Below are 90,000 nucleotides of genomic sequence, written 5' to 3'. Positions count from 1 at the left end.
ACAATTATTCGTTCAAAAGCCGTCTATAAAGCTTCTAAAAGCTTTTATATCTTTCTTTCTCACGTTGTCGTTGCGTTCAGCAGCGACCTTTATAATATATCACATTCGAACGTTCTTCGTCAAGCATTTTTTTAAATATTTTTTTCGATGTCTTTCGACATCTTTCAAATGCTTGCCTCGGTCTCTCGAAGCGACGCTTTATAATTTATCACAGACGTATATAGCAAGTCAACAACTAAATCATAACCATTTTCAAGAAAATAATCGCGGCCAAGCCAGGCACTCCAAGCAACCCGACCGCAGATAACGTAACCGGGTTGACAGGCACATATACGTCAACCGCCATGCCAGTCGTATTCACGATATACAAAAGCACGAAGGCCGCCGTGCCATGAAGGAGGAAGTTCATGATTCCCCGCCAGGCCAACCGTTGACGCAGCAAGACGAACAGCAGCGCTGCCGCCGATACGATGAGTACGCCGATCATCATCCATTTCACTTTACGTCCACCCCTTCCCCAGCTTGAGTGCATGCAGTTCATTCCGTTTTGCTTTTTTGATGAGCATGGCCACACGCTTCTCGGCCGCTTCCAGCGTAAAGATCGCATAGTCGACCTCGTCATCGCCCACCGCATACTGGAATCGAGAATGGGCGCGTTCCCACTCCCGAAGCGCCTGTCTAATGTCATCCATTAACTGCTCATGCGCAATTGCCTCCGCCACTTCCTGCTTGTGGCCCCCGGAGAACCAACGCTTGATCGTCAGCCATCGCACGTTCCGTCCCTCCCCGCTCCTTGGTATAACTATGGTTATGGGAATCGGGACAAGACTAGAACCGAAAATGCTGACAAAAAGCCCCTGGCTGAATGCCAGGGGCCGGGATCGCTCATGCTATGTTATACTGCGCCGCAATGTCCAATGCATGACCTTACTGAATTTCCCGCCGTCCTTCCAATGCCTTGGACAGCGTCACTTCATCGGCATATTCCAGGTCGCCGCCAACCGGCAAGCCGTGGGCAATGCGCGTCACTCGGATACCGAAGGGCTTCACCAGACGGGATATGTACATCGCCGTCGCTTCCCCTTCGATATTCGGATTCGTCGCCAAGATCAATTCCTTCACCCGCTCATCGCTTAGCCGCTTCAACAATTCGGCCAGACGGATATCCTCCGGCCCAATCCCCTCCATCGGAGAGATTGCGCCCTGCAGCACATGATAATATCCCTGGAACTCCTTCGTCCGTTCCATGGCCACCAGATCCTTCGTCTCCTGCACGACGCAGATGACGGACGGATCCCGGGTCTTGTCCTGGCAGATCCTGCACGGATCCGAATCGGTTATATTGCAGCATACCGAGCAATATTGCAGATTGCGCTTCACGTTGACCAACGCTTTGGCGAAGTCGATGACATCATCTTCAGGCATGCGGATGACGTGGAACGCAAGGCGGGCAGCCGTCTTGGGCCCAATGCCCGGCAAGCGGGAAAATGCCTCGATCAACTTCGCGATCGGTTCTGGATAATACAAGGCTGCCTCTCCTTTTCAATGGCATAGGATGCAGACGCCGCTCTCGCGAACCGGCTATCCGCGCGACAGACTCCGCAATACCGAAATCTCCGCTCCTATAGAAAATCGTTCAAAAAAGGCCGGTTTTCAACGCCGAGAAGGCTTTAAAAACTCGATGCGGACTTTTGGAACGGCCTCTACAATAACAGAAGGGCATATACCGAATGGTATATGCCGAACATGTCGCCTTATTAGAACAAGCCAGGAATTTTCATGCCGCCTGTAAATTTGGCCATATCGTCATTCGCCATATCTTCTGCTTTGGTCAGCGCGTCATTGACAGCGGTAATCACGAGATCTTGAAGCATTTCGATATCTTCCGGATCAACGACTTCAGGCTTGATGACAATGCTGAGCACTTTTTTGTGGCCGTTCACTTCAACGGTGACGGCGCCGCCGCCGGAAGTCCCCGTCGTCTTCTTGTCAGCCAGTTGCTCCTGGGCCTTCAGCATTTGCTCTTGCATTCTCTTGACCTGTTTCATCATTTGATTCATATTGTTCATCGCTGTAATTTCTCCTTTTTTACATAGAATAATATAATTACTCTTTTATGACAACGAGGTCCTCCCCGAACATGTGGAGTGCCTCGTCAATCCAAGGTTCTTGCGCCGATTCTGCTTCGGAACCTTCCGGCTCCAGCCGGAACGCCGGCTCTTCCTTCTCTCCGGCCGACCGCTCCGCCGCCTCTTCCCAATCCTTCAGCATCATCGTATCGAGCTGATATGGCTTGCCGAACACTTCGGACAGGACGCGTTCAATCACCTGCTTGTTGTTGGGCTTCTCGGTCGTATCGCGGTGAATCGTGTTTTTGAAGGCGACCAGCACCCGATCTTCCAGTGCCGATACAGGCTCCCCATTGACAAGCCAAGCGTGAATCGTGACGCCGGCTTCCTTCACTCGCTGCAGCACCTGTCCCCAATTGGAGCGGATGCGGTTCGATTCGGAGGAATCCTTCGAGGCGGTATACCGTTCGAAATGAGGCGGCTGCTTCGCCATCCGCGACACCCGCGCAGGCGCTCTGGTAGCGGCCGGGGCACGTTCGGGTTGCCCCCCGTCTGAACGCCCGTCCGGCATTCTCCCCTTCGCCAATTCATTCAGCTTCGCTTCTAATGACGCAACTTGACGCTGCAATTGTTGCACGACGGAAGAAGATCCCACCGCATCGGAACGATCGGCCTGCCGTTCAGCCGCCTCCGGGTGGCTTGTCAGCGCTCCCGGTTGATTCTGCACCGCTAACTGCAGCAGGGCTACCTCGAATAACGTTTGCGGCTGCACCGCATATTTCATGTCCGTCTGATACCGGTTCAAGGTATCGATAATCCGGAATAAGCTCGCCGCTTCAAAGGCATCGGCCAGCTCCCGGAACGCTTCCACACGCGTCAGGCGATCCGTCATCCCTTGTCCGTCCGGCACCATCTTCAGCATCAACAGATCGCGGAAAAAGTAGAGCAGACTCTCCATGCATTTGTCCGCGCTCTTCCCATCCTGCATCATCGACTCCACCGTGGCGAGGACAGATCCCACATCTCCGGCTTGAACGGCACGGGCAATGTCCGCGAACTGTTCCTCCGGTATGCCCCCGGTAATGTCCAGCACTTGCCGGTAGTCAAGCCGGCCATCGGTGAAGGATGCCGCCTGATCCAGGAGGCTAATCGCATCGCGCATGCCGCCATCCGACAGCTTCGCGATATAGATTAGACTGTCCCGGTCTGCCTCAATTCCCTCATCCCTGCACACTTGCTCCAGACGGGATACCTGTTCCTCCAGCGTCACTCTGCGGAAATCAAACCGCTGGCACCGGGAGACGATGGTCGCCGGCAAGCGATGAGGTTCCGTCGTGGCCAGGATGAACATGACATGAGCGGGAGGCTCCTCCAGCGTCTTGAGCAGGGCGTTGAAGGCCTCCGTCGTCAGCATGTGAACCTCGTCAATGATATACACTTTGTGGCGGACTTCGGAAGGCGCGTATTTCACCTTTTCCCGAAGATCGCGAATTTCTTCCACGCCCCGGTTGGATGCGGCGTCGATCTCGACGACATCCATGACCGCGCCGGCGGTTATGCGCCGGCAGGCTTCGCATTCATTGCAGGGCTCCGGACCCGGACCCTGTTCGCAGTTGACCGCTTTGGCCATGATCTTCGCAGCAGTGGTCTTGCCGGTACCCCGGGGACCGCTGAAAAGGTAGGCATGCGAAAATCGCCGCTCACGCAGCGAGTTTTGCAATGTCTGAATAATATGCTGTTGTCCGACCATGTCACCGAATGACTGTGGCCGCCAAGCGCGATACAATGCAATATGTCCCATGCTGTAACCTCGAGAGCGTTTTTCTTATTATACTATATCACAAATTGTAAAAAAACAGCCATTCCCTCTCTTTGGCAAACAGGAAAACGGCTGTTCTTGACTCCTATTATGTTCGAAAGGACGGCGATTTATGGGGCCGGGAACGGAAAATAAAGGGTGAAAGTCGTGCCGTAGCCTTTGGTCGATACCCGTATGGAACCGCCCAAATCGTGAATAATCCGCTGGCAGACCGACAATCCTAGGCCTGTGCCGTTCGCCTTGGTCGTGAAGAACGGATCGAAAATTTTATCGATAATGTAGCAAGGGATGCCCGGACCCGAATCCTGAATGTCGATCAGAACCCGCTTGCTCTCGTCATCCCGTCTTGCCGTCACGTTCAACACGCCGCCTTCGCTCATCGCTTCGATTCCGTTTTTGGCAATATTAATGAAGACCTGCTTGAGCAGCTCGCGGTCGCCGATGACCAGGGGCAGCGGCTCGTCCGCCTTATAGTTCACCTGAACCGCATGAAGAACCGCCTCATTCTGAATGATAGGCAAAATCTCGCCCAGCACCTGGTGGAGATTCACCCGCTCTATCGTCAGATGCTTCGGCTTGCTCAGCAGCAAAAACTCGCCGACCAATTCGTTGATCCGGTTAATCTCGGTCAGCATAATATCGGTGTAATGCACTTCCTTGATCATGCCATGCTCATCGAGCTTTTTTTTGAACATCTGCAGGAAGCCCTTGATCGAGGTTAACGGATTCCGTATCTCATGAGCCGTTCCAGCCGCGATCTGGCCGATCATGGCCAGTCTGTCGCTCCGCTGTACCTGCTCTTCGAGCGACCGCAGATTGGACACATCCTTGAGCAGCACGTATGCGCCAACAATCCGATCCTGCTCATCCCGCAGCACATTCGAGTCCATCAGCAGCTCATAGCGATCCGAACCGTTGATCCAGGAGACGGCATGGTTATGGGTGACCACGCCTTCGAGAAGCGACCGCTGCACAAGATGGTACTCCGTCGGCATCTCTCCGAACAGATCATTGACCCGGCGATGCAGCACTTCGGACTTGGTCCATCCGAGAATCCGGCATGCCATGTCGCTAATATCCACCAGGCGGAACTGGACATCGAGCAGCAGGATGCCCAGGTTGACGTCCCGCAAAAAAGCACCCGCAAACTGCTGCAGCAAATTCAGCTTTCCTCGCTCCTGATCCTGGCCCTCTGTCGATCCGGCAGAGGAGAGGGTACACGCTTGCTGAGAACCAAGAGGCCGATTCAATTCCGTCATAGGCTCACCTCATCGTAATATTGCGCCCATCTCTACCGCTCCCTCTTGATGCTGGGAGATATGTATAGTATTCCGTACACGCAAAAAAAATCCTGCCTCGTTACTTTAATATTTGAGCATATCCTCATAAATGGGGAACAAAAAACACCGATTCTCTCGGTGTTGGACATTCGATATGGGAACCGTGCACCTGTTATTGATATTGTGATCCGAGCGGCACCTTCGCCTTACAGCTCAGGCCAGGCTTCCCTCCGGCACATGAAAAACCCTACTTATGGCTGCTTCCTTCCGGACCTGACCAGATTCATAGGTATTCATTGCGAAGGACCCAGCCGTCAACACCAAAGACGAATACCAAGCCTCACATCAACAAGACCTCTAACAGGAATTCAACCTCGCTATAGCGGATTGCGAGTTACAGGGCACCGCTACCTCCCCGTCTAGCACGGCATAACTTAGTATAGACGATCTGTGCCGAAAGTGCAACCGAAGTCAATTCTTTACAGCTTCACGGTCCTCCGCCGCTTCCTTCTCCATCTTGGCTTCGGCTTCTCTTAAGCCCCATAACAGCAGCGTGGCGGCGGCGCTTATGAAGCCGCACAGCGCATATGCGCCTATATGCGTATTGTCCAGCGGATACATGCCAAGGAAGGCGCAGGCGACCAGCACCATCCACGCAGTCCCGAATCCGATCCAGAACGGACTGAAGCTCAATCTGCGGCCGATGAACAGCAGATGGAGACAACCGAAGCCTATAATGATGCTGTATGCGACAAGCAGGCTCAGCCATGCCAGAGCCGGACTCACAACCGTCTGCTCCGGCCAGCCCCATGCCGGAAATGCTCCCTTTGCCAGGACAAGCATTCCATAGATGACGCCCCACACGACGAGCGCTCCCGCCATGGACAGCAGGCTATCGGCGGCAAGGCCGGAGAGCTTCCTCCGGTATATCGAATGGCTGCCCCGTTCCGCCTGTATCCAGGCTTGATAGCGCCGCTTCCCCCACACCTCTACAGCGGCGGCCAGCACCAGCATCGATCCGGCGGCAACAAGCAATGCGGGCGAGAGGTCGCCCCGAAGAAGCCGGATCAGATATCCGAAGCCGAAGCCGAACAGTTTTTCTGCCATTATTAGATGTCACTCCTGCCCGGGGCCGGGATATCCGCCTCGAAGTCGAGATTGACCGGGCCGGCAGGCAGGGATTGACCGAGCTCCGGCAGCATATCGGTAACCGGGACGGTCTCGTCGACCTCCTCGAAGCGCAATCCGTCTATCCAGATCTGTCCCGGTCCGCACAGCAACGCCCCGAAGGCAATCGCCTCCGCCTGCTCGGGCACGTCCAGCACGATCGTGTACAACGCCCATTCGGTCGTTCCCTGTATCGGACGGGTGGTCATGTTGTCGAAGGCAAGCACCTTCTCGTCCGGCCCGTCCACGCGCACCCACATCCCTGCATGCTGGATAACCCGCTCCGATTTCAAAAAACCATTAAGCCGGATTCTTCGTCCTCGATATTGTCCTGCATCGAACATCTGCATCAGCGTCCCGAAGCCGTCCGGCTTGGCCGAAGCATCTCCACGCAGCGTGCCTGAAGCCTTGCCCCGGTGCACCTGAACCCGATCGATGCCTGCCTTGTATTCATGCGGGTAGAGCCCGGTAATCATCCACCCTCGGGGCGCAGTCTGCGGAGCCCGCAACGGGTTAGACGGCTGCGCATCGTCATGAAATGCATCACTCACCATCGATCCCTCCTCCGTTCGATGAAATATCCGGAAGCCGCTCCGGTATTGGTGCGGCGTCATGCCGTAGGCGCGCTTGAACGCGCGCGTGAAGGAGTCCTGCCCGGCGAAGCGGTATTCCAGCGCGATATCCAGAATCCGTTTGTTCGTCCGGAGCAGATCGGCTGCGGCCCGGGCGAGACGCCGCTCCCGCAAATAGGAAGAGGCACTGTACCCCAACTGTCTCTGGAATACCCGATGCAGGTGAGATCGGGACACTGCCGTGTGGCGGGCTACATCATCAAAGTTCACATCATCGGTCAGATGCCGTTCAATATAGGCCACCGCGCGGCATATCCACCGCTCATGCTCTCTTCTCCCCATGCGGACACCTCCTTCCTTTGACACCCCGGCTCTCTTCTCTATCATATCCGGCCGGATAGGGTGCGGTTTTGACATTTTGTGCTCAACGGCGCGTCGGCACAAAAAAATAAACCCTCCCGCTGTCACCAGCAAGAGAGTCTATATTTAACGTATTACATGCCATATTTCTTCTTAAATTTATCCACACGACCGCCCGCATCAACAAACTTCTGTTTTCCTGTGAAGAACGGATGGCAAGCCGAGCACACCTCTACTTTCAGGTTTTCCTTAACCGAACCTGTTTCGAACGTATTACCGCATGCGCAAGTTACCGTAGTAATGTGGTATTTTGGTTGAATCGCTTCATTCATTCGAATTCACCTTCTTTCCGCCCTGAGCCCTTTGCGTTCCCAGAGTTATATAGAACAATAATGAATTATATCACGGCCCGCCCAACAGCGCAACCAAAAAGTAGCGTATCGGGAAGAGCCATAGCTTCTGTCCGTCTCATCGAAGCTGGTCCCGGAACTCTATTAGCTGACCGAAGTGCTCCGGGTACGGCGCGTCGGCGTCGGCGTGTTGCCGTTCGCGTCCAACGTAGCCAGGAATTCCGTGTTCGTCTTCGTATCACGCAGCTTTTTGAGGAACTGATCGATGAATTCCGGCGTTTCGTTCATATTTTTCCGGATCATCCACAGCTTGTCGAGCTCTTCCTTCGACAGCAGCATCTCCTCCCGGCGCGTGCCGGAGCGTCGGATATCGATCGCCGGGAAAATGCGCCGTTCCGCCAATTTGCGATCCAGGTGCAGCTCCATGTTTCCTGTGCCTTTGAATTCCTCGTAGATGATATCATCCATGCGCGACCCGGTCTCGACCAGTGCCGTCGCCAGAATGGTCAGGCTGCCGCCTTCCTCGATATTGCGCGCCGAACCGAAGAAGCGCTTCGGACGGTGGAAGGAAGCCGGGTCGATACCGCCCGACAGCGTCCGGCCCGATGGGGGAATAACCAGGTTATAGGCCCGCGCCAGCCGGGTGATGCTGTCCAGCAGGATAACGACGTCCTTCTTGTGCTCCACAAGGCGAAGGGCCCGCTCAAGCACCAACTCGGCCACCTTGATATGATTTTCCGGCACTTCATCGAATGTGGATGCCACGACTTCGCCCTTGACGGAACGCTGCATGTCGGTGACTTCTTCCGGGCGCTCGTCGATCAGCAGCACGAACAACTCAATTTCAGGATTGTTCTCCGAGATGCTGTTCGCGATTTCTTTTAAGAGCAACGTCTTCCCGGCCTTAGGCGGCGCGACGATCAAGCCGCGCTGTCCCAAGCCGACAGGAGCTATCAAATCCATAATCCGTGTTGAAATGCGGGATGGGGAAGTTTCGAGCACCAGCTTCTTCTGCGGGTAAAGAGGAGTTAATGCAGGAAAGTGCAGCCGTTGCGCGGCATCTTCTGGATTTTCGCCATTCACGGCATTAATCTGGAGCAGACCGAAATAGCGCTCGTTCTCTTTTGGAGGGCGGCACTTGCCTGAGACGACATCCCCCGTTCTCAGATCGAATCTACGAATTTGCGACTGCGAGATATAAATATCTTCCGCACTCGGCAAATAGTTAATCGGCCGAAGGAAGCCGAAGCCTTCCGGCAGAATGTCAAGAACGCCTTCCATGAACATGTAGCCGCCCTGCTCCGCTTGCGCGCGCAAAATCGCGAAAATCAGTTCTTTTTTCTTCAATTGACCATAGCCCGGAATCTGGAACTCCTTCGCCAGCTTGTATAATTCGGTCAATTTCTTCGTTTCCAAATCGGAAATTTGTAAATCCATGAATACAACTCCTATTCTGTTATGAAATGCGGACAATGTCGTATCAATAAGTCCATTTCCCTTTATTCAACGCGGGAATACAGCAGTTGCTCTTTTATCTGTGTCATGGTATTGATGGGCTGTTTCACCGGAAAGAAATCGTGGACGGAATGAAGATGAGAAGATGGTGAGCCAGAAGCAGCCAATTCTTCGTCATAGGTTGATATACTGTAGAAATAGAACTTATGTCTCTGTATGGATTGTGCCCATATCAATCTATTATTAACCTATCTTTACCCCAACAGAATCGATTTATTCCACCTGACGCCATACATCGGCGCCAAGATTTCGCAAATTGGACACGAGATGATCATACCCGCGGTCGATAAATTCGACTCCTGAAATCTCCGTGACATCGGTCTCTACCGTCAAGCCGGCAATAACGAGCGCAGCCCCGGCACGCAGATCGGACGCCCTCACCTTGGCCGCATTCAGCTGTGTTCCCTCGATGACGGCGGTTCGCCCTTCCACCCGTATTTTGGCCCCCATGCGGGCCAATTCCGGGACATGCTTGAAGCGGCTGCTGTACACGAGATCCGTCAGCATGCTGACCCCCTTGGCTTGCGTAAGCAAGCTGGTCATCGGGGATTGGAGATCCGTCGGAAATCCGGGATATACAAGCGCCTTCACATCGATGCTGTTGTATTCCGGCTGCCCGATCACGCGAAGCGACTCATCGCCTTCAATGACGCGCACGCCCATTTCCTCCAGCTTCGCCGTAAGGGCTTCCAGATGTTTAGGAATAACGTTATCAATCAAAATATCGCCGCAAGTGGCCGCAGCCGCAATCATATACGTTCCCGCCTGAATGCGGTCCGGAATAATCGAGTGCGTGCAGCCGCGCAGGCTGTCCACGCCTTCAATGCGGATCGTCTCCGTGCCCGCCCCCTTGATGCGGGCGCCCATCGCATTAAGCAGTGTGGCAACATCTATAATTTCAGGCTCTTTGGCCGCATTTTCTATAATCGTAGTGCCCTTGGCGCGCGAGGCCGCAAGCATAATATTAATAGTCGCCCCTACACTGACGACATCCAAATAGATCTTGGCGCCGCGAAGTTCCCGCGCGTAAATATGGACGGAGCCGTGATCGTTCGTCACCGTCGCGCCTAAAGCTTCAAAGCCTTTGATATGCTGATCGATCGGGCGAGGCTCGAAATTGCAGCCGCCCGGCATGCCGATGGTCGCTTCGCCGAACCGGCCCAGAAGCGCGCCCATCAAATAATAGGAGGCCCGCAGTTTTTTGACGGGTCCATTGTGCATCGGTACCGAAATCATCCGCGACGGATCGATGCGCAGACAGGAACCTTCCCAGCTAACCTGTCCGCCAAGCTCCGTCAAGATCTCCATATATGTGGCGACATCGCTCAGTTCGGGCAAATTATCCAGTACGACTTCCGTCTCCGCAAGGATTGCTGCAGGAATAAGCGCAACCGCGCTGTTTTTGGCACCGCTGATCTGAACGGAGCCTCGAAGCGGCCGACCGCCGCTAATCATTAACTTCTCCATGACAAGCCAGTTCCTCCCATGCGTTGCTGACAACCCCGATAGCCGGCGACATCCGGCCTTATATCGGCTCCCCATAATGCAAAAAGGGAAGAACACCGGCGAACCGGTGCTATTCCCGCATTCGTAAACGTAGTATTAACTATGGAATTGCGCTTGTTACGCTTGGTTGTTGCTGCCGAACAAGCGAATTTTGGCGCGAACGACTTCCACCATCGCTTTACGAGCCGGAGTCAAATATTTACGAGGATCGATCATGTCGGCATCCTTCGCCAATGCTTCGCGAATCGCAGCCGTACAAGCAACTTGATTCTCGGTGTTCACGTTGATTTTGCCTGCGCCTGCCGCGATTGCCTTGCGGATGGATTCGTCAGGCACTCCGGAACCGCCGTGAAGCACGACTGGCACAGGAATTTTGGAAGCTACTGCTTCAATGATATCGTAGTGAAGTTTTGGCTCGCCATTGTACATGCCGTGAGCCGTACCTACCGCAATCGCCAGCGCGTCTACGCCCGTTTCTTCGTAGAAACGGATCGCTTCTTCCGGCTTAGCCAGTTGGGCGGATGCTTCATCCACTTCCAGGTCGTCTTCGACCCCGCCGATAGTTCCCAATTCGCCCTCGACGGATACGCCCATCGCATGAGCCGCTTTAACGACTTCCTTGGTCAAGCGAATGTTGTCTTCATATGCATGATGGGATCCGTCGAACATGACGGAAGAGAATCCTGCACGGATACAAGCCATAGCGACTTCAAATGTGCTGCCGTGGTCAAGATGCAAAGCGATTGGCAAGCCGGATTTCTTCGCAGCCGCTTCGGCCATGGCAACCGTATATTCCATTCCCATGTAACGCAATGCCCCTTCGGATACACCGAAAATAATTGGCGCATTCTCTTCCATGGCTGCTTCCGTAATCGCTTGAGTGAATTCTAGGTTGTTAATGTTGAATTGGCCCACCGCAAATTTGCCCGCTTTTGCTTTTGGCAGGAATTCGTTCATCGAAACTAATGGCATGGTCTCCATCCTCCTAAGAAGTTGTCTTTGTCTGTATTTCTGTAATTAGCCGACATCCAGTACGGTGTTATTATATCACATTTGACCGTAAAAAAGTAAACAACCTCTTGACAAACCCTGCCGCTTCCGAGCCGCCATCCGACGGCCATTTCCTCGCTTCTTCCTTCATCTGCGCCCGCACAAAACAAAGAAGCCGGGTGTCAGCGCCCAGCATCGTCTAAACCTATGTCATTGCCTCGTCTATCGGGTCATGTCGTCATATTCGCCGGGTTCGCCGCCGAATGGTCCTGTTGCAGCGTCATGTTCACCGCCACTCTCATCTCGTCAATGTCGAACGGCTTCGTAAAATGCATGATCGCCCCGAGATCGGTCGCTTCCTTGATCATATCAAGCTCTCCGTAGGCTGTCATCATAATGACTTTCATCTGCGGCTCCATCTTCTTAATCTGCTTCAAAATTTCCAAGCCGTCCATGCCCGGAATCTTCATGTCCAGCAAGACAATATCCGGAGATTCCTCACGCACGATGTTCAATGCAACCTTCCCGTTGGAAGCTTGGTAGGTCGAGTATCCTTCACTGCTGAATACTTCCATCAGAAGAACCCGAATACCGTTTTGATCATCGACTATCAATACTTTCTTCTTCTCCAACTGGTACCCCTCCCATCGTGTAACACGAGCGAGTGCATCCGCTAAGACAGGCGTCGCCTCGTATGAACATGCTTTTTTTTCCAAAGCAAGAATAATGGTACTTATTCGCCTTGATATATTAAAATCCTGCTTGAAATACGGAAAAACATGAACTTCCCCTTATGAAGCGCAAAAAATAGGCGGAAATCCCCATAATGGGAGTTTCCGCCTGGATCATTATCCGCGGTGCGCCACGGCCGCCCGGACAAACTCCCGGAATAGCGGCTGCGGGCGGTTCGGACGGGAAGTGAATTCCGGATGGAATTGCACCGCCAGGAACCATGGATGATCGGCCAGTTCCACGATCTCGACCAGCCGCCCGTCAGGAGATGTGCCGCTGAACTTCAGACCGGCGCGCTCCATCGCTTCGCGGTATTCATTGTTGAATTCATAACGATGACGGTGGCGTTCATACACCAGCTCGTCCTGATAGCTTGCCATCGCAAGCGAATCTTCCTGAAGCTTGCACGGATACAGTCCCAGACGCATCGTTCCGCCCAGATCCTCGATATCCTTCTGTTCAGGCAGCAGGTCGATCACCGGATAATCGGTCGATGGATTAATCTCCGAACTGTTCGCTCCCGTCATGCCCAGCACGGAACGGGCATATTCGATAACCGCCACCTGCATGCCGAGGCAGATGCCGAAGAACGGAATCTTCTGCTCGCGCGCATAGCGGATCGCGGATACTTTGCCTTCAATGCCGCGGTCTCCGAAGCCGCCCGGCACCAGAATGCCGTGCACGCCCTCGAGGCGCTCCCGCGCATTGTCGTCGGTAATCTCCTCCGCGTTCACCCAGCGGATGTTCACTTCGGTATTCGCATCGAATCCCGCGTGCGCCAAGGCTTCGACGACAGACAGATACGCATCGTGCAAAGCGACATATTTGCCCACAATCGCAATCTCGACTTGTCCCTGGAGCTGCTTCACGCGATCGACGAGCTTAATCCATTCGGTCATATCCGGCTGCTTCGTCTCCAGCTTCAAATGGTTGACGACAATGTCGTCCATGCCTTGATCGCGAAGCATCAACGGCACTTCATACAAAGTGGAGGCGTCGCGGCATTCCACCACGGCATTGGCATCAATATCGCAGAAGAGCGCGATCTTGCGCTTCAAGTCCTCGGACAAGGCGTGCTCTGTCCGGCATACGAGCATGTTCGGCTGAATCCCGATGCTCCGCAGCTCCTTCACGCTATGCTGGGTCGGCTTCGTCTTCACTTCGCCGGCAGCCTTGATGTATGGAATCAGAGTGACATGGATGTACATGACGTTGTCGCGGCCGACATCGCTCTTAATCTGGCGAATGGCTTCCAGGAACGGAAGGCTCTCAATATCGCCGACCGTGCCGCCGATCTCGGTGATGACCACGTCGGAACCGGCTTCCTTGCCGGCGCGGAAGACGCGCTCCTTGATCTCGTTCGTAATATGCGGAATGACTTGAACGGTGCCGCCCAGATATTCGCCGCGGCGTTCTTTGGAGATGACCGAAGAATAAACCTTGCCGGTCGTAACATTGCTGTTCTTCGACAGATTGATGTCGATGAATCGCTCGTAGTGTCCGAGATCGAGGTCGGTCTCTGCTCCGTCATCGGTGACGAACACTTCGCCGTGCTGATACGGGCTCATCGTGCCCGGATCTACGTTAATATAGGGGTCGAACTTTTGGATTGTAACCTTCAGCCCCCGATTCTTCAGCAATCTTCCCAGGGACGCTGCCGTGATCCCTTTGCCTAGAGAAGATACAACGCCGCCCGTCACAAAAATATACTTTGCCACTGGTGAAACCCTCCTATGATCAAATGCATACAAGACATGTTCTCGGGAGGCTTTGACTCTTGAGTCAGGGTTCGAAGAAATCACATGGTGCCTGATATTATCGTAACCCAATTGCACGAGAAAAATTGATGAAAAAATGTCAATAAAAAATAAAAAAGTGACTCCCGTAGTGTCACGGGGCACTTTCATCTTTTAGCGTCAATCAACCTATTCAATTACAAACAAATCAAAAGCCCATATGCTAGTTTACTCTGTAGGACATGCCGTGTCAAGGGAACGTTTGCGGATTTTCCAGCCAATTGATCGGGGCCTCGCCACGATCCAGATTCCCCCAGCGCAAGGAGGGGATTTCCGCCCATTCCAGGGGCAGCGGCCCGGCTCCGGTCCACATCAAAAACCGTTTGCTTATCTTCCCGCCGAAGCGCCTCGGAGGAGATCGCCCGGGAAACATAAGCAAACGGTCCGTCACAGCCGCTGGCTCGGATTACGATTACCGATCGGCATCCTCGTCCATATCCGGCTCTTCCTCATCGTCAGGATTGTCTTCATCGATCTCTTCATCATCGATAATGACTTCCTCTTCTACTTCCGCATCCTCTTCTTCATCCACATACATGTCTTCCTCGTCTTCGCCGTCTTCGTCCACGAAGTCGAAGTCTTCCTCATTGTTGTAGCTGTCATCCTCTTCGACGAACATATCGTCATCTTCCAGATCATCGTCGTCGTCGTTAATGATGCGAGGACGCTTCGTGCCCATCGACTCTTCCGAGCGATCGACAGGATACCAGCGCTTCAAGCCCCAGAGATTGTTCCCTACGCACGCGAAGCGGCCATCAATGTTGATTTCCGTATATAACTGTGCAATGACATCATTAATTTGCTCTTCGCTGAGTCCGCGAAGCTTCGCAACTTCATTCATCAGATCACGGTAGTAGAAAGGCGTGTTGGCTGCTTTCAAGACGAGGAAAGCAATATCCACCATCGGCATTTCTTGCACTTTGTCGGGATCCAACTTCAATTCCAACGGGGTGCTCATAAGGACACATCCTCTCTCAAAGGTTCAAACGGATAACTACGATCATATCCAGTTTCACACCTAAGTAAAACCGATTTTCCATGAAAAAGCAAGTTTTCGCGGCGCGGACAAAAAAATGCCACATGTCTGTCTCCCTTCGCTTCCATTGAGAGAAAAAAGAAACGCGAAGGGCATCCCTTCGCGTTCGACTGTATCCGCACCACAGAGAGGTTTACACCTCGTCTACCGTGTGCAAAGCCCTTCGCCGGCTCTTCTTCATCCTATGTCCGCAGCCGCCTTTTGACACGGGAGAAGGCCTAACTTTCGCAAAAAAGGCAGCTACCCCAGTCCACCCTCCTCCCCTTGGCATACGATACCCCACAAGGAATTGTCGGGAGGGACTCGACATTGGATATGACGGCCTTATTGCACAGGTTGCTTCAAGATATGTCCTTCAGCGAACGGCCTCCAGCGAAGAAGTTGATTCGCTTCCATCGGCCGAAGCGGTTCGCCGCATTCAGCGAGGCGCTCCGCACGCTTCGCCGGGATCGGCTGGAGCTCCAGCATCTCCGCGAACTTCCGCTCATCCGCGCCTGGAGCTGCCCGGTTCCCGAATCGGTTGCACAGCTGCTGTCACGGTATCCGAACGAGTTCACGATAGAGGACGACGCGTTGATCGCGATTCAGGCCGCTTCCCACAGGCCGGTCTCCTGGGAACGGGGGATTCCGTGGGGCGTGCGGCAGATCAAGGCTCCGCAGGCATGGGGAATGACCACAGGCCACCGCGTGCACATTGGCGTAATCGACACCGGGGCCGATTACCGCCATCCCGATCTCCGCCAGTCGCTGATGCGGGGAGTCAACTTCGTTCACCGCGGCATGCCGCCGTATGATGACAACGGTCATGGGACCCATATTGCGGGCACGATAGCTGCGGCCAATCAAATGTACGGCATTATCGGCGTGGCTCCCCGCGCCTTAATCCATCCCGTGAAATCATTTGATGAGAATGGGGCCGCTTATGTGTCTGATATTATCAATGGTATTGAATGGTGCGTCCGCAACGGGATGCACATCATTAATATGAGCTTCGGCATGAAATCCCGCAGCAAGTCGCTGCTGCAAGCGGTGACCCAGGCCTATCAATCCGGGGTCACCGTCGTCGCTTCATCCGGGAACGACGCGAAGCGCAAATCCATCGACTACCCGGCCCGCTATCCCCAGACGATCTCGGTCGGAGCGACCGATCGCATGCGGCGGATTGCGCCGTTCAGCAACCGGGGGCAATTCGTCGATATTTACGCCCCCGGGGAGAAGATCGTCTCCTCCTGGATTAAGGGGAAGTATCACGAGATGAGCGGCACCTCGATGGCCACCTCGCATATCAGCGGCGCGATCGCGCTTCTGCTTGCCATGCGGCCGCGCTTGAAGCCGGGCGAGATCAAGGCCCTGCTCCGGCGGACAGCGAACCCGGTTCGCGGGCGCAAGACCCGCAACCTCCAAGCCAAGCCGCCGGGCGAGGTAGATGTGATGCGGCTGCTGAAGGAAGCCGAGCGGCTGTAGCGGTCGCCGGGGCGTATCCCGGCGCGGGCCGGAAGCGGCTGGGAATGGGCTGTGCGCATGAATCGTCCCCACCGGAATGATGGACGGCCAAGTGCGCCGCCCGATCCGCGCTCCCCGCGAACGGGCCCCAGGAGGGCTATTCCCGTTCCGGCGAGGCAGTAACGTCCGAGGCTGTGGAACGTTGGACTTCCGCTCTGCGCAATGCCGGGCCTCTGCTCTGCTGAGCACTGGACTTCCGCTCTGCGGGAATGCCGCAGCGTTCCTCGGAACCGGGTCACAGGCTCGGATCTCCATACAATGATGCAAAACTGCAGCTTTGTCCCCCGTTGCCGCGTCTTGCAAAAGAAAATCCGGCAAATATACAACAATCACCGGGGAATTTCTGCTCAAACCCGAATTTTGTCGGGAAAATGATGTACATTTGCAGGAATGATGCTCAAACAGGCCCCGATCCGAGGCAGAATCCTGCATTATACAGGCGGTTGGAAAACCCCTGTTTTTTGTGAAGGGGTGGAGAAGGTCCATTTTCCTCATCCAAACTTTGGCTCTTAGAGCGTTTTAAATCGATTTTTTTCTACCGGGAGAAGAGATCCACATCACAGGTGAAAAGTCCCATAGACTACTCAATGGCCTGATTTTACGGGATCCAACCGACCGCGTCGGATGCTGGGGACATCATCGCCTTCAGGAAGCATTATCGGCCTGCTGGAAGCATTATCCGGCCTGCTGGAAGCATCGTTGCCTCCTGGGGCTTGGACGTGCGGAGGAAATTGCTGCTATTTTACAGGAATTTCGGCTTAATGAGTCCACATCCCGAGGAATTGCTGCAAATCTGCATCATTTTAGGCCCTTTTGCTTCAAGCCGAAGCGAAACGGGTGAAATTCCTGTAATTTTGCAGGATTCCGTTTCTGGAAAAGTCGTCCATATCGAATTGCTGTATTTCTGCAGGATTTCGCTTACCGAATCGGCGTGTCTAGAGAAATCGTGGAGTTTTGCGGATTTCGCCTGCCGGATGGGCGTGTCCAGGGAAATGGTACAGTTTTCGTCCGGTAGAAATGTCCATTTTCCTGTTCAAAACTTCTTTCTCAACAGCCTGATTATAGCAGGAATTCGGCGTTCCACCACGGCGATGACCTGAATTCACTTCCTTTGCTTGGTGACGACCGTATTCGTCATATTATAGACGAGGGAGCGCCGTCCCTTGATGCCTCTTGATGATATGGGGAGCGGCTGCCCCCTTGGATTCACGCCCGCACCGCTTCCGCTTCCGTGACAGGCGCCGGCCAGTCCTCCAGCCTATAGGCCATGTCCCAGAACAGATATTCCAGCCGGCAGCTGGTCAGAAAATGCTCCTCCAGCTGCCGCTTCCGGGCGGCGGACAATGACTCCGCCCATCCATCAAGCAGTCCGCGAAGCTGCATCGTTATCCCGCTCTCCCGATCTCCATAAAAATGCATCCAATCATAGAACGGATGGGACGAATCCGGCTTCACTTCCTCGAGCAGCCTGCGGCCGATCTCGGTATACGTCCAAGGGCAGGGCAGCAGTGCCGCCACGATATCTTCCCGCGTTCCTCCATGGGCAACCGTCAGCATATGGTTGACATAGTGATTCGCCGACGGGGCCAGAGGGAAGCCTTGCAATTCTTCGTACGTCACCCCGGCGACGTCGCAAAAATTTTGATGCGGGTGCGTCTCGCTGTCCAGAATAAACGAGATTTGCTCGTTAAATAGAGCCATCGCGGCGCGGTGGTCGCATTTGGAGATCGCAATCCCGTATACCCGGATAAAAGCGTTCAAGTATTCAAAATCCTGCTTGACATAGTGAATGAGCTGTTCCTTCGCCAACGTCCCTTCCGCAATGCCCCGAACGAACGGGTGGGCAAAAATCGCCGCAAAAATCGGATCCGCCGTACGCCGGAGTTCTTCGGTAAAACAGGCCATACTCAGCACCTCCGCCTCATTTTCGATGAAATCCAACTGAAGGGCGCCCGGCGCAGCCATACGAAAAAGCCGCCCCGAAATGGAGCGGCTTCGTCAAGTCATCTTGAAAACAGAGCTTTAACTCGAACCTGTGAAGGCCGTCTCCACTTCCCTACGCCGGTATTAACCGGATCAGGTTCAAAGGGTCCAAGCGTCTCTTGTCTCAGCCGCCTTGCGCGGCTCCCCCAGCGGATTTCGTATAAAGTTCATTGTCACGTCTTACTTTAGCTTTGATTGCCAATCTTGTCAAACTATTCTTCCCGATTTACTGCCCGCTCGATGAAGCCCCTGCCGGACCAGCGATCCTGAACCGTTTATGTGACGCTAATCGGTTCGAGCTTCGCCCGCGGCCCGTTCCACAGTTCGATCCACTTCTTGATGGCGGATACCATGATGACGATGCCGAGCACCAGCATAATGATGGACAGCACGGCGTTCAATACGCTGTACCCGGAAGCGGACGGGTTCAGATACACGTTCTTGACCATCCAGTAACCGGCATAGTTAACCGTGACGAACAAGTAAGCGAGCGGAATGAGACAGGTCAGCATGTATCTCCGCTTATCCGCGATGTTCAGAATGACCGTCGCGCCGATGATGAGCCCAATCGATGCCATCAGCTGATTCGAGACGCCGAAGAGCGCCCAGACGGAGCCGATATCGCCCGAGTACAGCAGATATCCCCACATCAGACAGGCCAAGGCGCTGGCGAAGATGGAGCCGGGCACCCAATCGACCTGCTTCAGCGGCTTGTAGATGTCGCCGAAGAAATCTTGAATCAGATAGCGGGCCACCCGCGTGCCGGCGTCAATCGCCGTCAGAATGAAGACCGCCTCGAACATGATCACGAACTGGAAAAAGTAGGACGATAAGTGGCTGAACCACGGAATTTTGGTGAAAATGTACGTCATGCCGACGGCCAAGGTGACGGCTCCGCCGGTCCGCCCTTCGAGATCGAGGCCGATCTGCTGCGCCAGCTCCGGCAGATGCACGGTAGACATTCCGAGTGTCTTGAATACTTCCGGCGCCGAATTAATCGCGAAATAATCGGCCGGCTGGAGCGCCGCTGCCGCAATAAGCGCCATAATTCCTACCAGCGATTCGACAAGCATCGCCCCGAAGCCGACGACCTTGATGTCGCTCCAGCGGTTAATCATCTTCGGCGTCGTGCCCGATCCGACGAAGGCATGGAAGCCGGATATGGCCCCGCAGGCGATGGTGATCGAGATGAACGGCCAGACCGGGCCGGCCAGTATCGGGCCGCCTCCGTTCACGAATTCCGTGAAGGCCGGGAACGGGATCGCCGGGTTGATAATGAAGACGCCGACGATAAGCGCGATGAAGACGCCGATTTTCATGAAGCTGCTCAAGTAGTCCCGCGGCGCCAGGAGCAGCCAGACGGGCAGGGCCGCCGCGAAGAACGCGTAGACAGGCAGCAGGATGGCCAGCGTCTTCGTATCCAGCGTCAGCCAGTCGCCAAGGACGGTTCCTTGGATCTGGGGTCCAAGAAATACGCCGGCCATGAGCAGAATGAAGCCGATGGTGGACGCAAGCTTCAGATTCCCCGTCTTCTTATAGAACAAGCCGACGCCCATCGCGATCGGAATCGTAATCCCGACGGCGAAGGTGCCCCATGGGTTATGATCCAATGCGTGAAGCACGACCATCGAGAGCCCGGCCATCGTGATGGTAATGATGAAGAGCATCGCCAGGCCGGTGCAGAAGCCGGCTACCGGACCGAGCTCGTCCTTCGCGACCTCGGATAGCGACTTCCCTTGCTTGCGCATGGAAGCGAACAAGACGACCGCATCATGCACCGCCCCGCCGATGACTGCGCCGATGAGAAGCCACAGCAGGCCGGGCAAATAACCGAACTGCGCCGCTAATATCGGGCCGACGAGCGGCCCGGCCGCCGCGATCGCGGCAAAATGGTGCCCGAAGGTGACCCATTTGTTGGTAGGGACATAATCTTTGCCGTCATTCAGTTCATGGGCCGGGGTCGGCTTGGAATCGTCCAGCTTCAGCACTTTGGCCGCCATGAACGTTCCGTACAGCCGGTACGCGATCATCAGGATGCATATCGATCCGATTACAATCGTTACCGCATTCATGTGTACCACTCCCTGCAATCGTTTTGGAGTCATCATACAATATGAAAGCTTGCCTGCTTCGTTTTCATGACAGAATGCGATAGATGCCGACTCAACTGCAAAAAGGCCCCCTCGAAATGCAAGCGATTGCACCCCGGGTCCGAACCCGCCGCCACCGCCATCGGGACAACCCGATCCGGCATCGGCAGATTCAGGCCTCATGTCATCCCGAGCAGCTGCTTCAGTTCCTTCATATAGGTGCGGCTGACTGGAATTCGGGATCCGTCCTGCATCCGAAGATGGCAGGTCGAATGGAACCACGGCTGAATCTCCACGATGCGATCCAGGTGGACGAGGAACGCCCGGTGGACGCGGACGATGGAAGGATGATTCAGCTTCCGCTCCAATTGGGTCAGCGATTCGCCGACCTTGTATTTCCGCTCCGTCGTCGCGATGACCGTCTTCCCGTCTTCGAACCCGAGATAGACGATATCGTTGACATGCAGCACGATAATCCGCTCGTCAACCGTGATGGCGAGACGCTCCTGCCGCTCCCGCTCCCCCGGCCCGCCCCGGGGGGCGGAGGCTGCCGAAGCCGGATAGGCCTCCCGTTCGCGCAGGCGAAGCAGCTTGCGGATGGTCTGCTGCACCCGCTGCTCGTCGAACGGCTTCAATATATAGTCGGCGGCGTTCAGCTCGAACGCCTTCAGCGCAAATTCATCATATGCCGTAGCGAACACGACATCGGGCGGCGTCTCCAGCTCCCGGAGCCGGCACGCAATATCGAGGCCGCTCTCCTCCTGCAGCTCAATATCGAGGAAGACCACATCCGGCTGCGCCGCAGCGACCCCCGCCAAGGCGTCCTCCGCCGCGTCGGCTTCGCCGACGACCTCCACCTGTCTTGTCCTTCTCAGCAAATAAATCAGCTCATCTCTTGCTAACGGCTCGTCATCGACGACAAAGGCCTTCAGCATGACGCTCCCCTCCATTCATGGAACTGAATCGGCACGGCGATCATCACGGTCGTCCCCTGCCCAGGCGCGCTGTCTATCCGGAAAGACGCCTGCTTCCCGTATATCTCGGACATCCGCTGCCGGATATTGTACAGCGCCGTTCCGGTGCCTTCCGCCGAATCGACGGCCTGATTGCCAAGCGCTCCCTGGATCTCCTTCGCTATCCCTTGGCCGTTGTCCCGGGTCAGCAGAATCATCCGGTCGCCTTCCCGGTACGCTTGCAGGATCACGCTCCCGCAGGGCGGAGCCGCGCCGCGGGGGAAAGCATGACGCACGGCGTTCTCGACGAGAGGCTGGAGCGTGAACGGCGGCACGAGCACATCCTCCAGCTCCGGATCGATATCGGTCGAGACGGTATACTTATCCGGGAAGCGGGCCTGCTCCAGGGACAAATACGCTTCCACATGCTCCAACTCTTTGTGAAGCGGGATGAGCATCGTCCGCGCGCCCTGCAGATTGCTGCGGAAAAAGATGCTGAGCTGCTGCAGCAGATCGCGGGCCTTCTCCGGATCGGTCCGGCACAGCACCGAGATCGTGTTGAAGGCATTAAAGAGGAAGTGCGGATGAATCTGGGCCTGGAGCGCCTTGATCTCCGCATCGCGAAGCAGCTTGCTCTGCAGCTCCGCCTCGGCCAGCTCCAATTGGGTGGAAAAGAGCTTGCTCAGCCCTTCCCCCAGCTCCTGCTCCACCTGATCGAGCTGCGAGGAGCGGGCGAAATACAGCTTCAAGGTGCCCACGGTCCGGTGATGCGCCTGGAGCGGCAGCACGAGTGCAGCCTGCAGGACGCAATCCGGATTGAGGCAGTGGATCTCCTCCCGCGATCTCGCCATATGGATCCGCCCTTCCTTCAGCACCGTCTGCGTCAGTTGGGTCGATATCGGCTGAAGCGGCACATGATGATCGGAGCCGGCCCCGACATGGGCCAGGATCTGATGCTCATTCGTAATCGAGATGGCGTCGGCATTGGTCTCCTTCAAGATAATAAGGGCCGCCTCCCGGCAGGAATGGGCATTCAGGCCCTGGCGGAAATAAGGCAGCGTCTGATCCGCGATGTAGAGCGCCTGATGGGTCTGCAGGGCGCGAGTCCGCTCCTCCTCCTGGAATATCGACTGGATAATCAGCATGAAGAGCAGCGTGCCGAAGCCGTTCACGACAATCATGGGCACGCTGATCATTTTGACCAGCTCCAGCGCATGGACCCAGGGCTCGGCCGCCAGCAATATGATGCCCATCTGCGCGGCCTCCATCAATATGCCGATAAGGGCTGCATGCCAGGCGGCGTACCGGTTCTGGACGCGGAAGCGCTTACCGATCAGGCCGGTGACCATCCCGGCGAGTATCGTCGAGATGCCGCACGCGAAGGCGGTGTAGCCGCCGAGCGCCAGCCGATGAATGCCCGCGATCAGGCCGACGCCTGTCCCGACGAGAGGCCCGCCAAGCAGCCCGCCGATGGCCACGCCCATAATGCGCGTGTTGGCGAGCGCGCTGCCGCTATCGACGCCGGCGTTCCACGCCTGGGTCGAGATAAGGTTGTCATGAATCTGGACGGCGGTGTAATTGCTTACAATCCCGAATGCGCCGAAGACGACGATCAGCATCAGCTTCTCGGCAATGCCGTGCTCGTTCTGGATAATCTGCCGGAATGACTTCATCCGCGACAGCACAAACGCGATAATGAGCAATATACCGACCCGCTCCAGCATTAACGGAAGCAGGTGAACCATAGGCCTCACCTTCTCTTATGATGATTGTGCTTCTATTATACCTGAGAACCGGCAACAGACGACGGAGAAACATCCTTCCAGGCAAGCATAAAGCCGGCCCCGAAAAGCGGGAACCGGCTTAATAGCCTTGTATGATTGTCTCTTACATCCGTTCCGGTGCGGATACGCCGACGAGACGGAGCACATTGGCCAGCACGGTGCGCACTGCGCCCAGCAAGGCCAGGCGCGCCTGCGTCTGCTCCGCGTCCTCGGTAATGACGCGCTCGGCCTTGTAGTAGCTGTGGAAGAGAGACGCCAATTCATAGACATAGCGTATGAGGCGGTGCGGCGCATAATCGCGCGCGGCGACCGCGATCTCTTCCGGCAACTCGCCCATCTTGCGAAGCAGGTCGTACTCATGCTCCGCGGCCAGCTTCGCCAGCTGAATGTCCGCCAGCGGCTTCCGCGCGATTCCCTGCTCCTCCGCCTGCCGGAAGATGCTGCAAATCCGCGCGTGCGCATATTGCACATAGTAGACCGGATTCTCATTGGAGGTCGAGATCGCCAGATCCATATCGAAATCAAGATGCGAATCCATGGAGCGCATCGTGAAGAAATAGCGGATGGCGTCGACGCCGACCTCGTCCATCAGATCCTGCATCGTGACGGCCTTGCCCGTCCGCTTGGACATCTTCACCTTCTCGCCGTCCTGATAGAGGCTCACCATCTGGGCGATCAGCACGATAAGCTTGTCCGGATCATTGCCGAGCGCCTCCATGGCGGCCTTCATCCGCGGAATATAACCGTGGTGGTCCGCTCCCCAAATGTTGATGATCTTATCATAGCCCCGATTATATTTATCCATATGATAGGCCACATCCGGCGTCAGATACGTGTAGGAGCCGTCGTTTTTGATCAGCACGCGATCTTTGTCGTCGCCGAATTCGGTCGTGCGCAGCCATGTCGCGCCTTCATGCTCGTACACCTTGCCGCGCGCCTTCAATGCATCCAGCGCCTTGATTACTTCCCCGTTCTCATACAGCGAGGTCTCGCTGAACCAGACGTCGAAAGGCACGCCGAAACGGCCCAGATCGCGCTTGATCTTGTCCAGTTCCTTCTCCAGGCCATAGCTGCGGAAGAATGCCAGCCGCTCTTCATCCGGCAGGTTCAGCAGCCGATCGCCTTCCTTCTCGGCAAGTTCCTGCGCGAATCCCTTGATATCTTCCCCGTAATAGCCGTCCTCCGGCATCTCCGCTTCCTGTCCGAGCGCCTGCTTGTACCGGCATTCGATCGACTTCGCCAGATTATTGACCTGATTGCCCGCATCATTAATATAATACTCGCGCGTCATCTCATAGCCGGCGAAATCCAGCAGATTGCAGAGCGCGTCGCCGACGGCCGCTCCGCGGGCATGGCCCAGGTGAAGGCTCCCCGTCGGATTGGCGCTGACGAATTCCACTTGGATGCGCTGTCCGGCACCGATGCCGATCCGCCCGTAATCATCGCCCTGCCCGCTGACTTCGCGGATGACATCATAGAGATAGGACCGGTCCATCCGGAAGTTGATGAAGCCCGGACCCGCAATCTCCGCGCTCTGAATCGAAGCCGCCGCCAGATCCAGATGCTCCACGATAGCCTCCGCGATCTGGCGCGGATTGCGCTTGGCGATGCGGGTCAGCTGCATGGCCGCATTCGTCGCCAGATCGCCGTGCGACTTGTCCTTCGGCACCTCGATGACGAAGGCCGGAAGCTCCGATTGCTGCGCCAGCCCGGCCTTGACGACCGCTTGTTCAATCGCCGCTTTGACAGACTCGTTCACTTTTTCCATTACACTCATGCTCATGTAACCTGCTCCTCCTAATGGTTCAGCGGGCTTCTGCCCGTATCTGTAGTTGAAAATAACCGGCCCGCTCTTCTTCCATATATAGCGTATAGGACCATGACGCCGTCCAGGCGCGCAGCCTTCCGGCTTCATCCTTCTCGTATACGGGCGGCTTCCAGTCCGATGTCTCCGTAACGACGGAGAACCGCATGCCGCTTACCTGATAATAGCCAATGCCCCGCCCGTCCTTGACGAAGGACAGCTCCGAGTTCACGCCGCCCCGGCGCATCAGCTTGCCGCCATGCTCGCCGGCCTTGAAGGTGACAGACGTCGCCAGCGGGTCTCCCCCGGCCTGTACGGATGCCCCGGACCCCGCCGGATGTTCCATGTCGGAAGCCGATTCCTTGTACAGCAGATAGAAGCTGCTTCCTTTCCGGTACAGCTCGCCATCCGCATTGAGAACGGTAACCTCGCCATCCTGCCGGCTCTCTATGGCAATGCGGACGCGCTCGGCTCGTGTGTGGTCATTGCTCATCTGATTCAACCTCAATCCCTGATGTGCATCCTCATCATCTTATCACTTCATTATCCGGTATGCGTGCTTCTTTTGCAACATGGAATGAGACCGCAAGATCGAGTTGAAAATTATAATTTCACATGAGAAACCTTAACTTGAAAAGAGCGCGTTGAAGGCTCGCGGATTGAAGTATCGTTAAAATAACGACCAGCTTCTATTTGCGCAAGCAATGCAGGTGTAATACAGTTATAGTGTTTTGATTTTCTAAAAAAGGAGAGGAGTGGATTCTTTGAGAAGAGCGGCAACACCTTTTATTGTGCTTTCCATCATGGCAGGAGCTACTCTTTTTCTCCATGTTATCGGCAGCGATCAAATCATTAAGGAGATTGCTTTTTCCAGTATCATTCTTTATCTCTGCATTCTTATACTTGCCTTAAGGAAAAAGCACAGGAATAAACAACATGTAACGAGAATTCCAATTTTACTTGTCTTCATTTTAGGGATTAATTTTTTCATTTCCGTTTTCTCTGGGAATGAACGGTTTAAAGATATCGTTTTAGCGTGTTCATTTTTCGTCGTCGCCATAATTGTGATCAGGGATTTGACAAAGAAGACATGAGCCGATCCGGGCTGTTGCTTGACGTTGCCCTTCTGCTTCGGCGCCTGCACATAGAAGCCTCCCCATTCTCCGGGCAGCCCTTTTTGTATTCACGTTTGCACTTGATCTTTCTCTTGCTCGCTAAGTTTCCGGAGAATCCGTTCTATGACGACCATCTGCCAGTGCTTTCGAAGCATCTCGAACGGTAAGGAACCGCAGGCTCATTCCTGATTCACCTTTCGATCCGGGCGTTATATATAGACTACCTCGCCGAATCTCCCTAGAAGGAGATTTGGTTTTTCTTTTTATTGGTCGATATTCCTTTTGTTTCATAATCGGGCAGGCGGGTAAAACAATAATAGCTTCACCCGCAACTCAAAAACCTAAAAGGAGTGATTCAGAATGGCAAAAAACAACATGAGCCGTGAAGAAGCAGGACGGTTAGGTGGAGAGGCAACATCCCAAAGTCATGGCAAGGATTTCTATCAGGAGATTGGGCAAAAGGGCGGCGAAGCGACCTCCCGCTCCCATGACAAAGAGTTCTATCAGGAAATCGGGCGCAAAGGCGGCGAAGCGACCTCCCGTACTCACGACAAGGAGTTCTATCAGGAGATCGGCCAGAAGGGCGGCGAAGCCCGCGGCCATTCGGATAGCGATGATAATGGAACTAACCGCTCATACGGCAATGACGGCAAGATGAGCCGCGAGGAAGCGGGGCGCAAGGGCGGAGAGGCCCGTGCCCGGCAGCGGAATGACCGCTAGATGATGAAGAGATGCCGGTATCCGGAAGGAACGCCGGCTGAGATAAGGAAGATCAGAGGAGCTGCCTTCATGGCGGCTCCTCTCTTTGGGTTGTGTAAGCTCGATTTGCGCACCCTATATATATGGAAAACATATCGAAAAGGAATCAAATATATATTTTTCATATAGTCCGACCAGTGATACGATGGCATCAACACGATCTTCGAGGCTGCGGGGCCTGCGCCCCATTGCCCCGGCATCTTGGAGTTGGACTGACTTGACGGACGGCTGGACGCTTCCACACCGGAGAATGCGCCAGCCGTCTACTATCCCGACAGGAGGGTGATCTCGATGAACAACCGATTGATTGAAGCGGCCGGGCGCGGGCAGACGGATACCGTCATTGCGCTCCTCCGGGAAGGGGCGGACATCAATGCCACGGACGCTTCCGGCCGGACCGCGATTCTTGCTGCCGTGCACGGGCGGCATGCACGCACGGTCCGCGCGCTGATTGAACAGGGAGCCGACGTGAACAAGCAGGATCAGCGCCGTGACAACCCGCTTCTGCATGCAGGCGCGGAAGGGCTGTTCGACATTGTCCGCCTTCTGCTGGAGGCGGGCGCCGACACCCGCCTGACGAACCGGTTCGGCGGCACCGCGCTCATTCCGGCAGCCGAACGCGGCCATATCGCTGTCGTTGAAGAACTGCTGACCCATTCGGATATCGAGGTGAATCATATCAATAACCTGGGCTGGACCGCGCTGCTCGAAGCCATTATTCTGAGCGACGGCGGCACCGTCCACCAGCGCATCGTCAAGCTGCTGCTCGATCACGGAGCCGATCCCCTCATAGCGGATAAGGATGGCGTAACTCCATTGGAGCATGCCGCGGAGCGGGGCTATCGCGAGATCGAGAAGCTTCTTGCCGAAGCGATCGCCCGGGCCGGCGAGACTGAGCGGCCGTCACGATGACGGTCCTGCGCAGCCGAACTTCGGTTCTGCGTTTACACCAATACTATCACCGGGAAGGGAATGAATCACATGTATAGCGAATACTGGCTGACGCATGTCCGGTTAGAGACCGGCTACACGAAGGAAGATGGGCGCATTACGGGCACCTCGACATCGCTGTTCCATATCCGCGTCAAGGACGGGATGATGGAGGAGATTCGTCCTGCGGCCTCTCTTCCGGCCGACCCGCTCCCCCGGATCGACGCGCAGGGGCTGCTCCTGCTGCCGCCCTTCCGCGAGATGCATATCCATCTGGACAAAACCTATTACGGCGGGCCATGGAAAGCGGTGCGCCCGGTCTCGAGCATCTTCGAGCGAATCGAGGAGGAGCGCCGCCTGCTCGTGGAGCAAGCTCCCTACGTCAGAGAACGAGCAGCGCAAATTCTTGATCTGATTCTGCGCAACGGCTCCACTCATATCCGGGCTCACGTCAATATCGATCCGGTCTCCGAGCTTCATAATCTGGAGAAGTGTCTGGAGGTGCTGGAAGCTTACCGCGGCATGCTTACGTATGAGATCGTCGCCTTCACCCAGCACGGGCTGCTCCGCTCCAACGCGGCCGGGCTGCTCCGGCAGGCGGCTCGGAGCGGCGCAGGCCTCATCGGCTCGGTCGATCCGCATTCGGTGGACGGCAATAGGAAGGAATCGCTCGCTACGCTGATGGACATTGCCGTCGAGACGAATACGGGCATCGATATCCATGTTCACGACGGCGGGGAACCCGGCTTGGCCACCCTGCATCATCTGGCGGATCTGACCGAGGATGCCGGCTGGCAGGGCCGCGTCGCCGTGAGCCATTCCTTCGCCTTCGCCAGCGCCTCTGCGGAACAAGCCGCCGAGCTCGCCGACCGGTTCGCCGCGCTCGGCATCGCGGTCCATTCGACCGTGCCGATCGGGCGGCGCGTCATGCCCCTGCCCATGATGAAGGAACGGGGCGTGCCTGTCGGGCTCGGCACGGACAGCCTGACCGATCATTGGTCGCCGTTCGGGACGGGCGACATGCTGGAGAAGGCGGGACGGCTCGCGGAGCTGTACGGGTATTCGGATGAGCTGGGGCTGTCTCAGGCACTCGGATTCATTACCGGCGGAATTACCCCGCTGAGTCTGGACGGGCAGCAAGTCTGGCCGGCGCCGGGCCTTCCGGCCGGCGGCGTGCTCGTGCAAGCGAGCTGCTCCGCCGAAGCGGTGGCCCGCAAGAGCATTCGGCAAGCCGTGCTGCATGAGGGCCGGATCGTGGCGGGGTCGCTATGATCGGCCCGGACAGCCAAGAGCGGCAGGCGATGAATCACCAGGCGTTCATGGATCAGGCCGTCCGCCTCGCCTATGAGCATACGGTCCGCCGGGGAGGCAAGCCGTTCGGGGCGGTCCTCGTCCGTGAAGGCCAGGTCATCGCCACCGCCGTGAATGAAGTGCTGACGAGCCATGACCCCACCGATCATGCGGAAATGCGCGCCATCCGCGATGCCTGCCGGAAGCTCGGCACCCCCGATCTGTCCGAATGCGTGCTGTACGCCAGCGGCCAGCCGTGCCCGATGTGCCTGAGCGCGGCCTATCTGGCCAAGCTGCCCGTCATCTATCACGCGTACGGGCAGGCGGAAGCCGAGGGGGCCGGGCTGGGCACGAGCTGGCTGTATAAGCAGATCGCCCTGCCTGCGGAGGCGCGACAGCTCCGGATGGTCGCACAGCGGCCGGACGCCGGGGCGGACTCGCCGTATGCCGCCTGGATGCGCCGCCAGGCCGGCGGGAACGGCGGACATTAACAAGGGGGAGCCGATATGGATGTAAGGCAGCTTCGCTATTTCATCGCTATCGCGGAGGAACGGACGATTACGGCGGCGGCCCGGCGGCTTCACATCGCCCAGCCGCCGCTCAGCCAGCAGCTGAAGGCGCTGGAGCGGGAGCTGGGGGTGCAATTGATCACCCGCGGCCGCAAAGGGCTGGAGCTGACCGAGGCGGGCCAAGCCCTCTATCGGCACGCGGCAATGCTGCTCAAGCAATTGGAGGAAACGGAACAGATCGTGCGGGATATCGGAGGCGGCACGCAAGGGACGCTCAAAATCGGCGTCAACACGCTGTCCGATCGCCGCCTGCCGGACTGGCTTCGGGCCTTCCGGTCGTCCCGTCCCGAGATGAGATACAAGATTCACCAGAACGACTCGCGCCAGCTGTGCAAGCTGGTGAAGGAACGGGATATTGAACTCGCCCTGATCCGGCTTCCACTCGATCTGACGGAGTTCTGCGTTCACCCCTTCCCCGCCGAGCCCTTCTATTTCCTGGCCGGACGCTCCTTCGAGCCCCCGCATCGGGAAGCGTCGCTGCGGGATATAGCTGCCGCTCCGCTTCTGCTGCCCAGCACGGAAGGGCTCGGCGTCTATCAGGTCATTATGGACGCGTTCCGCCAGTCCCGCCTCGAGGCTCATATCCTCGGGGAATGCTCCGATATTTCGCTATTGATGGAGCTCGTCTCCACCGGCTTCTGCATGAGCATCGTGCCGCTGACCGTGCAAGGCCGCTGGGCGGAGGAGAACATCCAGGCGTTCCCTCTTCCCGAGATTCGCGGCGCTTCGGCTTTAATCTGGCTGAAGGATCATCATTTGTCCCAAGCGGCGCAGCAGTTCATCGAGATCGTGTCGCGATAAAGGGAGTGGGAGCAAGTAAGAGTGGCTGCCCCTGGAGGGCGGTCTTACTTGCTCTTATATTTTCTCGTACTCAAGCAAGCGTCATTCCTGTGAGACCTCATCGTAAATGCCCCTTCACCTGCTCCTGCATCGTTTTGGTCCAAGATATCATAGGTGCCCTTGGAAATGTAGAACCTCCTTCAATCAATACCAGCAGGCAACAAGGTATACAGGACCGGCCCTTAGCAAAAATCCCCCTCCGTTCGCCTCTCCGCGCCACGGCGGCAGAGATGATGGAGGGGGATTAGCGTGAGGCGACCGGTGCTACTTCACGAAGCCAAGCAGCATCTCGCGGATAATCTTGCTGGCCGTAATCGGCGTCTGCTCGGTCGGGTCATAGATCGGCGCGACTTCCACGAGATCGCAGCCGACGACATTCGCCTCGGAACGGGCGATGAGGTGCACCGCTTCGAGCAGCTCCTTGGATGTGATTCCGCCGGCTTCGGCCGTGCCGGTGCCCGGCGCGCAGCTCGGATCGAGCACATCGATATCGATCGTGACGTAGACCGGACGTCCTGCCAGCTCGGGCAGCACACTCTTCAGCGGCGCAGCCACATCGAACGGGTGGAAGTTGATGTTCTCGCGGGCATACGCCCACTCCTCGCGGGAGCCGGAGCGGATGCCGAATTGATAGATGTTCTTGCCGCCCATCAATTCCGCCGCCTTGCGGATCGGCGTCGAGTGCGACAGCGGCTCGCCTTCATACTGATCGCGCAGGTCGGCATGCGCATCGATATGGATGATCGCCAGATCCGGATACTTCTTGTGCACTTCCTGGATAACCGGCCAGGAGACGAGATGCTCGCCGCCCAAGCCGACCGGGAACTTGCCGTCGGCAAGCAGCTTGCTTACGAATTCTCCGATGATGTCCAGGCTCTTCCCCGCGTTGCCGAACGGCAGCAGCAGATCCCCGGCATCGAAATAATTCAGCTCCTCAATGCTCTTATCGAGATAAGGACTGTACTCCTCCAGCCCGATCGAAGCCTCGCGGATCCGGGCCGGGCCGAACCGCGAGCCCGGACGGAACGATACCGTATAATCCATCGGCATGCCGTAAATGACCGCCTTGGCGCTCTCATAGTCTTCCGAACTGTAGATGAACACGTTCCCCGAATATTTTTGATCCAATTTCATAGGTATGCTCCTCCTGGCTGCAGCCTGCCAAATGGCTTACTTGCAGAGATCCTCGACGAATTTCGGCAATACGAAGGCGGCGTGATGCAGACGCGGCGAGTAGTACTTCGTCGCCATCTCCGGAATGCCCGCTTCCTCCACCTTCAGCGGATCATGCTTCTTGCTGCCCATCGTGAACGTCCACATGCCGCTCGGATAGGTCGGAATGTTCGCGGCGTAGACGCGGACAATCGGGAAGATCTCCTTCACGTCGCGGTTCACCTTCTGAATCAGATCTGCCTTGAACCAAGGATTGTCCGTCTGCGCGACGAACAGGCCGTCTTCCTTCAGCGCATCGTAGATGCCTTGGTAGAAGCCGCGCTCGAATAATGGAGCTGCCGGGCCAACCGGCTCGGTCGAGTCGACCATAATGACGTCGTACTCGTTCTTGCTGTTCAATATATGCATATATCCGTCATTCACCTGCACTTCAACCCGCGGGTTGTCGAGCTCGCAGGCGATTTCCGGAAGATATTTTTTCGAATATTCGATGACTTTGCCGTCGATGTCGACGAGAACGGCCTTTTCGACCGAAGGATGCTTCATAATCTCGCGCATCACTCCGCCGTCTCCTCCGCCGACGACAAGCACTTTCCTCGGATTCGGATGCGTTACGAGTGCCGGGTGCGCCACCATCTCATGATAGACGAATTCATCCTTCACCGTAGTCATAACCATGCCGTCCAATACGAGCATTCGTCCGAATTCTTCGGTCTCCAGCATGGTCAAATGCTGAAACGGCGTCTGTTCATTCACATAGGTCTCGCGGATCTTCGCCGTAATGCCAAAGCTCTCCGTCTGCTTCTCTGTAAACCACAATTCCATAGGAATCAACCTTCTTTCTTATCGGTAATGGTATCGTTGGTCCCTGCTGAAATGCTCGTAATGGTTCCCATGTGTACATTCGTAACACTTCATCTACATATCGCACCAAGCTGCTTAGTGTATAAATAGACCATTTGTATTATACGCGAGTCACCCCGTCTTAGCAAAATAAAAAAAACGGCCGGATGGGAATCCTGTCGCGGCGCCAATCAGGGTTCGGGTTCTCCTCCTGCCGCCCCTGTATGCCCCGTCCCCGGGTACGGAATGAGGCCCGCTTCCGCATAGCGAAGCAGCCGATTTTTTAGCTTGCCAGGAATAAGCCATTCTATTCTTTTCCATAATGAGAAATAACGTTATGAATGTCGAACGAACGGGAAATCGGGATAAGGAGGAATCATCATGGATCGACGCCGTGCATCAACCAAGAAGCGCAAGCGGCTCCGCTTGATGCTGATCGGGTCCGGCGCCGCCTTCGTCATGGGGCTCGGCGTGGCTGCCTCCGTGCTCGGTTACCTCTATGTCAGCGATCTGCCTGTCACCGCGACGGAGCAGGCCTCCCGGATTTTGGACGGCCAAGGCCAGCTGCTGACGACGCTGTCTCCGGGCCAGAAGCAGCAGGTGTATGTCCCCTTGAAAAATATCGCCGAGGATCTGGTGCACGCGACGCTGGCTACGGAGGATCGGCAGTTCTATCATCATCCCGGGATCGACGTCAAAGGCGTGGCACGGGCCGTGCTGGTCAATCTGGAGAACATGTCGACCCGGCAAGGAGCCAGTACGTTGACCCAACAGCTGGCGCGCAATCTGTATTTGAGCCATGAACGGACATGGAAGCGGAAGGTGAAGGAAGCGCTGTACGCTCTCCAGCTGGAGATGAAGTACACCAAGGACGAGATTCTCGAGATGTATCTCAATCAAATCTATTACGGGCACGGCGCCTATGGGATTGAAGCGGCGGCTCAGCTCTATTTCGACAAACCGGCCCGCGATCTGACCTTGGCCGAGAGCGCCATGCTGGCAGGCATTCCGCGCGGACCTGTCTATTATTCCCCCTTCCTGCAGATGAAAAATGCGAAGGATCGGCAAAAAACCGTGCTGAACGGCATGGTTGAGACCGGATATATCTCGCAGGAGGAGGCCGACCAAGCCTTCCACGAGCTGCTGACCTTCCGGCCGCAGACGGAACGCCCGGATACGCTCGTGGCCCCCTATTTCCGCGATTATGTGCGGCGGGAGCTGACCGATCTGGGCATCCCGGAAGTCGCGGTCGACGGAGGCGGCCTGATCGTCTATACAACGCTTGACGCCCGGGCGCAGCAGGCCGCCGAGGAAGCGGTGGCGAACCGGATTCCGGCGGAAGGAGAGCTGCAAGCCGCCCTTATCGCCATCGATCCGCGCAACGGGTATATCAAGGCGATGGTCGGCGGCAAAAACTACCGCCTCAATCAGTACAACCGCGTCTTCGCCGACACGCGCCAGCCGGGCTCGGCCTTCAAGCCGATTGTATATCTGGCCGCCCTGGAGGAGAAGGCGATCACGGCGGCGACCCACTTCGTGAGCGAGCCGACGGCTTTCCCTTATGATGAGGGGCGGCAGGTGTACCGGCCAAGCAACTATGGCGGCAAATATCATGGCGACATCGATCTCCGCCAGGCGATTGCCGCCTCCGACAACATCTATGCGGTGCATACGCTGATGCAGATCGGCCCGGACAAGGTCATCTCGCTGGCCCGGCGGCTCGGCATCGACGGCGCGATGAAGCCGCTCCCGTCCTTGGCGCTCGGCACCTATCCGGTCAGTCCGTTCGACATGGCCGCCGCTTACGGCGTCTTCAGCAATGAGGGCAAGCGGGTCATCCCGCGCGCGATCCTGAAGGTTACGGATCAGACGGGGCGAGTCTTATATGAAGCGCCGCCGGTGGAGGAAGAGCAGGTCGTGAACCCGGCGGATGCTTATGTGCTCACCAGTCTGATGGAGAGCGTCTTCGAGGCGGGCGGGACCGGCAACCGCGTCTCGCCGGTCATCAAGCGGCCCGTAGCCGGGAAGACGGGCACGACCGATGCCGACGCCTGGATCGTCGGCTACACCCCCGAGCTGTCGACCGCCGTGTGGGTGGGCTACGACCGGGGCAAGAACATCTCGCTGACCGAATCGCACAAGGCCGCTCCGATCTTCGCCGAGTTCATGGAGAAGGCGCTGCACAGCGTGCCGCCCAAAATTTTCACGGTGCCGAATGATGTGGTCAGCCTCTATATTGATCCGGATTCCGGGCAGCTGGCCGGAGAGGATTGTCCAGGCAAGCGGCTGGAGACGTTCGTCAAGGGAACCGAACCGACAGAATGGTGCGGCCTGCATGGAGCGGCGAAGCCGGAACCGGGGCCGGAGAAGCCGATCGAGAAGCAGCCGGAGAAGCGCTCGTGGTGGCAGCACTTCAAGCGCTGGTGGACCGGATAAGGCATCGTGCATGAGAAGATCAGGCGCTTAGCCAAAATATTCGACAAAAAAGCCGGACCGCTTGCGCCGCTCCCTCTGGGAGTTGCGTAAGCGGTCCGGTCCGGAAGTTGATGTATAGATGTTGTAGCGGGTTAAGCCCGGAACCCGGCTGCTGCTTAGCCGATATGCCGGTTCCGCCCCGCTCCCAGCCCGGCGACGACCATGATGGAGGATGTCGCGAGCAAGGTGACGATCGGCCATGTCCAGGCCGCTGTCACATCATGCAGCGCCCCGAGGCATATCGGGCCGAGCGCCGCCAACGCATAGCCCATCGATTGCGCCATGCCGGACAGCGCCGCCGCTTGCGCCGCATTTTTGGCGCGAAGCGCGATGAAGGTCAGCGCCAGGCTGATGCAGATGCTCTGCCCGATCCCCATCAAGATGACCGACACGGTCGCGATAGCGGGGTTATCGATCAGCAGGCCGGCGTACCCGGCCATGCCGATAAGCGCGCCGGCCGCGGCCACGAGCCGTTGGTCCTTCAGCCGTTCCGCGATCGCCGGAACCAGGAAGTTGAACGGAATGCCGGTCAGCTGCATGACCGAGAGCATCCAGCCGGCATTGACGGGAGACCAGCCGTGACTGAGCAGAATCTCCGGCAGCCAGGCGACGGACACATAATAATTGAAGGACTGAAAGCCCATATAGAGCGTAACCTGCCAGGCTAGCCCGGACTTCCATACATTCGCGGCCTTGCCGGCGGCCGTTCGCTTCGCCCTGCCTCCGCTCCGCGCCTTGGCGGCTCGGGCCATCGGCAGCCAGACTACGAGGCCGAGCAGCGACAGCGCCGCCCACATCAGGAGCGTGTTCCGCCATCCCCAGCCCGCGCCTTGAGACAGCGGGACGCTGATGCCCGATGCGATCGAGGCGAAGATGCTCATCGTCATGCTGTACAGGCCCGTCATGAAGCCGACCCGGTTGATGAAGTTCTGCTTCACGATGCTCGGCAGCAGGACGTTGCATACGGCGATTCCGATGCCGACGCCGGCGGTGCCGACGAACAGCAGCGGAATCGAATCGAAGGCGCGAAGCCCGATCCCGATCGTCATGAGCGCCAGCGTCGCGACCAGCGTGCGTTCGATCCCGTAGCGGCGCGCCAGCGCCGGCGCGAATGGGGACAGGACGGCGAAGCCGATAAGCGGTATCGTCGTAAGCCAGCCGACGGCCCCGTTCGACAAGCCGGTATCATCGCGAATGAAGCCGATGAGGGGTCCCACCGAAGCAATGGCCGCGCGCATGTTCGCGCCTACCAGTAAAATCCCTACTAAGAGCGTCACTAATGTTTTATTTGACGGAACCGGTTGTTCTGCCTGCAGTGCGGGTCTCAATATGCATCTCTCCCTCTTTTTTATCTCTGCATTTATCTGCTTCTATCTGTCTTCTATCTGTCTTCTCTCCATGTGTACGTGATGTGTAAGCCGAATAGGCATTTATCCCCCGGTCAGCCCTTCATTCGACAACTTCGAAGTTGAGCTCCAGCAATTGGCGTACGATCCGCTGCGCCGCATTCCCGTCCTGCCGCTCGATCGCGTCGACCAGCTCCTCGTGGAAGCAGGCCATCTCCTCCCGCTGCGGGCTGCGCTGGAGGAACAGATCCACCGATTGACGCACCGCATCCGCAATGCTGCTGTACAGGTTAACCAGCAGCTGGTTATGCGTCGCCGCCGCCAAGGACAGGTGAAACTGGTAGTCATGGCGGACATAGGCGTCATCATCCCCGATGCGGAACGATTCGCTCATCAGGCCGAGCCAGCGGCGCATCGCTTCCAGATCCGCATCCGTGCGCCGCTCCGCAGCCAGCCGCGCAATCTCCCGTTCCAGACAGAAGCGGACCTCGGCCGCCTCCCTTATATCCGCCTTCATTAATTGATGATGCAGGATCGCATTCAAGCTGCTCTTGGAGCAGACATACGTTCCGTCGCCCTGCCGCGCCTCCAGCACCCCGACATGAATCAGCGACTTCACCGCTTCCCGAATGCTGTTGCGGCTTACTTTGAAAACTTGCATCAGCTCGGGTTCAGGGGGAATGCGGCTCCCCAACGGCCACGAATCGGATTGAATCAGATGCTCGATCTGTTCGATGACCTGCTCGACTAGCGTTTGTCTCTTTACCGGACGAAGCTCCACTTTAGTCCCCCTCAGTATATAAACATAGGATGATTGGATGATTGTTTGTAATCATACATGGGCCTTACAATCATTGTCAATCAAATTTTAAGTTCTCCGCCTCTGCATGCATGCCTTCCCATCGGCCCTGTCCACCGGATGGAAAAACATGCCGAATTGAGGCAAAGGGATAGTTGCTCCTTGCCAGATCGCCCGGGCCTGGCCGTTGAGCCCTGCGGTTTTATACAGGCAGCTTATGCTGCGGCTCAAAGTGCAATGGAACAAGCCAAAAACATGTACTGAACTGCACCCTTTCCCTAGACACGTCTATCCGGTAGGCGAAATCCGGAAAACTGCACGATTTCTCCAGATACCCTATTCGGTAAGCGAAATCCTGCGTAAATACAGCAATTCGAAATGGATGATTTTACCAGAAAGGGAATCCTGCAAAATGGCAGGAATTTCACCCGTTTCGCTCCGGTTTGAAGCAAAAGGGCCTAAAATGATGCAGATTTGCAGCAATTCCTCGGGATGTGGATTCATTGAGCCGAAATTACTGTAAAATAGCAGCAATTCCCTCCACACCACTTCATTTTTTTATCGTGGAGCTCGTTTCTCAGTAAAAAAATTCTGTGTGCCCAGTTCTGATGGTGTAAATAGACATTTCCACTCCATCCTAACAACAGGGGTTTTCCAACCGCCTGAATAATTGCAGGAATCTGTGCCCAAGGACCGATACAAGGGAAAAATGCTGTAGTGCGGCAGGATCTGCAGTGTGCTGCAGCAAGCGGGATAACGCTTCGCTTCGCGGCGGCATGCAAAAAGACCTGTTCCCTCAAGCAGGGATACAGGTCTTCTTCTCGTCTATGCCAGCTTCGACTTCAATTCCTCCGATGAACGCTCCCACCATTCCGCATTATGCGTCATCAGCAGCTCGCGCAGCGCCGCCTTCTCTTCGGCGTCGAGTCCGTCCACGAGGATGCGGCGCTTCATCGCGTAATCCATATTGTTCACATGGTCGGCGAGAATCTTCCAGCCGCGTCTTGCCTCGGAATCGATGAGCATCTCGCAGGCGGCGACTCCGCCATAGGAGGTTCCTTCCGCCGTCCGATCGACTGCCACCCACACGATCCAGCAGCGGCGGCCGTTCGGCACGTCCTCGCGGTTCGGGGAGAACTTGATCCCCCGTTCCACCTTGCTCTTCGCATGCATGGCCCCCATATCGATGTATGCCCGGCCTTCGTCAATGATGACCGGAGAGACGTTGTTCAAATCGATGCTGCCGGCGCCGAATCCTTTATGCTTAGTGCCGCTCACGACATTAAGCGCGAGGGGCTTCTTCATCTTCTTATCGGAAGATTCCATTCCGCACACTCCTTCCTCACCCGATGCTCCTGACTGCGGAGAGGCCGGGTTTCAAAATCATTTTCATTTTAGCTAATATTCCGCAAAAAGCCAACATATACATGCCATAGATGCTTGTCAACGGGAGGTAAGAATCGTATGACCCGACGCAAAAATTATCGCCCACTTCTCTGGATCGCCGCACTTCTCATCATAAGCTCCGTCTTGTATGTCCGCTTCTGGCCATCTGAGTCGGTCCCTTCCCTCGGTACGGGCATGCCGAAGAACATCGCTATGGAGCCCGTTACTCCACAGAACATCGAGTCTCCGGCGGCAGAAGTGCTCAGTGAACGTATCGTTGAATATCATATCAATGTCAGATTGGACGAGTCCGCTCATCTGCTCCAGGGCGCCCAGACCGTAACTTGGCTCAACCCGGGCAGAAAAACGGTGAACGAGCTCTACTTCCATCTGTATCCGAATGCATTCGAGTCCCCGGATACGACCTTCATGCGGGAGTCGGGGGGCAGGCTGCGGGAAGACGCCATGCCGGCCGACGGATACGGCGGAATAAGCCTGACGGAGCTGGAGACGACCGATGGCATGTCCTTGATGAACCGGATTGAATATGTCCAACCCGATGACGGCAATGCAAAGGACAAGACGCTTATGAAAATTCGGCTTCCTCAGCCGGTCAAGAGCTACGAAAGAATTACGCTCTCCATGAAATTCGAAGTAAAGCTGCCCAAAGTATTCGCCCGCATGGGCTACGCGGAGGATTTCGTCATGGCCGGGCAATGGTTTCCCAAGCTGGCAGCGTATGAGAAGACCGGGGTAAGGGGCCGCTCGGAAGAAGGCTGGAATCTGCACCAATATCACGGCAACTCGGAGTTTTACGCCAATTACGGCATTTACAGCGTCAAAATTCAGGTTCCCGACACGTATACCGTCGCGGCGACGGGCTTCCCTACGAAGACGCCGGTGCTGGGGAACGGCCGCAAGACGTATCAGTTCTATGCAGATGATGTCCATGACTTCGCGTGGGCCGCGTCACCGAATTTCATCTATGCAGAGGAGCCGTTCTCCTCGCCGAATGTGCCGGGGGTGCGCATCAAGCTCTATCTCGATCCGAAGCATGAGAATTTGAAGGAACGATATTTGTATGCGGCGAAGGCCGCGCTCTCCAACTTCAGTGAATGGTACGGCTCATATCCTTATTCGACCCTGTCTATTGTCGTGCCGCCCAAGGAGGCCAACGGCGCAGGCGGCATGGAATATCCCACGCTTGTGACTGCCTTCGGAGCGGAAGACGACAGTCCTGGCTATAATCTGGAACGAACTGTCGTTCATGAGATCGGCCACCAATATTTCTACGGGCTGCTCGCCTCCAATGAATTCGAGGAAGCGTGGCTGGACGAGGGCTTCACATCCTATGCCGAAGACAAGCTGATGGAGCATGAATTCGGGGTTACGCCGAATCTGGCCGTGGAAGGGAGCTATATGACGGACCCGGCTCCGCTCAAGCTGGCGGCGTGGGAATACAAGAGCCATAGACATTATGCCGAAAATGTGTACATGCGTTCCAAGCTGGTCCTCCTCGCCATCGAGAAGCAGGTCGGCGAAAAGACGATGCGCCGCATCATGCGGACGTATACCCAGAAGTACCGCTTCAAGCATCCGACGACGGGAGACTTCCAACGTGTCGTCGAGGAGGTTACCAAGCGGAAGTGGACCGACTTTTTCAATCAATATATTTACGGGAACCAGATGGCGGACTTCGCTGTCGAGGGGATCGATACCCGCGTCATAGACAGCGGGGGGCACCCCCGCTACGAGGCCACGGTTCACATCGTGAAGAAGGGCGCCGATTATCCGAGCGTGCCGATTGTTTTTCACTTCGCAGACGGCAAGACCACCCGTAAAGTCTGGAACGGAGACGGCGAACGGATGCAGTACCGGATCAGCCATACGGCGCCGCTGGACTGGGTCATGATTGACCCGCTCTATACGATCGTTGTAGAGAATCAGCACATCAATAATTATATGAAGGCGCATGTGGAGGAGCCTGTCCGCACCCGCGTCAATCTGTCCATCGTCAAATTGCTTGAAATGATCTCGAGCGCAGTGGGGTGGTGAATCGAATGAAAGCCTATATAAGCCATGGTCTATCCTGGGTGAAGGAGCATATCTATATCGCAGTCATTCTCTTCTTATATCAATTACTATGGGGCTTCTTCGTCTATCGCTTCGTTGACGGCGCGGTGCTCCCCGTCCTGCAGCGTTATCCCGACCCCGCGCCGACCGAGATGACGGCACGGCTGTTCCTGGCAGAGAGCCAGTTCCATCTGATGAAGACGAACGACTACATGCCCTTTCTATGGACGTTGGCCGCCTTTATCTTCATCCGTCTGCTGCTGACGCCCTTCATCCGGGCCGGCGTATTCTATTCCATGGCACGGCAATCCGGGTCGGGACTCGCTTTTTTTGAAGGAATCAAATCGATCTGGAAGCCGATGCTGCTCCTCTACTGGATTGAGACCTTGCTTATCGCGCTTCCTGCCTACTGGTTCATCCCGCATGCCATGCGTCAGTTCGCGGACCGTCCGACGCTGGCGGCCGTGATGACCGGGATCGTGCCTTACGCCGCCTTGTGGCTTCTCGGCGCGTGGGTTGTCCGCCAGTTGTTCCTGTCAATGCAGTTCGGGGCCGCCTCGGAGATCTCCATCCTGCATGCCCTCGTTCAAGGAATTCGTCGCATCGCTCCGCTGCTGGGCTTGTCCGCCATATTCGCCGGCATGGCCCTGCTGTCCGGTCTTCTGTTCACCGCGGCGGCCATGTTCTGGACAGGGCTGACGGCGCTGATTCTGCAGCAGGCGTTCCCTGCCGTCCGCACGCTGCTCCAGCTATGGGGATTATCCTCCCGTTATTCGGTATGGCAGCAATCGGGAACGGAAGAGAAATAAAGCGAGAGAAGAGACTATTCCTGTCCGATCGAGGTTAAACCCTGCCCAGACTTCCAAAAAACTTGTCCATTTCGTCACACCGTGGCGATCCGGGCGAGTTTTTTTGGTTTTTATGGACAAAAAGTATTTGTCAAAGCAAAAAAGGTCTGTTACAATAAGTCGTAGATTTATTACAACTTTGTCATGAAAGCGGCAATATCTCTTGCATTTTTGTTACATATCATTGAACCTAAATCTTAGACAAAGAATGCCGAATTTCCGGATGTCCGGAAAGCGGGGGAACCAGTTTTTTGGGTGAATTGATCTCATTCGCTTCCTTCAGAGATCATAGGGGACCTTCAACCGAACCCTCCAGCTAACCTCGCAGGCAAGGAAGGGGCTTTATCATTTGAAGAAGAAGCTGGTAACTGCTGCATTGGGGCTTGGCCTCCTGTTCTCTTTCAGCGCAAGCAGCGCATTTGCAGCCACGAAGATGGATTCGACGATTGACGATTTGCTAGGTATTTCTTACATGTATGGCGGAACGACAACGAGTGGCTTCGACTGTTCTGGCTTCACGAAGTACGTATTCGACAAATTCAACATTGATCTGCCACGCTCGTCTTCTTCCCAATTCGAAGTTGGCGAGAAGGTTAGCAAAAGCGATCTTCGCCCTGGCGACCTGGTGTTTTTTGATACTAGCGGCGGCAATGGCGTATCGCATGTCGGCATCTATGTCGGAGACGGCAAGTTCGCCCATGCTTCGACGAACAAAGGCACGCGTATTGATGAACTGAGCATGGATTACTATGAAAAGCGTTATGTTGGTGCCCGCCGCGTCATGAGCGAGAAGGAATACACCGCCTACGCTACGGAAGAGTAAGACCGCACTCCTATTTATAATGTTACCTAACCCGATGGGAAGCGAAAATTCGCTGCTTATCGGGTTTTTACATTTCCCTCTCAATGAGTCTGGACTATAAATCATATGCTTGCCGAATCGGATTCGTTCTGGTCCTTTGCCAGCAGAAAAGAACTATTTCTTATTACCCCGTTATGCCGCAATTGGAACTCATTTTTACAACCGGAAGAGCGAGGGTTCAGCTTCCCCTTCATAAAGAGAGCAGACTGCCTCCTCCAGCAAGGCAGCCTGCTCGGGCCGAACAGAGCTCTTTGGTTTACTCTCCTGCCTCATCTATCTTTAGCAAGACCGGCAATTATTCGCCATGACGTTCCATATTGCGATGTTTCTCGTGGAACAGTCTTCCTTCTTTGCCCAGCTTTTCCCTCAACTCTTGTCGAATCTGCTTGCTGGTCTTCCCTTCCGTCGCAATGCCATGCTTCTTCGCAAGCAGCTGTATTTTTTTCTCGTGCAGCGATTTCATCTGCTGCCGCAATTCTTGCATCTGCGTCTTAATCTGCTCCAATTCCTTGTCCGTATCGTCCGCTTGAACGGAACTGCCTTTATCCGCCGCATTCTTCGGCTGCGCGGTATCCGATACGACCTGTCCGGAAGGCTGCCACGGGGCCGCTTCATTGGCGCTGCCCGCTTCTGCCGCGACCGGGGAGGCGAGCAGCAGAAGCATGAGAGTCGTCCAGGCTGCCACGGCTGGTGTCCGCTTCATGAGTATCCACCTCCTTATGCCGAAGTTGGTATTAGTATGTTCATCCAACCTGAAACGAAACTGAAAGGAGGCTAAAAGTTTGTTCAGGTCTGCTAGAAATTCGTTATTTGCCCAACGTGAACTCCCCGGAACGGGTCCGGACCTTCAGCATCGTTCCGCCATTGCCGAATGCTCCGCGTACCGTGTGGTCATCCTTGTTCTGTTCCTCGTAACGCATGCCGTCCCAACGGATGCGGGCGCTGCCCGAGCCTCCGCTGAAGTCGACCGCCAAGTCTGCCGGCTCCTGGGACAGGTTGACTGTTACATTGCCGCTCGACGCCTTCAGTTCCGCATCGTACCGCAGCTCATCCGTTTCAATCGTAATGTTGCCGGAGCCCGATTCCCCGTTCAGCTTGGCATGCCCGTCCGATAATCTCGCATTTCCGCTGCCCGTACGGAAGTTCAACATGCTGGACTCATATCGCTCCACTTGAAGGTTGCCGGAGAGAGCAATGGCTTCCATCTCAACCGATTCGATATCTTGGACGCGAATATTTCCGCTCTTCGTCTGAACCGTGAACGATTCGGCATGGATGTTCCCCGTCGCAATATCTCCCGATCCGGCCTGCATGGCGGCAGTCCGTGCTTCGATCCCGTTGAGGCGGATATTGCCGCTTCCCGAGGTGACCTCCATTAAGGCGCTATTGAGGTTCTCCGCCTCCACATTGGCGCTTCCCGCCGCAACCTGAAGCGCGTTCCACTGCTGTTCCGGTAGCTCGACCGTCAGCTTGACATCGAAAATATGAACGCCGAAATTCACGCCGTCAGGCAGCTGAACGCTTAATTGAAGCTTATCCCCTTGCGAGGTCGCCTTCAGGTCAATGCTCTCCGCATCATTGTTGCTGACCCGGCCATGCACGCGGGCGACAATATCGTCCCCGCTTCCTGGCACCAGCTGCACATCCACGCTTCCGGTCTCGACAGCGACATTTTTTATCCCGGCCGCAGCAACCGACTTCTCGATATGTATCTCCTTGGTCGCCGTGTTGAGCAGACTGTCGCCCGCCTGTGAGAGCCATTCGCCAGATTTATCCGCCACAGCGGGGTTGAACATGAACACGACTCCGATGATCCCGGCAATGATTAACAATACCCCGATAACTTTTCTCATATCTCTTCTCCTATAAGCGCCTATTTATAAGCGCCAGTTTTTCAGATGGACACGCGATCCCGCTTGATTGATCTGCTTCAGTATAGCACGGCCGGGCCGCATCCATCTCCGGTCCGACGAAGTAAACGAAACCCGACTTAGGTCCAGTTCAAGGAAATACAGGTACTTCCGATAGAGCCGCCCGGATGAGGATGACTTCCAAATTTTAAAAAAAGGATCATACTTACAGCGATTGCTGTAATAAGTCAGGTTGCTTCTGCCGATAAACGATGTGGGTGTGACAATTTTATCCTCCTGTCGGTCCATCTCCATGCAAAAAGGTTGGGAAATCAAAGGCGTCATGCCGATATATGCGAAGCTTGGGTACGGGCTACGGGCGCTCTCTAAAAAGAAAAAGAAGAAATGGGGTCATGAGAAGTGAACGCTGTCAAAATCATTATCGCCCTGGTCGCGAGCATCGCGGTCGGTGGCGCCTATGCATGGGTAACTCAAAATTGGTCCGATATTATCCCGATTTATCCGCTGATCGTTGCCGGATGTCTGTATCTGTTGATGATATGGGTATCCAAGAAAAAAAGCACGGCCATCTTGTTTGGCGTTCTGTTGAGCATCGCAGCCATTGCCGCCAATCTGTTCACCGGCATGGAGCTGATGAAAAATGATATTAAGACCGAACTGGTAAGTGCGGGCTTGATCTCGAGCAACGATCCGGGAGTTAAGGATGCGGTCCATGAAATCATGGATGAATACTTGCTCGAGGCAACTGGCTACAAAGGCATTGTCGGATACACCGTCAGCCTGTCGATTGGCGAATTCACGACCAAAAGCGGCAACACCATCGTCGACGATGAGCCGTCCGCAGCCGGAACCGTCTTTCAGGCCGTCAAGTTCGGAATTCTTCTGCTAGGACCGGTCATTATGGGCTGGAGAAGAAAAGAAGAGAAGCAAGAAGAGGCTCCCGCGGCTCCGTCGGAAGATAACGGCGCTGCCGTAACCGACAAAGCCTGATTGAGCACTCCCCCCGTTCAAGCGCCGGTCCACGTTAACCATCCATCTGCTTCGTCTGGCCGATTTCCCCATACCCGTAAGCATTGGTAGGATTTATGCATGAGGTGTGACTTGTCATCTCTCAAATAAGAAGCGCCGCCTCCGGCGGCGCGGTCCCGATACGTTCAGCGGCGGAGCTCCTGCTCCGCCGCTAAATTCATATGCCGGTTACTTCCGCCCCTCCCCGCCGCATATCGGGATATAGATCTTGATTCTCATCTCGTCCGGATAAGAAGAGTTCATCACGTCCGTCACCTCGAAATCGGGTCCCTCCCTGCGGTCATAGTTCGACTGGGGAAGCCAGGTGCCGTAAATATAATCCCGAATCTCCTGCACCGTATTCGCCGGTCCGTATGCCTTGAACTCCGCATAGGTCCCTGCCGGAAGCTGCATATGAACATAACCGGGTTCCAATTGGCCGGCTTCGACGCCGGGGTGGACCTCCTCCCCGACTACGAACGTAAACTCGCCGTTGTCCTCGAACTCGCAGGACACGCCGTACGCCATGTTGGGTGCCGCCGGGCTGGGGATGCGCGCATAACGCTGACATTCTCCGAACTCCCGGTAGAAGCCCGGAATCTCCACATAGTGCCGATCATCATTCAAGCTAGTCCGGTAAGCATACCCTACAATCTCCTTGGCTTGCAAGTCTGCAATGGTCGGTCTCATCATAGCATCATTCCCCTTTCGGATGGACGGACCGTCAATGAAATTTATTTTTTTCTGGCCCGGACAGGCCTGATCCGCCTTACGGTACTTGCCCGGCGAGATGCCGAAGCAGTTCTCGAACGCACGGGTAAATGCCTCCTGTGACTTGTACTGATAGGCCAGTGCAATGTCCAGTATGCTCTGGCCGGTGCTTCCCAGCGCCCGGGCCGCTTCCGACAACCTCCGCTTGCGGATATACTCCTGAACCGTGAAGCCGGAGATAGCCCGGAACATGCGCTGGAAGTGAAACGGCGAATACCATGCTTGGGCGGCGATATCCGCAATGCGCAGCTCTTCCTGGAGATGCTCTTCAATATACTCGATCGCCGCTTGAATTCTTCGATAGTCGTTCATCTCATCCTCTACCCTCTGTTTGTTCTTCTATTGTCATTATGCCGGATTTCGATGCCGATTTCTTGATACTCCGTGCGGATATCCTGGGCTCATATGGAGTTCGTATGTGCGGGTAAAGCTGCCTTTTTCGGCTATGTCTGCATGCTTGTGACGAATGTGGCCCGGGACCACATGCGAATACGGCCACATCCGTTCTCGAACAGACTGATTCCCGCCTCTTCCCGGAAGCTGACGCCGGGAGAGCGCCCTTCGCGATCACCTATCGAAAAATCCTGCAAAATCCAGGCTGTTGAGAAAGAAGTTTTAAGTAGGAAAATGGATATTTCCACCATCCTGAAAACTGCACCATTTCCCTAGACACGCCCATCCGGCAGGCGAAATCCGCAAACTCCACGATTTCTCCAGACACGCCGATTCGGTAAGCGAAATCCTGCAGAAATACAGCAATTCGATATGGACGACTATTCCAGAAAGGGAATCCTGCAAAATTACAGGAATTTCCCCCGTTTCGCTTCGGTTTGAAGCAAAAGGGCCTAAAATGATGCAGATTTGCAGCAATTCCTCGGGATGGGGACTCATTAAGCCGAAATTCCTGTAAAATAGCAGCAATGTCCTCCGCACGTCCAAGCCCCAGGAGGCAGCGATGCTTCCAGCAGGCCGGATAATGCTTCCAGCAGGCTGATAATGCTTCCTGAAGGCGATGATGCCCCCAGCATCCGACGCGGTCGGTTGGATCCCGTAAAATCAGGCCATTGAGTAGTCTATGGGACTTTTCACCTGTAATATAGATCTCTTCTCCCGGTAGAAAAAAATTGATTTAAAACGCTCTAAGAGCCAAAGTTTGGATGAGGAAAATGGACCATCTCCACCCCTTCACAAAAAACAGGGGTTTTCCAACAGCCTGCAAAATCGCAGTTTTTTACCGTCATCCCCTTAACGAAGAAAAGAAACCTGCAACTTTACATCAATTTCGGGCCATTTCTGCCCATTTCGTAAGATTACCGGATAAATGCTGCCGCTGTGCAGGAATTCTGTCGCATTCGCCATCCGGAGCGAGAAATTGCTATAAAATTGCAGGACTATCGAGTCGCAGACGATGCGAGTCCCGTGATCCGCATACCGAATACGGCTGCTCGACACGCTCCGCAGGGCATCGATAGCATCGCAATCACATCAGCATGAAAAAACCGCAGCTTCAAGCTGCGGCACATCTGTAATATAGGTTCACTCCGTTGCCTCCGCCGGGATATCCTCCATCTCCAGGATGACGGGGCAGTGGTCGCTGCCGGTAATGGCTGCATCAATCTCCGCGTCCTTGATATAGTCCTTCAAGCGGGCAGAGACAAGAAAATAGTCAATCCGCCAGCCGATATTCCGTTCCCGCACCTTCGGCATGAACGACCACCAGGTATAAGCGTCCGTCCGGTCCGGATAGCGATGCCGGAACGTGTCGGTAAAGCCGGCATCCAGCAGCCGGGTCATCTTGTCCCGCTCTTCCGGCGTGAAGCCGGAGTTGCCATGGTTCGACTTCGCATTTTTCAGATCGATCTCCTGATGAGCCACGTTCAAATCGCCGCACACGATAACCGGCTTCCGGGCATCCAGCTCCTGCAAATAACGGCGGAATCGCTCCTCCCACTCGAGCCGGTATTCCAGGCGGGACAAATCCCGCTTCGCGTTGGGCGTATATACCGTAACGAGGTAAAAAGATTCAAATTCCAGCGTAATGATCCGCCCCTCCGGTTCGCTGTCCTCCTCCATGCCATAGCGTACCGAGATCGGTTCGATTCGCGTAAAAACGGCGGTGCCGGAGTACCCTTTTTTCTCCGCATAATTCCAATATTGCCGGTACTTATCGCCCAGCTCCAGGCAGATCTGTCCATCCTGCAGCTTCGTCTCCTGCACGCAAAAAATATCGGCATCGCTTGCCTTGAAATAATCAATAAATCCTTTATTGACGCAGGCCCGCAGGCCGTTGACATTCCACGATATCAGCTTCATCCTCTTGTTCTCCTTACTATAGCCTCGTTTTGTTATTGCTAGTGTATCATAGTTGTCCGGCTCGAAGGGAGAGAGCTCCATACATTCGCGATTTTGAAAAATTTGTTTTCCGTAGCGTTTACCCCCAATTATAATCTGCTGGTGAAAGGTGTTCTCGGGGCCCACTAGGGCGGGATTGGAGGGGTTCGAAGAAACTTGCATTACGAGAAGAAGGGGAAAATCAATGGTGCCAACCGGCCAGTGCTTCATCGAGTCAAAAGCTTATTCAGTTGTCCAATCAGGATAAAATGAGGCTGGAGATATAAGGCGCATGCTGGAAAAGCGCTGCGCTGGGGGTAACGGGTCTATTTGCTGTGAACTGAGAAAGAACGACTGAGTTCCCGATGAATGATTTATTTATTGACCGTCGCCGGATTATACTTTTTAGTTGGCGTAGCGCTCAAATTGGGACATGGTGTAATTTTAGAGGCGTTCTCCGCCATTTTCCAAAATCGTATAGAAAGTTGGGTCATGCTCATTATTGGGGGAGTTTTGTTTATCGCTAGCTGACGTTCCCAAGAGTGAAAAATCGGAATTGCCCAGACCCCGGTCCAAAAGTAAAATAGCGATGGTGGCATTGGGATTCACCACATCAATCATTGAAGTGGGGACAGCCTTCCCCTATTTTGCGGCAATCGGCCTTATGACGACTTCTGAACTGCTTTTAATTCTCAATAGCCTCGACGATTTGTAATTGGTTCGTTCTATCGAATTGGGGGGGACAGCAAGACAAACAGCTTCCGGAGTAGAATCATTTGAGCCGGCCGGGGATTTCCTCGCGGGACTCCCGGCCTTAATGTTCGTAACTGTCATCATGTATGAATTATGGGGCGTGCTCCTTATAGGAAGCCGTGGCCTCGATGAAGCTCTCGCGCTTCTCCTCGATTTTCGATTGGGTTGTCCAGAAGATCACTTGCGTGAATTGCTGCGGAGATTCAATCAGCGTAATCAGAATCGCGATTTTTTCTTTATCCTCCGTAACGCCCTGAATCTCGAACTGCAGGGCTGACAGGCCGTTAATTTCCACCTTTCTTGGCTCTTCTGCTGGCCCTTCCGGCATGAACTCGCTAAAGTTAAGCTCGTACACCAGGTCATAGTAATCTTCGAGCGTCTCTATCTCCCCCATCTCCTCGCGTGCGTCCGGGATGACGATGACGAATTCCTTCTCCGCAGGATAGTAAGCGGAGATCTCAGCTTCCGGATTCATCGGATATACCATCCAGTTGGACGTAAGCGTCAGCTCCATCCGCTTATCGGCGCTCTGGAACACGCTCGGTTTTTCCGGATCGCTGGCTTCTGCCTCAGCGGCGCTTGGTGAGATAGCCTTGAACGACTGAATGCCTTTCTCGAATTCATCTTTATATCTGTCGAACTTGTCTTCCTTCGCACAGAATAGGAGTTGGTAGAAATAATCCCCCTTCTCCAATGTCGTAACAAGGAAACGGAGTTTTTCCTTCGTAGCATTTTTGTCAATGCCGCGGAATTCGATCTGCTTGGCTGCGTCAGAGCCGACGGTGATATCCCGGATCTCGAGCATTTCCATATCATCCATTGTAATCGTATCGGAGATGTTGATGGTCCGATTAACGATATCATCCACGGTTGTCCCGTCTTTCAGATCGGCCTTCGCCGTCCTCTTTACGATGACGAACCTGTCCTTGCTCTCGTGGTGAGCGGAGAACCGCGCCCTTTGACTGGACTCCTCATCCTGCCTCCAGCTGTCCGGCAAGGTCAACTGCATGTTGCCATCGAGGCTGGTGAATGTTGTGCCCTTTGGTGCAGATGTCTCCGCCTCGTTCTGCGAACCGCCGCCGCATCCGGCCGCCAGCACGGCCGCGATTATGACCGCCGCTGCGGCCTTATACCATTGTCTACTCATCGTTTCCCTTTTACCCTTCTTTCTGTCTCTCTGAAATCTCCACCGAGGCGTCAGTAGCAAGAAGGCCAGGTCTCTCCCCGCGGGACTCCCGGCCTTGATGTTCGTAACTGTCATCATGTATGGATTACTGGGCGTGCTCCTTATAGGAAGCCGCGGCCTCGATGAAGCTCTCGCGCTTCTCCTCGATTTTCGACTGGGTTGTCCAGAAGATCACCTGTGTGAACTGCTGCGGCGATTCAATCAGCGTAATGAGCATCGCGATTTTTTCTTTGTCCTCCGAGACGCCCTGGATCTCGAACTGCAAGGCAGGCAAGCCGTTGATTGTCACGCTCTTCGGTTCTTCTGCAGGTCCCCCTGGCGCGAACTCGCTATAGTTATACTCATTCAGCAGATCATAGAAGTCTTCGAGGGTCTGGATATCTCCCATCTCCTCGCGATCGTCCGGGATGACGATGACAAATTCATTGCCCGCAGGATAGAAGGCGGATATCTCGGCATCTTCGTTCAACGGATATTCCATCCAATTGGCCGTAAGTGTCAGCTCCATCCGGCTGTCGGCGCTCTTGATCACTTTCGGCTTAGCCGGAGCTTTGGCCGCCGCTTCCGAATCGCTTGCTTTCAGCACTTTGAATGTCTGCGTGGCCTGTTCGAATTCTTCCTTGTATTTGTCGAACTTGGCTTCCGTTGTCCAAAATATGATTTGGTAGAAATGAGCCCCCTTGTCCATTGTCGTAACGAGGTAATGGACCTTCACCTTGGTGCCGTTTTTGTTGATGCCGCGGAATTCCAGCTGCTTGGCTGCGTCAGAGCCGACGAAGATATCCCGGGTTTCAATGACTTCCAGGTCATCCAACGTGATCGCGTCAGCATTGCTGATGGTTCGCTCGACAATATCGTCTACCGTTGCCCCTTCCTCCAGATCGGCCTTCAGCGTCCTGCTCACGAGGGCGAACCTGTTATTGCTCCTATGGTACGCAGCGAACTGCGCCATATTGTTGAGCTCATCATTCTGTCTCCAGGAGCTCGGCAAGGTCAGCTGCATCGTGCCGTCGAGGCTGGTGAATGGGGTCCCCTTAGGCTTAGACTTCTCCGCGGTCTGCTGAGCTGCCGTACTATCGGCTCCTTCCTGCTTGCTGTCCGAGCTGTTCTGTGACCCGCTACCGTTGCCGCATCCGGCGACCAGCATGGACCCGATGACTACTGCCATTGCAATCTTGTGCCACTGCCATTTCATCGTTTCTCTGTTACCCTCTTTCTCTCTATACGAGTGCTATACTAGGATGGAATGATCCTCCACAATTTCCCTTCCTTGAATATTATCGGCGACTCCCCCAGATTTCTTTAGGAGCAAGGTTTTTTTCGGCTGGTTCTCATACATATAAATAGTAAAAAACTGCCACGACGTAAGAAATGGGTTAAATAGTAAAGCAAAGGTGAGGTAGGATGAAAAAATTAAAATCATCATTGTTCTTTTCGCTTTTCTTGTGAGTATGATTGCGGGCTGTACTGATAACAGGGAAAAAGAAACGGAAGATAAGATCATACATGTACTAGAGGATAGCTTAGAAGAGCTTTTGACAACATCCACAAATACGAAATATGGAAGTAATGTAGAACGTCTTCGCGTCGTAGATGTGAATGTCTTGGAAAAATCCTGCTTCGTGACCTTTCTTTTGAAAAAGACAGTGTGAACTGGCATGCTGTTATGTATGCTGAAAAAATGCCCGATGATAACTATGAGCTTGGCTTTATGGATGGAACGAAGCTAACGAACAATGACCCGATTAGTATATATAATATCGTTAGCGAAACGATATCTGACAACATAAAAAAAGAATTCATATCGTAACGGGAAGCATCAATGATCATCGTGTCAATACAATCTATATTAGCTATCCTAATGGAGACATCTATACAGAAATCGCAATAGGTATGGAAGGTTATCCCGTTTTGGTTACAGCCGTCTCCGACAATGGAGAAGTTCTATTCGAGAAAAAATACTAGGCTGCAGTACGGTTCGTGTTCACCCATGATAGACAAGAAGCCCGCCCCGGTCATCCGGAACGGGCTCCATTTTTTCATGGCCGCTCTAATCCAATACCGCCGCCATATGCTCGGTCGTGACCGCCCAATGGGAGGCCGTCCAGTATTTTTGCTTGTCTTTGACATAAATGATTTGCGGCGACTCATGCTTCACATCGAGATCCTCGGCAATCTGATTGGAGACGGGGCGGGACTCGATCACCTTGACGAGAACATAATCGATATCGCTGTTCGGATTGCCCTGCAAATACTGCTCGTACTCGTTCAGCGCATTCGAGCTTACGGGACAGGTGGTGCTGTGCTTCAGCACGACAACCCCGCGCTCCGCCGATTGTTCCAACAGCTCTGCCCACTCGTCTGCTGTCGTAATCTCTTTCCATTCCATCGTTCGATCGCTCCTTTACCGCAGTCTTGCTGCTACTTGCGACTGGTTTTGTGTATTATAGACCTTTTATCACAAATTGCAGATATTCGCAAGGCTCACCGTATGGGAGGGAGTCCGACTGATCTACCCCACATGCATGGCATGGTTGATCCAATGGGGGAAAGCAACTTGCTCAGAGCGCCTCGCCAAGCAATCGAAGCACCTGGTATAATAAATTTTGAGAATGATTATCAATATCAGGAGGGAGAGCATGATGCAAAAATCCCCCTCTGCTCGCATTGGGATGACACTAGCCCCTGACTCCTTCTATATTCCTCTTCGCGTAACCGAATGGTGAGAAACAACGGGAGACGATGCCCTGGAGGCAGCAGCGCCGCTATTCCGCATCCTCATCGTAAGCGGCGGGAACGGAATGCTCCTCATCAACGGGGTTCAGCATGAGCTGTCCCGGGGAAGCGCAGTGCTGTGCGGCGCCGGGCCCCCGCTGGATCTGCAGCCGAAGCCGGATTCTCCGCTGCGGGGAACCTTGATCGATTACCGCGGCTTGACCGCCGGCGGTTCCGCTGCGAAAGGCTTGAAGCACCCGGTGCCGCTGCACCGTTGTCCAGCCAAAATCATCCGGTTGGCGTGCGAGTTGGAGCGTGCCTGGCGAGAGCCTCAGCCAGACAAGCCATTGCGGGCTCAACAGCTGTTCATCGAGCTGCTCGCAGAGCTGTACAGCGAATTGGAGAGCCGGCAGGAGCCAGCAGCGACTGGGTGGAGCAAGCCCTGTATTATATGGAGAGCCGCTACAGCGACGACCTGACGCGGGAGCATATGGCTGCGCTAGCCCATGTCAACCCGGAGCATTTTTCACGCACGTTCCGCAAGCGTACCGGACGAACCTTCAATGCCCATCTGACCCTGCTTCGACTTCGCAGCGCCCAACGCCGCCTCTTGACCGGTGCGCCGGATTTGACCACGCTGGCCCAGGAGGTAGGCTACAAGGACAGCTTTTATTTGAGCCGCAAATTCAAACAGGCGGTCGGGATATCCCCCACCGCCTATCAACGGAATATGCGGACAAGAAGACGTGGGTATACGGAGATAACTTCGGGCGCGGCCAGCCGGTGTACCAAGCCTTGGGACGCAAGCCTCCGGCCGGCATCGCGCAGGAGCTTATGGACAAGCAGTGGGCCGACCTCCAACGTGCGGACGACGGGTGATTTCCGTGCTGATCCGATATGGGGCAATCTTCCGGCGGTGAAGTACAACCAGCTCTACATATGGCCCGAAGAGCGCTCCTGGTATTACGATCCGCTCGCCGTGCTGGCCCAGACCGAAGAACTGGCCGGCTGGCTGGCCAATCAAGCTGCTCATTAGCGCAGGCGGGCGTCGAACCGCATCTCGATAAATACCGCAGCCCGGGGTCCCCCGGGCTGTTCGGCTTGCTATTCAGGTGAATTCGTTCGCTTGATCTTCCTGTCGTGACAATGCCGTGCTAAGGACGAACTTCCATGCCCCGCCCCTGCTCGCTTATGCCGCTTTGGAGCGATTGTTGTCAATCGGATATCGGCCAATCCGGCGTATAATGATCTCCGCCAGCCCGATGAGCAGAAGGATCGCAGCATAGACGGCGGTGGTGTAACTGGCCGGGTAAGGCAAGCCTGCTCCGTCGTGAAGCGCAAAGGTAAGGAGATGAATCGCCAGATTGGTGAAGCAAAAGACATAGCTGCGAATCATCCATGCCCGGTGGCGGCTCATCTGCTTCTTTCTTATTTTCACGATCGCCATCACGGTGATGAACATCCAGATCATGTTCAACAGATTGAAGGCAATGCTCGCGGGCTTCCCCCCTGTGGCATACGGAGCCATATATCCTGAAGTCAGCACCACCGCGAAAACGGAGATCACATACAGATAGCCGTTGATTCGATGGAAGAGGCGGTATTTTCTCAGCAAGGTATGTATGAAGTTAACCGCTCCCGACAGGATCGCCAGGCAGGCGAATGCCACATGAACCTTCATCACCGGCAACCAGACATCGGCGTTGACGGGGCGGGCGGGATTGGACTTGCGGCTCAAAAATGCAGCGGCCTGCGGATCGTGAAGGTAATTGATATACAGGACGTAGATGATGTAACCGGCCATGACAGCAAGCAGAGACCAGGTGGATAATTTTTGTCTGGACATTATGCGGATACCTCGCTCGGATCAAATTACGGCAGTAGCGGGCGCCGACAGGATCGTTCCGTCCTGTCCTCTTTCCCCTTTGCCACAGAAGTTATGCTATGATTGATATACGAATAAGACATTGAACGGAAGTGAACGGATTCCCGAAAGGATCAGGATCATGCGCAAAGGAGAAAAAACAAAGCAACATATCATCATGAAATCGGCGGAACTCTTCAATCAGAAGGGATACGCCGCCACGACGATGCAGGACATTATGGACGCCACCGGCTTGACCAAGGGCGGGCTGTACCGGAGCTTCCCAAGCAAAGACGCTATCGCGATCGAAGCGTTCAAATATGCGGGCGAGGTGCTCTGGAGCCATTTCTCTGCCGCCCTGGAGAACTGCCGGACAGCAGCGGACAAAATCCGGGCCATGTGCGAAGTATACAGCGATGCCGCGCACAATCCTCCGATGAAAGGGGGATGCCCCTTCCTGAATACCGCCATCGAAAGCGATCATTCCTTCCCCGTCCTTCGGGATCAGGCGCTGGAAGCTTACAGCCAGATGCTGTCCTTTATTCAGGGCATCCTCCAGCAGGGAGTAGCAGCCGGGGAATTCCGGCCGGACATGGATACCGAAGCGGCCGCCTCCTTTATTTTCTCATCGATCGAAGGGGGGATTATGGCAAGCCGCCTAACGCGGGACAACCGGCATGTTCATCATGCGACGGCGCAGATCGAGAGATGGTTGGCGACATTTAAGCCTGCGTAGGCGCCGGTTCCTCTGGAAGCAAGCCCAGCGCAGGCACCTCGAACGGTTCAGAACAATTCCCGGCTGTGCTCGCCATTCCGCGGAGCTGCCAGAACCTTTCCCCTCCTTTCATGCCTGCCTTTTTGAGACCGGACGGTTCGGTCTCTTTTTATACTACTCTACTCCCTTCGGTTATGCAAACGCCAACTGCGATTGTGCGAGCCCTTATGCCCATCGTTCCATTCCAATCATTTATGATAAACTGAAAGCGCAATCAACATAAGCAACCGTTATTTTCTTATCTAGGACATGAAAGGAAGCGACGGCATTGAAGGAACGGTCAGTCTATATTTTCGAATGGTCGCCGCGAACGCATATCGACCCGTTCCATACGCATGATCATCTGGAAATCGGGTATTGCCTGTCGGGAACAGGAACATTTTATTTCGGAGAAAAGCGGTATTCGGCTCAGCCGGGTGACGTGTTTGTCGTCAACAATACGGAGCGGCATGCCGCCTCCTCCGATCCGTGCAACCCAAGCAATTACTTTTTTATCTACTTCGATGCCATGATTATCGAGCAGACGGATCCGGAGCTTCTGCTTCCGTTCGTCTATTATCCGCACCAGTTCCACAACCGCATTGCCGGACATCTGCCTGTCGCCGCCAGCATCGGCGCGCTGTTCCGGCAAATATGGGAGGAGGATCGGCAGAAGCAAAGCGGCTATAAAGGGATGATGCGAAGCAAAATTATCGAGATATGCGCGCTGCTGCTGCGCCACTATGGGGAGTTCACGCCGCTTGCGGAACGGAGCCGGGCGATTGCATCGTATTACCGCATCAAGCCGGCTTTGGATTACATGAAGGAGCGTTTCCGGGAGCCGCTGACCCTGTCCGACGCGGCCCGCGTACTGTCGTTGAGCCCGTCCCGCACCCGCCATCTGTTCACAGAAAAGCTCGGCCAGGGGTTTAAGGAGTATTTGCTTCAACTGCGCGTCAATGAAGCGAAGCGGCTGCTTGCGGCCACCGATTTGCCGATCGCCGACATCATGCATGCCAGCGGGTTCCAAAGCCAGGCCCCGTTCTATCGGACGTTCAAGCAGTTGGTTGGGGCAACGCCGAATGAATACCGGTCGAATGCAGCAAAGTTAGCCCTTTTTGATAAGAATCCGGCTGATCTTGGGAAGACGATCGAGTAGCCCCCGGCTTACAATGATACTGCAACGGTTGGAGCACAAAAAGATGCGAAACGGAGAGTGGAACGATGGCGTCTGTGGATGTGTTATACGGATGGGTACGGGAGGAAATCAAGCAGCGCGAGGAGGAGGGCTGCCCTGTCGAAGGTTTTCATGCCAAGCTGGAGGCGGCTGCCGGCGATGAAGGAAAGCTGATGGCCGTATATGCGGAGCTCTCGGCGCTGGAACCCGCGGCCGATTTCCCTTATACGGAGCCGAACGGCTTGGCCGAGATCCGTGCCGAGCGGCCGGAGGGCCCGCGCAAGCTGCAGGCCAATTGGACCGAGGCCGAATGGCAGGACAAATTCCACGGGGCGTGGCTTGGCCGATGTGCCGGCTGCGCGCTCGGCAAGCCGTTGGAGATCGGGCCTTACATGTACGGCGCCGACGACAAACCCGGCTGGGCCAACATCCGGCTCTGGTTCGAAGGTGCGGATGCCTGGCCTATCCGCGACTACACGCCAGCCCATTCCCGGGCGGAGAAGGAACACGGCCTGGGGCTCGCTCCGTATGGCAGCAGAAGCGTGCGGGACACGATCGGCTTCATGGAAACGGACGACGATATCCGTTATACGGTCCTTGGCCTGCTTATGCTGGAGGAGAAAGGAAGCGATTGGGACTCATGGGATATAGGGAAACTGTGGCATGCGCGGTTGACGTACGGACAAGTGTGCACAGCCGAGACGCAGGCTTATCTCAATTTTGCGCATGTGACCGAATACGATAAGCCGGATGATTGGAAGGAAAAAATCGACTGGGTGCGAATGCATTTGAATCCGTTCCGCGAATGGATCGGGGCGCAGATCCGCGCCGACGGCCTTGCCTACGGTGCGGCAGCCCACCCGGAGCTGGCCGCCGAGTTCGCCTGGCGCGATGCTTCGTTCTCCCATGTGAAGAACGGCATCTACGGCGAGATGTTCGTAGCGGCGATGATTGCGGCCGCGTTTGCGGAGACGGATGCGGAGCGAATCGTCGAGATCGGGCTAAGCGAACTTCCGGCCAATTGCCGGCTGGCGCATGATGTCCGCAAGGCGGTGGCCATTGCCCGGACGGCCCCCGATCAGGTGGAACTGGTGGAACGAATCTGGGAAGCGTTCAAGCATTACCATCCGGTCCACACGATCAACAATGCCGCCCTGTGCGCGGCGGCACTCGTCTTCGCCCGCGGCGACTATGAGCTGGCGATTACGACGGCGGTGCTGGGCGGCTGGGACACCGATTGCAACGGCGCGACGGTCGGCTCGATTATGGGGGCCATGATCGGGGCGAAGCGGCTGCCGGAACGGTGGACGGCGAAGCTGAACGATACGCTGTACGCGGACATCAGCGGCTTCCATCCGATCGCCATCTCGGAATGCGCCCGCCGCAGCTACGAGGTGTTCCGGAAGATTAGCGGGCAAGCGCTGAGTTGAACGGGACGGAAAGTCAACTGCCTGTCCAATGAGAACCAAACCGCCTGGCTATCAGGCGGCTTGGCCGTTTTGCATAATGTGGAATATTTCATACAGAAACTGACACAAAAGTGTGATAAGATAGGTGACTCATTCCATGTCAAGCAAGGATAGGAATAGAACAGGAGGAGACATCGTCTTGAGAAAAACACGCATTTTTTTCATCGCGTTATGCATCATCGTTATTAGTTTGTCAGGCTGCTCCCCATCGCCCACGAAGGAGGAGACCAAGCCTAACGGTACGATTCCGTTCATCAATGCTACGTATGCTTTAATTACGGTAGATAACGGAGTCGATCCGAAGCTATTCGGCGGAGTGGAGCCCTCCTCGGCGAATGCAGAGATGATGAAGGAGGTTCTCCAAGACTCATGGAGCATCACCGATGCCGCGAGTGCGGAGTCGACAATTCAATGGCTGCTTACGGAAGGGCATAATGCCGAATTTATGGCGTATATGGATGAGTATCTTGCACGCAAGGATGAATTTAATGACATAATCGCTGAAATGAAAACATCCTCGAATCCAACGCCCGAAGAAATCAAATTTACGGAAGGCGTCGAATTATTCGCAAAGGTACATACTACATCCCCGGAATACGGCATCGCTGCTTGGGATTTATGCCGGGCGACAGATCGCAAGCTGGTCCTACATTGCCGGGTATATCCCGTATGAACATGCCGTAGAGTTAAGCATAGAGGCGGCGGAGAAAATGCGTGAACGATTCGGTTCATGGGAAGACCTGATAGGCAATTATCTCCTTGGCTATCAATATTGGTCCGAAGACAGTCCAAGCGACCCGAGTTCCAATCTTGTGAGAAGACAGAAAATTTATGCGGATCTGTTGAAAAGCCCCGACAACCCTTACAGTATAGATTGGAACACGTCGCTGAGCATGCCAGCTAAAAAATAGGCCGCACCATACCAGTCAGCACGAATGCGCAGCCAGTAATAGGAAAGCAATAGAGTTCCTGCCGGCGCCAGGCAGAGCTCTATCGCTTTTGGAGTAAGTGCCAATATGTTAATTCGCATTAATGATTATTCAGATGGTTGTTGGCTGAAAGCTGTTTCCATGTTGTATTGAGCCAGGTTGAAAATAGGTCTTTCTCCTCGAACTGCGGATAGTGGGCAGATTGTTTGAACAGCACAAACTCCTTTACCGGAGCTTCCAAGGCATCGAAGTATTCTTTGGCTGCTCTCGCCGATGTCATATAATCATATTTCCCCATAACAAAATAAGCAGGATTCTCTAGCTTTTGTACGATTTGAACAATATTCGTTCGTGCTTCCTCCGCCATTAACATACCCTGTGTCGCGGAGACCCCTCTTAAAAACCGAATCACATCAAGCAAGTTATACTCGGGACGGAGGAGGAACCCGTATAATAATCCATGTTATGATCAATTAATCTGGCAGCGCCGCCATATTTGCGGACCAAATTCCTTGGAGTGATCGCCTCTCCTTTTTCGATCAAACCCCGCGCAAGTTCTAATTTTTCCGCATCTTTCGTATTTCCCGCTGCCGCGTTGATCATAGTGTACGATCGTAAAATCCTCTTCGAGGGCTTCTTGATACTTGCCCACATAAGGAATTTCGGAACACCCTGGCCCCCATGAACAAAAATGACAATCGGATTGCGCCGATCCGTCCCTCTAATCATGACTTCATGGCCGGCACCGTTAATTTCAACCTGCTCTAATGTGCTTATGCTGTTCTTACCATCAATGCAAGGTGTCCACGTCGGAAAGATGAGACCTGCAGCAATCAGCAGTGCCAAGGCCAAGATACTAATCTTCCATATTTTTGCGAGTTTTCTTTTCATCCCAACATTCCTTTTATCCAATTTGATATCAAGCGGGACGCCTTCCATAGAAAGAAGATGACTCCCGATGAATTAAAAATCCATATTCTGTAAGTTTATCGATATAAGTATTTTTCGTCCAGTGCTTATGTCTAAAGGAAGAGTATGTAGGAGACGCTGTATAATCTACGAACATCTTGGATCTCCCGTTACAGGAGGGCCGGAGGTGTATCGAGTTGCATGTTTCTGATTCTATAACTCAAAAGGGAACCTATTTGATCGGGGAAGTGTCCACAATGATTGGAACGACAATCAAATCCGTCCATGACTGCGATGAAAACGGATTAGTAAAGCCTACTAGCTATACAAAGGGGGGCATCGATTATATACGACGGAAGATATATGACGATTAGAACTGGTGACAACCTTGCGCTACCTGGATTTTGGAGTTGATGAAATCAGCCAGATCATCTTGGGTGGAATACCGGTTGAAAAAGCATTTGGAGAAGTGCTTGATAGCCCAGATCACGAGCGGGATGAACGTCATCACGTAAGGTAGAACCATTTTCCATTCCGTGCAGCAGCACGAATATGGCGTAAATGACGAAACCAATAAGCAGCCCGCGCTGCGGCTTGTTCTTGAAAAGTAGCAACCATCCGACCAATAGGATGTTAAAGACGACCGATAACATGTCGAAGATCTCATAAGAAAGGAACCTCATCATGTACAGCTTGCTGTGGGCGGATTCCAACGATAGGAGCTCCTGTAAGGGGACATTCAAGCCTTACTTTTCACTCCATCCGAGTGTCAGACCGTATCAGCGCAGATCGGCGAGAAACACAAAAAAGCAGACTCCTCATATTATACTCGCGCCTGTAAGGCGCTTTAACGACACTTGAAGCCTGCCATTTCCTTTTTATACCGACAGAACCGCTATTAGGTTATTCTTCCGTTGAATGTGGTCTCGTTCGCTCCCGCTATCGAACTACCAGAAGTTCACAAGTATTCTGAATTGTTGACAAGGATATTATTTATATACACTGAGACAAGGATATACTTATACTGATTTATATATTTTTAGCCCACTTTATAAGTACACTATCAAAAGGCCTTTGATGAGTTAAACTATTTAAAAAGAACTTCTTTTCATCTTGAGGAAGTCCAGAAACTCCATATATAAACGCCATCTTTTGCCAGGGATCCATGCTTTGATAATTTTCTTTTTGCTCACGCAACCAATCATAAGCAGAGTTTTGATGTGCCGCAAGTAATATTTCTCTTCTAGCAAAAGGCTCACTTACAGGGAATTTATTAACTAGATACGAAAAATGATTAATGTATTCATTCTTTGTAAACAAACTTAATATAGATAACCGGAAAAATTCATTATGCACTACTTCCTGAGAATCAAGAAGTTTCAATAGTTGTTCTCCAATATAAACCCATTGTTCTGCACTGATGGATTGAACGGAAGCAAGATATGCACATATATTTGCAAAACATGGACTCAATTGCGATATATTACTAAGTGAAATTTCAATCGCACCTGGATGACCAATTTGAGCCAACCTTCTATAAAACCACCTAAGTCGTATGTAATCTACTTCTTTTTGATCGATGTATTCCTGAATAATCTTACTAATTATTTGTTCAGTAAGCGATTCCCAGTCTTCTTTTGAGATCTCGCTATATGTAATAGTTCTATAAGGATCGCCATTAGAGTATTTTCTTATTAATTTGAGAATTTTATCTTCATCTTTATTGATCGGTCGGTCCTCAATCATTTCATTACATAAATCTCTAAAATGATTAGAACTATATACTTTGGTCTTGTGTCGTTGTAACATTAATCGTTGCTGTTTGTCCAAAATGGATGCTATTTTAGCAAGAGCAATTTTTGCGGATTGCGATGAGTCACAGAACACTAAAATATCATCAGCATATCTGAGAAAATCTATTCCTTGCGTATGTAGGCTATTGTCTATTGGTATCATTGCCGCTTCAGCTAAAAGATGAACAGCATGAGGGCCAATTGGAATACCTCTGGATACATTCGCTGTAGTAGAGTTAAGCAACTTAATAATCCACTTTGTCTCCTGATTTGGAAATCCGGATTCACGTAACTGATTTTCAACAATATGATGGTATATTTGATTATAATAGTCTGCAATGTCGCAGTATAATACAAATTCATATGTGCGGCTCTTTTTATATGCAGTTTTCCAAAAATCATTCCATGCTGTTTTTGATGAGTATAGACCATGGTTTATATCTGGTGAAAATCTATAGCTATATACAATATTATTGTGTAATCTCCTAGCTTCGATCCCAGCTCCAAATTGATGAATTATCGAGGTAAGTAGAATGCTATCTTGTGGATCTAATTGTGTGGCTTGTCGGTAAGAAATCTCGTCTTTGGGAACAATAAATCTTCTACAGGCTCCGGGAGTAAACTGTGTTAAGTCTTTGCCTTCAATCAGCGCTACAAAATCATCAATATGGCTAGATATTGCGTTAATCTCTAAAATTGCAGGAAACAAGTCTCCATCTGAGTGATTTTGAATAAAGTTTATTGCCCAACTTATAGAGTCTTTAGTCAACATTATACCAATTATCCCCTCCAAAAATTTTAGTTCAACATTCACAGAGAGCATTAAAAACTTAAATCCACTATATCATTCCAATAAACCCATTGTATAGAGAGCGAATTGTTAACTGCCCATTTTACTTGTTGACTTTACCCATCTCGATATGCCCCTACCTAAAAGGGATACTTTTAAAACTTTAAAAATTCAGCAGAGGCACTGTTCATAGTCACGATTCCTTCAGTGGCCGTCGCATAATACTTTAGCTCTTTCCCCCATATTCGTTGACTCCCTGTTGATTAGAGCATAAAAAAATACATCGCCCAAGCCACCATAGCTTGAGGCGATGTACCTCATCCCTAATACTCTGTGTGTCTTCCGTTCTTATTCTTCTCCAGTCGCAATCTCGTTTTCCGGATACGAGCTCCAATCGCTCCAGCTCCCGGCATACAAGCGGACCTGCGGGTAGCCAAGCTCATGCAGCGCCAGCACATTCGGACAGGCGCTGACCCCGGATCCGCAATAGACGATGACCTCGCGTCCCGCTTCCAGCGCTTCCACAAGAGCAGCGAGCTGCTCCCGGCGCTCCTCTTCCGGCTTCCAGGCGCCGCGCTCATCGACATTATCCTTCCAGAACTGATGGATCGCCCCTGGAATATGCCCCGCCTTCGCATCGATCGGCTCGGTCTCGCCCCGATAGCGCGCCACGTCGCGCGAATCGACGAGCAGCACATCCGGCCGGCCCAGCTTCTCCCGGACCTCCTCCATGCTCGCCAGCATGTCCGCCCGAACCTTCGGCACGAAGGCGGCGGGCACGACAACCCGTTGCGCGTCGGTGACCGGGTACCCGGCCTCCTTCCACGCCGTGAAGCCCTCTTCCATCACATGGACGGCGTCATGGCCCAGCCAACGCAGCATCCACCACAGCCGCGAGGCATACATCCCGCCTTGATCGTCGTATGCGACGACCCGGCTGGCATTGCTGATGCCGGCCCGGCCGAGCCGTTCCGCCAGTACGGCCGGATCAGGCAGCGGATGACGGCCGCCATGGGCTTCCACCGGTGCCGACAGGTCCGTATTCAGATCAAGATAGACGGCGCCCGGGATATGAGAGGAGGCATAATCTTCTCTCCCCGCCTCGGGCCGCCCGAGGTCGAAGCGGCAATCGACGATGACGATATCAGGCTCATACATTCGGGCTAACAGCCATTGCTTGGATACGAGAATTGGTCTACTCATATAGTGCCTCCTTCATCATGTACTGCTTATGCCTAGTGTAGCACAGAGACTGAACCGCAGTTTATCTCTTTCGCGCCGTGACGTTTACCATGGGCCGTTGCACCGCTTGCTGCCTAGTGCTCTGCCTCCCTCATTGTCAAGCTGATGCAAACATGCGAAAATAGCAACTAAGAAAAATCAAGCAACAGAATGCACAACCTGGAACCGACGCCGCGTCGTCCGGTATCTCCTGTGTAAGGAAGTGATTGCATTGCCGGCTTCTTACCGCCATTCCCCGTCCCGCCCGCCGAGGCTGCCCTTCCGGGTGCGCCCGATGACCGAGGAGGACGGCGCACATGTCTGCTCATGGACCTATGAGCCGCCTTATCAACTATATGGATTCCTCCCGTGGGAGCAAATGAAGGCCCTCGAAGTCGAGTTCGGCGATGCCCGCATCCGGAGCGAACAGTATGGATCGGTGACGGACGCCGACGGAGAGCTGTTCGGCTTCGCGCAATTCTTCCCTCTGCTCGGCGTGACCCGTCTCGGGCTGGGGATGCGCCCCGATCGGCTTGGTCAAGGATATGGCGTGTCCTTCGTTCAGGCGATCGTCGAAGAAGCCCGACGGCGCCATCCCGGCGATATGATTGATCTGGAAGTGCTGACCTGGAATGAACGGGCAATCCGCACATACCGGCGCGCCGGATTCCGGATCACCGATACGTATACGCGGCAGACGCCGACAGGGCCCGGCGAATTTCACTGCATGGTCTATCACCCGTAGCCCCGCCCGCGCTCATCCGAGTGCGGGCCCATCAGGTCAAGGCGACGCTGGCCACGGTCGCACTGCCGACGACGACCTCGATCAGGTGGAATTGGGGGTCATACTGCACGCTGCCGCTGCCAATGAACAGCAGCCGTTCCTGTCCGAGCCCGTAAAACACATCATCCGCGAGCGCCTCCAACACTTCATGCCGCTCCCGCTCCCCCAGGGCTTCCCAGTCCTCCTGTTCCATGTCGAAGAACTGATAACCGTCCGGAATTAGCCCAACGGCCCCGACCAGATCCTCCAATATATCTTTATACGGTCTTCCGTAAGCCACGCCCATAATCATGCTGCCCCTTTCTGTTCACGCTTGTCTGTTTACCTCGTATTGTAGCACAGGTGAAGCGGCTTTCTCGAACCCGGCTGCAAGGAAAAGGCCTGCGCACCCATCCGGCATGCACAGGCCTCTTCGATTCGAATGGATACGCTCCGCCACCGGATTCATCGCTTAACGGACATGGCTGCGATCAGCTCCTCTGCCGTCAGGACCGTACCGGGGAGCCCCCACCGCCTCCCGAGCTGCGTCGCATACGGCGTATCGAGACCGGCTTCCCGAAGAATCTCCGGCCGGGAGAATACGTGGCGCGTCTCGTCGTCCATCAACACTTGGCCCCGGTTAAGGACGACGGTCCGTTCGAAAAGAGCCGCAGCGAAGTCCATATCATGCAATATCGCCAGCACGAGCTTGCCCTGCCGCTTCAGCTGCTCGATAAGGCCGCCGATCCGGCGCTTGCCCGCATCGTCCTGAGCGATGGTCGGCTCGTCCAAAATAAGAATATCCGTATCCATGGCAACAATCGAGGCGATGCTCACGAGCTTCTTCTCGGACAAGCCGAGATCGTGGGGATTCATCTCCCGGCGCGCGCCCAGGCCGACCATGTCCAGCGCCGCCATTGCCCGCTCCTTCGCCTCGGACGTGCTCCGCTTCAGGTTAAGCGGCCCGAACATGACCTCCTCCAGGACCGTGCGCTTGCATATCTGATCATTCGGGTTCTGGAAGACAAGCCCGATTCGGCCGGCCAAACCGGCGACCGTTGCTTCCTTCGTACGTATCCCGCACACGGAAATTTCCCCGGCCGTCGGTTGAAGCAGCCCTTTGAGCAGCTTGACCAGCGTCGTCTTGCCGGCGCCGTTCTGGCCGATTATCGCCGTCGCCCGCGCATCGAGATCCAACGTGATATCGTGCAGCACCGGCTGGTCCGGGTTATATTCGAAGTGCATATTCCGGATGCGAATCATCTCACTCACCCCGCTCCCCCTCTTCCGCGCCTGCCGCCGGGCTTAAGCCGTTCTTCCCGCCGCGCGCCGCCTCATAAGCCTGGGCCGCTTCTTCGAGGGTTACCGGATACGTATCCCTGCCCGGGGTGCGCAGCCCGAGCTCGCGGCATACCTGAGTATAGACGGGCGGCTTGACCCCGTATTCCGCCAGATCGGCCCGGGAGAACAGACGGGACGGCGTATCGATGCCAATTAGGCTCCCTTCGTGCAGAAGAACGATTCGATCCGCGTACGCGGCGAGCTTCTCCATCTTGTGCTCCGCCAGAATGACCGTCATTCCCTCCCGGCTCAGGCTCTGAACGGCCTGGAATACTTCCTCCGAGCCCTGCGGATCAAGCTGCGAGGTCGGCTCATCCAGCACGATGACCTGCGGCCGCATCGCAATGACGCAGGCGATGGCCACCCGCTGCATCTGGCCTCCGGACAGGTCGAATGGGTGCCGCTCCTTGTACTCGTACATATCGAGCAGATGAAGCGCATGATCGATACGCTCGATCATCTCGTCCCGCTCCACGCCCAACTGCTCCAAGCCGAAGGCGACCTCCTCATACACCGTCAGCTTCGCTCCCGTCACCTGCGTGAACGGATTCTGGAACACAATGCCGACATGGCGTATCATCTCATCTACGCCGCTCTCCGCGACATCGAATCCTGCGATGCCTACCCTGCCTCCGTATGCGCCCTTATAGAAATGGGGCACCAGCCCAGTGAGCGCCTGGCAGAAGGTTGTCTTGCCCGCTCCATTGGCACCGATGATCCCAATGAATTCCCCGGCCTCCACCGTCAGCGAGATATCATTCAGCGCCAGCCTCTCCGTGGACGGGTAACGGTACTTGAGATGCTCCACTTCAATCAGATTCATGCGAAGATCCTCCATAGAAGAGCGGCGGCGACGATGACGAGCATCGCCAGCCGGAGAGTTCCGGCATGCCGGTACCGCTTCTCCTCATTCAGAAATGTTTTGCGCCCGGGCACGTTGAAGCCCCTCGCCTGCAGCGCCAGCGTGCGCTCCTTCGTATCGAGCAGCGCGCTGAGCACGACCGGGCCGATAAGCGGAAGGAACGCCTTGATGCGTGTCATCAACCGTCCTTCCGTCTCTACCCCCCGCGCACGCTGCGCATCGGTGATCGTGCCGACAGCCGCCATCATCTGCGGAATGATCTGGAACACGGAGTTCAGCACATAGCCGATACGGGGCGACAAGCCTCTGCGGACGAGGGCTTCCACCAGATCGGACGGCTTCGTGGTCAGGACGAGGATAAGGAAGGCCCCGACAATATTCAGAGCCCGGAAGCTGATGCCGAGGGCGAACAGCAAGCCTTCCTTATAGAACGGCCAGCTCCCGATCGTGAACAGCGCCGTCTCATTCCCGACATGGAAAAATCCCTGGATAATAACCACCGTCGCCAGCACGAAGCTGACGAAGCCAATCACCGCCAGGCCCCGCCGGAACACCCTTCCTGCGGCAAGCAGCCCGAAGCTGAACGCCATACACACCCAGGCCGCATGGAGGGAGGGCACAATGATGGGAATCGCGATCGCCGCCGCGATATAGGCCAGCTTCGTTATCGGATCGACGCGATGGACAGCCGAGTCTTTTTCCACGTACAAGCTCATTGATTTCATGAATCCCCCACCTTTGCCAACCGCTTGCGGACGGTTACAGCTTCTCGATATCTCCGCTATCCTTGTACATATTCATCAGACTGCTCGGAAGCACGCGGTATATCCCGTAAGCGGCAAGTACGGTAATGAGCTTATCCGGCAGATCGACGACCAGTTCATCCAGGAAGGAAGCGAGCCAGACCGATCGGGTCCCTTGCAGCACATAACCGAAGACGATATCGCCCCAGACATTCCCCGTCTGCCCGCCCCAGAACGCCACATTGAGCGGGGTGGAGATAATAACCGCCGTCAATCCTACGGCCAGTCCAATGACGGCCGCCTTGCCCCAGCTCGATATCCAGCCCTTGGAGGCCATAATCCCGGCTACCAGGCCAATAAAGACGCTTGTGAGGGCATAGACAAACGAGATTGGATCCATCGTGAGACCATAAATGATGTTGTTAATGAGTCCGGACAGCCCGCCGATAACCGGACCCGCCAGCATGCTGGCCAGCACCGTCCCGATCGCATCAAGCCACAGCGGCAGCTTGAGCACGCCGGCGAACAATTTGCCGATGTAGTTAATGCCGACCGCGACCGGGATCAGCACAAGCGCCGCGGTTGAGAATGACCACATACTTCTTTTGGACATCTTGTTCCCTCCTGAAGAATTCATCTTTCTGTTCTAGCTCTTCCCCTGCTCCGCTACAACCTATCCATCTCTGAATTCCTCCTTCATCGCTGCGCCGTTCCGCCAATCATGCAGCACCCGATCGCGGGCACTGCCGGGCTCGGCGGCAACGGCGCCGCCGCAATAATCATGAAGTGTTCCCTTTGAATGCCGAATCATGCGATGATATGGAATCGCTCTCACGATCAAGACGGGAAGTTTCTCCTTGCGGCCGGCATACTGCTTCTCCACTGCTACCGGCAACCTCTGCCCGTCTCTTTCTTCTCACTATATCTTGTTCCCGGGCAAAAGAACAGGTCTTTTGCCGACCCGTTCCGGAAGGAATTTGTAAGGGCTTCACCCCCGGCCGCGACGGGCTTGAACGCCTCCGGAAAGGCGGGATGGATGCCCCCTTTGCCCGGCCTCCCGCCTACCCTTCCTTTTCGCTGCCATTAAAAAAAGGTCCGGTTCTGCCGATAAAAAAGGTAACGTATCAAAACTTTCACGCATTCCGTTGAACGCTGTCGAATGCGGGACGCAGGAAGCACCATTAACTCATGGATGAGGTGTGTATGGAATCATGGAAAAATCAACATTGATCGGTCTGGTCCTTGGCGTCTTGGCCATCTCGCTCGGAATGTACTATAAAGGCGCTCCGATATCCAATTTGGCCAACCCTGCTGCCATTATGATTATTTTTGTCGGTACGGCAGCCTCGCTTTTTATCGGCTTTCCGATGAAGGAATTGAAAAAATTCCCCAAATTGTTGGGTATGATATTTAAGCCCCAGCAGCTGGTTGACCGGGTGCAGTTGATCCAGCTGTTCATGGAATGGGCCAGCATTACCCGCCGCGAAGGCCTGCTGGCGCTCGAATCGAAGATTGACGACATTCAGGATGACTTCCTTCGCAACGGAATGCGGATGATCATCGACGGGAACGACCAAGACTTCGTGCGCGATGTACTAATGGAAGATATTCATTCGACCGAAGAGCGGCACCGCGCGGGTGCGCTTATCTTTTCCCAGGCAGGAACCTACGCGCCGACGCTGGGGGTATTGGGGGCCGTTATCGGCTTGATCGCCGCTCTGGGGCAGATGGCCGATATGGAGCAGCTCGCCCACGCGATCGCAGGGGCCTTCGTCGCGACGCTGATGGGGATCTTCACCGGTTATGTGCTCTGGCACCCGATTGCCAATAAATTGAAGCGGCTGTCGTACAGTGAAATTCAGATTCGGTTGATGATGGTCGAAGGCTTGCTGTCCATCCAATCCGGCGTATCGACGATTGCCATCAACCAGAAGCTGTCTGTCTTCCTGACGCCAAGCGAGCGCGCACAGCTGAACACGAAGGGAGAGGCTGGAGAATGAGCAACAAGCGCCGCCAGTCTCACGATGAACATGTCGATGAATCTTGGCTGATCCCGTATGCCGATATTTTGACTTTGCTGCTGGCCTTGTTCATTGTCCTGTATGGGATGAGCACGGTGGATGCGAAGAAATTCCAAGAGATGAGCCAAGCCTTCAACATCGCCTTCGATAGCGGAGGCGGCGCGGGGATTCTCGATCAGCAGGCTATCATTCCGCCGAACAATGCCAAGAAGGGCATGAAGGATGTGGACCCGAGCACGGCCTCCCGCAATCGGGAACGCTATGAATTTATGGTGAAGGCCAAGCAAGAGCAGGCGGAGCTGGAGACGCTGCGGGACAAGATGAACGAGTACATTGCCAATGGCGGCTTGTCTAACCAACTGAACACCGAACTCAATCATTCGGAGCTGAAAATAACGATTAAAGACAGCGCGCTGTTCGACTCCGGGAAAGCGAGCCTCAAGTCCGACGCCAAGCAGCTGGCCATTACGATCGGAGACATGCTGAAGCAGTACAAGGCCTATGAGATTGTCATCAGCGGGCATACCGACAACCGCCCGATTCGCAACAGCAACTTCGAATCGAACTGGGATCTCAGCTCGGCCCGGGCGCTCAGCTTCATGAAGGTGGTGCTTGAGCGCTCCGAAATCGATCCGAAGCAGTTCAAGGCCGTCGGCATGGGGGAATACCACCCGGTAGCCGATAACCGCACGGAAGAAGGGAAGGCGCAGAATCGCCGGGTCGAAGTCTCGATTCTCCGCAAATTCGTAGAGAAAGACGGGCCGTCAGATCCATCATCCGAACCGGATGCCAAGACGGAGGCTCCATAGACAAGCCGCATCAGAACGTGAACAGAAGAGGGTGCTGCAGCCGGAAGCTTCACGCTCCCCGCCGCAGCACCCTCTTCGTGTCTCTAGGTCGGCCGATTCTCCCCCGCCGGAACAGGCTGCATGTCTGGCGCCGTTCCTGCCGGCGCAGACGGATCGACGGCCGGGAGCGTCACCATAACCTGCGTCCCCCGGTTCAATTCACTCGTAATATCGATACAGCCCCGATGGCTGTGAATAATCCGCTGGCTTACCATCAGCCCCAGCCCGGTTCCCTTCTCCTTGTTGGTGAAGAACGGATCCCCTAGGCGGGACAAGTCTTCCGCCGGAATGCCAATCCCATAATCCTTGATAATGACGATGACGCTGGACGTCCCGCGCGCCTCCACGATCAATTCGATCTCGCCGCCGCCGGGCATCGCTTCCATCGCATTTTTAATAATATTGATGAATACTTGCTTCAGCTGATTCTCCTCGCAGTCCACCAGAGGCACATCCTCATCGAATCGCTTGACGAATTCAATGTTGTGCAGATTGGCCTGACTGTCCAATAGGGAGAGCACGCTGTTCATAATGAGGCGCACATCCTTCGGTTGGAACCGAACCGCCTGCGGCTTCGCCAGAATAAGAAATTCGCTGACGATCAGGTTGATCCGATCCAGCTCGGACAGCATCAGCTCGACATGGCTCGCATTGACACGCTTGGTCTGCTGCTGCAATTGCAGGAACCCGCGAAGCGTCGTGAGCGGATTGCGGATTTCATGGGCGACGCCGGCAGCCAGTTGGCCGACGGTTGTCAGCTTCTCCGATCTCCGAAGCAGCTCCTCCATCCGCTTGCGGTTGGTCATATCCCGCGTAATGCTCGCCCAAGCGATACGCTCCCCTTTCTCGTCATAGATCGGCGATGTGCTCACGCTGACGTCGAGCAGCCGTCCATCCTTCGTCAGCCGATTCGTCTCCCGGTTGCTGACGGATTGACCGTCAACCAGCGCCGCTTCCGATCTGCGCTCCTCCTCCATAGCCGATTCGGGCAATGTGGGCAGCGGCTGTCCTACCACTTCCTCCTCCGTCCAGCCGAACATATCAACGAAGGCTTGATTGACCCGCTTCACTCGGCCTTGCAGATCGGTCACATGGATCGCATCATTGGACTGGTTGATGAACGATTCCAGATGCTCCTTCATCTCGCGATTCTCTTCATAGAGCGCGGTTAACCGGCCGGTAGAGAGCTGAAGGTTGCGGGCCATCATATTGATGCGATGGGCGAGCAGCCCGAGCTCATCCTTCCGTTCGATGTTCAACTGGGTGTCGAACTGGCCGGCGGATATCATATTGACCTTGTTCAGGATTGATTTGATCGGCTTGATAATCATGCCTGCGAACAGATAGCTGCATATCAGCACCGCTTCCAGCAGCAGGACTCCGATCGCGACATTCCGCATCAATTGATCATGCAGGGCCGCATTGAGCGATTCGAAGTCCATGACGACGTTCAGGACGTAAGGATCCTGGGTCTGCGTTCCCTGAATCGGAATAAAGCCTTTAATGATTGGCCGCTGTTGATAGCTGCTCTCATAGAACAGCGGCTTGTCCGCGGCCAGCGCTTCCCTTACATAGCCGACGTCGCGGTTGTCGCGGATATTATAGATCCCGAACAGCACCCGGCTGTCCTGCTGCCGAATATATTGAACGCCGTCGCTCCGCAGCGTAATCTTCGGAATCTGTTCCATCGCCCGCGGATTCAACGCGCTGATCTCGACCACATTCGCCTGGGCGCGAATCGTCTGATGGATGAGCAGATCCGGCTTATTCAGCTCGGAGTACACATCCACATTCCCGTCGCGAATATACGGATTAATAATATAATCCCGCTTGCCGTCGTAATAATAACCCCACTTGTCCATGAATTCCGGGCTGGACGTCGAGATATCGAACGGGCCCGACCAGAAATGATCCATGGTCTGGCCCTCCCGCACCGTGACAGGCTCCCCGTTCAGCATCTGCTCAAAGGCTTTGTACCAATAGCCCCATCTGCGGGTGGACAGTCCGATTTCCTTGAGGTCCGACGACTTCGCGACAATAATATCCTCCCCGTCGGGAGAACGGTGAAGCAAGGAGATATGGGCAACTCCCAATTCCTTTGACAGCTTCTCGAGCTGTTCATTCGTCACCTCTTCCACCTTGGAAGGAAGCTTGTCCGCCGCATAGATGGAAGCAATATATAATTTCTCAGCCAATTGGATCTCAAATGCTTGGGAGGTCTGCAGAGATTGCTTGTAGGAGATATTAATCTGCTGCGCAATCACATCCATGCGCTGCTGCATTTCCTCGATGAGTTTATCCTTGGTGATATTATAGGTGAGGGTCATATGAAGTAAGAGCACGACGAGCACAATGCAAGATATCGAGATGGATAACTTGGCTTTAATCGAAAGTTTCATGCTTCACCTCTATCAGGTTTCGCCGCAAGCTGTGGATAACTAGGACGACTTTTCCTGACAAATGTAGTATTCCACTGGATCTTTACAATCGAATCATATCGTAATTTATAGCATTTTGTCCATGTTTTTTGGAGATAACGCGAATAAAGAGTATAATTGTAGGCATCGGTTGACAGGTGCAGAGACAAAGTGAGCATAGTTATACACAAACTGTGAACATCCTTGGATAATATGTGGATAATTATGTGCGTAAATTATTTTATCCACAGACTTATGCACAGTGTGTTAACAATCCGAATGTCTGTTCGAGGAATAACGGGGGAATCAACAATGGAAGACATGATGGTACATGAACATTGGATGCGTGCTGCCATGGAGGAAGCGAAAAAGGCGGAGGCTATCGGTGAGGTGCCGATCGGCGCCGTGGTCGTCCGGGACGGGCAGATTATTGGCCGCGGCCACAATCTGCGCGAGACGACACTCGATTCCACCGCTCATGCGGAGATGATAGCCATCCGGGAAGCAAGCAGCGCCATCGGGGCGTGGCGGCTGCTGGATTGCACCTTATACGTCACGCTGGAGCCGTGTCCGATGTGCGCGGGGGCGCTCGTTCAGTCCCGCTTGCCGCTTGTCGTCTACGGAACGGCCGATCCGAAGGCCGGCTGTGCCGGAACGCTCATGAACCTGCTGCAGGAGCCCCGCTTCAATCATCGGGTCGACATTATCGAAGGCGTGCTTCAGGAGGAGTGCGCTGCGATGCTGACCGATTTCTTCCGCCGTCTGCGCAAGAAGAAATCATAAACATGCGCCTGGGCTGGCAAGGCCCCGAAGGAATCGAGGCACTAAGCGGCGGATTCCGAAGGGCAGGCATGGCCGGCCCCGGATAGACGTGCCATGCGGGTCCCGAAGCCAGGCCAGGCGCTCTCCTTCGGCTACAAATCCTTCTTCGCGAACCCAATCGCTGAGATGGCATAAGACACGCCATACAAGAGAAGCGATCCCCCTACGCTCAGGACGGAGATCACGCCCAATGACATACCGTCGTCCCTGCCCAGATCTCTCGCCAGCTGGCTCAGAATTCCGGAAGATCCGAACAGAACAATCATCATGAGAATCGTGGCTACCATGCTCTCCTTATCCCCCAGCAACAGATAGACCGGAATGTTGACGCTCAGGAGCACGATAATCAACGCGAGCGTCCACGCGATACCGGCTGGTTGAAGATCATACGAACCGCCCATAAGCTTCACTCCTGCCGACAGCACAATTCCAATCACGAGACCCGCCCCGGTATACAATAGGCCGGTAACATATTTGGCTTTGACGATCTCCGTTCGTTTGACCGGCAAGCTGTAAATAAAGCGGAAACCCTCATTTCTTTTGTCAACTGACAGATTATTAATAAAAGCTATAGCGGTTCCCATCATGCCGGCAAACACCAGATTGTGAACTATCGAATAAGTAGAAAAGGAAAAAATGGCGACAAATATCAGCAGAAAAGCCAGGGATCGCACTGAAATGAACATTTCCTTCCTAATAAGCAGCATCATGAGAAAATCCCCCCAGACTGAGTGCGTGTCGAATAGAACATAATATCCTCCAGCGAAGGCCGCTCGAAGGCCGCTTCCTTGCCGAATGCTTCCATTGCTTCCCTCCGTTCCCGCACAAGGCCCTCGAAGCCGACCTCGGTCTCCCGGATGCCAATGAACATCTGGCGGACATCATCATCCAACAACCGCGAATCGCCCTTCACGATCGCGTACGTGTCGAACAACTGGTCCTTCTCTCGATGGAACAGCACCCGCCCTTCATGAAGAAAAAGCACATAATCTGCCGCCCGATCCAGATCTGTCGTCACATGGGTGGAGTACAAAATCGTCCGATCCCCCTGCTCCATCCACTCCAGCAATAGCTCGAGCAGTTCCCTCCGGAATACCGGATCAAGACCCGCCGTAGGCTCATCCATCAGCAGAAGCCTCGGATGATGGGACAACGCCATGACGATCGAGAATTTCATCTTCATTCCTTTGGAGGCTTGACCTACCTTTTGCTTCCCGGACAAGCCGAAGCGATCCATCAGCCGCTTGTACAGCGCCTCATCCCAATTCGGATAGAACGGAGCGATGATACGCTTCATCTCATCCATGCGGAACTGATAGTAGAAATGACTCTCATCCGAAATATAGCCGACCTGCCGCTTAATGTCCCGCTCCCGATCCGGCATCTCCATGCCAAGCAGCTTAACGGTGCCCTGGTGGGGCTTGACGATATGAAGGAGCATGCGAAGCAGCGTTGACTTGCCGGCTCCATTGGGCCCGATTAGCCCGGTTATATACCCTTGCTCCACCGTGAAGCTGATATTGTCCATGCGTCGGGTCGGATACTGCTTCGTTATCCCCTGAACTTCAATTGCGTTCATTCCTCTTCCTCCTCATACAGCAAGCGGATATGTTCCATCAGGTCGGCGTAGGATACGTTCAGCGCCTTGGCCTCCTTCACGGACTCCTCCAGCTTCATCTCCATCTGATGAAGCCGCTGCTCCCGCACCAGCTCCGGATTCTCGCCGGATACGAACGATCCCCGCCCTACCATGCTGTCGATGAACCCTTCCCGCTCCAGCTCCTCGTATGCGCGCTTCGTCGTGATGGCGCTAATCTGCAAATCCTTCGCCAATCGACGTATCGAGGGCAGCGGGGTTCCCGGCGGCAAGTCTCCATTGAATATCCCCGTTCGGATCTGCCTCGCAATCTGTGCATAAATCGGCTCGTCCGTCGATGATACGATGCGAATATGAATCATTGGGTATCCACTCACCTTACATATTGTATATAGACATTATATACATTATGCGAAAAGAAAGCCAACGGCAACTGGTGATTGATCGCCAGGTCCGGCAAGTCCATCTGCCGGACTCCATAAGAAAAACCGGCTCTCGTTAGGAGAGCCGGTTTTCTTCCCGCTGTGTCATTAATATCCAGCAAACATTTCCTCTAATTGGTCCATTGTGATGGCATCCGCTGGCTTGCCGATTTTGAATTCAACCGGCTTGTTGATGTTCGTATATTGGTTCGTCATCTTGGCGGCGATTTTCACTTTGTCGCCATCTTCCGTGAACTCCAGATTCACTACGGCACGTTGGTACGTTGGATATTGATCCTTATTGATGGCGGTCAACAAGCTGAGCTCATTAATCTTCATCGTTTCTTTAATCTCCGCAATACCCTTCTTCAACTCGTTATCATCCGTAGCGATTTCCTTCTTCGCTTCTTCGATATCCGCCTTCTCCAGCTCGAACAGCTTGAGATACTCATCCTTGTTCAGCGCGTCGAGCGCGGCAGGAAGCGCCTCCTTCACCAAGGTCGTCGCGAATTGATCGAAATTGTCGTTGTTCACGTTGAACTTCACGATTTGATTCACATCGAGACCTTCCGGCAGAGCAGCCTCCTTCTTGTCGACGTTCACGAAGAACGCTTTCTCGTCGAACTTGCCAAGCACGGCCTTCACCAGATCGTTGGACGCATTTTGCATCGTCTTCATGTCTGCTGCCGTAGGCAATGGTTCGCCGGATTCTTCAGCCAACTGCTTCAGGTCGAACTCAATGAACTTGCCAACGATTTCGGTTGGCATCGGAAGCATCGGAATGTTTGGCACTTTAATCCACATTTTGTCTTCCGTCATCACCATTGGAAGCGTGAACGTCATGGCCATATCGCCCTGGAGCTTCACTTCCAGGTTCGCTTCAAGCTGCAGCGGCTCCTGCTGTACGGCGCCGGAGATTTTCAGCTCCGCGTTCTTCAGCATGCTCATGACCATCTGCGCGTTCGGATCAGTCGCGCTCGCTGCATTAATTTGCAAATCATCAATAACGATGGATGTTTCGAATCCATATGATTTCAATTCAAGCGCCTTTTCAAATGCGCCTTCAACCGCCGCTCTCGGAGCAGCCGTTTTGGCCCCGCACCCCGCGATGATGAGAGCGAAGACGAAGAAGATCGCCAACGCGCCCTTGTACCATCTTTTCATGTTTACGTTCAGCTCCCTATCCCAATTAATCATGTCTGGATAACCCAATCCATATTAACCTATACGAATCAATTTGAAAAGAGTTCCAAAGATTTAAAAATCGTGACTTGCAGCGCAGACATGCGAAAAATGTCCTATTCCCCTGCTTCCTAGTGAATATCTTTCTTTTTGAAGCGTCCGCCCTTCACGTCATGAATATTGCCGATCGCCAGGAACGCCTGCGGATCCTGCTCCTCGACGATGGATTTGAGCTTCGCTTCCTCCAGCCGGGTAATGACCGTAAAAATAATCTTCTTCTCGTCGCCGGAGAAGCCGCCTTCCCCGTTCATATACGTCACCCCGCGGCCCAGCCGGCTCAGGAGCGCATCGCCGATGGCCTTATAGTTCTCGCTAATAATCCACACCGCTTTGGAATCGTTTAAGCCTTCTACGGTAATATCAATCATTTTGAACGCAATGTAATAGGCAATCAGCGAGTACATCGCCCGATCCCAGCCGAAGACGAAGCCTGCGCTCGTCAGAATGAACAGGTTGAAAAACATGACGATTTCGCCGACAGAAAAAGGCGTCTTTTTATTCAGCAAAATGGCCACGATTTCCGTACCGTCCAACGAACCGCCGAAGCGGATCACCAAGCCTACGCCGATCCCTAGAATGATGCCCCCGAATACCGCTGCCAGAAATGTATTCTCCGTGAACGGCTGCACCGGATGCAGCAAAGCGGTGCTGAACGACATGACAGCGACGCCAAGCAAAGTTGATAACGCAAACGTTTTTCCGATCTGCTTGTATCCCATGATCAGAAACGGAAGGTTAAGAAGAAAGAGAAATACGCCAAGGGGCACGGATGTGACATGGGACAAAATAATGGATATCCCGGTCACTCCTCCATCGGTAATCTGGTTCGGAACGAGGAATAATTCCAGCCCGACACCCATCATGATCGAGCCGAGCGCAATGAATATAATCTGCCGCAGCATCTTGGCAAAGCCCATCTTCGTATGCTGGTAAGGCGGCTGCAGCGCCGCCACGGCCGCCGCAGGATCTAATCCCTCAATGGACGCTGCCAACATGGCGTTGCTATTATGTCCTGCGCCGGCTTGCTCATCGCAAGCGCGCTGCGATTGCTCTGCTAATCCGGATTGTTCCTTCAGGGGTTCTGTCATCGCATTCACCTCTCTACTATGTCGTACCTATTATTATATCGGAATAGAGCCTGGTTCGGTTGCGGTTGGTAAAAATTTTTCAATCTCTTTATTCCTGGATCAAAAAACGGCCTCCTTCCCGTTGAGGAAAGAAAGCCGTGAACTCACTGCGCATGAAGGCTTACGATCGATGATTAACTCAGCCTTCCGGGTTATTATGGCTTACATGATTGGCGGTCTTGACCTTCTTGGAGCCCGACAAGGGCTCTTGAATGCCTTGGCGCCCTTCCGCCTCACGATGGCGGACCGGCTGCTCCGCGGCGGGAACCGGGACTGACTTCGGCTTGCTCATGGAAAACCACGTTCCTTTCCAAATGTAGTTAATAGTGCTCCAGATCGGTAGGCTTGTCATGATTCAATGCGTCCTGATGCCTGCGGTCATTCCGATCCTGCTGGATCTGCTGTGCATGATGCGAATTGACCGGATCGGTATCGAGATCATCAATCACGTTGCGCAAATTTTTATCCCGATTTCGCTTGTCCATTCTTACCCTCCGTTCACCGTCGTATCGCCATGATGGGTCAGATCGTGAAGATGCTGGGCACACTCATGAATATGTCTCATGTAATCCTGCGCCATCTCCTGCACCGGTTGGGTGCGCTCGTCAATATGCACGCCGTCGCGCTCGACATCAATCAGCTTCAGGTCAACCTCCCGTGAGTCAACATAGCTGCAGTGGAAATCGAAGGTATAGCTCTGACGCCCGTCGCTGTCGATATGAATGAGAAATGCGTGCGGATTCGCGGCATCCGGCAGAACGGTCGCTTTGTTGCCCGGCTCTAATTTGTTCGTCAATGTTTGCTGCCATGCAGCCACCAGCTGATGCTGATCCACTTGTACGATATCATTGTCGTTCATGACCACACCTCCACTATTCCTTTACAGTGTGCGGCGCGAGCCCCGATTTTATACTATGGCGAGGTCTCCCGTACGGCTTCAATGCCGGTATATGCAAAAAAACCTTTGCCATGCCGGCAAAGGCTTCGTTATTATCGCTATAATGGCGGAGAGGGTGGGATTCGAACCCACGTGGGCTTGCACCCTAACGGTTTTCAAGACCGCCCCGTTATGACCGCTTCGGTACCTCTCCATTGGTTGACTGCCCGATTCAAGTCGGACAGTCTATATTTTAGCATGATTGAATTATCTGCGCAACTGTATCTATTTGGTTACGGAACCAGGCGCTCCAATCCCCCCATATACGGACGCAGCGCTTCCGGAATGACGACACTGCCGTCAGCCTGCTGATAATTTTCCAATATCGCGGCAACCGTACGGCCGATCGCGAGCCCCGAACCGTTCAGCGTATGAACGAATTCCGGCTTCGACTTCGCATCGCGGCGGAAGCGGATGTTCGCCCGCCGCGCCTGGAAGTCCTCGAAGTTCGAGCAGGAGGAGATTTCACGGTAAGTACCGCTGCTTGGCAGCCATACTTCCAGATCGTACGTCTTCGCCGAGCTGAAGCCGAGGTCGCCCGTGCAGAGCGCCATGACGCGATAAGGCAGCTTCAGCTGCTGCAAAATGCTCTCGGCGTGGCGAGTGAGCGATTCCAGCTCTTCATAGGAGTCCTCCGGTTTGACCAGCTTGACCATTTCGACTTTATTGAACTGATGCTGGCGGATCAATCCGCGCGTATCGCGTCCCGCCGCTCCGGCTTCGGAACGGAAGCAGGCGCTGTATGCCGTATAGTACCGCGGCAGCTCCTCCACGTTCAGAATCTCTTCCCGATGCAGATTCGTGACCGGCACTTCCGCGGTCGGGATGAGGAAATAGTCCGTCCCTTCCAGCTTGAACAAATCCTCTTCGAACTTCGGAAGCTGTCCCGTTCCAATGAGGCTGTCCCGATTGACGATAAGCGGCGGCATAATCTCTTCGTAGCCATGCTGCATCGTATGTACATCCAGCATGAAGCTGATGAGCGCCCGCTCCAGGCGCGCGCCGGCCTTCTTATAGAAGACGAAGCGCGAACCGGTTACCTTGGCGGCCGCTTCAAAATCGAGGATGCCCAGGTCTTGGGCAATATCCCAATGGGCCTTCGGCTCAAAGGCGAAGGACGTCGGATCGCTCCAGCGGCGAATCTCCACGTTCTCCTCTTCCTTCAGGCCGACAGGCACGCTCTCATGCGGCACGTTCGGGATAGCCAAGGTCATCTCGACGATCTGGGCATCGATGTTCCGGATCTCCTCATCCAATTCCTTGATCCGGTCCCCGACCTCGCGCATTTCGGCGATGAGATCGTCGGCCGATTCGCCCGCCTTCTTCTTCTTCGCCACCTCTTGCGAGACGACATTGCGGCGGTTCTTCAGCTGCTCCGTCTCCTGCAGCATCTCTCTGCGGCGGGCATCAAGCTGCGGGAACTCCGCGATCATATCCTTCGATTTTCCGCGGTGCTCCAACGCTTGCTCTACCCGCTCAAACTCATTTCGCAATACTCTCGTATCTAACACTTCCGATTCCTCCTACGCATGCAGAAAGGGCGATTGCCCCTTCCTCGAAGCAAGGAGCACCGATTCTGCCTCTATGACTGACTCATTCATTAAAAACACCTTAACCTGTCCCTTGAAGGAATCGCAAGTCAAGGTGTTTTTTTTCATCGCGTTCTATCTTTATCCTGCTGCAATTCCGCTCTGTTTAACCATATCGGCAAAATATCGATGAAGATTAACGTCATCCGTCAGTTCCGGATGGAAAGAGCAGGCCAGCAAATGGCCTTGTCTAGCGACGACAATCTCCTCGTTGACCTTGCACAGCACGTCCACGCCCGGACCAACCTCCGTAATAAGGGGAGCGCGGATAAATACGGCTCGTACCGGCTCCTTCACCCCGATAACGTCCAGGTCGGTCTCGAAGCTCTCGCGCTGCCGTCCGAACGCATTTCGCCGTACGGTGATGTCCATCAGCGCCAGATGCGGCTCTTCCGTCCCGCCCTGGCCCATGATGCGCTTCGCGAGCACGATGAGTCCGGCGCATGTGCCGAAGATCGGCTTCCCTTGCGCGGCAAAATCCCCGATTGATTCCAGAAAGCCGTATTTGCGCATCAGCTTCCCAATCGTTGTGCTCTCTCCGCCAGGAATAATCAACCCGTCCACATCATGCAGCTGTTCGGGATGCTTGATGGCTAACGCGGTGACTCCGAGCGATTCCAGGCTGCGCATATGCTCTCTGACGGCTCCTTGCAGGGCCAACACCCCGATGTTCATTCTTCTTCCCTTCCTTCTTACCAGCCGCGATCCTGCATACGCTCGGAAGGCGCCAGCTTGGAGATCTCGATCCCCTTCATCGGCGTGCCCAGGTTCTTGGACACTTCCGCGATCAGCGCGAAGTCCTCGAAGTGGGTTGTCGCTTCCACGATAGCGCGCGCGAATTTCTCCGGACTGTCGGATTTGAAAATGCCGGAGCCTACGAATACGCCGTCTGCGCCCAGATGCATCATCAGAGCAGCGTCAGCCGGCGTTGCGACGCCGCCCGCCGCGAAGTTAACGACCGGAAGCTTGCCGTTCTCATGCACCTCAAGCAAGAGCTCGTACGACACGCCCAGGTTTTTCGCTTCCGCATACAACTCGTCCTTCGACAAGTTTTGTACTTTTCGAATCTGGCTGTTAATCAAGCGCATATGACGCACAGCTTCCACGATGTTCCCCGTGCCCGGTTCACCCTTGGTCCGGATCATGGCAGCTCCTTCCCCAATGCGGCGCAGCGCTTCGCCCAGATCCTTCGCTCCGCAGACGAAAGGCACCGTGAACGCCTGCTTGTCGATGTGGAACACTTCATCCGCCGGAGTCAATACCTCGGACTCGTCAATATAGTCAACGCCAAGCGATTCCAATACTTTGGCTTCTACGTAGTGGCCAATGCGGGCCTTCGCCATAACAGGGATGGAGACAACCTTCATGACTTCCTCTACAATCGTAGGATCCGCCATCCGTGCGACGCCGCCCGCGGCGCGGATGTCCGATGGAACGCGCTCCAGAGCCATAACTGCCGTAGCGCCGGCCGCTTCCGCAATCTTCGCTTGCTCCGCGTTCATGACGTCCATAATGACGCCGCCTTTTTGCATTTCTGCCATACCACGTTTAACACGAGCTGTACCTGTTTCCATTATGCCTGCCTCCCGCCATTTTACTATCGTAATGATGCCCGGAGGATACTCAGCATCCCGTGCTGCAGCCTGTCGGGCGAACCGTAATGGTCTATCCCCCTATTGTACATGATAGAACAGGGAATACACAACCGATTTTGTCGGAATTGCCTGGCCGGAACGGCCAAAACCGTTTTTTAGAACAAATTTTTAATGGATTGGAACAAATCGACGAAAAATTCTCCGATCGCCCGGAAAAATAACCGCCACCAACTGCCCTTTTCCACCTCTTCAGAAGCAATCAGATTTACGGTTTTCTTCTGTTCCAAGCCGTTGTCTTTGTACGTAAACGTAATCGTCCCGATCTTCTGCCCGTTCTTAATTGGCGCGATCAGCTCGTTGGCCGGGGTGAGCTTTACTTCATGCGTAATTTTGCCTTCCGTGCTGGCGCCCTTAGGCACGACGAAATTTACGCCGTTCTCGGGGACAACAGGCACCTCGGTCGAGACTCCCTTCTTAATCGGAGCCGCCGCGACGCCGTCGACCGCCTGCTTCGGAGCCACGACGGGCTGGACTTCATAGTTGTTGTACCCATGGTCGAGCAGCTTGGCCGTTTCAACGAACCGTTTTCCTTTGTCATTAATATCCGTGCCCATGACGACCGAGATTAGGCGCATCCCATCCCGTTCCGCCGTGCCGGCGAAGCAGTTCCCAGCCTCGTTCGTGAAGCCCGTCTTCATCCCGTCCAGGCCCGGATAAGCATAACGCTTGAAGTTCGGAATATCTTTGTTCGCTTCGAGCATCCAGTTCAGGTTTTGAATCGGCGTCTCGTCACGCTCGCGGAACTTATATTCCTGGATGGTCGTGAAGTCCCGGAATTCCGGATGCTTGATGACAATGGCGCGCACGAGCTTCGCCACGTCCATGGCCGACATGACGGTCTCATCCGTGCCTTCCGGCCGGAACTTCTCCGGCATATCCTCCCGGCCCAATCCAGTTGAATTGATGAAGTGGGCCGTCGTCATGCCCAGCTTCTTCGCGGTCTCGTTCATCAGGTTGGCGAACTCTTTCTCGGTGCCCGCGATCCGCTCCGCAAGCGCTACTGTCGCATCGTTCGCCGATCCGATCGCCATCGCGATATAGAGATCCCGAACCGTATGCTTGTCCCCTTCCGCGAGGAAGATGCGCGAGCCTCGGGTCAGAGAAGCATGCTCGGAGGTCGTAACCTCTTCTTCCCACGACAACTCCCCGTTCTTCACCTTCTCCATGACAATGTATTCCGTCATCATCTTGGTCATGCTGGCCGGAGGCTTCGGGGTATTTGAATCAATATTTACAAGCACTTGTCCTGTGCTAGCTTCCATAAGAATAGCCGATGTCACTTCCAATTTGAGCGACTCCTTGGTCGCCTTCACCGCAGACGCAGACCCGCCCTTATTCGCTGCGGCTTCCCCTTTCTCTGCCGTCTGGGCAGCAGCCTCGGCAGCGACCATGCCAGCCGAAGGAAGCAGCGTGAAGGTCAGTATCTGGCAAGCTGTTGCAATAGCGATGATACGCTTCCACTTGCCTTTTCTTGTCGCGTCTTGTTGTTTCAACACTATCGTCATCTCCTCTCCCAATGAATCCATATGTTATTCTATCACAGCGGGACAGACAAAAAAAAGGCAAGGGTGGGGCACCCTGCCTTCTTTTGTCGGTAAAACGGGATATCAATATTTTACAAGGAATAATTTGGCGCTTCCTTCGTAATTTGCACATCATGCGGATGGCTTTCACGAAGACCTGCACCCGATATTTTGACAAAATGCGTATCGTTCTGCAGCTCTGTCAGGTTATGCGTGCCGCAATAGCCCATGCCGGCCTTTAATCCGCCAATTAACTGATGAATGGTATCCGCCAGCGGCCCTTTGTAGGCGACACGGCCTTCGATGCCTTCCGGCACGAGCTTCTTCTCATTGCTGCTGTCTTGGAAATAACGATCCTTGCTGCCTCGCTTCATCGCGCCCAAGGAACCCATTCCGCGGTATACCTTGAAGCGGCGGCCTTGGTAAATCTCCGATTCGCCCGGGCTCTCTTCCGTTCCGGCCAGGAGGCTTCCCAGCATGACGGCCGATGCCCCTGCCGCGATCGCCTTCGTAATGTCGCCGGAGTACTTGATGCCGCCGTCCGCAATAACCGGAATGCCATACTCCCGCGCGACCGTGGCACAGTCATATACGGCGGTAATCTGCGGAACGCCGATACCGGCGATAACGCGGGTCGTACAGATGGACCCCGGCCCGATGCCGACCTTGACCACCGAAGCTCCTGCTTCGATCAGGTCGCGGGTCGCTTCGCCGGTGGCCACGTTGCCCGCGACAATCGTCAGGTCCGGATATAGCTGGCGCAGCTTCCGAACCGCTTCAATAATATTGATATGGTGGCCATGCGCCGAATCGACGACGATGACGTCTACGCCCGCTTGAACCAGCGCGGCCGCCCGATCGAACGTATCCTGGGAGATGCCGATCGCGGCGCCGCAGAGCAATCGTCCTTGCTCATCCTTGGCTGCTTGCGGGTATTGGATTGCTTTCTCGATATCTTTTATCGTAATGAGGCCTTTCAGCGTGTTCGTCTCGTCCACCAGAGGAAGCTTCTCAATCTTGTGCTGCTGCAGAATGATTTCCGCCTCTTGAAGGGTTGTGCCGACGGGTGCGGTCACCAGATTGTCATGAGTCATGACTTCTTTGATTTTGATATTGTAGTCATGGACGAAGCGCAGGTCACGGTTGGTCAAAATCCCAACCAGCTTATGCTGCTCATCTACAATCGGAACGCCGCTGATCCGGTATTTCGCCATCAGCTGGTCCGCTTCTTCTACCGTATGCTCGGGGGACAGCGAGAAGGGGTTCGTAATAACTCCGCTCTCCGAGCGCTTCACGCGGTCAACCTCTTCGGCTTGGCGCTCGATCGGCATATTTTTATGAATAATACCGATTCCGCCTTCACGCGCAATCGCGATCGCCAGCGGCGCTTCTGTTACGGTATCCATCCCCGCGCTAATCATCGGAATGTTCAACTTTACCTTGCTGCTCAACTGCGTAGATACATCTGTTTCCCGTGGCAATACATTCGATTTGCGAGGCACCAACAGCACATCGTCAAACGTTAACCCTTCTTTTGCAAACTTAGACTCCCACACCAGTAAGTTCCTCCCTTAATGTAAAGTTGCACTCAGCGGACAAACCCTTGTCATGACGGGCTTGTCCGCTGATTAAAGACTCTCTCTCAATATATTAATTGCAATCTTAGCAAAGCGCTTTACCCCTGTCAAGGATAGGTTGCAGGAATCTGCACTTTGTTTTCAATTATTTTCATTAATCTTGCAAACAGATAATTGTCCACTCCACAAATACATTCGACAAAAGGACGGATCCGAACGAGCACAGCGCCCGATCGGAGAACCTGTCACATAAGGTGACCCTCCCCAGCTGATTCTATGCGCAGAAACGCGCATTTGGATGCGACCGGATGGCTTTTTCCGGGATTGCCTAACGGAACGTAGCCGGAAATAAGCACGCCGAGAGGGTATGTCGCCATCAGAGGCAGCTCTGGTATTCACCTGCGACGCACGTCGTTCAGTTGCTGCCCTGGTATGCCCCTGTGTCGGACATTGTTCAGCCGCAGCCTCTGATATGCCCTTGTGTCACACATCGTTCAGCAGCAGCCTCGGCATGCCCCTGTGTCGAATGTCAATTTAACACTCTTCTGGGCGTATCGTATACATTGTTGGACTTGCACAAAAACATGCTGCAAAAGTGCAAGATTTCCCTGGACGAGCCTATTCCGGAAACGAAAACCTGAAAAACGCAAGAATTCGATATTCCCGACTTAGTCAAAAAGAAATCCTGCAAAAGTGCAGCAATTCGGAATGCACGACTTCACCAAAAAGAGAATCCTGCAAAAGTGCAGGATTTTTCTCCTTTTTGCTTCAATCGGGTGCAATTGCGAGCAAAATGATGTAGATTTGCAGGAATTCCACTGCATATGGGCTCATTGTGCCAAAATTCCTGTAAAATTGCAGCAATTCCCTCCACACGCTCAGCTCCAGGAGGCTACGACGCCTCTAGAATGCGATGATGCTCTCTGATGATGCTCCAGGAAAAGATAACGCCTCCAAGATGCAATAACGCCTCTGTATGAGCTTATGCCTCAAGGTACAATGATGCCACTCGACGGTTTACGTCTCCAAGATCGCTTCCCCTCCAGGATGCCATGCCCTGTCCCTTCCCCGCGTTCCCTGACTTCCTCCGAATATAGAAAAAACCACCGACAGAAGTCAGTGGTCTTTGTCTGCTTGGCAGCGTCCTACTCTCCCAGGACCCTGCGGTCCAAGTACCATCGGCGCTGGAGGGCTTAACGGTCGTGTTCGGGATGGGTACGCGTGGAACCCCTCCGCTATCGCCACCAAACAGATAAGGTATTGTACCTTAAAAACTGAATGCGAAAGCAAATCATCAAATCATCTTCGTTAGGATAAGCCCTCGACCGATTAGTATTGGTCAGCTCCATGCATTGCTGCACTTCCACCTCCAACCTATCTACCTCGTCGTCTTCAAGGGGTCTTACCAATGTGGGAAATCTCATCTTGAGGGGGGCTTCACGCTTAGATGCTTTCAGCGCTTATCCCTTCCGTACTTGGCTACCCAGCTATGCCTCTGGCGAGACAACTGGTACACCAGCGGTACGTCCATCCCGGTCCTCTCGTACTAAGGACAGCTCCTCTCAAATTTCCTGCGCCCGCGACAGATAGGGACCGAACTGTCTCACGACGTTCTGAACCCAGCTCGCGTACCGCTTTAATGGGCGAACAGCCCAACCCTTGGGACCTACTTCAGCCCCAGGATGCGATGAGCCGACATCGAGGTGCCAAACCTCCCCGTCGATGTGGACTCTTGGGGGAGATAAGCCTGTTATCCCCAGGGTAGCTTTTATCCGTTGAGCGATGGCCCTTCCATGCGGTACCACCGGATCACTAAGCCCGACTTTCGTCCCTGCTCGACTTGTAGGTCTCGCAGTCAAGCTCCCTTCTGCCTTTGCACTCTTCGAATGATTTCCAACCATTCTGAGGGAACCTTGGGGCGCCTCCGTTACTCTTTAGGAGGCGACCGCCCCAGTCAAACTGCCCGCCTGACACTGTCCCCGAACCGGCTTCACGGTCCCAGGTTAGAACTCCGATACGATCAGGGTGGTATCCCAACGGCGCCTCCACCGAAGCTGGCGCTCCGGCTTCTAAGGCTCCCACCTATCCTGTACAGACCGTACCAAAGTCCAATATCAAGCTGCAGTAAAGCTCCATGGGGTCTTTCCGTCTTGTCGCGGGTAACCTGCATCTTCACAGGTATTAAAATTTCACCGGATCTCTCGTTGAGACAGCGCCCAAGTCGTTACGCCATTCGTGCGGGTCAGAATTTACCTGACAAGGAATTTCGCTACCTTAGGACCGTTATAGTTACGGCCGCCGTTTACTGGGGCTTCGGTTCATAGCTTCGCCTTGCGGCTAACCACTCCCCTTAACCTTCCAGCACCGGGCAGGCGTCAGCCCGTATACTTCGCCTTACGGCTTCGCACAGACCTGTGTTTTTGCTAAACAGTCGCTCGGGCCTATTCACTGCGGCCCCCTCGGGCTATTCACCCTACCGGGGCACCCCTTCTCCCAAAGTTACGGGGTCATTTTGCCGAGTTCCTTAACGAGAGTTCTTCCGCGCGCCTTAGAATTCTCTTCTCGCCTACCTGTGTCGGTTTGCGGTACGGGCACCTTCACCTGGCTAGAGGCTTTTCTTGGCAGCATGAAATCAAGACCTTCGGTACTGTAATTTTCCCTCCCCGTCACAGCCCAGCCTTACGGTCAGCGGATTTGCCTACTGACCAGCCTCACTGCTTGGACGAGCATCCATCAGCTCGCGTCCCTATCCTTCTGCGTCCCCCATTGCTCATAACGGCTGCGGTGGTACAGGAATTTCAACCTGTTGTCCTTCGACTACGCCTTTCGGCCTCGCCTTAGGTCCCGACTTACCCTGGGCGGACGAGCCTTCCCAGGAACCCTTAGGCTTTCGGCGGACATGATTCTCACATGTCTTTTCGTTACTCATACCGGCATTCTCACTTGTGTACAGTCCAGCAGTCCTTCCGGTCTGCCTTCAACCCGGTACACAACGCTCCCCTACCACTGATGCAAGCATCAATCCATAGCTTCGGCGGTACGTTTAGCCCCGTTACATTTTCGGCGCAGAGTCACTCGACCAGTGAGCTATTACGCACTCTTTAAATGATGGCTGCTTCTAAGCCAACATCCTGGTTGTCTGGGCAACTCCACATCCTTTCCCACTTAACGTACACTTAGGGGCCTTAGCTGATGGTCTGGGCTGTTTCCCTCTTGACAACGGACCTTAGCACCCATTGTCTGACTCCCGGATAATAAGTCCATGGCATTCGGAGTTTGACTGAGCTTGGTAACCCTTGGCGGGCCCCGCACCCAATCAGTGCTCTACCTCCACGACTCTTCCTCCGAGGCTAGCCCTAAAGCTATTTCGGGGAGAACCAGCTATCTCCGAGTTCGATTGGAATTTCTCCGCTACCCCCACCTCATCCCCGAATTTTTCAACATTCGTGGGTTCGGGCCTCCAGTGCGTGTTACCGCACCTTCACCCTGGACAGGGGTAGATCACACGGTTTCGGGTCTACGCCTACGTACTCATTCGCCCTATTCAGACTCGCTTTCGCTGCGGCTGCGGCTTTTCACCTTAACCTTGCACGTAAACGTAACTCGCCGGTTCATTCTACAAAAGGCACGCCATCACCCTGATGAAAACAAGTTTCATCATAGGGCTCTGACTTCTTGTAAGCACACGGTTTCAGGTTCTATTTCACTCCCCTTCCGGGGTGCTTTTCACCTTTCCCTCACGGTACTGCTTCACTATCGGTCGCCAGGGAGTATTTAGCCTTAGCAGATGGTCCTGCCGGATTCCCACGGGGTTTCACGTGTCCCGCGGTACTCGGGATCCGTCTCGGAGGGCATTTACTTTCGAGTACAGGGCTATTACCTTCTACGGCGGGCCTTTCCAGACCTCTTCGTCTAATAAACGCCTTTCTGACTCCATGTGAGACGTCCCACAACCCCGGAGAGCAAGCTCTCCGGTTTAGGCTCTTCCGCGTTCGCTCGCCGCTACTGACGGAATCACTATTGTTTTCTCTTCCTGAGGGTACTTAGATGTTTCAGTTCCCCTCGTATGCCTCTTCACACCCTATGGATTCAGGTGCGAGTGACTGCCTATTACAGCAGCCGGGTTTCCCCATTCGGACATCCCCGGATCGATGCTTGCTTACAGCTCCCCGAGGCAATTTCGTCGTTCGCCACGTCCTTCGTCGGCTCCTGGCGCCTAGGCATCCTCCGTGTGCTCTTACTAGCTTAACCTAGTATGTTTTTTGAGATGAGATGCTCCATGAGGTTGCTACTCAAAATAACAAACCTTAATGAAAGCCCTCACTCAGTATCAACTATAAGGATGATTCTAAGCTT

At 54.5% G+C, this 90,000-nt stretch carries 81 protein-coding genes, 1 tRNA gene, 2 rRNA genes, 1 other RNA gene, 2 pseudogenes and 2 riboswitches; of the genes and pseudogenes, 25 read left to right on the top strand and 62 right to left on the bottom strand.

All coding sequences use genetic code 11. The annotated features are described in order from the left end of the window. Positions 1–235 precede the first annotated feature (235 nt). From L6439_RS28830 to rpoE, 16 genes are all read right to left on the bottom strand, one after another. Positions 236–490 carry a pro-sigmaK processing inhibitor BofA family protein gene (locus tag L6439_RS28830; protein ID WP_237096974.1) on the bottom strand — a complete coding sequence of 85 codons (255 nt, stop codon included), beginning with the start codon at positions 488–490 and terminating at the stop codon, positions 236–238. Positions 491–500: 10 nt separating this feature from the next. Further along, complete coding sequence (locus tag L6439_RS28825; protein WP_168183001.1) at positions 501–773, bottom strand: DUF2508 family protein; 273 nt, start codon at positions 771–773, stop codon at positions 501–503. A gap of 154 nt (positions 774–927) precedes the next feature. Further along, positions 928–1,527 (bottom strand): recombination mediator RecR, encoded by a 600-nt coding sequence (gene recR / locus L6439_RS28820; RefSeq protein ID WP_006679016.1) that lies wholly within the window; start codon positions 1,525–1,527, stop codon positions 928–930. A 230-nt stretch (positions 1,528–1,757) separates the two neighbouring features. After that, positions 1,758–2,069, bottom strand: coding sequence for a YbaB/EbfC family nucleoid-associated protein (locus L6439_RS28815; protein WP_168183002.1), 312 nt, complete (start codon positions 2,067–2,069; stop codon positions 1,758–1,760). A gap of 37 nt (positions 2,070–2,106) precedes the next feature. Continuing rightward, a complete protein-coding gene (dnaX, locus tag L6439_RS28810; RefSeq protein ID WP_213471445.1) occupies positions 2,107–3,870 on the bottom strand; it encodes a DNA polymerase III subunit gamma/tau in 1,764 nt (587 codons plus the stop codon). Between the two features lie 128 nt (positions 3,871–3,998). Next, positions 3,999–5,147 (bottom strand): ATP-binding protein, encoded by a 1,149-nt coding sequence (locus L6439_RS28805; RefSeq protein WP_168183004.1) that lies wholly within the window; start codon positions 5,145–5,147, stop codon positions 3,999–4,001. 182 nt (positions 5,148–5,329) lie between these two features. Then, positions 5,330–5,596: signal recognition particle sRNA large type (gene ffs / locus L6439_RS28800), an RNA gene on the bottom strand. A gap of 43 nt (positions 5,597–5,639) precedes the next feature. Beyond that, positions 5,640–6,275 (bottom strand): hypothetical protein, encoded by a 636-nt coding sequence (locus L6439_RS28795; protein WP_213471444.1) that lies wholly within the window; start codon positions 6,273–6,275, stop codon positions 5,640–5,642. Positions 6,276–6,277: 2 nt separating this feature from the next. Next, the gene (locus L6439_RS28790; RefSeq protein ID WP_213471443.1) at positions 6,278–7,249 is read right to left on the bottom strand and encodes a helix-turn-helix transcriptional regulator; all 972 of its coding nucleotides are present in this window, start codon (positions 7,247–7,249) and stop codon (positions 6,278–6,280) included. Between the two features lie 152 nt (positions 7,250–7,401). Then, on the bottom strand, positions 7,402–7,599 hold the full coding sequence (rpmE, locus tag L6439_RS28785; protein ID WP_168183007.1) for a 50S ribosomal protein L31: 198 nt from the start codon (positions 7,597–7,599) through the stop codon (positions 7,402–7,404). 162 nt (positions 7,600–7,761) lie between these two features. Further along, positions 7,762–9,054, bottom strand: a complete 1,293-nt coding sequence (rho, locus tag L6439_RS28780) for a transcription termination factor Rho (protein WP_168183008.1) — start codon at positions 9,052–9,054, stop codon at positions 7,762–7,764. Between the two features lie 291 nt (positions 9,055–9,345). Continuing rightward, positions 9,346–10,599 carry a UDP-N-acetylglucosamine 1-carboxyvinyltransferase gene (locus L6439_RS28775; protein WP_168183009.1) on the bottom strand — a complete coding sequence of 418 codons (1,254 nt, stop codon included), beginning with the start codon at positions 10,597–10,599 and terminating at the stop codon, positions 9,346–9,348. 156 nt (positions 10,600–10,755) lie between these two features. Further along, positions 10,756–11,610, bottom strand: coding sequence for a class II fructose-1,6-bisphosphate aldolase (fba, locus tag L6439_RS28770; protein WP_213471442.1), 855 nt, complete (start codon positions 11,608–11,610; stop codon positions 10,756–10,758). A 248-nt stretch (positions 11,611–11,858) separates the two neighbouring features. Continuing rightward, positions 11,859–12,260 (bottom strand): response regulator, encoded by a 402-nt coding sequence (locus tag L6439_RS28765; protein ID WP_168183011.1) that lies wholly within the window; start codon positions 12,258–12,260, stop codon positions 11,859–11,861. A 216-nt stretch (positions 12,261–12,476) separates the two neighbouring features. Further along, a complete protein-coding gene (locus tag L6439_RS28760) occupies positions 12,477–14,078 on the bottom strand; it encodes a CTP synthase (RefSeq protein ID WP_168183012.1) in 1,602 nt (533 codons plus the stop codon). Between the two features lie 490 nt (positions 14,079–14,568). Then, the gene (rpoE, locus tag L6439_RS28755; RefSeq protein WP_168183013.1) at positions 14,569–15,114 is read right to left on the bottom strand and encodes a DNA-directed RNA polymerase subunit delta; all 546 of its coding nucleotides are present in this window, start codon (positions 15,112–15,114) and stop codon (positions 14,569–14,571) included. 387 nt (positions 15,115–15,501) lie between these two features. Here rpoE and L6439_RS28750 point away from each other — a divergent pair, with 387 nt between their 5' ends. Continuing rightward, positions 15,502–16,656: a S8 family peptidase gene (locus L6439_RS28750; protein WP_213471441.1), complete on the top strand. Its 1,155-nt coding sequence runs from the start codon at positions 15,502–15,504 to the stop codon at positions 16,654–16,656. 800 nt (positions 16,657–17,456) lie between these two features. Then, positions 17,457–17,795, top strand: a complete 339-nt coding sequence (locus tag L6439_RS28745) for a hypothetical protein (protein WP_213471440.1) — start codon at positions 17,457–17,459, stop codon at positions 17,793–17,795. A 106-nt stretch (positions 17,796–17,901) separates the two neighbouring features. Here the strand turns inward: L6439_RS28745 and tenA are convergent, their stop codons facing one another. The 6 genes from tenA to L6439_RS28715 all read right to left on the bottom strand — a co-directional run bounded on the left by tenA (position 17,902) and on the right by L6439_RS28715 (position 25,802). Further along, the gene (tenA, locus tag L6439_RS28740; RefSeq protein WP_213471449.1) at positions 17,902–18,600 is read right to left on the bottom strand and encodes a thiaminase II; all 699 of its coding nucleotides are present in this window, start codon (positions 18,598–18,600) and stop codon (positions 17,902–17,904) included. Positions 18,601–18,731: 131 nt separating this feature from the next. Next, positions 18,732–18,836, bottom strand: a riboswitch (TPP riboswitch). A 117-nt stretch (positions 18,837–18,953) separates the two neighbouring features. After that, on the bottom strand, positions 18,954–20,750 hold the full coding sequence (gene cstA / locus L6439_RS28735; RefSeq protein ID WP_213471439.1) for a carbon starvation protein CstA: 1,797 nt from the start codon (positions 20,748–20,750) through the stop codon (positions 18,954–18,956). Between the two features lie 197 nt (positions 20,751–20,947). Continuing rightward, positions 20,948–21,703, bottom strand: a complete 756-nt coding sequence (locus tag L6439_RS28730; protein WP_213471438.1) for a LytR/AlgR family response regulator transcription factor — start codon at positions 21,701–21,703, stop codon at positions 20,948–20,950. After that, positions 21,697–23,466: a sensor histidine kinase gene (locus L6439_RS28725; RefSeq protein WP_168181653.1), complete on the bottom strand. Its 1,770-nt coding sequence runs from the start codon at positions 23,464–23,466 to the stop codon at positions 21,697–21,699. Before L6439_RS28725 ends, L6439_RS28730 begins: the two co-directional genes overlap by 7 nt. A 142-nt stretch (positions 23,467–23,608) precedes the next feature. Then, entirely contained in the window at positions 23,609–25,288 is a 1,680-nt protein-coding gene (argS, locus tag L6439_RS28720; RefSeq protein WP_269155967.1) for an arginine--tRNA ligase, read from the bottom strand. Between the two features lie 22 nt (positions 25,289–25,310). Continuing rightward, complete coding sequence (locus L6439_RS28715) at positions 25,311–25,802, bottom strand: YwiB family protein (RefSeq protein ID WP_213471437.1); 492 nt, start codon at positions 25,800–25,802, stop codon at positions 25,311–25,313. A gap of 271 nt (positions 25,803–26,073) precedes the next feature. Between L6439_RS28715 and L6439_RS28710 the strand changes: the two genes are divergently transcribed. The 6 genes from L6439_RS28710 to L6439_RS28685 all read left to right on the top strand — a co-directional run bounded on the left by L6439_RS28710 (position 26,074) and on the right by L6439_RS28685 (position 30,773). After that, positions 26,074–26,403, top strand: coding sequence for a hypothetical protein (locus L6439_RS28710; protein ID WP_213471436.1), 330 nt, complete (start codon positions 26,074–26,076; stop codon positions 26,401–26,403). Positions 26,404–26,784: 381 nt separating this feature from the next. Further along, positions 26,785–27,144, top strand: a complete 360-nt coding sequence (locus L6439_RS28705; protein ID WP_213471435.1) for a KGG domain-containing protein — start codon at positions 26,785–26,787, stop codon at positions 27,142–27,144. Between the two features lie 330 nt (positions 27,145–27,474). After that, positions 27,475–28,095, top strand: coding sequence for an ankyrin repeat domain-containing protein (locus L6439_RS28700; RefSeq protein WP_213471434.1), 621 nt, complete (start codon positions 27,475–27,477; stop codon positions 28,093–28,095). A gap of 69 nt (positions 28,096–28,164) precedes the next feature. Further along, positions 28,165–29,385 (top strand): amidohydrolase, encoded by a 1,221-nt coding sequence (locus tag L6439_RS28695; RefSeq protein ID WP_213471433.1) that lies wholly within the window; start codon positions 28,165–28,167, stop codon positions 29,383–29,385. Beyond that, on the top strand, positions 29,382–29,894 hold the full coding sequence (locus tag L6439_RS28690) for a nucleoside deaminase (protein ID WP_168181660.1): 513 nt from the start codon (positions 29,382–29,384) through the stop codon (positions 29,892–29,894). Before L6439_RS28695 ends, L6439_RS28690 begins: the two co-directional genes overlap by 4 nt. Before the next feature lie 15 nt (positions 29,895–29,909). Further along, positions 29,910–30,773, top strand: a complete 864-nt coding sequence (locus L6439_RS28685; RefSeq protein WP_168181661.1) for a LysR family transcriptional regulator — start codon at positions 29,910–29,912, stop codon at positions 30,771–30,773. A gap of 303 nt (positions 30,774–31,076) precedes the next feature. On the opposite strand, the gene speB is transcribed toward L6439_RS28685, so the two are convergent. Continuing rightward, positions 31,077–31,946 carry an agmatinase gene (speB, locus tag L6439_RS28680; protein WP_168181662.1) on the bottom strand — a complete coding sequence of 290 codons (870 nt, stop codon included), beginning with the start codon at positions 31,944–31,946 and terminating at the stop codon, positions 31,077–31,079. Positions 31,947–31,982: 36 nt separating this feature from the next. Then, a complete protein-coding gene (gene speE, locus L6439_RS28675; protein ID WP_168181663.1) occupies positions 31,983–32,810 on the bottom strand; it encodes a polyamine aminopropyltransferase in 828 nt (275 codons plus the stop codon). Between the two features lie 399 nt (positions 32,811–33,209). Here speE and L6439_RS28670 point away from each other — a divergent pair, with 399 nt between their 5' ends. Then, positions 33,210–35,264 (top strand): transglycosylase domain-containing protein, encoded by a 2,055-nt coding sequence (locus L6439_RS28670; protein ID WP_168181664.1) that lies wholly within the window; start codon positions 33,210–33,212, stop codon positions 35,262–35,264. A gap of 155 nt (positions 35,265–35,419) precedes the next feature. Here L6439_RS28670 and L6439_RS28665 read toward each other — a convergent pair whose 3' ends face one another. The 3 genes from L6439_RS28665 to L6439_RS28655 all read right to left on the bottom strand — a co-directional run bounded on the left by L6439_RS28665 (position 35,420) and on the right by L6439_RS28655 (position 38,774). After that, positions 35,420–36,631 carry a CynX/NimT family MFS transporter gene (locus tag L6439_RS28665; RefSeq protein ID WP_237096680.1) on the bottom strand — a complete coding sequence of 404 codons (1,212 nt, stop codon included), beginning with the start codon at positions 36,629–36,631 and terminating at the stop codon, positions 35,420–35,422. A gap of 121 nt (positions 36,632–36,752) precedes the next feature. Then, complete coding sequence (locus tag L6439_RS28660) at positions 36,753–37,430, bottom strand: FadR/GntR family transcriptional regulator (protein WP_213471432.1); 678 nt, start codon at positions 37,428–37,430, stop codon at positions 36,753–36,755. 843 nt (positions 37,431–38,273) lie between these two features. Then, complete coding sequence (locus tag L6439_RS28655) at positions 38,274–38,774, bottom strand: YwhD family protein (protein WP_168181668.1); 501 nt, start codon at positions 38,772–38,774, stop codon at positions 38,274–38,276. 138 nt (positions 38,775–38,912) lie between these two features. On the opposite strand from L6439_RS28655, the gene L6439_RS28650 reads away from it, so the two are divergent. The 3 genes from L6439_RS28650 to L6439_RS28640 all read left to right on the top strand — a co-directional run bounded on the left by L6439_RS28650 (position 38,913) and on the right by L6439_RS28640 (position 42,578). Continuing rightward, positions 38,913–40,889, top strand: a complete 1,977-nt coding sequence (locus L6439_RS28650; RefSeq protein ID WP_168181669.1) for a M1 family metallopeptidase — start codon at positions 38,913–38,915, stop codon at positions 40,887–40,889. Positions 40,890–40,894: 5 nt separating this feature from the next. Beyond that, positions 40,895–41,716 carry a carbamoyl transferase gene (locus L6439_RS28645; RefSeq protein ID WP_168181670.1) on the top strand — a complete coding sequence of 274 codons (822 nt, stop codon included), beginning with the start codon at positions 40,895–40,897 and terminating at the stop codon, positions 41,714–41,716. 238 nt (positions 41,717–41,954) lie between these two features. Further along, positions 41,955–42,101, top strand: a riboswitch (cyclic di-AMP (ydaO/yuaA leader). Between the two features lie 3 nt (positions 42,102–42,104). Then, on the top strand, positions 42,105–42,578 hold the full coding sequence (locus L6439_RS28640) for a C40 family peptidase (protein ID WP_168181671.1): 474 nt from the start codon (positions 42,105–42,107) through the stop codon (positions 42,576–42,578). Between the two features lie 334 nt (positions 42,579–42,912). On the opposite strand, the gene L6439_RS28635 is transcribed toward L6439_RS28640, so the two are convergent. Further along, the gene (locus L6439_RS28635; protein WP_213471431.1) at positions 42,913–43,320 is read right to left on the bottom strand and encodes a serine protease; all 408 of its coding nucleotides are present in this window, start codon (positions 43,318–43,320) and stop codon (positions 42,913–42,915) included. A gap of 103 nt (positions 43,321–43,423) precedes the next feature. Continuing rightward, positions 43,424–44,470 (bottom strand): DUF4097 family beta strand repeat-containing protein, encoded by a 1,047-nt coding sequence (locus L6439_RS28630; protein WP_213471430.1) that lies wholly within the window; start codon positions 44,468–44,470, stop codon positions 43,424–43,426. Between the two features lie 417 nt (positions 44,471–44,887). Between L6439_RS28630 and L6439_RS28625 the strand changes: the two genes are divergently transcribed. Further along, complete coding sequence (locus L6439_RS28625) at positions 44,888–45,478, top strand: hypothetical protein (RefSeq protein WP_213471429.1); 591 nt, start codon at positions 44,888–44,890, stop codon at positions 45,476–45,478. A gap of 207 nt (positions 45,479–45,685) precedes the next feature. Here the strand turns inward: L6439_RS28625 and L6439_RS28620 are convergent, their stop codons facing one another. Both L6439_RS28620 and L6439_RS28615 read right to left on the bottom strand, forming a co-directional pair. Beyond that, positions 45,686–46,579, bottom strand: a complete 894-nt coding sequence (locus L6439_RS28620; protein WP_213471428.1) for an effector binding domain-containing protein — start codon at positions 46,577–46,579, stop codon at positions 45,686–45,688. A 1,224-nt stretch (positions 46,580–47,803) separates the two neighbouring features. Further along, on the bottom strand, positions 47,804–48,580 hold the full coding sequence (locus L6439_RS28615; RefSeq protein ID WP_168179876.1) for an exodeoxyribonuclease III: 777 nt from the start codon (positions 48,578–48,580) through the stop codon (positions 47,804–47,806). 357 nt (positions 48,581–48,937) lie between these two features. On the opposite strand from L6439_RS28615, the pseudogene L6439_RS28610 reads away from it, so the two are divergent. Continuing rightward, a pseudogene (locus L6439_RS28610) lies at positions 48,938–49,280 on the top strand (GAP family protein); the annotation flags it as partial. 162 nt (positions 49,281–49,442) lie between these two features. On the opposite strand, the gene L6439_RS28605 reads toward L6439_RS28610, so the two are convergent. The 3 genes from L6439_RS28605 to ytxJ all read right to left on the bottom strand — a co-directional run bounded on the left by L6439_RS28605 (position 49,443) and on the right by ytxJ (position 52,926). Then, the gene (locus L6439_RS28605) at positions 49,443–50,498 is read right to left on the bottom strand and encodes a PsbP-related protein (RefSeq protein ID WP_213471427.1); all 1,056 of its coding nucleotides are present in this window, start codon (positions 50,496–50,498) and stop codon (positions 49,443–49,445) included. Positions 50,499–50,622: 124 nt separating this feature from the next. Then, positions 50,623–51,732 (bottom strand): PsbP-related protein, encoded by a 1,110-nt coding sequence (locus L6439_RS28600; RefSeq protein WP_213471426.1) that lies wholly within the window; start codon positions 51,730–51,732, stop codon positions 50,623–50,625. Positions 51,733–52,587: 855 nt separating this feature from the next. Further along, complete coding sequence (ytxJ, locus tag L6439_RS28595; RefSeq protein WP_143797846.1) at positions 52,588–52,926, bottom strand: bacillithiol system redox-active protein YtxJ; 339 nt, start codon at positions 52,924–52,926, stop codon at positions 52,588–52,590. Between the two features lie 412 nt (positions 52,927–53,338). Between ytxJ and L6439_RS28590 the strand changes: the two genes are divergently transcribed. Together L6439_RS28590 and L6439_RS28585 are read left to right on the top strand one after the other, a co-directional pair. Further along, positions 53,339–53,731 carry a hypothetical protein gene (locus tag L6439_RS28590; RefSeq protein WP_168179881.1) on the top strand — a complete coding sequence of 131 codons (393 nt, stop codon included), beginning with the start codon at positions 53,339–53,341 and terminating at the stop codon, positions 53,729–53,731. Further along, positions 53,683–54,288 (top strand): helix-turn-helix domain-containing protein, encoded by a 606-nt coding sequence (locus tag L6439_RS28585; protein ID WP_237096679.1) that lies wholly within the window; start codon positions 53,683–53,685, stop codon positions 54,286–54,288. The genes L6439_RS28590 and L6439_RS28585 overlap by 49 nt, the downstream gene beginning before the upstream one ends. A gap of 153 nt (positions 54,289–54,441) precedes the next feature. On the opposite strand, the gene L6439_RS28580 is transcribed toward L6439_RS28585, so the two are convergent. Further along, positions 54,442–55,098: a DUF2306 domain-containing protein gene (locus L6439_RS28580; protein WP_213471425.1), complete on the bottom strand. Its 657-nt coding sequence runs from the start codon at positions 55,096–55,098 to the stop codon at positions 54,442–54,444. A 160-nt stretch (positions 55,099–55,258) separates the two neighbouring features. On the opposite strand from L6439_RS28580, the gene L6439_RS28575 reads away from it, so the two are divergent. From L6439_RS28575 to L6439_RS29840, 5 genes are all read left to right on the top strand, one after another. Then, complete coding sequence (locus L6439_RS28575; protein WP_213471424.1) at positions 55,259–55,852, top strand: TetR/AcrR family transcriptional regulator; 594 nt, start codon at positions 55,259–55,261, stop codon at positions 55,850–55,852. A 307-nt stretch (positions 55,853–56,159) separates the two neighbouring features. Next, on the top strand, positions 56,160–57,029 hold the full coding sequence (locus L6439_RS28570; protein ID WP_168179884.1) for an AraC family transcriptional regulator: 870 nt from the start codon (positions 56,160–56,162) through the stop codon (positions 57,027–57,029). Between the two features lie 65 nt (positions 57,030–57,094). After that, positions 57,095–58,477, top strand: a complete 1,383-nt coding sequence (locus L6439_RS28565) for an ADP-ribosylglycohydrolase family protein (RefSeq protein WP_213471423.1) — start codon at positions 57,095–57,097, stop codon at positions 58,475–58,477. A 178-nt stretch (positions 58,478–58,655) separates the two neighbouring features. Next, positions 58,656–59,189, top strand: a complete 534-nt coding sequence (locus L6439_RS28560) for a DUF1266 domain-containing protein (RefSeq protein WP_213471422.1) — start codon at positions 58,656–58,658, stop codon at positions 59,187–59,189. Continuing rightward, the gene (locus L6439_RS29840) at positions 59,095–59,427 is read left to right on the top strand and encodes a DUF1266 domain-containing protein (protein ID WP_369009963.1); all 333 of its coding nucleotides are present in this window, start codon (positions 59,095–59,097) and stop codon (positions 59,425–59,427) included. The genes L6439_RS28560 and L6439_RS29840 overlap by 95 nt, the downstream gene beginning before the upstream one ends. Before the next feature lie 118 nt (positions 59,428–59,545). Here the strand turns inward: L6439_RS29840 and L6439_RS28555 are convergent. From L6439_RS28555 to L6439_RS28540, 4 genes and pseudogenes are all read right to left on the bottom strand, one after another. Then, positions 59,546–60,336 (bottom strand): annotated as a pseudogene (locus L6439_RS28555) (alpha/beta fold hydrolase). Between the two features lie 446 nt (positions 60,337–60,782). Next, positions 60,783–61,067 (bottom strand): hypothetical protein, encoded by a 285-nt coding sequence (locus tag L6439_RS28550; protein WP_168179887.1) that lies wholly within the window; start codon positions 61,065–61,067, stop codon positions 60,783–60,785. A 316-nt stretch (positions 61,068–61,383) separates the two neighbouring features. Further along, on the bottom strand, positions 61,384–62,919 hold the full coding sequence (locus L6439_RS28545; protein WP_210429428.1) for an RNA-directed DNA polymerase: 1,536 nt from the start codon (positions 62,917–62,919) through the stop codon (positions 61,384–61,386). Between the two features lie 366 nt (positions 62,920–63,285). After that, the gene (locus L6439_RS28540; RefSeq protein WP_213471421.1) at positions 63,286–64,140 is read right to left on the bottom strand and encodes a sulfurtransferase; all 855 of its coding nucleotides are present in this window, start codon (positions 64,138–64,140) and stop codon (positions 63,286–63,288) included. Positions 64,141–64,453: 313 nt separating this feature from the next. Between L6439_RS28540 and L6439_RS28535 the strand changes: the two genes are divergently transcribed. Further along, positions 64,454–64,903 (top strand): GNAT family N-acetyltransferase, encoded by a 450-nt coding sequence (locus L6439_RS28535; protein ID WP_168179909.1) that lies wholly within the window; start codon positions 64,454–64,456, stop codon positions 64,901–64,903. Between the two features lie 31 nt (positions 64,904–64,934). On the opposite strand, the gene L6439_RS28530 is transcribed toward L6439_RS28535, so the two are convergent. From L6439_RS28530 to L6439_RS28505, 6 genes are all read right to left on the bottom strand, one after another. Continuing rightward, positions 64,935–65,234 (bottom strand): hypothetical protein, encoded by a 300-nt coding sequence (locus L6439_RS28530; protein ID WP_374043248.1) that lies wholly within the window; start codon positions 65,232–65,234, stop codon positions 64,935–64,937. A gap of 152 nt (positions 65,235–65,386) precedes the next feature. Next, positions 65,387–66,184 (bottom strand): energy-coupling factor ABC transporter ATP-binding protein, encoded by a 798-nt coding sequence (locus L6439_RS28525; protein ID WP_168179911.1) that lies wholly within the window; start codon positions 66,182–66,184, stop codon positions 65,387–65,389. A 1-nt stretch (position 66,185) separates the two neighbouring features. Continuing rightward, positions 66,186–67,085 carry an energy-coupling factor ABC transporter ATP-binding protein gene (locus tag L6439_RS28520; RefSeq protein ID WP_213471420.1) on the bottom strand — a complete coding sequence of 300 codons (900 nt, stop codon included), beginning with the start codon at positions 67,083–67,085 and terminating at the stop codon, positions 66,186–66,188. Continuing rightward, positions 67,082–67,849 (bottom strand): energy-coupling factor transporter transmembrane component T family protein, encoded by a 768-nt coding sequence (locus L6439_RS28515; RefSeq protein WP_213471419.1) that lies wholly within the window; start codon positions 67,847–67,849, stop codon positions 67,082–67,084. Before L6439_RS28515 ends, L6439_RS28520 begins: the two co-directional genes overlap by 4 nt. 34 nt (positions 67,850–67,883) lie before the next feature. Then, positions 67,884–68,480 (bottom strand): ECF transporter S component, encoded by a 597-nt coding sequence (locus tag L6439_RS28510; protein WP_168179891.1) that lies wholly within the window; start codon positions 68,478–68,480, stop codon positions 67,884–67,886. Positions 68,481–68,540: 60 nt separating this feature from the next. After that, a complete protein-coding gene (locus L6439_RS28505; protein ID WP_213471418.1) occupies positions 68,541–68,762 on the bottom strand; it encodes a hypothetical protein in 222 nt (73 codons plus the stop codon). A 316-nt stretch (positions 68,763–69,078) separates the two neighbouring features. Here L6439_RS28505 and motA point away from each other — a divergent pair, with 316 nt between their 5' ends. Together motA and L6439_RS28495 are read left to right on the top strand one after the other, a co-directional pair. After that, positions 69,079–69,867 carry a flagellar motor stator protein MotA gene (gene motA / locus L6439_RS28500; protein ID WP_168179893.1) on the top strand — a complete coding sequence of 263 codons (789 nt, stop codon included), beginning with the start codon at positions 69,079–69,081 and terminating at the stop codon, positions 69,865–69,867. Beyond that, positions 69,864–70,697 (top strand): flagellar motor protein MotB, encoded by an 834-nt coding sequence (locus L6439_RS28495; protein ID WP_213471417.1) that lies wholly within the window; start codon positions 69,864–69,866, stop codon positions 70,695–70,697. Before motA ends, L6439_RS28495 begins: the two co-directional genes overlap by 4 nt. 83 nt (positions 70,698–70,780) lie before the next feature. Here L6439_RS28495 and L6439_RS28490 read toward each other — a convergent pair whose 3' ends face one another. Continuing rightward, positions 70,781–73,135 carry a PAS domain S-box protein gene (locus L6439_RS28490; protein WP_213471416.1) on the bottom strand — a complete coding sequence of 785 codons (2,355 nt, stop codon included), beginning with the start codon at positions 73,133–73,135 and terminating at the stop codon, positions 70,781–70,783. A 330-nt stretch (positions 73,136–73,465) separates the two neighbouring features. On the opposite strand from L6439_RS28490, the gene tadA reads away from it, so the two are divergent. Then, positions 73,466–73,936 carry a tRNA adenosine(34) deaminase TadA gene (gene tadA / locus L6439_RS28485; protein WP_213471415.1) on the top strand — a complete coding sequence of 157 codons (471 nt, stop codon included), beginning with the start codon at positions 73,466–73,468 and terminating at the stop codon, positions 73,934–73,936. Between the two features lie 131 nt (positions 73,937–74,067). On the opposite strand, the gene L6439_RS28480 is transcribed toward tadA, so the two are convergent. From L6439_RS28480 to L6439_RS28405, 16 genes are all read right to left on the bottom strand, one after another. Beyond that, on the bottom strand, positions 74,068–74,685 hold the full coding sequence (locus tag L6439_RS28480; RefSeq protein ID WP_213471414.1) for an ABC-2 transporter permease: 618 nt from the start codon (positions 74,683–74,685) through the stop codon (positions 74,068–74,070). Next, entirely contained in the window at positions 74,682–75,554 is an 873-nt protein-coding gene (locus L6439_RS28475) for an ABC transporter ATP-binding protein (RefSeq protein WP_213471413.1), read from the bottom strand. The genes L6439_RS28480 and L6439_RS28475 overlap by 4 nt, the downstream gene beginning before the upstream one ends. Further along, on the bottom strand, positions 75,551–75,934 hold the full coding sequence (locus L6439_RS28470) for a GntR family transcriptional regulator (protein ID WP_172879159.1): 384 nt from the start codon (positions 75,932–75,934) through the stop codon (positions 75,551–75,553). Before L6439_RS28470 ends, L6439_RS28475 begins: the two co-directional genes overlap by 4 nt. Before the next feature lie 168 nt (positions 75,935–76,102). Further along, positions 76,103–77,158 (bottom strand): DUF6612 family protein, encoded by a 1,056-nt coding sequence (locus L6439_RS28465; protein ID WP_168179899.1) that lies wholly within the window; start codon positions 77,156–77,158, stop codon positions 76,103–76,105. A gap of 149 nt (positions 77,159–77,307) precedes the next feature. Next, the gene (locus L6439_RS28460) at positions 77,308–78,138 is read right to left on the bottom strand and encodes a YitT family protein (RefSeq protein WP_374043249.1); all 831 of its coding nucleotides are present in this window, start codon (positions 78,136–78,138) and stop codon (positions 77,308–77,310) included. 364 nt (positions 78,139–78,502) lie between these two features. Further along, entirely contained in the window at positions 78,503–78,655 is a 153-nt protein-coding gene (locus tag L6439_RS28455) for a small acid-soluble spore protein P (protein WP_168179900.1), read from the bottom strand. A gap of 28 nt (positions 78,656–78,683) precedes the next feature. Continuing rightward, positions 78,684–78,848, bottom strand: coding sequence for a hypothetical protein (locus L6439_RS28450; RefSeq protein ID WP_168179901.1), 165 nt, complete (start codon positions 78,846–78,848; stop codon positions 78,684–78,686). 2 nt (positions 78,849–78,850) lie between these two features. After that, positions 78,851–79,222 (bottom strand): hypothetical protein, encoded by a 372-nt coding sequence (locus tag L6439_RS28445; protein ID WP_168179902.1) that lies wholly within the window; start codon positions 79,220–79,222, stop codon positions 78,851–78,853. Positions 79,223–79,365: 143 nt separating this feature from the next. Continuing rightward, positions 79,366–79,454, bottom strand: a tRNA-Ser gene (locus tag L6439_RS28440). A 79-nt stretch (positions 79,455–79,533) separates the two neighbouring features. Further along, positions 79,534–80,811, bottom strand: a complete 1,278-nt coding sequence (serS, locus tag L6439_RS28435; protein WP_168179903.1) for a serine--tRNA ligase — start codon at positions 80,809–80,811, stop codon at positions 79,534–79,536. 159 nt (positions 80,812–80,970) lie between these two features. Beyond that, complete coding sequence (pdxT, locus tag L6439_RS28430) at positions 80,971–81,564, bottom strand: pyridoxal 5'-phosphate synthase glutaminase subunit PdxT (RefSeq protein WP_168179904.1); 594 nt, start codon at positions 81,562–81,564, stop codon at positions 80,971–80,973. 17 nt (positions 81,565–81,581) lie between these two features. Next, positions 81,582–82,466, bottom strand: coding sequence for a pyridoxal 5'-phosphate synthase lyase subunit PdxS (gene pdxS, locus L6439_RS28425; RefSeq protein ID WP_213428595.1), 885 nt, complete (start codon positions 82,464–82,466; stop codon positions 81,582–81,584). 173 nt (positions 82,467–82,639) lie between these two features. Continuing rightward, positions 82,640–84,049 carry a D-alanyl-D-alanine carboxypeptidase family protein gene (locus L6439_RS28420; protein ID WP_237096678.1) on the bottom strand — a complete coding sequence of 470 codons (1,410 nt, stop codon included), beginning with the start codon at positions 84,047–84,049 and terminating at the stop codon, positions 82,640–82,642. Positions 84,050–84,159: 110 nt separating this feature from the next. Then, positions 84,160–85,623, bottom strand: a complete 1,464-nt coding sequence (gene guaB, locus L6439_RS28415) for an IMP dehydrogenase (protein ID WP_213471412.1) — start codon at positions 85,621–85,623, stop codon at positions 84,160–84,162. 1,153 nt (positions 85,624–86,776) lie between these two features. After that, positions 86,777–86,893: ribosomal RNA gene (gene rrf, locus L6439_RS28410) — 5S ribosomal RNA — on the bottom strand. Between the two features lie 60 nt (positions 86,894–86,953). Beyond that, positions 86,954–89,895 (bottom strand): 23S ribosomal RNA (locus L6439_RS28405). Positions 89,896–90,000: the final 105 nt, after the last annotated feature.

This window comes from Paenibacillus dendritiformis (assembly GCF_021654795.1).
In the GTDB taxonomy this organism is placed as follows: Bacteria; Bacillota; Bacilli; order Paenibacillales; family Paenibacillaceae; genus Paenibacillus_B.
Note: the sequence above shows the minus strand (reverse complement) of the source record. Positions and strands in the feature narration are given on the sequence as shown.

Coding starts and splice junctions, on each gene's coding strand:
- L6439_RS28830 (WP_237096974.1), bottom strand. CDS start 490: ATGATGATCGGCGTACTCATCGTATCGGCGGCAGCGCTGCTGTTCGTC.
- L6439_RS28815 (WP_168183002.1), bottom strand. CDS start 2,069: ATGAACAATATGAATCAAATGATGAAACAGGTCAAGAGAATGCAAGAG.
- dnaX (WP_213471445.1), bottom strand. CDS start 3,870: ATGGGACATATTGCATTGTATCGCGCTTGGCGGCCACAGTCATTCGGT.
- L6439_RS28805 (WP_168183004.1), bottom strand. CDS start 5,147: ATGACGGAATTGAATCGGCCTCTTGGTTCTCAGCAAGCGTGTACCCTC.
- L6439_RS28795 (WP_213471444.1), bottom strand. CDS start 6,275: ATGGCAGAAAAACTGTTCGGCTTCGGCTTCGGATATCTGATCCGGCTT.
- L6439_RS28790 (WP_213471443.1), bottom strand. CDS start 7,249: ATGGGGAGAAGAGAGCATGAGCGGTGGATATGCCGCGCGGTGGCCTAT.
- rpmE (WP_168183007.1), bottom strand. CDS start 7,599: ATGAATGAAGCGATTCAACCAAAATACCACATTACTACGGTAACTTGC.
- rho (WP_168183008.1), bottom strand. CDS start 9,054: ATGGATTTACAAATTTCCGATTTGGAAACGAAGAAATTGACCGAATTA.
- L6439_RS28775 (WP_168183009.1), bottom strand. CDS start 10,599: ATGGAGAAGTTAATGATTAGCGGCGGTCGGCCGCTTCGAGGCTCCGTT.
- fba (WP_213471442.1), bottom strand. CDS start 11,610: ATGCCATTAGTTTCGATGAACGAATTCCTGCCAAAAGCAAAAGCGGGC.
- rpoE (WP_168183013.1), bottom strand. CDS start 15,114: ATGAGCACCCCGTTGGAATTGAAGTTGGATCCCGACAAAGTGCAAGAA.
- L6439_RS28745 (WP_213471440.1), top strand. CDS start 17,457: ATGAGTCCACATCCCGAGGAATTGCTGCAAATCTGCATCATTTTAGGC.
- tenA (WP_213471449.1), bottom strand. CDS start 18,600: ATGGCCTGTTTTACCGAAGAACTCCGGCGTACGGCGGATCCGATTTTT.
- cstA (WP_213471439.1), bottom strand. CDS start 20,750: ATGAATGCGGTAACGATTGTAATCGGATCGATATGCATCCTGATGATC.
- L6439_RS28730 (WP_213471438.1), bottom strand. CDS start 21,703: ATGCTGAAGGCCTTTGTCGTCGATGACGAGCCGTTAGCAAGAGATGAG.
- L6439_RS28725 (WP_168181653.1), bottom strand. CDS start 23,466: ATGGTTCACCTGCTTCCGTTAATGCTGGAGCGGGTCGGTATATTGCTC.
- argS (WP_269155967.1), bottom strand. CDS start 25,288: ATGAGCATGAGTGTAATGGAAAAAGTGAACGAGTCTGTCAAAGCGGCG.
- L6439_RS28715 (WP_213471437.1), bottom strand. CDS start 25,802: ATGAGCAATGACCACACACGAGCCGAGCGCGTCCGCATTGCCATAGAG.
- L6439_RS28705 (WP_213471435.1), top strand. CDS start 26,785: ATGGCAAAAAACAACATGAGCCGTGAAGAAGCAGGACGGTTAGGTGGA.
- L6439_RS28700 (WP_213471434.1), top strand. CDS start 27,475: ATGAACAACCGATTGATTGAAGCGGCCGGGCGCGGGCAGACGGATACC.
- L6439_RS28695 (WP_213471433.1), top strand. CDS start 28,165: ATGTATAGCGAATACTGGCTGACGCATGTCCGGTTAGAGACCGGCTAC.
- L6439_RS28690 (WP_168181660.1), top strand. CDS start 29,382: ATGATCGGCCCGGACAGCCAAGAGCGGCAGGCGATGAATCACCAGGCG.
- L6439_RS28685 (WP_168181661.1), top strand. CDS start 29,910: ATGGATGTAAGGCAGCTTCGCTATTTCATCGCTATCGCGGAGGAACGG.
- speB (WP_168181662.1), bottom strand. CDS start 31,946: ATGAAATTGGATCAAAAATATTCGGGGAACGTGTTCATCTACAGTTCG.
- speE (WP_168181663.1), bottom strand. CDS start 32,810: ATGGAATTGTGGTTTACAGAGAAGCAGACGGAGAGCTTTGGCATTACG.
- L6439_RS28670 (WP_168181664.1), top strand. CDS start 33,210: ATGGATCGACGCCGTGCATCAACCAAGAAGCGCAAGCGGCTCCGCTTG.
- L6439_RS28655 (WP_168181668.1), bottom strand. CDS start 38,774: ATGGAATCTTCCGATAAGAAGATGAAGAAGCCCCTCGCGCTTAATGTC.
- L6439_RS28650 (WP_168181669.1), top strand. CDS start 38,913: ATGACCCGACGCAAAAATTATCGCCCACTTCTCTGGATCGCCGCACTT.
- L6439_RS28645 (WP_168181670.1), top strand. CDS start 40,895: ATGAAAGCCTATATAAGCCATGGTCTATCCTGGGTGAAGGAGCATATC.
- L6439_RS28635 (WP_213471431.1), bottom strand. CDS start 43,320: ATGAAGCGGACACCAGCCGTGGCAGCCTGGACGACTCTCATGCTTCTG.
- L6439_RS28630 (WP_213471430.1), bottom strand. CDS start 44,470: ATGAGAAAAGTTATCGGGGTATTGTTAATCATTGCCGGGATCATCGGA.
- L6439_RS28620 (WP_213471428.1), bottom strand. CDS start 46,579: ATGAACGACTATCGAAGAATTCAAGCGGCGATCGAGTATATTGAAGAG.
- L6439_RS28615 (WP_168179876.1), bottom strand. CDS start 48,580: ATGAAGCTGATATCGTGGAATGTCAACGGCCTGCGGGCCTGCGTCAAT.
- L6439_RS28605 (WP_213471427.1), bottom strand. CDS start 50,498: ATGAGTAGACAATGGTATAAGGCCGCAGCGGCGGTCATAATCGCGGCC.
- L6439_RS28600 (WP_213471426.1), bottom strand. CDS start 51,732: ATGAAATGGCAGTGGCACAAGATTGCAATGGCAGTAGTCATCGGGTCC.
- ytxJ (WP_143797846.1), bottom strand. CDS start 52,926: ATGGAATGGAAAGAGATTACGACAGCAGACGAGTGGGCAGAGCTGTTG.
- L6439_RS28590 (WP_168179881.1), top strand. CDS start 53,339: ATGCTCCTCATCAACGGGGTTCAGCATGAGCTGTCCCGGGGAAGCGCA.
- L6439_RS28580 (WP_213471425.1), bottom strand. CDS start 55,098: ATGTCCAGACAAAAATTATCCACCTGGTCTCTGCTTGCTGTCATGGCC.
- L6439_RS28575 (WP_213471424.1), top strand. CDS start 55,259: ATGCGCAAAGGAGAAAAAACAAAGCAACATATCATCATGAAATCGGCG.
- L6439_RS28565 (WP_213471423.1), top strand. CDS start 57,095: ATGGCGTCTGTGGATGTGTTATACGGATGGGTACGGGAGGAAATCAAG.
- L6439_RS28545 (WP_210429428.1), bottom strand. CDS start 62,919: ATGTTGACTAAAGACTCTATAAGTTGGGCAATAAACTTTATTCAAAAT.
- L6439_RS28540 (WP_213471421.1), bottom strand. CDS start 64,140: ATGAGTAGACCAATTCTCGTATCCAAGCAATGGCTGTTAGCCCGAATG.
- L6439_RS28535 (WP_168179909.1), top strand. CDS start 64,454: ATGACCGAGGAGGACGGCGCACATGTCTGCTCATGGACCTATGAGCCG.
- L6439_RS28530 (WP_374043248.1), bottom strand. CDS start 65,234: ATGATTATGGGCGTGGCTTACGGAAGACCGTATAAAGATATATTGGAG.
- L6439_RS28525 (WP_168179911.1), bottom strand. CDS start 66,184: ATGATTCGCATCCGGAATATGCACTTCGAATATAACCCGGACCAGCCG.
- L6439_RS28520 (WP_213471420.1), bottom strand. CDS start 67,085: ATGAATCTGATTGAAGTGGAGCATCTCAAGTACCGTTACCCGTCCACG.
- L6439_RS28515 (WP_213471419.1), bottom strand. CDS start 67,849: ATGAAATCAATGAGCTTGTACGTGGAAAAAGACTCGGCTGTCCATCGC.
- L6439_RS28510 (WP_168179891.1), bottom strand. CDS start 68,480: ATGTCCAAAAGAAGTATGTGGTCATTCTCAACCGCGGCGCTTGTGCTG.
- motA (WP_168179893.1), top strand. CDS start 69,079: ATGGAAAAATCAACATTGATCGGTCTGGTCCTTGGCGTCTTGGCCATC.
- L6439_RS28495 (WP_213471417.1), top strand. CDS start 69,864: ATGAGCAACAAGCGCCGCCAGTCTCACGATGAACATGTCGATGAATCT.
- L6439_RS28490 (WP_213471416.1), bottom strand. CDS start 73,135: ATGAAACTTTCGATTAAAGCCAAGTTATCCATCTCGATATCTTGCATT.
- tadA (WP_213471415.1), top strand. CDS start 73,466: ATGGAAGACATGATGGTACATGAACATTGGATGCGTGCTGCCATGGAG.
- L6439_RS28480 (WP_213471414.1), bottom strand. CDS start 74,685: ATGATGCTGCTTATTAGGAAGGAAATGTTCATTTCAGTGCGATCCCTG.
- L6439_RS28475 (WP_213471413.1), bottom strand. CDS start 75,554: ATGAACGCAATTGAAGTTCAGGGGATAACGAAGCAGTATCCGACCCGA.
- L6439_RS28470 (WP_172879159.1), bottom strand. CDS start 75,934: ATGATTCATATTCGCATCGTATCATCGACGGACGAGCCGATTTATGCA.
- L6439_RS28465 (WP_168179899.1), bottom strand. CDS start 77,158: ATGAAAAGATGGTACAAGGGCGCGTTGGCGATCTTCTTCGTCTTCGCT.
- L6439_RS28460 (WP_374043249.1), bottom strand. CDS start 78,138: ATGCTGCGGCAGATTATATTCATTGCGCTCGGCTCGATCATGATGGGT.
- L6439_RS28455 (WP_168179900.1), bottom strand. CDS start 78,655: ATGAGCAAGCCGAAGTCAGTCCCGGTTCCCGCCGCGGAGCAGCCGGTC.
- L6439_RS28450 (WP_168179901.1), bottom strand. CDS start 78,848: ATGGACAAGCGAAATCGGGATAAAAATTTGCGCAACGTGATTGATGAT.
- L6439_RS28445 (WP_168179902.1), bottom strand. CDS start 79,222: ATGAACGACAATGATATCGTACAAGTGGATCAGCATCAGCTGGTGGCT.
- pdxT (WP_168179904.1), bottom strand. CDS start 81,564: ATGAACATCGGGGTGTTGGCCCTGCAAGGAGCCGTCAGAGAGCATATG.
- L6439_RS28420 (WP_237096678.1), bottom strand. CDS start 84,049: ATGACGATAGTGTTGAAACAACAAGACGCGACAAGAAAAGGCAAGTGG.